The organism is Streptomyces sp. NBC_00647, from assembly GCF_045207245.1.
Classification (GTDB): Bacteria; Actinomycetota; Actinomycetes; order Streptomycetales; family Streptomycetaceae; genus Streptomyces.
In genome coordinates this window covers 10326044-10438210 of record NZ_CP109040.1, presented here as the reverse complement: position 1 = coordinate 10438210, position 112167 = coordinate 10326044, and the positions used below count along the sequence as shown (strand labels likewise).

General features: G+C 69.3%; 114 protein-coding genes and 7 pseudogenes (2 of these 121 only partly in view). 50 read left to right on the top strand and 71 right to left on the bottom strand.

All coding sequences use genetic code 11. The features are described 5' to 3' along the window. Positions 1-467: the 5' portion of a hypothetical protein gene (locus tag OG788_RS45905; RefSeq protein ID WP_406368489.1), read on the bottom strand. The gene continues 85 nt to the left of window position 1, outside the view; only the first 467 of its 552 coding nucleotides appear in the window; it begins with the start codon at positions 465-467; the stop codon falls past the left edge of the window. 95 nt (positions 468-562) lie between these two features. Between OG788_RS45905 and OG788_RS45900 the strand changes: the two genes are divergently transcribed. Then, positions 563-1075 carry a PadR family transcriptional regulator gene (locus OG788_RS45900; RefSeq protein WP_406368491.1) on the top strand — a complete coding sequence of 171 codons (513 nt, stop codon included), beginning with the start codon at positions 563-565 and terminating at the stop codon, positions 1073-1075. A 590-nt stretch (positions 1076-1665) separates the two neighbouring features. Here the strand turns inward: OG788_RS45900 and OG788_RS45895 are convergent. The 17 genes and pseudogenes from OG788_RS45895 to OG788_RS45815 all read right to left on the bottom strand — a co-directional run. Then, positions 1666-2232 carry a DJ-1/PfpI family protein gene (locus OG788_RS45895; protein WP_406368492.1) on the bottom strand — a complete coding sequence of 189 codons (567 nt, stop codon included), beginning with the start codon at positions 2230-2232 and terminating at the stop codon, positions 1666-1668. Positions 2233-2650: 418 nt separating this feature from the next. Then, positions 2651-3217 carry a Dps family protein gene (locus OG788_RS45890; RefSeq protein ID WP_406368494.1) on the bottom strand — a complete coding sequence of 189 codons (567 nt, stop codon included), beginning with the start codon at positions 3215-3217 and terminating at the stop codon, positions 2651-2653. 132 nt (positions 3218-3349) lie between these two features. Then, on the bottom strand, positions 3350-4120 hold the full coding sequence (locus OG788_RS45885) for a glycosyltransferase (protein WP_406368496.1): 771 nt from the start codon (positions 4118-4120) through the stop codon (positions 3350-3352). Continuing rightward, positions 4117-4731: an SAM-dependent methyltransferase gene (locus OG788_RS45880; RefSeq protein WP_406368497.1), complete on the bottom strand. Its 615-nt coding sequence runs from the start codon at positions 4729-4731 to the stop codon at positions 4117-4119. The genes OG788_RS45885 and OG788_RS45880 overlap by 4 nt, the downstream gene beginning before the upstream one ends. After that, on the bottom strand, positions 4728-5501 hold the full coding sequence (locus OG788_RS45875; protein ID WP_406368499.1) for a PIG-L deacetylase family protein: 774 nt from the start codon (positions 5499-5501) through the stop codon (positions 4728-4730). The genes OG788_RS45880 and OG788_RS45875 overlap by 4 nt, the downstream gene beginning before the upstream one ends. Then, positions 5498-6490, bottom strand: coding sequence for an acyl-CoA dehydrogenase (locus OG788_RS45870; protein ID WP_406368500.1), 993 nt, complete (start codon positions 6488-6490; stop codon positions 5498-5500). The genes OG788_RS45875 and OG788_RS45870 overlap by 4 nt, the downstream gene beginning before the upstream one ends. 442 nt (positions 6491-6932) lie before the next feature. Continuing rightward, positions 6933-8144, bottom strand: a complete 1212-nt coding sequence (locus OG788_RS45865) for an RNA-guided endonuclease InsQ/TnpB family protein (RefSeq protein ID WP_406368502.1) — start codon at positions 8142-8144, stop codon at positions 6933-6935. Further along, complete coding sequence (tnpA, locus tag OG788_RS45860; RefSeq protein WP_406368503.1) at positions 8128-8586, bottom strand: IS200/IS605 family transposase; 459 nt, start codon at positions 8584-8586, stop codon at positions 8128-8130. Before tnpA ends, OG788_RS45865 begins: the two co-directional genes overlap by 17 nt. A 656-nt stretch (positions 8587-9242) precedes the next feature. Beyond that, positions 9243-9647, bottom strand: coding sequence for a hypothetical protein (locus OG788_RS45855; RefSeq protein ID WP_406368505.1), 405 nt, complete (start codon positions 9645-9647; stop codon positions 9243-9245). A 418-nt stretch (positions 9648-10065) separates the two neighbouring features. After that, positions 10066-10539: a hemerythrin domain-containing protein gene (locus OG788_RS45850; RefSeq protein WP_406368506.1), complete on the bottom strand. Its 474-nt coding sequence runs from the start codon at positions 10537-10539 to the stop codon at positions 10066-10068. Positions 10540-10863: 324 nt separating this feature from the next. Beyond that, positions 10864-11118, bottom strand: coding sequence for a DUF6479 family protein (locus tag OG788_RS45845; RefSeq protein WP_406368507.1), 255 nt, complete (start codon positions 11116-11118; stop codon positions 10864-10866). Positions 11119-11482: 364 nt separating this feature from the next. Beyond that, on the bottom strand, positions 11483-12580 hold the full coding sequence (locus OG788_RS45840; protein ID WP_406376628.1) for an SRPBCC family protein: 1098 nt from the start codon (positions 12578-12580) through the stop codon (positions 11483-11485). Between the two features lie 6 nt (positions 12581-12586). Then, entirely contained in the window at positions 12587-13357 is a 771-nt protein-coding gene (locus OG788_RS45835; RefSeq protein ID WP_406368508.1) for a histone protein, read from the bottom strand. Between the two features lie 348 nt (positions 13358-13705). Then, positions 13706-13972 carry a hypothetical protein gene (locus tag OG788_RS45830; RefSeq protein WP_406368510.1) on the bottom strand — a complete coding sequence of 89 codons (267 nt, stop codon included), beginning with the start codon at positions 13970-13972 and terminating at the stop codon, positions 13706-13708. Positions 13973-14487: 515 nt separating this feature from the next. Beyond that, positions 14488-14751: a hypothetical protein gene (locus OG788_RS45825; protein WP_406368512.1), complete on the bottom strand. Its 264-nt coding sequence runs from the start codon at positions 14749-14751 to the stop codon at positions 14488-14490. 10 nt (positions 14752-14761) lie between these two features. Then, entirely contained in the window at positions 14762-15166 is a 405-nt protein-coding gene (locus tag OG788_RS45820; RefSeq protein WP_406368514.1) for a DUF5133 domain-containing protein, read from the bottom strand. 78 nt (positions 15167-15244) lie between these two features. Then, positions 15245-15682, bottom strand: a pseudogene (locus OG788_RS45815) (sigma-70 family RNA polymerase sigma factor); the annotation flags it as partial. Between the two features lie 315 nt (positions 15683-15997). Here OG788_RS45815 and OG788_RS45810 point away from each other — a divergent pair. From OG788_RS45810 to OG788_RS45790, 5 genes and pseudogenes are all read left to right on the top strand, one after another. Beyond that, positions 15998-17053: a YihY/virulence factor BrkB family protein gene (locus OG788_RS45810; RefSeq protein ID WP_406368516.1), complete on the top strand. Its 1056-nt coding sequence runs from the start codon at positions 15998-16000 to the stop codon at positions 17051-17053. A 51-nt stretch (positions 17054-17104) separates the two neighbouring features. Further along, positions 17105-17650, top strand: a complete 546-nt coding sequence (locus OG788_RS45805; protein WP_406368517.1) for a phosphatase PAP2 family protein — start codon at positions 17105-17107, stop codon at positions 17648-17650. 206 nt (positions 17651-17856) lie between these two features. Then, on the top strand, positions 17857-18243 hold the full coding sequence (locus tag OG788_RS45800; RefSeq protein ID WP_406368519.1) for a phage holin family protein: 387 nt from the start codon (positions 17857-17859) through the stop codon (positions 18241-18243). Then, on the top strand, positions 18240-18692 hold the full coding sequence (locus OG788_RS45795) for a DUF3618 domain-containing protein (protein WP_406368520.1): 453 nt from the start codon (positions 18240-18242) through the stop codon (positions 18690-18692). The genes OG788_RS45800 and OG788_RS45795 overlap by 4 nt, the downstream gene beginning before the upstream one ends. Before the next feature lie 81 nt (positions 18693-18773). After that, positions 18774-19042 (top strand): annotated as a pseudogene (locus tag OG788_RS45790) (DUF4235 domain-containing protein). Positions 19043-20712: 1670 nt separating this feature from the next. Here OG788_RS45790 and OG788_RS45785 read toward each other — a convergent pair. Together OG788_RS45785 and OG788_RS45780 are read right to left on the bottom strand one after the other, a co-directional pair. Beyond that, positions 20713-20937, bottom strand: coding sequence for a hypothetical protein (locus tag OG788_RS45785; protein ID WP_406368522.1), 225 nt, complete (start codon positions 20935-20937; stop codon positions 20713-20715). A 116-nt stretch (positions 20938-21053) separates the two neighbouring features. After that, the gene (locus tag OG788_RS45780; protein WP_406368524.1) at positions 21054-21419 is read right to left on the bottom strand and encodes an STAS domain-containing protein; all 366 of its coding nucleotides are present in this window, start codon (positions 21417-21419) and stop codon (positions 21054-21056) included. 171 nt (positions 21420-21590) lie between these two features. Between OG788_RS45780 and OG788_RS45775 the strand changes: the two genes are divergently transcribed. Then, a complete protein-coding gene (locus tag OG788_RS45775; protein WP_406368525.1) occupies positions 21591-21938 on the top strand; it encodes an ATP-binding protein in 348 nt (115 codons plus the stop codon). Positions 21939-22152: 214 nt separating this feature from the next. Here the strand turns inward: OG788_RS45775 and OG788_RS45770 are convergent, their stop codons facing one another. Beyond that, positions 22153-22527 carry an RNA-guided endonuclease InsQ/TnpB family protein gene (locus tag OG788_RS45770; RefSeq protein WP_406368527.1) on the bottom strand — a complete coding sequence of 125 codons (375 nt, stop codon included), beginning with the start codon at positions 22525-22527 and terminating at the stop codon, positions 22153-22155. 184 nt (positions 22528-22711) lie between these two features. On the opposite strand from OG788_RS45770, the gene OG788_RS45765 reads away from it, so the two are divergent. Then, positions 22712-23266, top strand: coding sequence for a hypothetical protein (locus OG788_RS45765; protein ID WP_406368528.1), 555 nt, complete (start codon positions 22712-22714; stop codon positions 23264-23266). 49 nt (positions 23267-23315) lie between these two features. Beyond that, positions 23316-23822 (top strand): hypothetical protein, encoded by a 507-nt coding sequence (locus tag OG788_RS45760; RefSeq protein WP_406368529.1) that lies wholly within the window; start codon positions 23316-23318, stop codon positions 23820-23822. A 102-nt stretch (positions 23823-23924) separates the two neighbouring features. On the opposite strand, the gene OG788_RS45755 is transcribed toward OG788_RS45760, so the two are convergent. Continuing rightward, entirely contained in the window at positions 23925-24317 is a 393-nt protein-coding gene (locus tag OG788_RS45755) for an ANTAR domain-containing protein (protein WP_406368530.1), read from the bottom strand. 268 nt (positions 24318-24585) lie between these two features. Next, complete coding sequence (locus OG788_RS45750) at positions 24586-26004, bottom strand: hypothetical protein (protein ID WP_406368532.1); 1419 nt, start codon at positions 26002-26004, stop codon at positions 24586-24588. Positions 26005-26888: 884 nt separating this feature from the next. Here OG788_RS45750 and OG788_RS45745 point away from each other — a divergent pair. Next, positions 26889-27470 carry a hypothetical protein gene (locus OG788_RS45745; RefSeq protein WP_406368533.1) on the top strand — a complete coding sequence of 194 codons (582 nt, stop codon included), beginning with the start codon at positions 26889-26891 and terminating at the stop codon, positions 27468-27470. A gap of 100 nt (positions 27471-27570) precedes the next feature. Here the strand turns inward: OG788_RS45745 and OG788_RS45740 are convergent, their stop codons facing one another. Both OG788_RS45740 and OG788_RS45735 read right to left on the bottom strand, forming a co-directional pair. Further along, positions 27571-27750, bottom strand: coding sequence for a hypothetical protein (locus tag OG788_RS45740; protein ID WP_406368534.1), 180 nt, complete (start codon positions 27748-27750; stop codon positions 27571-27573). A 116-nt stretch (positions 27751-27866) separates the two neighbouring features. Next, entirely contained in the window at positions 27867-28115 is a 249-nt protein-coding gene (locus OG788_RS45735; RefSeq protein ID WP_406368535.1) for a hypothetical protein, read from the bottom strand. 377 nt (positions 28116-28492) lie between these two features. Between OG788_RS45735 and OG788_RS45730 the strand changes: the two genes are divergently transcribed. Beyond that, entirely contained in the window at positions 28493-28921 is a 429-nt protein-coding gene (locus OG788_RS45730; protein ID WP_406368536.1) for a hypothetical protein, read from the top strand. A 713-nt stretch (positions 28922-29634) separates the two neighbouring features. Here OG788_RS45730 and OG788_RS45725 read toward each other — a convergent pair. Both OG788_RS45725 and OG788_RS45720 read right to left on the bottom strand, forming a co-directional pair. Further along, positions 29635-30057 (bottom strand): hypothetical protein, encoded by a 423-nt coding sequence (locus OG788_RS45725; RefSeq protein ID WP_406368537.1) that lies wholly within the window; start codon positions 30055-30057, stop codon positions 29635-29637. A 361-nt stretch (positions 30058-30418) separates the two neighbouring features. After that, the gene (locus OG788_RS45720) at positions 30419-30541 is read right to left on the bottom strand and encodes a hypothetical protein (protein ID WP_351556743.1); all 123 of its coding nucleotides are present in this window, start codon (positions 30539-30541) and stop codon (positions 30419-30421) included. Between the two features lie 575 nt (positions 30542-31116). Between OG788_RS45720 and OG788_RS45715 the strand changes: the two genes are divergently transcribed. Next, complete coding sequence (locus OG788_RS45715; RefSeq protein ID WP_406377023.1) at positions 31117-31335, top strand: DUF397 domain-containing protein; 219 nt, start codon at positions 31117-31119, stop codon at positions 31333-31335. Positions 31336-31367: 32 nt separating this feature from the next. Here OG788_RS45715 and OG788_RS45710 read toward each other — a convergent pair whose 3' ends face one another. The 5 genes and pseudogenes from OG788_RS45710 to OG788_RS45690 form a co-directional block, all read right to left on the bottom strand. Next, positions 31368-32360, bottom strand: coding sequence for a helix-turn-helix domain-containing protein (locus OG788_RS45710; RefSeq protein ID WP_406368539.1), 993 nt, complete (start codon positions 32358-32360; stop codon positions 31368-31370). A 1169-nt stretch (positions 32361-33529) separates the two neighbouring features. Beyond that, on the bottom strand, positions 33530-33988 hold the full coding sequence (locus OG788_RS45705) for a hypothetical protein (RefSeq protein WP_406368541.1): 459 nt from the start codon (positions 33986-33988) through the stop codon (positions 33530-33532). A 49-nt stretch (positions 33989-34037) separates the two neighbouring features. Then, a pseudogene (locus OG788_RS45700) lies at positions 34038-34275 on the bottom strand (transposase); the annotation flags it as partial. 47 nt (positions 34276-34322) lie between these two features. Next, positions 34323-35519 carry an IS110 family transposase gene (locus tag OG788_RS45695; RefSeq protein ID WP_406368542.1) on the bottom strand — a complete coding sequence of 399 codons (1197 nt, stop codon included), beginning with the start codon at positions 35517-35519 and terminating at the stop codon, positions 34323-34325. Positions 35520-36912: 1393 nt separating this feature from the next. Further along, on the bottom strand, positions 36913-37983 hold the full coding sequence (locus tag OG788_RS45690; protein ID WP_406368544.1) for a hypothetical protein: 1071 nt from the start codon (positions 37981-37983) through the stop codon (positions 36913-36915). Positions 37984-38373: 390 nt separating this feature from the next. Here OG788_RS45690 and OG788_RS45685 point away from each other — a divergent pair. Further along, positions 38374-39118: pseudogene (locus OG788_RS45685) on the top strand (transposase family protein); the annotation flags it as partial. A gap of 410 nt (positions 39119-39528) precedes the next feature. Here OG788_RS45685 and OG788_RS45680 read toward each other — a convergent pair. Next, positions 39529-39762, bottom strand: coding sequence for a DUF5302 domain-containing protein (locus OG788_RS45680; RefSeq protein ID WP_406368545.1), 234 nt, complete (start codon positions 39760-39762; stop codon positions 39529-39531). A 547-nt stretch (positions 39763-40309) separates the two neighbouring features. On the opposite strand from OG788_RS45680, the gene OG788_RS45675 reads away from it, so the two are divergent. Next, positions 40310-41140, top strand: coding sequence for an endonuclease/exonuclease/phosphatase family protein (locus tag OG788_RS45675; RefSeq protein ID WP_406368547.1), 831 nt, complete (start codon positions 40310-40312; stop codon positions 41138-41140). A 19-nt stretch (positions 41141-41159) separates the two neighbouring features. Here OG788_RS45675 and OG788_RS45670 read toward each other — a convergent pair whose 3' ends face one another. The 3 genes from OG788_RS45670 to OG788_RS45660 form a co-directional block, all read right to left on the bottom strand. Beyond that, positions 41160-41897 (bottom strand): phosphotransferase, encoded by a 738-nt coding sequence (locus OG788_RS45670; RefSeq protein ID WP_406368549.1) that lies wholly within the window; start codon positions 41895-41897, stop codon positions 41160-41162. Between the two features lie 354 nt (positions 41898-42251). Then, complete coding sequence (locus tag OG788_RS45665; protein ID WP_406368551.1) at positions 42252-42650, bottom strand: DUF4440 domain-containing protein; 399 nt, start codon at positions 42648-42650, stop codon at positions 42252-42254. Between the two features lie 283 nt (positions 42651-42933). Next, positions 42934-43458 (bottom strand): hypothetical protein, encoded by a 525-nt coding sequence (locus OG788_RS45660; protein WP_406368552.1) that lies wholly within the window; start codon positions 43456-43458, stop codon positions 42934-42936. A gap of 602 nt (positions 43459-44060) precedes the next feature. Here OG788_RS45660 and OG788_RS45655 point away from each other — a divergent pair. Then, entirely contained in the window at positions 44061-44477 is a 417-nt protein-coding gene (locus OG788_RS45655) for a hypothetical protein (RefSeq protein ID WP_406368554.1), read from the top strand. Positions 44478-45053: 576 nt separating this feature from the next. Beyond that, complete coding sequence (locus OG788_RS45650; RefSeq protein ID WP_406368556.1) at positions 45054-45458, top strand: DUF6281 family protein; 405 nt, start codon at positions 45054-45056, stop codon at positions 45456-45458. A 299-nt stretch (positions 45459-45757) separates the two neighbouring features. Here the strand turns inward: OG788_RS45650 and OG788_RS45645 are convergent, their stop codons facing one another. Beyond that, positions 45758-46069 (bottom strand): NIPSNAP family protein, encoded by a 312-nt coding sequence (locus OG788_RS45645; RefSeq protein WP_406368557.1) that lies wholly within the window; start codon positions 46067-46069, stop codon positions 45758-45760. A 67-nt stretch (positions 46070-46136) separates the two neighbouring features. Between OG788_RS45645 and OG788_RS45640 the strand changes: the two are divergent. Then, positions 46137-46430: pseudogene (locus OG788_RS45640) on the top strand (zinc ribbon domain-containing protein); the annotation flags it as partial. A gap of 81 nt (positions 46431-46511) precedes the next feature. Further along, the gene (locus tag OG788_RS45635) at positions 46512-46859 is read left to right on the top strand and encodes a hypothetical protein (protein WP_406368559.1); all 348 of its coding nucleotides are present in this window, start codon (positions 46512-46514) and stop codon (positions 46857-46859) included. Positions 46860-46985: 126 nt separating this feature from the next. On the opposite strand, the pseudogene OG788_RS45630 reads toward OG788_RS45635, so the two are convergent. From OG788_RS45630 to OG788_RS45620, 3 genes and pseudogenes are all read right to left on the bottom strand, one after another. Continuing rightward, positions 46986-47420: pseudogene (locus OG788_RS45630) on the bottom strand (RNA-guided endonuclease InsQ/TnpB family protein); the annotation flags it as partial. Between the two features lie 38 nt (positions 47421-47458). After that, positions 47459-48115 carry a hypothetical protein gene (locus tag OG788_RS45625; RefSeq protein WP_406368560.1) on the bottom strand — a complete coding sequence of 219 codons (657 nt, stop codon included), beginning with the start codon at positions 48113-48115 and terminating at the stop codon, positions 47459-47461. Positions 48116-48549: 434 nt separating this feature from the next. Next, positions 48550-49062 (bottom strand): GNAT family N-acetyltransferase, encoded by a 513-nt coding sequence (locus OG788_RS45620; RefSeq protein WP_406368562.1) that lies wholly within the window; start codon positions 49060-49062, stop codon positions 48550-48552. A gap of 282 nt (positions 49063-49344) precedes the next feature. Here OG788_RS45620 and OG788_RS45615 point away from each other — a divergent pair, with 282 nt between their 5' ends. After that, positions 49345-49611 carry a hypothetical protein gene (locus OG788_RS45615; protein WP_406368564.1) on the top strand — a complete coding sequence of 89 codons (267 nt, stop codon included), beginning with the start codon at positions 49345-49347 and terminating at the stop codon, positions 49609-49611. On the opposite strand, the gene OG788_RS45610 is transcribed toward OG788_RS45615, so the two are convergent. Beyond that, positions 49602-49967, bottom strand: coding sequence for a VOC family protein (locus OG788_RS45610; protein WP_406368565.1), 366 nt, complete (start codon positions 49965-49967; stop codon positions 49602-49604). The genes OG788_RS45615 and OG788_RS45610 overlap by 10 nt on opposite strands. A gap of 232 nt (positions 49968-50199) precedes the next feature. Continuing rightward, positions 50200-50556 carry a hypothetical protein gene (locus OG788_RS45605; RefSeq protein WP_406368566.1) on the bottom strand — a complete coding sequence of 119 codons (357 nt, stop codon included), beginning with the start codon at positions 50554-50556 and terminating at the stop codon, positions 50200-50202. A 721-nt stretch (positions 50557-51277) separates the two neighbouring features. On the opposite strand from OG788_RS45605, the gene OG788_RS45600 reads away from it, so the two are divergent. Then, positions 51278-51547 (top strand): hypothetical protein, encoded by a 270-nt coding sequence (locus tag OG788_RS45600; protein WP_406368568.1) that lies wholly within the window; start codon positions 51278-51280, stop codon positions 51545-51547. A gap of 432 nt (positions 51548-51979) precedes the next feature. Continuing rightward, on the top strand, positions 51980-52591 hold the full coding sequence (locus OG788_RS45595; RefSeq protein ID WP_328443377.1) for a response regulator transcription factor: 612 nt from the start codon (positions 51980-51982) through the stop codon (positions 52589-52591). Here OG788_RS45595 and OG788_RS45590 read toward each other — a convergent pair. The 4 genes from OG788_RS45590 to lanKC all read right to left on the bottom strand — a co-directional run bounded on the left by OG788_RS45590 (position 52566) and on the right by lanKC (position 59428). Continuing rightward, complete coding sequence (locus OG788_RS45590; RefSeq protein WP_406368570.1) at positions 52566-54662, bottom strand: ATP-binding cassette domain-containing protein; 2097 nt, start codon at positions 54660-54662, stop codon at positions 52566-52568. The two genes, OG788_RS45595 and OG788_RS45590, sit on opposite strands and share 26 nt — an antisense overlap. Next, on the bottom strand, positions 54662-56521 hold the full coding sequence (locus OG788_RS45585) for an ABC transporter ATP-binding protein (RefSeq protein ID WP_406368572.1): 1860 nt from the start codon (positions 56519-56521) through the stop codon (positions 54662-54664). The genes OG788_RS45590 and OG788_RS45585 overlap by 1 nt, the downstream gene beginning before the upstream one ends. Before the next feature lie 134 nt (positions 56522-56655). Then, positions 56656-56784, bottom strand: coding sequence for a SapB/AmfS family lanthipeptide (locus OG788_RS45580; protein ID WP_058940762.1), 129 nt, complete (start codon positions 56782-56784; stop codon positions 56656-56658). A 58-nt stretch (positions 56785-56842) separates the two neighbouring features. After that, entirely contained in the window at positions 56843-59428 is a 2586-nt protein-coding gene (gene lanKC / locus OG788_RS45575) for a class III lanthionine synthetase LanKC (RefSeq protein WP_406368573.1), read from the bottom strand. 104 nt (positions 59429-59532) lie between these two features. On the opposite strand from lanKC, the gene OG788_RS45570 reads away from it, so the two are divergent. Then, on the top strand, positions 59533-59793 hold the full coding sequence (locus OG788_RS45570; protein WP_406368575.1) for a hypothetical protein: 261 nt from the start codon (positions 59533-59535) through the stop codon (positions 59791-59793). A 173-nt stretch (positions 59794-59966) separates the two neighbouring features. Here OG788_RS45570 and OG788_RS45565 read toward each other — a convergent pair whose 3' ends face one another. Next, on the bottom strand, positions 59967-60143 hold the full coding sequence (locus OG788_RS45565) for a CsbD family protein (protein ID WP_406368577.1): 177 nt from the start codon (positions 60141-60143) through the stop codon (positions 59967-59969). Between the two features lie 168 nt (positions 60144-60311). Here OG788_RS45565 and OG788_RS45560 point away from each other — a divergent pair, with 168 nt between their 5' ends. From OG788_RS45560 to OG788_RS45540, 5 genes are all read left to right on the top strand, one after another. Further along, positions 60312-60482 carry a hydrophobic protein gene (locus tag OG788_RS45560; protein WP_328557713.1) on the top strand — a complete coding sequence of 57 codons (171 nt, stop codon included), beginning with the start codon at positions 60312-60314 and terminating at the stop codon, positions 60480-60482. A 336-nt stretch (positions 60483-60818) separates the two neighbouring features. Beyond that, on the top strand, positions 60819-61169 hold the full coding sequence (locus tag OG788_RS45555) for a PRC-barrel domain-containing protein (protein ID WP_406368579.1): 351 nt from the start codon (positions 60819-60821) through the stop codon (positions 61167-61169). Between the two features lie 431 nt (positions 61170-61600). Continuing rightward, positions 61601-62482, top strand: a complete 882-nt coding sequence (locus OG788_RS45550) for an RNA polymerase sigma factor SigF (protein WP_406376643.1) — start codon at positions 61601-61603, stop codon at positions 62480-62482. Positions 62483-62925: 443 nt separating this feature from the next. Next, positions 62926-63144: a hypothetical protein gene (locus OG788_RS45545; protein WP_406368581.1), complete on the top strand. Its 219-nt coding sequence runs from the start codon at positions 62926-62928 to the stop codon at positions 63142-63144. Continuing rightward, a complete protein-coding gene (locus OG788_RS45540) occupies positions 63141-64736 on the top strand; it encodes a cation acetate symporter (RefSeq protein WP_406368583.1) in 1596 nt (531 codons plus the stop codon). The genes OG788_RS45545 and OG788_RS45540 overlap by 4 nt, the downstream gene beginning before the upstream one ends. A 245-nt stretch (positions 64737-64981) precedes the next feature. On the opposite strand, the gene OG788_RS45535 is transcribed toward OG788_RS45540, so the two are convergent. The 6 genes from OG788_RS45535 to OG788_RS45510 form a co-directional block, all read right to left on the bottom strand. Further along, a complete protein-coding gene (locus OG788_RS45535) occupies positions 64982-65155 on the bottom strand; it encodes a hypothetical protein (RefSeq protein ID WP_351544654.1) in 174 nt (57 codons plus the stop codon). 66 nt (positions 65156-65221) lie between these two features. Next, positions 65222-65527, bottom strand: a complete 306-nt coding sequence (locus tag OG788_RS45530; RefSeq protein WP_406368585.1) for a hypothetical protein — start codon at positions 65525-65527, stop codon at positions 65222-65224. A gap of 455 nt (positions 65528-65982) precedes the next feature. Beyond that, a complete protein-coding gene (locus OG788_RS45525; protein WP_406376644.1) occupies positions 65983-66633 on the bottom strand; it encodes a diguanylate cyclase in 651 nt (216 codons plus the stop codon). A 365-nt stretch (positions 66634-66998) separates the two neighbouring features. Beyond that, positions 66999-67265 (bottom strand): hypothetical protein, encoded by a 267-nt coding sequence (locus tag OG788_RS45520; RefSeq protein ID WP_406368587.1) that lies wholly within the window; start codon positions 67263-67265, stop codon positions 66999-67001. Between the two features lie 10 nt (positions 67266-67275). After that, the gene (locus OG788_RS45515; RefSeq protein WP_406368588.1) at positions 67276-67680 is read right to left on the bottom strand and encodes a DUF5133 domain-containing protein; all 405 of its coding nucleotides are present in this window, start codon (positions 67678-67680) and stop codon (positions 67276-67278) included. Between the two features lie 102 nt (positions 67681-67782). Further along, positions 67783-68652, bottom strand: coding sequence for a SigB/SigF/SigG family RNA polymerase sigma factor (locus tag OG788_RS45510; RefSeq protein ID WP_406368589.1), 870 nt, complete (start codon positions 68650-68652; stop codon positions 67783-67785). A 676-nt stretch (positions 68653-69328) separates the two neighbouring features. Between OG788_RS45510 and OG788_RS45505 the strand changes: the two genes are divergently transcribed. Genes OG788_RS45505 through OG788_RS45495 form a run of 3 tightly spaced genes read left to right on the top strand, consistent with a single transcriptional unit; the run spans position 69329 to position 71771 of the window. After that, entirely contained in the window at positions 69329-70138 is an 810-nt protein-coding gene (locus OG788_RS45505; RefSeq protein ID WP_406368591.1) for an alpha/beta fold hydrolase, read from the top strand. Beyond that, positions 70138-71418 carry a PP2C family protein-serine/threonine phosphatase gene (locus OG788_RS45500; RefSeq protein ID WP_406368592.1) on the top strand — a complete coding sequence of 427 codons (1281 nt, stop codon included), beginning with the start codon at positions 70138-70140 and terminating at the stop codon, positions 71416-71418. Before OG788_RS45505 ends, OG788_RS45500 begins: the two co-directional genes overlap by 1 nt. Next, positions 71415-71771 (top strand): STAS domain-containing protein, encoded by a 357-nt coding sequence (locus OG788_RS45495; protein ID WP_406368593.1) that lies wholly within the window; start codon positions 71415-71417, stop codon positions 71769-71771. Before OG788_RS45500 ends, OG788_RS45495 begins: the two co-directional genes overlap by 4 nt. Positions 71772-72016: 245 nt before the next feature. Here the strand turns inward: OG788_RS45495 and OG788_RS45490 are convergent, their stop codons facing one another. The 7 genes from OG788_RS45490 to OG788_RS45460 form a co-directional block, all read right to left on the bottom strand. Continuing rightward, positions 72017-72160 (bottom strand): hypothetical protein, encoded by a 144-nt coding sequence (locus tag OG788_RS45490; RefSeq protein ID WP_351134917.1) that lies wholly within the window; start codon positions 72158-72160, stop codon positions 72017-72019. Positions 72161-72336: 176 nt separating this feature from the next. Further along, a complete protein-coding gene (locus tag OG788_RS45485) occupies positions 72337-72642 on the bottom strand; it encodes a DUF6247 family protein (RefSeq protein ID WP_406368595.1) in 306 nt (101 codons plus the stop codon). A 75-nt stretch (positions 72643-72717) separates the two neighbouring features. Continuing rightward, positions 72718-73038 (bottom strand): hypothetical protein, encoded by a 321-nt coding sequence (locus OG788_RS45480; protein ID WP_406368596.1) that lies wholly within the window; start codon positions 73036-73038, stop codon positions 72718-72720. Between the two features lie 237 nt (positions 73039-73275). Then, the gene (locus tag OG788_RS45475; RefSeq protein ID WP_406368597.1) at positions 73276-73857 is read right to left on the bottom strand and encodes an NADPH-dependent FMN reductase; all 582 of its coding nucleotides are present in this window, start codon (positions 73855-73857) and stop codon (positions 73276-73278) included. A 310-nt stretch (positions 73858-74167) separates the two neighbouring features. Beyond that, positions 74168-75091: an RNA polymerase sigma-70 factor gene (locus OG788_RS45470; RefSeq protein ID WP_406368599.1), complete on the bottom strand. Its 924-nt coding sequence runs from the start codon at positions 75089-75091 to the stop codon at positions 74168-74170. Continuing rightward, a complete protein-coding gene (locus OG788_RS45465; RefSeq protein WP_351544613.1) occupies positions 75088-76026 on the bottom strand; it encodes an NAD(P)-dependent oxidoreductase in 939 nt (312 codons plus the stop codon). Before OG788_RS45465 ends, OG788_RS45470 begins: the two co-directional genes overlap by 4 nt. Before the next feature lie 309 nt (positions 76027-76335). Further along, on the bottom strand, positions 76336-77070 hold the full coding sequence (locus OG788_RS45460) for a translation initiation factor IF-2 (RefSeq protein WP_406368600.1): 735 nt from the start codon (positions 77068-77070) through the stop codon (positions 76336-76338). Between the two features lie 166 nt (positions 77071-77236). Between OG788_RS45460 and OG788_RS45455 the strand changes: the two genes are divergently transcribed. After that, complete coding sequence (locus OG788_RS45455; RefSeq protein WP_406368602.1) at positions 77237-77416, top strand: hypothetical protein; 180 nt, start codon at positions 77237-77239, stop codon at positions 77414-77416. Then, a complete protein-coding gene (locus OG788_RS45450) occupies positions 77413-79419 on the top strand; it encodes a hypothetical protein (protein WP_406368604.1) in 2007 nt (668 codons plus the stop codon). The genes OG788_RS45455 and OG788_RS45450 overlap by 4 nt, the downstream gene beginning before the upstream one ends. Before the next feature lie 195 nt (positions 79420-79614). Here the strand turns inward: OG788_RS45450 and OG788_RS45445 are convergent, their stop codons facing one another. After that, a complete protein-coding gene (locus OG788_RS45445) occupies positions 79615-80709 on the bottom strand; it encodes a ferritin-like protein (RefSeq protein WP_406368606.1) in 1095 nt (364 codons plus the stop codon). Between the two features lie 424 nt (positions 80710-81133). Between OG788_RS45445 and OG788_RS45440 the strand changes: the two genes are divergently transcribed. Beyond that, entirely contained in the window at positions 81134-81571 is a 438-nt protein-coding gene (locus OG788_RS45440; protein ID WP_406368607.1) for a glutaredoxin domain-containing protein, read from the top strand. Positions 81572-81682: 111 nt separating this feature from the next. Here the strand turns inward: OG788_RS45440 and OG788_RS45435 are convergent, their stop codons facing one another. Beyond that, positions 81683-82819: a Fic family protein gene (locus OG788_RS45435; RefSeq protein ID WP_406368609.1), complete on the bottom strand. Its 1137-nt coding sequence runs from the start codon at positions 82817-82819 to the stop codon at positions 81683-81685. 55 nt (positions 82820-82874) lie between these two features. Here OG788_RS45435 and OG788_RS45430 point away from each other — a divergent pair, with 55 nt between their 5' ends. The 11 genes from OG788_RS45430 to OG788_RS45380 all read left to right on the top strand — a co-directional run bounded on the left by OG788_RS45430 (position 82875) and on the right by OG788_RS45380 (position 97036). Continuing rightward, the gene (locus OG788_RS45430) at positions 82875-83036 is read left to right on the top strand and encodes a hypothetical protein (RefSeq protein WP_406368610.1); all 162 of its coding nucleotides are present in this window, start codon (positions 82875-82877) and stop codon (positions 83034-83036) included. A 36-nt stretch (positions 83037-83072) separates the two neighbouring features. Continuing rightward, positions 83073-83849 (top strand): alpha/beta fold hydrolase, encoded by a 777-nt coding sequence (locus tag OG788_RS45425; protein WP_406368612.1) that lies wholly within the window; start codon positions 83073-83075, stop codon positions 83847-83849. A 106-nt stretch (positions 83850-83955) separates the two neighbouring features. Further along, positions 83956-84516 carry an adenylyl-sulfate kinase gene (gene cysC / locus OG788_RS45420; RefSeq protein ID WP_351544672.1) on the top strand — a complete coding sequence of 187 codons (561 nt, stop codon included), beginning with the start codon at positions 83956-83958 and terminating at the stop codon, positions 84514-84516. Then, positions 84516-85451 carry a sulfate adenylyltransferase subunit CysD gene (gene cysD, locus OG788_RS45415; RefSeq protein WP_351544588.1) on the top strand — a complete coding sequence of 312 codons (936 nt, stop codon included), beginning with the start codon at positions 84516-84518 and terminating at the stop codon, positions 85449-85451. The genes cysC and cysD overlap by 1 nt, the downstream gene beginning before the upstream one ends. A 2-nt stretch (positions 85452-85453) precedes the next feature. After that, positions 85454-86800, top strand: coding sequence for a sulfate adenylyltransferase subunit 1 (locus OG788_RS45410; RefSeq protein WP_406368613.1), 1347 nt, complete (start codon positions 85454-85456; stop codon positions 86798-86800). A 27-nt stretch (positions 86801-86827) separates the two neighbouring features. Further along, the gene (locus OG788_RS45405; protein WP_406368614.1) at positions 86828-89533 is read left to right on the top strand and encodes an FAD/NAD(P)-binding protein; all 2706 of its coding nucleotides are present in this window, start codon (positions 86828-86830) and stop codon (positions 89531-89533) included. An 853-nt stretch (positions 89534-90386) separates the two neighbouring features. Beyond that, entirely contained in the window at positions 90387-90713 is a 327-nt protein-coding gene (locus tag OG788_RS45400) for a TcmI family type II polyketide cyclase (RefSeq protein WP_266766217.1), read from the top strand. Next, positions 90710-91984, top strand: coding sequence for a beta-ketoacyl-[acyl-carrier-protein] synthase family protein (locus OG788_RS45395; RefSeq protein ID WP_351544568.1), 1275 nt, complete (start codon positions 90710-90712; stop codon positions 91982-91984). The genes OG788_RS45400 and OG788_RS45395 overlap by 4 nt, the downstream gene beginning before the upstream one ends. After that, on the top strand, positions 91981-93195 hold the full coding sequence (locus OG788_RS45390; RefSeq protein ID WP_406368616.1) for a ketosynthase chain-length factor: 1215 nt from the start codon (positions 91981-91983) through the stop codon (positions 93193-93195). The genes OG788_RS45395 and OG788_RS45390 overlap by 4 nt, the downstream gene beginning before the upstream one ends. Before the next feature lie 30 nt (positions 93196-93225). Further along, positions 93226-95004 (top strand): ABC transporter ATP-binding protein, encoded by a 1779-nt coding sequence (locus tag OG788_RS45385; RefSeq protein WP_406368618.1) that lies wholly within the window; start codon positions 93226-93228, stop codon positions 95002-95004. Positions 95005-95095: 91 nt separating this feature from the next. Then, positions 95096-97036, top strand: coding sequence for a multicopper oxidase family protein (locus OG788_RS45380; protein WP_406368620.1), 1941 nt, complete (start codon positions 95096-95098; stop codon positions 97034-97036). Positions 97037-97237: 201 nt separating this feature from the next. On the opposite strand, the gene OG788_RS45375 is transcribed toward OG788_RS45380, so the two are convergent. From OG788_RS45375 to OG788_RS45360, 4 genes are all read right to left on the bottom strand, one after another. After that, positions 97238-99409, bottom strand: a complete 2172-nt coding sequence (locus tag OG788_RS45375) for a TerD family protein (RefSeq protein WP_406368622.1) — start codon at positions 99407-99409, stop codon at positions 97238-97240. Positions 99410-99535: 126 nt separating this feature from the next. Further along, positions 99536-99937: a GNAT family N-acetyltransferase gene (locus OG788_RS45370; RefSeq protein WP_266766223.1), complete on the bottom strand. Its 402-nt coding sequence runs from the start codon at positions 99935-99937 to the stop codon at positions 99536-99538. Then, positions 99921-101192, bottom strand: a complete 1272-nt coding sequence (gene purB / locus OG788_RS45365) for an adenylosuccinate lyase (protein WP_406368624.1) — start codon at positions 101190-101192, stop codon at positions 99921-99923. Before purB ends, OG788_RS45370 begins: the two co-directional genes overlap by 17 nt. 71 nt (positions 101193-101263) lie before the next feature. Then, on the bottom strand, positions 101264-101527 hold the full coding sequence (locus OG788_RS45360; protein WP_266766313.1) for a hypothetical protein: 264 nt from the start codon (positions 101525-101527) through the stop codon (positions 101264-101266). Positions 101528-101800: 273 nt separating this feature from the next. Between OG788_RS45360 and OG788_RS45355 the strand changes: the two genes are divergently transcribed. After that, the gene (locus OG788_RS45355; RefSeq protein ID WP_266766225.1) at positions 101801-102976 is read left to right on the top strand and encodes a glycosyltransferase; all 1176 of its coding nucleotides are present in this window, start codon (positions 101801-101803) and stop codon (positions 102974-102976) included. A gap of 243 nt (positions 102977-103219) precedes the next feature. Here OG788_RS45355 and OG788_RS45350 read toward each other — a convergent pair whose 3' ends face one another. Together OG788_RS45350 and rfbA are read right to left on the bottom strand one after the other, a co-directional pair. After that, positions 103220-104296, bottom strand: a complete 1077-nt coding sequence (locus OG788_RS45350; RefSeq protein WP_351544548.1) for a nucleotide disphospho-sugar-binding domain-containing protein — start codon at positions 104294-104296, stop codon at positions 103220-103222. Positions 104297-104354: 58 nt separating this feature from the next. Next, a complete protein-coding gene (gene rfbA, locus OG788_RS45345; RefSeq protein ID WP_356757361.1) occupies positions 104355-105224 on the bottom strand; it encodes a glucose-1-phosphate thymidylyltransferase RfbA in 870 nt (289 codons plus the stop codon). Between the two features lie 196 nt (positions 105225-105420). Here rfbA and OG788_RS45340 point away from each other — a divergent pair, with 196 nt between their 5' ends. The 3 genes and pseudogenes from OG788_RS45340 (at position 105421) to OG788_RS45330 (ending at position 108358) form a co-directional block, all read left to right on the top strand. After that, positions 105421-106434: a Gfo/Idh/MocA family protein gene (locus tag OG788_RS45340; protein WP_406368626.1), complete on the top strand. Its 1014-nt coding sequence runs from the start codon at positions 105421-105423 to the stop codon at positions 106432-106434. Positions 106435-106908: 474 nt separating this feature from the next. Then, a pseudogene (locus OG788_RS45335) lies at positions 106909-106995 on the top strand (hypothetical protein); the annotation flags it as partial. A gap of 472 nt (positions 106996-107467) precedes the next feature. Beyond that, positions 107468-108358 carry an RNA-guided endonuclease TnpB family protein gene (locus OG788_RS45330; protein ID WP_406368628.1) on the top strand — a complete coding sequence of 297 codons (891 nt, stop codon included), beginning with the start codon at positions 107468-107470 and terminating at the stop codon, positions 108356-108358. Here OG788_RS45330 and OG788_RS45325 read toward each other — a convergent pair. The 3 genes from OG788_RS45325 to OG788_RS45315 are packed head-to-tail and all read right to left on the bottom strand — an operon-like array spanning position 108345 to position 110145. Then, complete coding sequence (locus tag OG788_RS45325; protein ID WP_406368629.1) at positions 108345-108995, bottom strand: dTDP-4-dehydrorhamnose 3,5-epimerase family protein; 651 nt, start codon at positions 108993-108995, stop codon at positions 108345-108347. The genes OG788_RS45330 and OG788_RS45325 overlap by 14 nt on opposite strands. Positions 108996-109013: 18 nt before the next feature. Further along, on the bottom strand, positions 109014-109679 hold the full coding sequence (locus tag OG788_RS45320; protein ID WP_406368631.1) for a sulfotransferase family protein: 666 nt from the start codon (positions 109677-109679) through the stop codon (positions 109014-109016). A gap of 19 nt (positions 109680-109698) precedes the next feature. Continuing rightward, complete coding sequence (locus OG788_RS45315) at positions 109699-110145, bottom strand: carboxymuconolactone decarboxylase family protein (protein WP_351544530.1); 447 nt, start codon at positions 110143-110145, stop codon at positions 109699-109701. Positions 110146-110313: 168 nt separating this feature from the next. On the opposite strand from OG788_RS45315, the gene OG788_RS45310 reads away from it, so the two are divergent. Together OG788_RS45310 and OG788_RS45305 are read left to right on the top strand one after the other, a co-directional pair. After that, positions 110314-111729, top strand: coding sequence for an amidase (locus OG788_RS45310; protein ID WP_406368633.1), 1416 nt, complete (start codon positions 110314-110316; stop codon positions 111727-111729). A 2-nt stretch (positions 111730-111731) separates the two neighbouring features. After that, positions 111732-112167, top strand: the beginning of a protein-coding gene (locus OG788_RS45305) for a glutamine synthetase family protein (protein ID WP_356757366.1). The gene runs 1073 nt beyond the window's last position; 436 of the gene's 1509 nt are visible here — the first part of the coding sequence; it begins with the start codon at positions 111732-111734; the stop codon falls past the right edge of the window.

Here is a 112167-nt window from a genome sequence, read left to right as displayed (position 1 = left end):
GTCGCCGTCGTGGAGTGGCCCTGGTCGGCGTGGGCGAGGACCGCGAGGGCGCCGGCCGTGACGGCGAAAGCGGCGGTCCATACGGTGGTGATGACCACGTTGACCCGGATGAAGGGCTTGAGACTCCAGACCTCGGGTGGCGTGGTCCGCTTGGCGATACCCAGCGTGAACGGCTTGCCCATCAGCAGCGAGGCCCCGGCGATGAGAGCCAGGGTGGCCGAGGAGAACACCGCCGAGTAGGCGTGGGCGGCCGAATGGGGGTCTGCGAAGGCGACGACCGCCAGGACCGCGAAGAAGACGGCCGAGCCGGTTTCCATGATCAGCGCGTCGAAGCCGACTCCTGCGCGCCGCTGCTGGGCGATCACCGCCACCGCCACCAGCAGAGCGGCGAGCGCCCCCCACTGCCACTGGGCTGAGGGGACCACCGCGAAGACGATCCATGGGAGGAAGGTGCGTACGTACGACATTGAAGGCCCCCGGAATTGCTGACATTCCTATTCTGACACGTCAAACTTAGAAGTTCCAGCATCGACATGTCAATAGTGGAAGGTAAGCTGACGACATGAGCCTTCGACACGCCCTCCTCGGACTCCTGTCAGAGCACCCCGCCAGCGGCTACGACCTGCTGAAGCGCTTCGAGACCTCTTTGGCCAACGTCTGGCCCGCCACGCAGAGCCAGATGTACACGGAGTTGTCCAAGCTCGCCGACAACGGCCTCATCAGCGTCTCGGCCCAGGGCCCGCGCGGCCGTAAGGAGTACACCCTCACCGACGAGGGCCTGGCGGAACTGCGCCACTGGCTGACGGAGATCAAGCCCCAACGCCACACCCGCAGCGACATCCTGCTTCGGGTCTTCTTCCTCAACGTGATCACACCCGACCAAGCACGGAGCTACCTCACCGAGCTCATGGAGCTCTCGGAGCAGGAGCACGAGGCCTTGCATCAACTGGCCGACTCCATCGACTGGGGCGACGACCCGCTGTCGGTGAACGGCAAGATCGCCCTGGAGTACGGCCTCCGCTTCAACGCAATGCGCCGCGAGTGGGCCGCGTGGGCGGCCGACCAGATTCGCTAGGGCGTCCCACTCGACACAGAACCCCGTGGGCGCGGCCTCGCCCCCATGGCCCGCGGGACGAGCGGCAGGCGCTCGGCCACCGTCCCGGCCGGCAGGGCCAGCGGCGGCGGGCTTCCAAGGCGGCCAAGCACACATTGGTCGCGATCCCGTAGAGCCAGGTCCGCGATGAGCCGCGGGGCCGGTCGTGACCTCCCGCGCACGCCAAGCTCGCAGGTAGGTCTCCCGGGCGTGAACGCCGATCCTCCACCGTGACGCTCCCCCAGCCGGTTCCCTCGCCCGTGTGCCGATGGCCCCTGTCGCAGAGGTGTCAGACGGGCGGAGCAGCAGCACACCGGAGCGAGGCCATCGCCGCCCTACAGCACACACTGTTCAACCAGTCCAGGCCCACATGGCCCGAGAGGACCCCTCGCCCGCCACCCGACAGCGAGACCCGGCCCAGTCCACCTAGAAGTCGGACACCCGCGCGCGACACCGATGGCATCGCAACGTGCTCAAGAGCGGGCCAGTACGTGTGGGCGAGTGTCCCGGCACGCTCCACACGCGCACCGCGCTCGCCCCCGAAGGGAGGGCCTGCGCACAACGCGCGATCCTCAGGAGCCGACCAGGGCCTCGCTGACGGCGTTAAGGAAATCGTCGAGATCCTTCGGCGTCCGGGACGTGACCAGGGTGTAGCCGTTTGCGCTGTCGCTGACGACAGGTTCGTCGACCCAGTCCTTGGCACCTGCGTTGCGGGCATCGGTGCGCACTGAAGGATAGGAGGTCAGGGTCTTGTCCCGCAGGACATCGGCTTCCACCAGGGCCCAGGGTCCGTGGCAGATCGCTGCGATCGGGCGACCCGACGCCGCGAACGCCCGGATCGTTTCAAGGGCCTTGGGTTGCAGGCGGAGTTGGTCGGCGTTGATCGTGCCGCCGGGGATCAGCAGCAGTTGGTGCGCGCCCGGATCCACTGTCTCGAGCGTGGTGGTGGGCTCCACCGCCTCGCCGGGGTCCCGGTCGCCCACCAGCGTCTGGATGGGCTCGGGAGTCACGGCGGCGATGGTGACGTCCGCGCCGTCATCCCCTAGCCGGCGGACCGGCACGAGCAACTCGTCCTGCTCGACTCCGTAGTTGGTCACGAGTACCAGGACACGGTGCCCGTTGAACGGCTTGTCGGACATGGTGATGCGCCTTCCTCGTACCGGGTGGGGCATATCGCAGTCGCGCTCCGGATCCCGCTCAGGTGATCCGGCCGCAACCGTTCACGCCGCCTCTGCTGTCGATGTCACCGGGTTCCTCCGAGGATGCCTCGGCCTTCAGCCGGGGAGGAATCGGATTCCTGCGGAGCAGGGCTGGAAACGACGGGATTTCGCCCCCAGGGCGAAACGCCGTCGGGGTACGCTGCACGCCGTGCGGTGCAAGAACCAAGCCCGCACACCGTGCTGATCGAGAACCAAGACAGCACATGCACTTCCACGCTTTGCTGTATCAAACCGGGCTGGTTTCAACCCGGCTGGTGTTGATCGCGGAAGACCTGTCGGGTCGCTGACCCGTAGGCAGCGTGAGCCAGGAATCCCCCTGCTTCAGCTGGGGGAGGATTCAATGCTCCATGGCCTGCTGGGCGGCTTCCGTCTCGGTAGTGGCACCGGCCGTGGTGAGCGTGCCGCCTGCGGTCTCCAGATGCGCCCGGACGAACCACTGGAACTGCTCCAGGTCGCGCAGTTGCTCGATCAGCAGGTCCTCGGTGACCGGGTCGATCTCCCCCACTGTCTTGACCGCGGCGCGCAGGTCCTCGATCAGTCCGGTGTAGACGAGGTCGAGTGCGCCGAGGTGGGCGATGGCGTCGGCGCGGCCGACGCTGTAGTCCTTCCAGGTGCGCTCTTCGACCAGCACGCCCGGGGTGCCGTGGGCGATGCCCCCCAGTGCGGCGAGGCGTTCGGCGACGTCGTCTGCCATGGCGCGAACACGGTCGACCTGTGGGTCGAGCATTTCGTGCACGGCGATGAAGTGCGGGCCGACCACGTTCCAGTGGATGTGCTTGAGCGTGAGGTGGAGATCGTTGAGGGCATGCAGGCGCTGCTGGAGCACCTCGATGAGCGAGCCGGCGTCCTGCACGGTGAGGCCCGGGACGGTGTAGCGGGGGGCGGGGGTGACCTCGGAAGGCATAGCCTTGTCTCCTGTTCTCGTACGGTTTGCCCACTCCCGGTACCCGTGATCGAAGGACACAACCACCGCAGCCTCATCCGGACCAGGCAGCCCTCCCGCCTCGCCGGGCTGCGCGTCTTTGGGTACCTGGTGTCAGGCCGGGTTCACCGGGTCCAGCCGTTCAGGGCCGCGGTGACGGACGGAATCGAGGCCGTGCGGTGCGGGATGCAGGGAGGCGAGGAGATCCGCGAGCCCGCCGGGAGCCCGCCCGCACAGGCGGGCCGCAGTGTGCACGGCATGCCGGTCGGTACGGGCGATCCGGTAGCCCGCCGCGAACAGCCGGACCGCGAGGTCGCGGTCTTCGCCGGTAGGCAGGGGTGCGAAGCCGCCCACCCGCAGGTAGGCGGCGGCGGACACGCCCAGGTTCGCTCCGTGGACGTGCGGGTGCTCCCACATCGCCTCCGTCTCCTTGAACGGACGGGTGCGGAAGTAGTCGGCGTCGTGACAGGCCACATGAGGGGCGCCGGCCGTGATGGGGGCGAGGCGGATGGTGCCCAGAACGGCGTCGTAGCCCCGCCGCGCCCAGGCGACCTGGTGGGTGAGCCACGGGGCCGGCACGGTGGTGTCGGCGTCGGTCATGGCCAGCCATACGTCCGGGCCGGCATCTGCCAGCAGCTTCAGGGCGTGGTCGATGCCGGCCGCCCGTGCGGCTCCGACATTGCGGTTCGGGGTATTGACGACGTGGGCTCCGCCGCGGGCGGCCAGAGTCGCTGTGGCGTCCGTGCAGGCATCCGCCGCCACCACGATCACGACGGGCATCGGCGCCACGTGCTCTACGGCCCCGTGCACGCTGCGCATACAGGCATGTATGCGGTGTTCCTCGTTGTGTGCCGGGATGACGACAGCGAGGGCCGCGGGGGTCACGCCAGACCTTCCGCGCGGGCCGGGGAGAGCGCCTGGCCCGGACCTGGCCGGTGTTCGTGGACGGTGAGGGTGAAGTCCGGATCGTCGTAGCGGGCGAGGTGGCTCAGGCTCGTCAGGGTGTCCAGGCGGTCGGCGATGTCGCGGCCTGTGCAGGTGTGCTCGGCCACCGGGTGGTTCCAGTGCACCGTGACCAGGTGACCGCCCTCCCCCAGGCTCTTCGCACTCCGTTCGAGCAGCCGTGTACGGGTGCGGGGATCGAAGTAGTAGAGGAGTTCCGACAGCACGATCAGATCGAAGGAATCCTGGGGCCACTGCTCTGGCACGGTCATCCGTCTCACGGTGACGTGGTCCAAGGCGGAGGTGCGTCGAGTCGTGGCTTCGACGGCCGCGGCGATGCGGTCGGTGGAGAGCAGCTGATCGCATCGGGCGGCCAGGAGTTCGGTCAGTACGCCCACCGAGCAGCCCGGCTCGAAGGCCCGCAGGTAGCGGGGGCGGGGCAGGGCCGCCATGGTGAGGTTGTACTTGCGGCGGTCGTACCACCGCTCCCCGAGATGCCACGGGTCGACGGCGCGGGCGTACTGGTCGTCGAAGTAGCGGGCGGGGGTGTTCAACGCAGCACCGTCTCGAAGGTGCGGGTGTGGTGGGCGATCTCCTGCGCCGGCAACACCGGCCCGACGCCGCAGCCGCGGGGCTCCAGTTGGCTGGTGAACCGTGACAGCGCTGCCTTCTTACGGTCGGCCGCCGTTTGGGCCAGAGGAAGAACACAGGCCCGGTTCCACGGCACACGGTCGTCGTACGGACGAGCCCAGTGCCACATCCACACGGGGTAGAACCACACCGGCGTGGAGCGGTCGTGGCCTGCACGTTCGGCGGCTCGACCGGCGGCCTCGTGGTCACTGTGCAGGTCACCCACCCACGGCGCCACACACACCGCAGCCCCGACGGCGTCCAGCACCTCGCCGATCACGGCTTGCGCCCGGGTCTCGTGCTCGTCGAGGCCGGTGTCGGGCAGAGCTGCATGCACAGGGGCAGGCAGGTCCCCGAGCTCGCCCAGCGCTGCGGCCAGTTCGCCGCGGCGGCGGGCGGCCAACTGTTCCCGGGCCGACGGCGACGCAGGGCCGTGGGATGCTTCCCCGTCGCTCAGGCACACCGTGTGGACCGCCACAGCGGCGTCGAGGAGGGTGGCCATCGCACCGCCGAATCCCAGAACCTCGTCGTCCGGGTGAGCCGCCACGACGACAACGGGACCTGGCGGAAGCACCAGGTGGGGCAGATGGTCCGGCAGTCGTGCCGCCTGCCACTCCGCCTCGTCGGTGCCCGGCGAGTCAATCGCCGCAGCGGCGGCCGCTCTCGCAGCGTCAGCGGTCTTCGACGGGCTCATCGTGTCGCCTCCGCCGGGTCCGCCGTCACCAGGCGGCCGAGTTCGGCCAGGTCCGCCTCCGCGTGGTGCTGGCGCAGGTAGACCGTCAGGTCCGCCACCGCGCGAGCGTGCCGTTCGTCGTGGCACAAAGGCCCGGCGCCCGTGGCACGCCCCACGTGGTCCAGTACCTCGGTGCACATCTTTTCGACGAGGGCCCGCACGCGCAGACTGCGCACCCGCGCTTCGTCGCGTGCGTCGAGAGGATCGGCGTCGATGTCCTCACCCGCTTGCCGCAGCATTGTGTCGGCCGTGTGCAGCAGCACATCCACCGCTCCGAGATGGGCGGCCGCGTGCGCGTTCAACCGTCCTCGCTCGTACAGCGGCGCAGCGACGGCGTGGGCACCGCCCAGCCAGCAGGCCGCCACACCGATACCCCCGTGCTGGAAACCGGGCCGCTCCAGATAGCCCTCCACCCCACCGACGGCCTTCGCGGGCACATCCGTGAAGGACATCTCCAGGCTGTCGCTCCCGGCCATACCGATCGCCGGCCACGTCCCTTCCACCGGCTCCGCGCCCGGCTGGTCCAGCGCGACGGCGAACAGACGGTAGCCGTCCTCGGCGTCCGCGCCCACCAGAGCGTGGGTGCAGGCGTGGGCCCCGGAGCAGTAGGGCTTCACGCCGCTGAGCGTCCACCCCCGATCGGTGCGCGTCGCATGCGTGCCGGGACCCGGCGGGCGCGCGGCCCACACCCCCCACCGCTCCCCTTCGCCGGGCAGGCGGTGGTCCAGTTCATGCAGGATCGCCGCAGCGTCCAGGTGCCCCTCGGCGAGCCGTGCAAGCGACAGGTCCCGCCGCCCCAGGGCCATGAGGACGGCGAAGCGGCGGGCCGTCGAGCGGCCCGGCAGCGGCACGCCCGGGGCCTCGCGCTCGACGAAGCCGGCGAACAGATCCGCCGTGCGCAGTTGCGGGGTGCGCAGGTGCTCAGGCAACTCGGGGGGCGTGACAATCACGCGGACCTCCTGCATACATCGTCGAAGAGCATCAGCAGGCGTCTGGGTATCCGTAGGTTCCTGCTCAAAACACGCAGCACAGCTGGTCCAGGAGCTGACGGCATACGGTTCGGACCTGGCTGCGCAGGTCCTGCCCCCGGCAAGTAGCCCACACGTCCCTTGGGCTGCAAGGCACCGGGGAAAGCTGGATCAGGGGGGCGGGGCGCGCTCCGTCCAGCCCAGCATCCGACAGCACGCGGGCCGCCGCCACTTCCGGGGGCACGCCCGTCAGCGCCGTTGGCACCGATGCGCAGGGGTGCCCGGCGCGCGGCGCACGGTCGCCACTCGAAGCCGATTACCTCACTACTGGACTCGCTAAAATCTATGTTGACCAGAGTAGACAAGAGATCGCCTGGATGTGACTCCTCCCCCGGATAAATCCGGGGGCTTCTCCTGTCGGTGGCTAGGCCACGTCGGGAAGGACCAGCCCGGCCCTGATAGCAACGTTCAGCGCACCGACTTGATCGGCGTTGGCGGTGTGCCCGCACTTCACGCACTCGAACTTCTCCTGTGTGACGCGGTTCTGGCCGGACACGTGCCCGCATGCGGGGCAGGTGCGGGAGGTGTTGCGGGGGTCCACGGGGATCAGTCGACGACCGGCGCTTTCAGCCTTGTGCGCGAGGATGCCCAGGAACACCCCCCAACCCGCGTCGTGGATGCTCCTGTTCAGCCCGGCCTTCGCCGCGGCGCCGTTCGGGAGGAACGTGCCGGGGTTTCGGGGGTCGGGCTCGGGCTTGGGTGCGCGGACCATGTTCGCGATGCTGAGGCGTTCGTGGGCGATCGTGTCGTAGGTGCGGACCAGTGCGAGCGCGGTCTTGTGTGCGTGGTCAGCGCGCTGCCGTTTGACCTTGCGGTGCAGTTGGGCGACTTTCTCCACGGCCCGGCGGTGCCTGGCCGTGCGGTTGTCCCGCTTCGTTCGCGGGAACGTCTTGAGGGTGCGCTGGGCGTTGGCCAGGGCTGCGGCGTTGCGCTTGCCGTGGCGGGGGTTGGCGATGTGCTCGCCCTGGGACGTGGTGAGGAAGTGGGCGACGCCCATGTCGATGCCGGTCACCGTGCCCGTGGCCGGGAGGGGTTCGGCGGGGACCTCGTCGCAGGCCAGGACTATGTACCACTGCCGACCCTCGCGCTTGACGCCAACGGTCTTGACCCGGCCCCTGACCGCTCGGTGCTGGTGCACGCGGATGTGCCCGACACCCTGCAGCCGGACGCGGGTGACCGGGTCGTGGGGGGTGGAGTCCCAGCGGCACCCGTCGCCGTCCTTCGGGAACTGAACGGTGTCGAACCAGTTCACGCCCCGGAAGCGGGGGTAGCCCGGCTTCTCGCCGGCCTTGACGCGGCGAAAGAACGCCTGCATCGCCCTGTCCAGACGGCGCAGCGTGGCCTGCTGGGAGGAGAAAGACCAGCGTCCCTGACGCTCAAGGTCGAACGCCCGGATGTCCTTCAGCTGGGCAGACTGATCGCCGTACTTGATGCCCGTCTTCGAGACGTGCCGATAGGCGTCACGGCGCTCCTGCAGCGCCCCGTTGTAAAGCGAGCAGTGATCCCGCAGCATCTCGCCCAGCGCCTGCTCCTGGCGCACAGTGGGCCGGAGGAGGAATTTATACGCGCGGTGCACTGCCGCCCTCCTCCTGTTCCTTCTGCTTTTTGGTCCAGGGGCGTTCCCACTGGGTGTCGATGTACTTCTCCACCGTGTCCGCGCTGACCGCGCCGACCAAGGCGACGAAGAACGACGAAGACCACAGGGTCGGCATCTGCGACTTCAAGTGCGGAAACTCGTCCCGCAGCACACGGGAAGTGAACCCCTTGAACTGGTTCGCCACGTACGACGCGAACGCCTTCGGCTCGTGCATGACGAACAGGTGCACGTGATCGGGCATCACCTCCAGGGCGATGATCTCCCAGCCCTTCTCCACCGCCTTCGCTTCGATCAGCTCACGCAGTCGGACCGCGACCCGGCCGCCGAGAACCCGACGGCGGTACTTCGGGCACCACACCACGTGCAGCCCCAAGTCGTACACGCCGCCGGAATACCGACGAACCTTCCGCGTCACGGTCATGCCAGCCATTACACAGGCGCCACGCATCCAGCTGAGGCCAACAGTGCAGATCCGTGCGCACAGTTGAGGTCAGAGCAGCCTTGAGAAGCGATTCCCCCCACGCCTAAAGGCGCGGGTCCCCTCGCTAGCTGTCGGATGGCGTCGGCTGCGGGCGCGCGTGCCGGGACGTTCGGCAGTGGGGTTCCGAGCCAGAGCAGACGCATGACGGGCGACGGGGCTGGCTGCCGAAGAGTGGCGCTGTCGCAGGCCACCGAGCAGTTCGCATCACAGCAGTACGCAGTCCGCTTGGTAAGTGATTGATCCCAGAGGGAAAGAACGGAGGAATCTCGCGCCATCAGGATCGCCCGGGCGGAATGGCTGAGCCCGGGTACCGCAGGACATCGATAGTGAGGTGGTCTCCGGTCGAGCAACCGCGATCCCCGCACCCCCGACAGCATCTCGGTCGGGTCTGCGGAAACTGAAGGCCGGCCAAGTACCAGGGCCGGCAGATGGTGTAGCAGTTCCTTCGGGGCCCTGGCGCCAATGGCGCCAGGGCCCCTCCACGCGTTCCACGAGAGAGGTGCAATGACCCTGGCCGCCGCCCTCGACCGCCCGCTGCCCGACCGGGTCCATCAGGTACGCCGAGCGGTCCTCGCCCGGGCATACCGCCCGCGGCATCAGCCGGCCTGGGAAACGAGGCGGCTGTAGTCCAGGTCCGCCACATCAGTGGCCCGTACGGACACCAGGCTGCCGCCCAGCCTGTCCAGCAGAGCTGCATGGGCATAACCGTAGGCCGCCTCGTGCTGCGGAACGGCCGCTCCAGGCAGCCAGGAAATCAGCACAGTCCTGTTCTGGCGCGTTCCGTCCGCCGTCGCAAAGGCCAGGTCGTAGACGGCAAGCCGGGGTTCGTCGGCGGGCAGAATCAGCAAGAACTCGTCGTGTGTCAGATTGCCTTGGCACTCGACGAGGCAGCTATCCAGACTGTCACTGAGCCGATAGATCACCGTGTTGACTTCCCGCTTCCCCCTCAGCTCCCAAAATGCGCTGACACAGCTCTCGTCCACGGTGATATCGCTGTTCACAAGGCTCCCGCCGGTTCAGATGTGAAGAGGCGCCGACCATGCGGCGGAAGGACGGCACACGGCCCGGTACACCTCCCCCGAGGTACCGGGCCGTACCTCGTCGCCACGGGGGCGCGGATGGGTCTGTCTGTCCCCTTGGGGACAAGGTGCAGTGTCTGTCCGCGGCCGACGTCGTTCCCCTGGAGATCGCGTACAAGGAACCCGAACCCGGATGCGCGACTGCTGAGTACCTGACCTCCCGCTGCCCGGTCAAAGCGCTCTGGCGGGGCCGCGCTACTTCGATACCGCGCGTCCAGGCTGAGGGGCGGGTGGTGAGGCATGGCGCGGACGCCACGACCACAGGCGGCCGCATCGACCGAATACCGCACCCGTCCCACGCAACGACACGGCAATACAGGCCGGCAGCGGGCGGGGCCCGCTACTGGTCGGCGCTGGGGACGGCCAGGGGGTCGCCCGGGGCCCTCTGCTTCGCCTTCTCCATCTGCTCGCCGAGTTCGGTGAGGCGGTTGCGGCCCATGGCCTTGCGGACGTCAGGAAACCACTCCTTTTCCTCTTCCTCGACATGGTGACGCACGTTCTCGATGAGGACCGTCATCTTGGCGTCGAACCGCTCATCGGTGGGATCGAGGTCCTTGAGTTCGGAAAGCATCCACAGCACGACATGGTGCTCCTCGACGCTCTCCAGGACGTGGTCTTTGGTGTCCGGTGCGGCTTCCCGAGCAGCCGGATAGAAGATCTTCTCCTCGATCCAGGTGTGGTTGGTGAGTTCCTCGATCACCTGGTCGGCGATCTTCCGCTTTTCGACGTGGGAGTCCTCGCCGGCCTTCTCGAACTGCTTGAACAGCTTCTCCACCGTCTTGTGGTCTTCCTTGAGCAGTACGATCCCGTCCACCACGTTCTCCTTCGTGTACCTCACCAGGCGGAGCGGCTGTCACCCCGACGCCGTGTACCCGAAGCGGCGGCGGGGACACCGCGCGGCAAAGGTGATGGCCCCAAAAGGCGTACCCCCTACGCCGAACGCGCGAACGCTACGCCTCAGCGTCGCCCCCATTACCGTCTTCGTAGCCCCGCAACGGGATTACCGGGCGAGCACCGCACCCAGGCTCCCCCGACGCAGAGCGGACTCGCCTCTTTGCGATGCTCCGCGACGGCATTTCCGCCCACCCACCAACGCCGATCACCCCTTGCTCAAAGCCATTGCCGCAGAAAGGAGCGGTCAGCGGTGGGGGTGACCCTGCTCGGGGTCGTCGTCAGGAGTACTCCATCCTGCACCGCGCCGTGCAGGGTCGGCCAAGTCCCGGCGTGCCTGTACGGCCCCAGGCGCGGAGGTGGATATCTTGCGCCGGGCGGCGCGCCTGCTGCCGACGACGAACGCCGCCACCAGGACGGCGACTACAGCCACGCCCGCCACTGCCAGCCACAGGGCGCCGACCGAGGAAACGGCCAATATCGTGTGCGCTTCGTCAATCATGAGGGCCGTATACCCCAAATCAACACAAACTTACCCACTACCACCCGGCAGCCTGATCAACGCCGTAGCCAGCAGGGTGTACCTGACGCCTGACCAGGCATGGAGCGTCCTGGAGGCGGTGCGCCAGCGGGCATCGCCGGGTCTGGCATCGCAAACTGAGCCCTACACCCAGCCGCGCGACACCCGGAAATAGGACGAGGACCGCAGCACAGGGCGCTTCGTACGTGTGGGACGGTCACCTGCGGACACCCGCAGGTGAGACTGGTAACGGGGCGACGATTGCTGCCGAGAGGGCGTTCGAGGGTATCGGCGAGGTTGGTGGTCTAAGGGCCGGAGGCGGGTAGGACCTCGGCGGAAGTCGGCGTCAGTCACGGCGTCGCCTCTGTCCTCTCCTCTTCCGGGGAGTGTCCTCCTCGTCCTCCGTATCCTCTTCGCCCTCCGCTCCTTCCTCGTCCTCATCCTCGTGTGCGTCTTCCGCCCCCTCTTCGCCCTCCGGTCCCTCCTCGTCCTGGTATGCGTCCTCCGCCGCTTCTTCGTCCTCGCCCTCGTCCTCGTATGCGGACTCGGCGCCTTCCTCCGCATCGCCTTCGCCCTCACCCTCGGGCTCTTCGCCCTCGGATTCCTCCTGCTCGGCCTCTTCCTCTTCTACGGCGTCCTCGTGGGACACGACGACTTCGCCGTCCCGGATTTCGCCGCGCCACCCCTCGGGTTCTTCATTGGTAAGGGTGACGTATCGCTGGAAGTTCTTGAAGTCCAGTCGCATACGGCGCCCTTGCGCCCGCCAGAGGTTGCCCGTCTTCTCGAAGAAGCCGGACGGGTAGTACTCCACCACCAGGACGACTCGCGTCAGGGTGGGCGCCAGCTCATGGAAACTGACCGCGCCGCGGGTGGTGCCCTTGGCTCCTTCAGAGGTCCACACGATGCGGTCGTCAGGAATCTGCTCCTGGACAGTCGCCTTGAAGCTGCGCGACGAAGGGCCGACTTTGACCTTCCAGTCGCTCCCGACCTCATCGGCCTTCGAGACGTCGCGAACACCCTTGGCAAAGCTGCTGAACTTGTCGTACTGCGTCCAGTAGTCGTACGCATCCCGCAAAGGCACTCCCACATCGAGAACCTCGATGATGTTCATGACCTTGCCGCCACTGGCCTTCCGTTTCCCCTTCCCCTTCCCTCCACCGAAGACCCCTTTGGCCTTCTCCACGACGTTGTCCTTGACACCCTTGGCCTTCTCCGACACGAACGCCTTCACCGGCGAGTCGCCTTGGAGGATGCGGGAGCCGATCGCGGGAAGGGAGCCGCTCTCGGCCGCATCACTGAGCTGCCCGGTGACGTCCGTCAGTTTGTCGCCGGCCTTCTCGGCAAGATTCTCCACCTGCGCGGACAAGAACTTGGTCGCTTCTTCGCGAAGCCGGTCCATACCCGACGCCTGCTCCGCTGGTTGGTCTTGTTCCGTCTTGGTCATGGCGGCCTACCTCCGACGATCGGCGCGCTTGGACGCTGCCCGCTTCGATGACGTCGTCTTCCTGGCCGCGGACTTCTTGGCCGGAGCGGTCTTCTTCGCCGCCGTCTTCCTGCTGGGCGCGGTCTTCTTCGCCGGCGCAGTCTTCTTGGCCGCCCGAGACTTCTCGCTGCCTGCGGCAGCAGCCTTCTCACGTGCCGCTGATGCGGGTGCCTTGCGGGACCGATCCGCTCCCGAACCGCGGCGCCTCCGCGGCGTCGCTTCCGGTTCTTCTTCCTCTGGTTCTTCTTCCTCCTCTTCCTCGTATTCGCCTTCCGGCTCTTCCTCTTCCTCGGCCTGGTCGTCTTCGTACTCCGCCTCAGGCTCTTCCTCTTCCTCCGGCTCTTCCTCTTCTTCCTCTTCCTCGTACTCCGCGTCCTTGTCTTCCGGCGCGTGCTCCTCCTCGTCCCCCTCCCCCTCATCCGCCTTCTCCAAGAGTCGGGCGGTACGGTCGCTGAGGGTGCCGGCGAGCGTGCTCATGCCCTGGTCGGCGGCGGCGGTCATCGCCTTGCGGCCCGCCTCCAGCACTTCCCCGCGCAACTGCTTCTGCAACTCGGCGACCTGCGGAACCTCGCCCAACCTGCGCATCCCTTCGGCGGCAAGCTGACGAGGTTCGAGACCGAATCGCCGACCCGCCAGATACGTCGCAATGGACAGGGCCAACCGGCCCTTCTTGGTGCGGCCCAGCACATAGCCGCCCACTACAGCGGCCGCGAGAACCACCTTTTCCTTGTCATCCATGACTGCGTCACCTTCGATCGCTCGGGGCGCGGAACAGGCCCGTGCGACATGCAGCCGATCGAGCACCCGTTCCTCTTCTCGTTCGAACTCCTCCAAGCTCCTCCAAGCTGATGTCTCCGTCTTCGAGTTCCTGGTTCAGCAGAGCCAGACGGGCCTACAGCACTCCCCGGTCGTGCAGCTGCGTCCTGCGTTCGGCACACATCACTGCACGGGACGGGGCCGTTCGAGACGGACTCAACTCCGATCAGCACGTAAAGAGGTCCGCTCGCAGGCAATGCGCATGCTGCATTCCTGCGTGTGTGTTCTGGCGGAACGCCGTTTGCCGGGGCGTGGTGAGGCCCCCGTGAGTCAGTTGACGCTCTGGTGCGCCAGCAGTTCGCTGGCGATGGCGTCGTCTTGCTGCTCGTACTGAGAGAGGGCCAGACCAAGGCCAAAGAAGGTGGGGGCCCATTCGCCGATGTAGATTCCCCAGCGGTCGGCCCGGGCGATGTCGACGCCGGGTTCTATCTTCAAGGAGCCAGCCCAGGCGACGACGGTGAGGCCTATGGATGCCATGGCGGCCAGGTATGCGTGTTCGCTACGGATACCCATGTCATGCATCTTCTTGATGATCACGATGTGCTCCGTTCACTAGTCCTCTCGACGGACTACCCGGACCACCACGCCCTATTCGCGAAATTAGTCAGACATGCCCTATTGTGCGTAGATCATAGGCTGGCACTCTGCAAGTTCGTTGCGACGCCCTCACGCCCCGCCCTCTCTGGTCCGGAGCCATCTCGTCTCGAGTTCTCGTGCGGGGCGAGAGCTCAGGAGACCACTCAGCCCGCGTCTCCCAGAGGCCCTTCGGGGCATGGCCCGATACAGACGCGGAAGGCCTACAGGTCCGAGGCCGGAAGGTGGCCCAGTCTGAGATCAGCCGGGCTCTCAGTAACTCGCGCGCTCATTTTGCGCGGGATGGTTGACGGATCGAGGACGCAACGGTGCAGTCTGGTGGCACCGTCACCAGGGCCTTGCAGGCAGCGAGCCGGCGATCGTCAATGCGCGTGGTCCGGCATGAGTGTTGAGGCCTGCCGAGAGTGCGGGCCAAGGCCGTTCTGCACCCCTGCCGTTGGCCCCTACGCCGCGCTCCGTCACCGTGGATCAGGTTGCCGTTGAACGCCGCCTGCCCAGGGGTCCGACGCTCCCGGGGACCAGACTTCCGGTCCTCCTCCGTGCCACTCGATCACCGGCAGTTCGGCCACGTCGACCTCGTCCAGGCCCTCCCAGCCCGCCCGTTGCAGCAGCTCGGTCAGTGCACGCAGACTGCGGACCGTGCCTGCAGGCCTTCCATCCACCCACACCGGACGGCCGACACGTCGTGTGGGCGGGTAGACGATCACGGAACGCTCGCTCATGTCCAACACCTCACCCTCCGCCGCCATGCCCCGCGCTCGCAGCAGGCGACGCCACGGGCCGGTGCCCGGGACGCGGAGAGACGTCGCGGCGGGCGGTGGGCTCGCCGGCGGAGTCGTGGTGGAAGACGGGCGCTGCGATGGCTGAGGACTTGGGAGATGCGGCGGCCGCCCGGCGTCCGGGTCCGGACCTCATGGCCGCGGGGTGGGCGGCGGATGCGACGGCTGTCTCGGCCAGGTAGGAGCGGGCGGTGTCGAGGGCGTCAGCGATCTCGCGGGTTCCGGTGGACACGCACAGGGTGTAGGCGAGGTCGCGCAGGCGCTGGCTCGGGGGCGTTCCGCCGGGCGTTTCCTCGGCGAGGAGCGACTCATATTCCGCGACGAGCCGGCGCACAGCGGCGGGGAGGGGCATCAGCATCGGTGCAACTCCTTGGGGCTGAGGCTTCTGGCCTTACGTGAACTGTCATGACAGCGTGTGCGGAACGTGAGGAAGCGGGTCGCGGCGCGCGAGACGTACCTGGTTGCGCCACTCCTGTACCCGGCGGGGCACCCGCACGGCCCACATCCGGTCGCGGAAGTGCCGTTTCACCTCGCCGGTGATGGTCGGTACCGCGTAGGCCTCGAAGGCCCCCCGGCTGGGGTCGAACCGGTCGATGGCCTTGACCAGCCCGAGGGCCGCCACCTGGCGCAGATCTTCGATGTCTTCGCCGCGGTCGCGGAAGCGGCCCGCGATCCGGTGCGCCATGGGCAGCCACAGGGCCACCAGCTTCTCGCGCACGGCGTCCCGTTCCGGCCCCTCGCCTAGGTCCACCAGCCGTGTGAAGAGCGCAGCAGCGTCGGCAGGAGCATCGTCATGGGTGCGGCGCACGGCGGCAGGAGAGGCTGCGGGGGTACCGCCGCCGCGCGAAGGGCCTGCGGTGACCTCAGTGAGCATGGGGGATCGCTCCTGAAAGCCGGGTTCAGGCGGGGCCGGGACCAGGTACCGAGCACGGCCTGAACAGTGCCTGTCATGGATCGCCGCGCGAGAGAGCTGCCTGACCACCGAAGGAACCGCAGCGGGCAGGAGGATTCGAAATCCCCGCAGGGCGTGCGCCTTCGGTCCGAAGCACGAATTCCCGTGTTCCCCCCGGCCGCAACCGTAAACGGCACCTGCCCCTTCCGCGCGGCAAATGACGACCTGGGTTTCTCCCCGGCCTGAAGGCCGGGGTATCCACGGAGGAGTTCCGATGAGCCGGGGTACTCGGCGCGCATGGCGAAATTCAGTCTTTCAGGTCGAAAAGAACAAAACGGTGTCGACGACGTGCCGACGCCCGAGGAGGCCGGACCCGGGCCCGAGGTGGAGGAGCGGGCGCCGGACACGCCGACGCAGCTGCCAAGGCGGGCGTGGCGGAAGGTGTTCACCGGGAGCCTGCGGGAGTTCAAGAAGGACGAGCTGGCCGACCGGGCGGCGGCGCTGACGTACTACGGGGTGCTCGCGCTGTTCCCGGCCCTGCTGGTCCTGGTTTCCCTGCTGGGCATCACCGGAAAGTCGACTGCGGACAAGGTGCTGGACAATCTCAAGCAGCTCACTCCCGGCTCGGCCCGTGACATCCTCACCGGCGCGGTGGAGCAGCTGCAGGGCAACACTGGCCTCGGCTCACTCGTGGCGATCATCGCCCTGGTGGTGGCGGTGTGGTCCGCCTCGGGCTATGTAGCAGCGTTCATCCGTGCCGCCAATGCCATCTACGACATGCCGGAGGGCCGGCCGGTGTGGAAGATCCTGCCGGTGCGTGTCGGTGTGACGGTCGTCCTGATGATTTTGGCGGTGGTCAGTGCGCTGATCGTGGTCTTCACCGGCGGCATCGCCCGCCAGGTGGGCACGGCGCTGGGGGTCGGGGACACAGCGCTGACGGTGTGGTCGATCGCCAAGTGGCCGGTCCTGGTCGTGCTGGTCACGGTGATGATCGCGATCCTGTACTGGGCGTGCCCGAACGCGAAGGTGAAGGGCTTCAAGTGGATCACTCCGGGCAGTTTCCTGGCTCTGGTGATCTGGATGATCGCCTCCGCCGGATTCGCGTTCTACGTGGCCAACTTCGCCTCGTACAACAAAACCTACGGCACGATGGCCGGCGTCATCGTCTTCCTGGTGTGGCTGTGGATCAGCAACCTGGCCATCCTCCTCGGCCTGGAGTTCGACGCCGAGGCGGTACGCCAGCGAGCCATCGCCGGGGGGCTCCCGCCCGAGACCGAGCCCTACACCCAGCCCCGCGACACCCGGAAATGGGACGAGGAAGACCTACGCCGCCTCGACGAAGGTGAAGAATGACCACCAGTGCTGGGCGGGTATATATCGGATCGTCAGGGACATCCGCAGCTCATGAGACTGATAGCGGAGTTGGGTGAAGCGGATCGGCATCTGACGCAGCGGGCCGCCTCCCGCATTCCACCTGCCATCGGCCGGCTGCTGTCGGCGGTCGAGGAGGCGGCGGAGAGCAGCAAGCTGTGGTGCGGCGCGGCGGCAGTGATGAGCGCGTTCGGCGGACGGCGCGGGCGAACGGCCGCAGTCTCGGGGCTTGCGGCGCTCGCCCTGGCGCAGTTGGTGTCCGACGGCATGGGCAAACAGCTGGTCGACCGGCCCCGGCCGCCCAAGGAGTGGATTGAGCACGATGAGGTGGAGGACCGGCCCGACTCCTCTTCCTTCCCCTCGGGCCACACCGCGGCCGCCGTGGCCTTCACCGCCACCGTTGCCCCCACGTGGCCGCTGGCCGGTGCCCTCTGCTCGGTGCCGACTGCGCTGCTGGCTATCGAGCGGGTGCAGTCGGGTGCCCACTACCCCACGGATGTCGCCGCGGGCGCCCTGATCGGCCTGGGCAGCGCCTGGCTCACCCGGCATCTCCCGCTTCTGCTGCGGCAGTGGCTGTAGCAGCCACGTACCACCCCGCAGCGCATCCCCTGTTCGCAGCAGATCGTTTTTCTCCTGAACTCGACGGTTCGGGGTACTCGCGCACCCATTGGACGGCCGGGACCCAGTGAGCACGGTCCGGCCGACAGGAACGAAAGAGAGCGGGAGGTCATCGCGTGTCGAGTACACAACCGCAAGACACCGGCTCGGGCCGGTTTACGAACGGCGTGGGGCACGAGCCGGTGGGCGAGCTGGTGCAGCAGGCCTCGCAGCAGCTGACCGAACTGGTGCGCGGCGAGATGAAGCTGGCGCAGGCGGAGATGCAGGAGAAGGGCAAGCGTTACGGCAAGAGCGGGGGGCTGTTCGGCGGTGCCTCGCTGGCCGGCTTCCTGATGCTGCAGGCACTGGTGGCCACCGTCATCGCAGCCCTGGCCCTGCTGCTGCCGGTGTGGGCCGCGGCTCTCATCGTCACCGCCGTTCTCGGTGTGATAGCCGCCGTCCTGGCCTTGAGCGGGAAGAAGCAGATCGGCAAGGCCGCCCCGCCGACACCCCAGAGCACGATCGAGAACGTCAAGGCCGACGTGGCCGAGATCAAGAGGAGCGCACACCGATGACCCACACGCCCGCCGACCAGCCGAGCGCCCCCAACCCCGAACAGCTCCGCGAACAGATCGAGCAGACCCGCCACGACCTCGGGCAGACCGTCCAGGCCCTCGCGGACAAAACCGACGTCAAGGCCCGCACCCAGCACAAGGCCGGCGAGCTCAAAGAGCAGGCCGTCGTCAAGGCCGACGAGCTCAAGGCTCAAACCGCGAAGGCCACCTCCCAGGTTCAGGACAAGCTGCCCGACCCGGTCAAGGACAAAGCCGCCCAGGCGGCCGGGCAGGTCCGCGCGACGGCAGCCCAGGCCGGACGGATGTGGGAGAAGAAGGCACCCGCACCTCTGCGGCAGAAGGCGGCCCAGTCTGCGCAGCTGGCACGGGGCCACCGCACCGTGCTGCTGGTCGCCGCCGCGGGCGTCACCGTGCTGTGGCTGACCAGCCACCGCCGCAAGAAGGGCTGAGCATCCCAGCCCGCTCCCCTGCTCCGCAGGAGTCCGTTTCCTCCCCGGCCTGAAGGCCGGGGTATCCACGGAGGAGTTCCAATGAAGGCCTCGAAGATCGCCTACAAACCGGTCGGGCTCGCCCTGGCGGAGCCGTCAGCGGCATGATCGCCGGGGCCGCCTTCAAACAGGCGTGGAAGGTGCTCAGCCACGACAAAGACGCCCCCGACGCCACCGACGAGGACCGCGCCTGGAGTGAGGTGCTCCTGGCCGCCACCCTCCAGGGCGCCATCTTCGCGGCGGTCAAAGCCGCCGTCGACCGTGCCGGCGCCGCCACCACGCGCAGCCTGACCGGAACCTGGCCAGGCTGACAAGGCAACGTGGGGGGACGGCGGGACGCGGAGTCCCGGCCCCCACGCCAGCCCCTACTTACGACACGACGCCGTCTTCCCGACCGGCAGCAGGAAGGGAGAGGCCTCCCAGCGGACCGGCATCAGAACCGATCACACTGTGGGACCCGGATGCCCCAGCAGTACGCCCCGCCCCACGCAAGGAGAGCCACCACACAAGCCGCAAAGAACAAGAGGTCCCGCAATGGCGAAGACAGCGAAGCAGCCCCCACAGGGGCCAGGGCCGCGCAAATCCGAGGGAGAGCGTCAGCTGCGCTGGGGCCCGTCCGTGAACGACGAGTCACAACAGCCCAACCCCAGCGCCCACCGCTCCTTCCACCCCGACACATACGCCCCGGAGCCCGACGAGCCCCGCAAGGCGCCTACGAAGGAAGAGAAAGAAGCATCGGGAGCGGGCACGCCCTCAGACAGCCTGACCGCGCGTGCCGAAGACCGGGGAAAGTCCCAGGGCATGCACGACACCGGGCACCACGGATCGTCCCGCCGCCCCAGCGGCAAAAAGGATGCCACCGCCTACACCGGCGTCAACCCTGATGATTCATCTGCCGGGGACGGAAGCCGCTGAGGGGATGTGAACGCCCGCCAGCTGAGCCGTCAACTACCAGCAGGGGCAGTGACATCAGGTCGGCCGTGGGGGCAGTTCCCGCCCGCAGTCGCCTTGGGAACGCGCATCCGGCACAGCAGAGCGCGGGTGAGGCGAGTATCCAGCGTGGTGCGCCAGGTGACGTCGGGATACTGGGACCGCAGATGTGACAGTGCCCTGGTGCCCAGACCGCAGTCGCGGAACGGTTCGTCCAGGACGACGTCGGTGATCACGCCCTCGGCGCACGTGTCGCACGCTCGATAGGTCACCCGTCCGATCACCCTGCGGATGTGCACCAGCAGGAGACACTCCTCACCCGCACCCTCCGGAGACGAAGACAGCAGCAGGTCGACACCGCGGTAGGCCAGCAGCCTGCGATGCCACCGGCCCCGACGCCGTCCGGTGCGCCGGTGCCTCCCCTCGGCCGGCCGTGGTGCGGGGCTTGCCCAAAGCCCGGTTCGAACAAGGGCGTCGCTCCTGGCATACGTCTGATTTGCCTGCATAGCCATCGCGAGTGCCCCCTCACCACCGACGCATGTCACCCCGCCGTAGAACATCACTTCACGCGGGCATGACACCCGGAACGGGAGAGCGAGAGACACCCCGCCATTCGCATGGACTGTCCGAATGCGGGTAGCCGCGGCGTCTCCCAGATGCACGTCTCCCGCCTCCTCAACCGCACCCTCACCAAAACTCCGCGAGGGCATGCTCACCACCCGCTGAACCCAGCTCTCCGCACGGAACGGCGGCGATGGTGGCGACCAAGAGCCGACCTTCCCCAGGTCGCAAGGGCCGCCGAGGGCGCTCTCCGCGGCCCTCGGCGCTGAATACTGCTTGGGCGCTTCTGGTCAACGCCCGCAAAGCTCCCTGTAGGCCCGATCAGCCCTTCCACCGAGCCGCGCCCGAACGTCACTGGCATGTTCACCGGCCGCCCCAACATCAACCCGGCCCTCGGTATCTTGTTCCGCAGGATGCTTCAACGCCTCTCGCTTGTCTGAGCACCGCACCCGTGCGAACCCCGGCCGGGGCCGCTGGACAGCTGCGGGTTTCAGGCGGCGCTGAACTGATGCGCGCGGCCGTCGCGCCACTCCACCCACTGAGGGTCGTCCAGGACAGCCTCGGGATCGGCGACGCCGGCGGCTTCGAGGAAGACGACGAGATCGAGGTCGCTGTACGCGGTGCCCAGGATCTCGTCGCGTCCGTGGCGGTGCACGCTCACTCTCCGACCGCCCGTACGCGAGGGCCGGTGCACGACGATCGGCGCGCGGCTCACGCCTCCAGCCTGCCCCCGTCCCGTTCACGCGGCGAGTCGGCCCCGGCGCTCCGACGGGCCGGGCCGGCGAAGCTGACTGCGAGGTACTGGGTCGCTGGACCGCTGTGTCCGCCGGGTCAGGGTTTGAGGGCTTGGGCGAGGGTGGGGCAGCAGGTGATGATCGTGTCGAGGCCGACGATTTCGACGACCCGTCGGACCGGCTGGCTCAGGGCCGCCATCCGCATCCAGCCGCCCGCCGCGTCGGCATCGCGATGGGCGGCGGCCAGGACACTGATGGCGCTGGAGTCCATGAAGGTGACTGCGCTGAGATCGAGCACGGTCAGCGGCGCGCTGTCTTCCTCTACGCGAAGGGCCTGGCGCAGTGCACCGGCGTTGTCGGCGTCGAGTTCGCCGGCCAGGGCCAGAACGCGGATGCCGTCGGTGATGGTCTGAGTGATCGACAGCCGGGCGGGCTGCTCGGCTGGGTGGTGAATGTCTGCCACGTGCTCTTCAGCAATCCTCGTCGTGCCAGGTCGTCGCCTTCGAGCTGAAGGCCTGTCAAGGTCGGCATCCTACGGGCGCCGCGTCTGTGTGGCTGTGCCACAGGTAACGTCCCGGGCGTGCGTGGGCGGCGCCGTGAGGGGTACCTGGCGGGGACATGGAAGCAGGCGGGAATGGATCAATCACCTGAGGACACCGATGGCGGCCAGTTGGGCGCTTGGTCGGTGATGGAGGCCTCGCTCGCGCTGGACAGCGACGGCTCCCGTATTGCGCAGGCCCGCCACCTCGCGGCCGTCTTCCTCGCCAGGGTGCGGGACGCGCGTGGCATTCCGGTGGTGACGGCCACGGTGGAGATCGTCCAGCTGATCGTCAGTGAACTGGTCACCAACGCCCGCAAGTACGCCCCCGGTCCGGCTCTATTGCATCTGCGGGTCCATGGCAGCGTGCTGCAGGTCGAGCTGTGGGACAGCAGCCCTGTGCTGCCGGCCGCCAAGGCCCCGGACCCCGCCCGCATCGGCTAGCACGGCCTGGAGATCGTCACCGCTCTTGCCCAGTCCGTCACCGTCGAGTCGACATCGGTCGGCAAGCGCGTCATCGCCCACGTCGTCCTCGGCACAGGCACCGCCGTGGGCGCCGGATAGCCGGACCAGGCTCCGCTGTCGCTGCTCAGATGACGAGCGCACATCGCCGGACCGTAGCGGCGTCCACATCCCCGCCCCTGACGTGCTCCCTGGCCTAAAGTCCAGGGATTCCGGCCTGGGCCGTCTGACCCTTCCGGGGGCTTCCTGCTTCAACGCGCTGTGCGGGCACGTGTGCCCCTCTTACCGGCACTCCGCAGGCGTCTCGCGTCTCCACCCGTCCGGCGGCGACGATTCGGCGTCCTTCGAACAGGACGTTACGTGCTGCATTGTGGTCACGGCCGTGGACGGCATGGCACTCGCCACACGTCCACTCCCGGACGTGCAGGGGCTTGCGGCCGTCCCGGAATCCGCAGGCCGAGCAGACTTGAGAGGACGGGAAGGCCCGGTCCACCTCGGCGAAGGTACGGCCGTGCTTGACCGCCTTGTACTCCAGCATGCCGACGAACGCGGACCATCCCGCGTCGTACACGGCCTTGGCGAGCCGGGTGCACCCAAGGCCGGACGCGTCGGTGTCAGCGATTCATTGCTGCGCTTGAGATGACCGCCACCCGCTCTGCCGTCCGCGCTGATCGTCTGGCCTCGTTTCAGGGACAAACATAGGGGAACTCACCCAAATGAGAATATATGGCGCGTCTGTGAGGGGGTTCGGCCCCATGTCGACAGGGACACTTCTGGCAATCGTCATTCCCGTCGTGGTGGTGATCGCCTTGGCGGCCGTCGTGGTTTCGCTCATGCGCCGCCGGAAGCTGCGTGAGCGCTTCGGCCCCGAGTACGCACGCACGATGGAGGACGCGGACAGCCGCACGGCCGGCGAGCGTGAGCTCAGGGCCCGCGAGAAGCGGCATGACGCGCTGGACATCAAGCCGCTGGACAGCGGTGTCAGGGATCGGTACACGCGGGACTGGACCAGCGTGCAGGACGAGTTCGTGGACCGCCCGGAGGACGCCGTGCACGACGCGGACCGCTTGGTGACCTCCCTGATGCACGAGCGCGGCTACCCCACCCAGGACTTCGAGCAACAGCTCAAGGACCTCTCGGTCGAGCACGGCCGCACGCTCGAGCACTATCGGGCCGCCCACGACGTCGACGTGCTCAGCACCCGCCACGAGGCGACCACGGAACAGCTGCGGGGAGCCATGGTGCACTACCGCTCCCTGTTCGACGAGCTGCTCACCGACGGCGGCCAGTCCCGCCGCGCTCCGGCTTGAACGGCGCAGCCAACGGGCCGGAGCCCCGGCGTCCGGGAACGGAGGAGACATGCAACGCGAAGACAGATCAGGTACCGCCACCGCGAGCGGCCTGTCCACCGACGACCTCGCCCAGCCCCGCGACCGGTCCACGCAAGAAGGCGCAACCGGCACCCAGGAGCAGGCCGATGTCCCCACTTTCCCCGGCGAGAGCACGGACACGCCGAGCAAACCCGTTGAAGACGAGACCGCGGAGGCCGACGTCAACACGCAGAGCTCGGGCCGGGGCGCCCAAGCCGAGGAGGACGTCCCGCAGCTCCTCAGCGCAGAGGACGAGGAAGGGTTCCGCACCCGCTGGCAGGAAGTGCAGAACAGGTTCGTCGACGACCCGCGCGACGCCGTGCACACCGCCGACGCCCTCGTCGCCGATGTGATGCAGAGGCTGGCCGCCACCTTCGCCGACCACAAGCAGGAACTGGAAGGGCAGTGGAACCGAGGCGAACGGGCGAACACCGAAGACCTGCGCCTGGCACTGCAGCACTACCGTTCGTTCTTCAACCGCCTGCTGGTCACCTGACACAACGCCGCGACGCAGCTGGGTTCCTGGCTCGCCGCGCTGCGCGGGCACAGGTTCGGGCAGCGGTCGGCCCGGTGCACTTCGTCCGGTGTTCCAGGGTGCTCAGTGGGTCGCTGGACCGGCTGGCTGGGCAGTGCGGCGCTGGGCCCGGATGGCTTCCTCCAGGGCGATGCGGATACCAAGGTTGAGTTCGCCGCAGGACGCCCAGGCGGTGAGGAGTCCGGCGATGCGGAGCAGCGTGATGTTGGTGCGCTGGGAGACTTCCGTCAGCACGGTCCGCGCCTGGTCGGCGGGGAGGCGTCCGAGTGCCATCACGATGCCCACTGCCTGGTCTCTCACCGTGTTCGCGCCGGGGTTTTGCGGCGTGCTCGGTCGCTCTTGCAGCGCCCCCACCTCATGTGCGGTGGCAGCGGTGCGCGGGGTGGTCGTGGTGGCCGGCTGCTCGGAGTCCGGGTCACCCTTTCGGTCGTGGCCGGAGGCCAACAGCTCCCGCATCCGACTTGCCTCCTCGTTGATCTGGACCGATCGCCGGGCTCCTGCCGTGCGCGAAACGGATCGCCCGGGCATGGCAAGAACGGGTTGTCAGGGTTCGCCATGTGGGGATCTGCCTGGCCGGAGGAAATCGCAGCATGCGGGGTGATCCCCTGCTCGACGTGCGCCTCCGGTCCGAAGCACTAGTTCGCGCATGCCCCGCCGTCACGTCAGCAAACATCGCCCCCCAAAGGGCCCCAGCGTCTCTGGGCTTCGCCGGCGGGCTCGGGATCTAAGGCCAAGCTCGTGCAACACGCTGAACTGACAGAGAAGTTGCTCGTGCTTCGTCAGGGGCGGCAATGCCGCCGATCGGCCGGTTCGGGCCCCCTGCGATTCTCCTGAACCGCCGATGTGTGTGAGGAACTGCCGACAGGCGTTGCCGTTGCGTCGCGCCACCGCGGCCTTGGTCGTCGATGAGACCGGTGATACGAAGACCCGGGCCTGCCTCAGCCGGCAGCAGGCCACCCGGTAGGGGTGGATGGCATCCGCCCCCGCCTGATAAGCGTTGCTCCGCAGCGTCGGCAGCGGCCAGGACGCCCAGGGTCGCCAGGACGACCACGACTACCAGGAGCACAAGGACCACGGAGGCGGGCGTGGGGTAGTTCCACAGGACGAGGGCCAGGGCACCGGCCGCGATGACGACGCCCGTGGTCAGGGACCTGTGCATGCGCAGCCACTGTCCGACGGCACCTGGCTTCAGTCCCGTCCGGGCGAGGGCGTGCCCAGCAGTGCGGGTGCTTCGGGCGGCTGCTGTGCGCACGGCGGCGGCACCACGGCCGTGTCCGTACAGATACCCGGCGATCACGGTGAGCAGTGCGGTGAGGAGCACGGTGAAAATGGTTTGCCGGAGGAACCTCACCAGGGTGTCGTAGAGGGCTGCTGCTGCGTCCTGCGACTGGGCTGGCGGAGGCACCGCGTCCAGACAGATCTGGCGGATCACGGCGACTGCGATGAGCAGCACGCACATCATGGCGCCGATGCCGATGCCTGCAGCCATCAGCGCAACCCGGTGTGAGGGTGCCGCCCATATGCCCAGCCCGGCGAGCACAACCACCGCCCAGGGCAACCACGGGGCGACGACGCTGAGCCAGCGGGCAGCATCACGGGCCTCACTCAGATGGTCGTTGTGCACCAGCACGATCGACTTGTGGGCCCCGGGAATGTCCTCCGCCCCGACAAGGGGCACACCGATCAGCTGCTTCTGAAGTTCCTCGATGACAGCGCCGACGTTCAGCGTGATGGTGTCGCCCTTGACCTCGAGCGCTCCGCCTGCCTCCCCGGTGAGAACGTTCGACGCGGCGGTGTGCGCGCCGCGGTTGATGCTGTCCCACGCCTCGGCAAAAGCATCGCTCGTCACCACTCTGGCGACCGTGTAGCGCACGCCGGCCCTCAGCCCGCCCTTGAGCTCTTCATCCAGCGACCTGGCCGCGTCGACAAGGAAGCGGGGTGCATCCTGGTCGGCCAGAGTGTCGGCGAGCGTTTCGGTGACCTTGCGAACGTCAATCTTGTGGACCAGACCATCAGTGGCACGCTCGATGATCAGGTCCTGGACGGCGGGGTCTCTGGCGAGCGGTGCGACCGTCTGCTCATAACGATCTATGTCGGTGACCTCGGAATTTACCCAGGTGGCGACGACGCTGATGGGCGCCATCAGAACAGCCAGGAGGAGGAGCAGGGACGCTCCGCAAAGGCGCAGGCGACGGCTTCGCATCCCATGAGGGCGCCGCAGCCACTCGTCCTCCGCTCGTTCGACATGGCCCGAAGGGCGGTTCAGCTTGTGCCTGCCGTGCTCTGGCGGGCCGGGGGCGGCGGACGAGTCCACGGCGAACTCCCTCCGCGCGCAGTCCTCGGCGCACCACGGCGGTATGCGCCCTGAGGGGCGGATACCGCAGGACCGGCCAGCCCCTGTACCTCCATCGTCGTTCATCGGCAACAAGCACGCAGCCTGCCCAGCAGCTCCCGTACGTTCGCCCCCTGGTCATGACCTGGCTGCCGAACGCTGCCCCGTGGCACTAGCGCCCGGCGCCCGGCCCTTCGAACCGCAGGCGCCAGGCAGGACAGCGACGGCCCGGACACGGCTCGGAGGCACTGCCTCGGTCGCCCCCCGGCTGAAGAGCCCAGACCGGGGCACTCGGTCTCTGCGGCATCAAGAGGCGCCGCTCCCCCGAGGAAAAGAGAAACCCGTGTACATAGGCCTGGGTACCGTCGTCCTCATCATCGTCATCATCGCTGTCGTCATGCTGCTGCGCCGTCGCTGACCCACGCTCGGTGCAGTCCGCGCTGCGCATCCATCTGCCGCCGGCCTGACAGGCCCCCGGAGACGTCAGTGGCGATCGGCACACTGAGCGCCTGGGCACGGGCCCCCCTACGGTCGAGCTGCTCGCCGCCGTGGCGGTGCTGTTGGGCGTCGTCACCCACGTCCGCGGCGCGGCTGCGGCATCCGTCGACGCAGGGCAGCCTGCGCATAGAGCGGTTGACAACCTCAGCGGGGGCACTCGCTCACCACAAGAGGTTGCCAGAACGCGGAGGAACACCATGAGCGCTCCCCTACGAAGCTCCAGCGGAGGTCCTGGGCGGCAGAAACTCCTCGGCATCTATCTCAATGATCATCTGGCGGGTGCGACGGCCGGTGCCGGGCTGGTGCACCGCATGGTCCAGGAGCACGGCGATTCGCCCTGCGGCCAGGAACTGCGGGCCCTGGAGACGGATGTCTTGCAGGACCGGCGGGCCCTGGTGCGGCTGATGAGAGACCTACATGCTCCCGCGAGACACTACAAGGTCTACGGAGCATGGCTGGGCGAGAAGCTCGGACGGGTGAAGCCCAACGGCCGCCTACTGCGCCGCTCCGGCCTCACACTTCTGATCGAACTCGAAGCCATGCGCATGGGCGTGACTGGCAAGGCGCTGCTGTGGCGCTCCCTGCTCGCCGCCTCCCCCGGCGACCCGCGCCTCGACTCCGGCCGGCTGGAAGAACTGCTGCAACGGGCGGAACGGCAACTCGAGGCGGTGGATTCCCTGCACGCCAAGGCCGCCTCCGCACAGCTCACCCCGACAGGTCCACCGTCATCGGCACGGGAAGCCGTTGCACAAGGCACACCCCAGCGGGATCAGGACTGAGCAGGCGGGTGTTCCCCCGGGTGCCATGCGCCGCAGAGGTCGACCGCTGGCGCCACGGCGGCAGACCCAGTACGCATCGGATCAGCGAGGCGCTTCCGCGTCATTGAGGGTCGTCCAGGACAGCCTCGGGATCGGCGATGCCGGCGGCTTCGAGGAAGACGACGAGATCGAGGTCGCTGTACGCGGTGCCCAGGATCTCGTCGCGTCCGTGGCGGTGCACGCTCACTCTCCGACCGCCCGTACGCGAGGGCCGGTGCACGACGATCGGCGCGCGGCTCACGCCTCCAGCCTGCCCCCGTCCCGTTCACGCGGCGAGTCGGCCCCGGCGCTCCGACGGGCCGGGCCGGCGAAGCTGACTGCGAGGTACTGGGTCGCTGGACCGCTGTGTCCGCCGGGTCAGGGTTTGAGGGCTTGGGCGAGGGTGGGGCAGCAGGTGATGATCGTGTCGAGGCCGACGATTTCGACGACCCGTCGGACCGGCTGGCTCAGGGCCGCCATCCGCATCCAGCCGCCCGCCGCGTCGGCATCGCGATGGGCGGCGGCCAGGACGACGGCAGCCACTGCGCCCTCTCCGAAGACCAGCAGATCCCTCACCCCGGTGGCGAGCCTGACCCGCAACCGCCACCAAGCCATGCCTACGCCCATGCGACCGCGATCCTGCGTCTCCTGAAGATCCTCCACATCTGCCTCGGCATCACACTGCTGTCCGGTTGTCGAAGGATGCCCAGCTCAGGAGGGACGCCCTCGACACCCTCTCAGGTACCCTCCTGCGCCGCGGCCCGTGCGGCCAATGAAGCGGGCGCATCACGGGTGCCTGCTCAAGGCAGGAGAAGTACGGGCCGGCGGTCCTGGTCAAGTGCCCGACCGGGAGCAGCGGGATGGGCAATGCTCGTCGGTCTCGGCACCGTCGTCTGGGGCACAGGGAGCGTTGATGGGCCGTCCAGGCGGCGGACTGCCCCGAACGGTGGCGCCACCGTTGGTGCAGCATTGCGATCATGAAATCGTCATGAGCCACTCATTGCATGATCAGACATGCGATACGTGCGCTCTGCGCCGCCACCCTCGTGGCCGCTCCCCTCGCCCTGACCGCAACGCCTGCACAAGCCCTGACGTCCTGTACGGTCAACGGCCGCCCCGTGTCCGGTACGACCGTCAGCGGTACTGCCGGCTCCGACTACATCAGCTGCGGCGCCCTCACCTTGGGCGACAGCGTCAACGGCCTGGGCGGCAGCGACTACATCGTCATCAACGGCATCGTTGCCGGCACCGTCGACGGCGGAGCCGGTGGCGACTCCATCACGGCCAACGCCGGTACCACGGCGACCGGCAAGATCCTCGGCGGAGCCGACGGCGACTTCATCTCCGTCGGCCCGAACGCCGGCACCGTCGACGGCGGACTCGGGTCGGACTACTGCCGCGTCGCTTCCGGTAACCCTCCTATCAACTGCTGACCAGCAGGGGCTCGTTAAGCCGGCCAACTGCGACGCTCAGAGCGGCCAGCAAGCGTGCCACAACACGCGGCGGCCACCCGGCCCGCTGGGTAGCCCTCCGCTGGGTAGCCCTCCGCTGGCCCCCCGCCTGGTGCCTCAACTGCCCCTGCACAGAGCGGCGGTGAACCGCTCCCGTACCGCCCGCTTCCCAGCAGCGAACCTTCGGAAGGGACCGCGCCAGCGGGTCCTCCGGAGTCTTCGGCCGGTGTCCCGGTGGCACGCGTCCGGGGGCAACAGTGCCCCAGCTCCGGGAGCGGACCGTACGGACGACAACCGCAGCCCCAAGGTCCCGCCGGGAAAGCGTGCGATCGGGGGTTACTGCCGACGCCGCCGGGCTATTCGTCGTCCTCGGCCAGGAGGGTGGTGAGTTGGTCGGCGGGCCCAGTCCGGGAGGGTGACCGCGGTGGGGACGGGCTGGTCTGCGCCGCGGCGTCGGCCCTCCTCATCGTGGACGGATTCGATGACCCACCGCAGGAAGCCGGGGCCTGAACGATCGCATCCGCGAGCTGCTCGGGCCCGGCGTAGGCGGCGGTGACAGCGTGGGGCAGCTGATTGTTGGTGGCGGCGTGGTCGATGGCGGCCCGGTAATCGCGCGTGGCCTGGAAAGAACGTGTCCTCCATGAGCAATTGAATCAGGGACACTTGAAGGTGGCCGGCGCTCTGGGAAACGTGTGTCAGGCGGAGGCGAAAGCCTCCTCGGGGACGTCGTCGAGGACGAATCCGTTGTCGAGCCGGACGCGGACCGTGACGCGGAGCATCTGTCGCTGGTAGGCGACCCACTGATCTTCCAAGGCCCCTACCTGCTCCTCCAGTTGCTTTCTGCTCGCCGACGGCATCTGGTGGCCGAAGTCGTCGAGGAGCGACTTGAGGCGCAGGTACTCACGGACCTCGTGGCTCTGCTGCCGGTGATGCTCGTCCACACGCTCGACGGTGCCCTCGATGCCTGCTGCCAGGGCCAGAGAGGCGGCGAAGGCACCCGTCTCCTGCGGGGACTCCCCATCCGGGGTCACCGACCCGGCCAACCGGAGATCCGTCGCCAGTCGCACCCGTTGGCCCACGTTCAGCGTCATCGATCCTTCGTCTTCCTCGTCGGTCACCGGAGATCCGGTAGACGTGGCGTCGCAAGGCGTACCGGAGAGAACAGGATCATCCCACCCTCACCTTCGGTCCCGACACGATCGAAGCCCTCGCCGACCCTCGCCTGCGTAACAGCCGCCCGACGGGCGAACAGGAGCCCGAAGACGGTGTTGGACGGTGGCGAGAACAGCTTGGAGAACGTCGAAGGTGAAACGGAGCGGGTGTCGGCGCGGGCGGCGAGGGTGCTGCGGTTCAGCGAGCAGCGCAATGCGCGGGCTGGGACAAGCCAATGCTGGCGCAGGCGGAGGTGGAGACCGTCCAAAGAGAAACGGGGGCCTCCACCTCACAGGTATCCACTGCCTCATGAAGAAAGACAGTTCACTACATGACCAGAAGTGCCACGGTTCCCGCGGCGGCTACCGCGGAGAGAATCACACACAGGCGCATCGTCTTGGCCCAACTCTGCAGCGCGTCCATAACGACTTTGCCGATCTCCTTGTACACTTCCACCTCCCTCCTGGACCGAGAGACGTATGCCTTCTCTTTGTAAAGACCAGACATCTCTCTCGGTAATTTTTGCATGACGAAAGGAGGCGTGCCAAGGGGGTCTTTGTCTGGCGCAATAGGAAACGGGCCTGCACTGAATGGATTATTCAGTGCAAACCCGCCCAAATCCTTTACGGTAGCCGCCGCAAAGGGGATGCCCCTGTCTGTCAACAAGGGGCGTGGATACCTTCTACTCCAGTATCGGCACCGTAGGGCCATCTGCCAAGTGGCAGATGGCTTCTTTCTGTCAGCCGCCATGCTCAGCGCCATGCACCAACGGCATAGTCGGCCGATGCCACATTGCCGTCCGCCATGCGGCTGGCACAGCATCAGGCAGCCACCTGGCATAAAGCGAACTGGCACCTGCTCACCCGTCAACCGTTGGACGCATTCCCTTGGCGGCCGCACGGTGCATACCCGCCCGCCGACCGGCCTCCGACCTGGGGACACACCCTTGTTTCGGCTCAGGCAGCTGCCCGCCTGTGACTGATGTAATCTTTGCCACGCGCATCGCTATATCCGGTGCGCCCCGCATGTCATGCCCACTTTTTCTGCTCCGGAGCTTCCTGATGGACAAGATTCCCAGCCCTCCCCTGACCTGGCTGAAGAGCAGCGCAAGCGGAGGGGGGAACTGCGTTGAGGTTGCAGCCAGTTCCGATGTTCTGCACGTGCGGGATTCGAAAGTCCCAGCAGGCTCCGTCCTGACCTTCCCCGACCATTCCTGGCAGGCATTCCTCAATGGACTGCGGTAAGCATCCGCATCGCGCGCCGGCCTGGTTTCCCGCTATTTTTCGACTCTCGGCACGTCTTCCACTCGGTCCCCGGCGCTGGTACTGGCGTGAACACCGTCCGGAGAAGGCACAGCCGAGCCGACGGGGCTTCCGTCCGACGCGGGCGGTGCCGTCCGGTGCGTCAGCCGCTCCGTGTTCGCTTCGATCAGTGCGACGGCGTCCGTGGCCGGTACCTTGATCTCCAGCTCGTAGAAATTCTCCAGATAGTGGGCGACGGAATCCTCGGAGACTGAATCCCGTCCCTCCACGATGATGGCGTCACTGTGTCGCGCCTGCGTCTCGAGATACAACGCCATGTCCTCGTCCGGTTCGGCGAACTCGAAGATCACGTACGAGGTTGTGAAATAGCGATACAGGCCCAGCTGGAACGGGACCACCCGAAGGGTGATCTTCGGGTGGTCGGCCAGTTCCTTCAGCCGGTTCAGCTGGCGCCGCATCACCGCCGGACGGCCCACCGTCCGCGCAAGCGCCGCCTCATCGATGATGAAGTGCATCTCCGGCCCGTCCGGCCGGAAGAGCCGCTCCTGCCGCTCCAGGCGCAGATCCGCCCGAGGCCCCGCCTGCTCGGGCGGCGAGGTCCACTGCAGAACCTCGCGCGCGTACTCCTCCGTCTGGAGCAGACCGGGCACCAGGTCGGGCTCAAAGTTCCGGATCACCGACGCGGCGTTCTCATACGCGATGGACACCACGAATGCCTGTGGTGCCATGTTCTTGTACGCATCCCACCACGGGCGTTCCTTCGCCGCCCGCGCCATCGACACCATCGTGTCGACCTGCGCCGCGTCCGTCACGTCGTACAGCGCCAGCAGAGCCCGGAGATCCGTGATCGAGATCCCCACCGTTCCCGACTCGATTCGGATGATCTTCGAATGCGACCATTCCAGCTGCTCGGCAACGGCTTTCTGCGTCAGGTGCTTCGACTCCCGTAAGCGCCGTAACTGCTCCCGCAGCCTGCGCCGTTGCAAAGCCGGATCATTCAGCGGCACACCCATCCTCCTGCCACAACGCCATCCGGCAGCACGCCATACCTACGCCTGCAACCTCGCACGCCGCGATACAGCCCACAGCCCAATACACAACAGCCACCTGGAGTTGAGCATCAGGCAGAAAGCCTTCCAGCACAAGCGATTCACCCCACGCCGAACCACTCTCCGCCACCAACTGGCCAACCTCCGTCACGAACGCATCCACACCCGCCACAAGCAATCAGTGCGCCATACCTGCTCCGCTGCAGAGGCTCCCTGCTCCAGCGATCTCCACACGGCCTCCGATAGGTGCCTGCATCGAAGCCGCCCCAGGACTCCGCGCAGTGAAGGACCACGAGGCACCGCCGACTGCGCCTACAAGTCCAGCCGCGGCCTTGCCAGTTGAGGCGGGCCGGCAGGCAGCGGTGCGATGTTCTCCCGCCGTACCAGCCTGCAACCCTGCTCGATCCGCTCCAGGTTCTTCCGCGATGGCGAACGGGCACTGTTCCTCATGCGGGCACAACCCCATTCGTCGGTATGTGAACGAGACGCATGCCGTGTTACCGACCATCCGGATCACGGTGACGTTCACCTGCATCCCCCGTCTATGCCGCGTAGGCGCGAAGTTGACGCACGCCACAGGTCTCGTCGTTGCGGCAACTGGCTGCAGGACCACACCCGCCGGGCAACGCCATCCCACCGGGCATCCGGCCATCACTCGAAAGTGAGTAACAGCCCGACATCAGCGCACGCCAGCCCCGTCCGCGCACCGGAGACGAAAAAAGACCCTGCCCCGCAGAACGGGACAGGGTCTTCGCAGAGCGCCGGGCAGGCCTTGCACCTGCATCTCCCCGCAGGAAGCGGGACGTCTTTCCTTGGACCACCAACGCATCACCAAACCGGCGCGGCTTCCGCCGGTCAGCTCAAGATCAATACTAGCAGGCACGGCGCATCAGTCTCGGTGTCCACTCCCGGACACGCCAGCACTGCTGCGCAGGCTTCGGGCCTGCGGTCCTGATTCCCGTTCCTGCGATTTCAGGCGGCGCCCCGTCGTTCGGGGGATGTCGACAGGCCGCTCCGCTCCTCACGGTCCCACGAGCGAGTCTGAGATCTGCGCATTCCCACAACACGGCGATCGATAGTCGCGGGTGGGATCCCGTCAACTCTGCATGCTCCGGTCCAGCAACGGCTCAGAGGTCTGTGACGGCCATCCGCGGGTCCACGTCGGAGATCATCAGTCGGCCCGGCCGCTGTGTGGCAGCGTCCGGGACGACCGCACGCACCACGGGCTGGTCGCCCTTCTCGATGGTCACCTTCGTGCCGTCGAACTTCGCCGACTTGGCGCGGACGACCGAACGCAGCTTGGCCGCGACGCGGTCGGCGGTCGCCTCGTCCTTGACCACGAGGCAGAGCGTCTCGATGTTCTTGGCGGCGGAGGCAGCCTGCTGGCCGAGGGCGGACAAGCGCACCGGCTTGGTGGAGGTGAGCGGATTGAAGTCGGCACGGTAGACGTCGCCCAGGCACTCGACTGCGCGCCGGTAGTCCTTCTTGTCGGCCAGCGAGGCGCCCTCCTTCGGGTTGACGGCCGCCATGGGGGTGTCGCCCGGGGCGGAGTAGGAGATCTCGTCCTGCGAGACCTGGAACGACACCCCCGTCCCACCGGGATGCGCCCAGGTCCGTCGTCGGCCGTGGCCTGGACGCGGCCAGGATCTGATCCCAAGTACCGTCCACAACCCACCTGATCAGGCGTTTGTGCGCCGTCTGGAAGGAGCCGAGCTCGTCCGGCAGGTCCCGCCACGGCGAACAGGTGCGGTACTGCCACGCGATGGCCTCTAGGGTGCGACGGTGGTCGGCCCAGCGCCGCCCCCGGATCGGCCGGCATCAGCGGCTTGATCCGCTCCCACATCGCATCAGTGACCACTAACCAGATGGACACGTCCAATCAACTGACCAGTTGACCAAAGAGACTTCCCAATGAGGAAGTCAAGCCGCCAGAGTGACTGATGGTGCCGGTTGATAGAACGCTCCGTCACGGATCATCGCCCAGAGAACGTTGGCCCGTCGGCGGGCCAGGGCGAGTACGGCTTGCTTGTGGCCCTTCCCCTCGTGGCGCTTGCGCTGGTAATAGGCCCTCGACGCGGGGCACGACTTGATGCTGGCCATGGAGGAGAGGTAGAAGGCCCGTAGGAGGCCGCGGTGGTAACGGTGGGGACGGCGCATGTTGCCGCTGACGCGTCCAGAGTCCCGTGGGACCGGGGCCAGGCCGGCGAAGCCAGCCAGGCGGTCCGGAGTGCCGAACGCGTCCATGTCGCCACCCGTCGCGGCGATGAACTCGGCGCCGAGCAGGGTGCCCATGCCGGGCATGCTGCGGATGATCTCAGCGTGCGGGTGCTCGCGGAAGCGGGCCTTGATGAGGGCGTCGAGCTCAGCGATCTCCTCGTCGAGGGTGATGATCCCCTTCGCGAGGCGGGCCACCATGGCGGCGGCCAGCTTCTCGCCGGGCAGGGACGCCTGCTGCCCAACAGCTGCCTCGACAGCGGTGGCGGCGATGGCCGCGGCGTTTCTGACCCTGCGGTTCCTGAGCCAGGTCTCGATGCGCTTGACGCCGCTGCGGCGGATCGCGGCCGGGGTCTGGTAAGCGGTCAGGAGTATGACCGGGCCCCTGTTTGTCACTGTCAGGGTTCGCTCCAACGCCGGGAACACCTCCAGGAGTTGGGCTCGCAGGCGGTTGATCTGGCGGGTGCGGTCGCAGACCAGGTCGGTGCGGCGTCGGGTCAGGGTGCGCAGGTCGACCGCGATCTCGTCGCCGGGCCGCAGGCGGCCGAGGTCGTTGCGCATCCGGGCCTGATCAGCGATGACGAAGGCGTCCTTTGCGTCCGTTTTCCCCTGGCCCCGGTAGCCGGCGGATGCCTGGTGCACCGCCAGGCCGGTGAGGTAGGCCATCGGCTGGCCGTGATCGAGCAGCAGTCCGATCAGCAGGGCCGCGCCGCCGTGGTTGATGTCCACCGCCCACAGGACGTCCTCGGACAGTGCGAGCACGTCGGCGATCAGCTCCAGCAGGACCGTCTCGTCGTTCAGGACGCGGCGCGACAGGAGCCGGTTTCCCTGGGCGTCGATCACCACGCAGTGGTGGTGTTCCTTGCCGATGTCCACTCCGGCCCATATCTGGGGCACGGTCACCTCCGCCAGCTCGTCGTTGCGTGACTCCCAGCAGACGACCTCGCCGGCGCTGTCCTACGAAGCGATCAAGTCGCGTATCCCAATTAGCGGTCGAGTCGTCGCGGGGCTCCGGGCGGCCAAGTCTCTTGAGCCATCAGACGGCGACACGCTCACAGCCATACCCAGAACCCCTGGGCTTCCCTGATCCTACGAATGATCAGATCCGGCCCGCTTGAACGGTAGGACACGCTCCAGGTCACGTGCGCCAGCACCTACTGCTCGAGAAGCGGCCCCCGCCGCCGTACCGCCCCAACCACCGCTCAAGTGGCATCGAACAAATGAATCAGGCGCAGGGGTGAAATGGGCCGTATGACGTATGGCGCCTCCGCGACCCCTAGTTGCAGAATCGACATCAACTTGATGGGTGAGCAGGAGGCGACTCGCACTCATAAGGGAAATGGCAGCGCTTCCGAAACTCTGCCGATGACGCAATCAAGAAATGAGCGTTTCCTAATGTTTAACTACGGACAGAACATCAAGGTCACGTGCCCGCATTGCAGGCGCGAGACATGGGTTCGCGACGGCCATAACGACCCGTGCGAACATTGCGGCAGAATCATTCAGACTCGCTGACTGATACGCATGGCGTTAATTGTCACAACCGGCAAATTCGGCGATTCGCTTGGCGGTCAAATGACACGGAGAACTCGAATCCCGCAGTTCGGGTGCGCGATGCTCTCAATACCCTTCCTTGGGGGCGGGTGGTATATTCTGGCGACTAAGTCACTGGATTTCGAGTCAGAGTCAAGTGACCTAAATGCAAACTCCCTATGGATGGGATTGACATTCTTTCTACTGTTTGTCGCGGCTGCCCTGTTGCTAGGATTTTTCGTGAAGGCACTATGGGCCGTAGCGGTAGGGAGGGAAGTTCCAGAAGAATGGTCGGCATTCAAAAGCAAGAAGAGAGCAAGAAAGAATGCGGCCGACACGGCCAGGAGGGACATGAGGGACATGAGGGACATGAGGGACAGGCTAGCGAAGGCTACTTGCCAGCCCGGAGATAACCGGGACGCGCCCGACGTGGTTCATTGTTGGCTAGTTGTTGACCACGGACAAGATCGACGTACGGCTGATGAATTTTGGCCAAGAGGGCGCATCCGCTGGTACTCGTCAATGAAGTGCGAGAAATGCGGTGCGGCGGGAGTCACTCATACGGAGTGGGAATCAGACTACTGAGTGCAAGACCTACCGAGATACTGATGCAGCCATGCGGCACCGATTTGACCCAAAAACAGACAGCGCGCCGAGCAGGAGGCACACCCTGCCCCATGACTCCGCCGGCCAGAGACGGCTTCACGTTGATGAACAACCCTGGCGGCCAAGCGATGCGGTCAGTGGGCTGCCACTACCTGAATCAGGAACTGACAGCGACTGCAGCAGGGTCGGGGCCCCCGACGGCATCAAGCAGAGCCTGCCCTTGTCGGTCGACGAGTCTTGTGAAGATCTGCTGCGCGTAGCCGAAAATAATCGCCCACCCAATAATTTGTGCAGATGAATCGAGGGCCGACAGACCAGGGACGAATGCCCCCCGCATCAGAATTAGTCCGAGTACGGCAGTCAGCGCACCGGTCGGCAACTTGAGAAGCGCAAGAGCTACCGGCACGTTATATGGAGTCGCGGTTCCTCTGATCCGTCTAAGCGTCACAGCGGCAGCAACCGCAGCGGCCCCCATCCCGGCGAGTTCGATGACGAGGTAGTCCCTCGACTTCGCAACCTCGGCATAGGCAGCATCCAGGTCCTTGTCCCCAGGTTTGAAGCCAGGGACCGAATCATCCCCCGTAGGGCATACAATTCCGACGTCCATAGGGCCAAAACAGAGAGGCACCACGGTAGGGAATAGAGCTCCCAGCACCGCGACAACGACTGCGATAAGAGTGAGGGCAGTGAACACGCCGTACACGATTCCGACGAAGCTACGCACCCGAAGATTCTCACGAAGCAGTTCCTGGCGGGCGACACCTACTGCATCAATGAGCAGCTCGCGCTGCCTGCCATCCAGTGCTTTACCCGCTTCAACGTCCTGTTCGATCTCTTCGACTTGAGACCTTCGGAGGTCCGTGACACAGAGATGTTCACGAACGACAGAAACCAATCCAGGCAACAGCGCTCTAACCAAATCCAATGGCGCCAAGCGCAGCATTAGGGAGTGCGCCATGTCAAGATGCGCCTGCGCGACGGCCAAGTTCGACCCAGAAATTCGCCGATCATGGATGATATGATCGAGTGCCGCATCGGCCTTTTCCAACTCGTTTAGTGCCGCATCCTTAATCCGCGATTGCGCCTCAGGATCACCATCCGGATCCACTCGAGTGGAAACGAGAACACGCATTTCCGCAACTCGGGAGCGGAGTACCTCTCTGAGTTCCCATTGCCCCCTTCCGTAATGGGGCCTATATCGACGCAATGAGAATTTGCGTTCTTCCACGTATCTAAATGTAGTCAAAATTGGCCAGAAACTAAACAGCGGCGCGCCGAAATAGCCCCATTTGGTCCACTAATTGGATTTCTCGAACGCAGAGCCCGGGCTTCTTGTAGGGGTACAGCGATATCAACTCACGTTCACCCACAACCCCGGGTCAATCGGCTACCGAGTCCTTGACCACCAGGACCCGATGATCAGTTGCGGCGCCGTCTGGTACTCGCGGAGCCGCTCGAACTGGTTCGCCCCGGCAGCACCCCCGGCAACGGAGGCGGCATCCCCGGTTCGCCAGACAACTGCACGCTTCCTGTACTGCTACCGCAAGCCCCAGGCGTCTGACCCGCCCCTGACCGCCGACTAAGGTGAGTTGATCGTGGCGGAGTACCGAGTCCGGGACTGCCGCCGACGGTGATCGTTGAACTCGTGGCTGAGGTAGGACCGTTGTGGCACGAACAGCATCAGGCACGCCTGACGACTCGGCCGCGGCGACGGGCTGCGGGAGCCGGGGCGAAGCGCAGGTTCGTCTTCGTCGACCGGCTGCTGGCCACATTGGCGAGTCTGCGGCATGGCACTATTCATGACGTGCTGGCCTGCTGGTTCGGTGTGGACCGCTCCACCATCGCGCGCCATCGGCGAGGTGCGGCCTCTGCTCGGGCAGCGGGATGCGCCGGACGTCCGGCTGCGTCCTCTCGCCGAGGTCGTCGAGTACCTGGGCACCCGACGGTCGGACCGGGATCGTCGACGGCACGGAGATCGGGGTGCGCCGCCCGGCGGCATGCCGCAAGGACCGGGGGAAATTCGTCTCCGGGAAGACCAAGCAGAACGCGGTGAAGTCCATGATCCTCACGGACGCCGAGGGGCGCGTCGTGTTCTGCAGCCCGGTTCGGCCGGGTAGTTGCGCCGGCATCGCCCAGGCCCGGCAGCTGGGACTGACCCAACTCCTGGCCGGACTGCCGGGCGGCCATGTGCAGCTCGACTTCGTATTCAACGAGCGGCTGCCCGAAGCGCCCCGGGCGGCACGATCGTACAGGCGGCCACGCCTGAACTGTCCCTGGCCTGGAAGTTGATGTGGCTGATCAACGACATGCACGCGCAGGGCAAGGATCTGTACGACGCCGTGCTGCTGGCCGAGCGGCATCCGCGCGGTGGATCCTGCCACGGCAGGTGTGGTCTTGCGCTGGAGTCTCGTTCCGGCTTCGGCCGGCAGGCGGCCAGGACGTCGAGCCAGTCGTCCAGGTGGCTCTGGCGAACCCGCCCCAGGGTCCTTCGGGCTCGACGAGCGAGCGGGTGTACGCCTCGGTCCACAGTCGTAGCAGCGGACGGTGCTCTCGGCGGCGAGCCAGGTCCACACCTGCTCGGCCGCTCCGCCAGGCCGACGGGGCGATCGGCCTGGCGGAGCGGCACCAGAATCTCCAGCTCATCAGTGCGGGCCCGATTCAGCAGTGCCCGCACGAGTCCGTCCTTGTTGCCGAACAGGAACATCAGCACCCGGGGGCTGGAGCCGATGGCTCCCTGACTCTGCCGAGTCCCGTCCTGGGGCCGTTATGGGACTCAGCCACCGCTCTTTCGACGGAACGACCGCTGACTCGCGGCCGGGCCGTGCGCGCCGTGGACCTTCGACGTGTTGGTGCTCGCAGTGAGGGCGGCGTCCGCCTGCATGCCACGCTTGCGCGCCAGAGCCTCCCGGAACTTGCGCTTCAAGTCGTCCTGGGCGTCTTCGTCGGGCGAGAGGGGAGGGTTCTCGCCGTCAACCGGCTCTTCAGGCGATGGAGACTCTGTAGCCATGGTGACCTCCTGGGGCCGGGCAGTGGAAAGCACAGCTTGTCATGGCGGGCACCGCACCCCGAACCACGGGGCGTCCGCGCCGCCCATCCAGCCCTCCCTCTCCTCGGCTGCAGCCAGAGACATGGGCCAAGAGCACCCGCAACGGGGATGTCAGAACCCGGACCACGCCCGCGCGGGGGAGGTGACCTGCACGGACTCCGTGATGTGGGCGATCCTCGCGCAGGAGAGGCGGCAAGAGTCGGTGCAGGAGATGTTGTCGCGAGGCGCACCCGATGAGCCGGCGCGGAGCCGACAGTGCGCACAGCTCGTCCTGGCTGCCGGGGCCCCGCCGGGGCGGGGTGCTGGTTCGGGTGCCGGGCCGGTGGGGAGGTCATCGGTGGTCCCCGGTCGTTCCCGACCCGGTCGTGTCCTGTGGAGTGACGCCGACGAGTGTGCCTACGCCGCGGTCACGGGCCCGGGACCGTATGCCACCGACCCTTCTCTCGCGGCAGTGTCCATCCACGGCTTCGGGCCCTTCGGCGGCAGGGGCGACAGTACGATCAGCGCCGTGAGCGACTCTCCGCACGGCCCGGCAGGCCACCGGACGGAAGGTGACAAGTCCGTGAAGGCCGTGCGGCTGCTGACCATGAACACCCTCTTCACCGGCGATGTCCCGGCTCGGCTGCGTGCCCTCGGCGCGGCGCTCGATGGGTCCGACTACGACATCGTCTGCCTGCAGGAGGTCATGTTCCGCCGCAACGCCCGGCTGATCCGCCGTGCCGCTCCCGCATACCGGCACGTCGCCTACTCGGGCACGGTCCTGCTCAAGGGCGGCCTGGTGCTGCTGTCCCGGTGGCCGATCAGCCGATGGCGGTTCGTGCGGTACCCGGTGACGGGCCCGGTGCGCGGCGAACTCCTCATGCGCAAGGGTGCCCAGGTGGCGTCCGTCGCCACCCCGGACGGTGAACTGGTGGTCGTGAACACCCACCTGTCGGCCAACCGCGACGACGACTGGTCCCCCGCGAACCGGTACACGCGGATCGCAGGTGCCGAGCTGGCCCGGCTCACCACGCTGATCGCGGCCATCGGCCCGTCCCTGCCCGTCGCCGTCGTCGGTGACCTGAACGTCCCGCGCGACTCGGCGGTACTCGCCGACTTCGTCGCCGCAGCGGGGCTGCGCGACGTCCTCGCCGGCGACACCCGTCCGACCTACCGGCCCACACCTCGATGGCCCTCGCCCCCGGCCCTGGACCACGTACTGGTCCGGGCCGCAGCCGGGGAGACGCTGACCGGGGGCGCCGACTTCGTGTTCCAGGACAAGGTGACACTGGGCGACGGCCGCCAGGCCTACCTGTCCGACCACTACGGCGTGCAGGCACAGCTGAGCCGGTCGAAGTAGCAGTCGGGCCCGCGCAGCCTCACATACGGGATCTCAGTACGTCGACCTCACAGCCCGGCGCGAACGGGTCGAAGCCGTGCTCGATCAGCCAGCGAACCACCAGCAGGCTTCGCAACGACCACCACGCGTGGATCACGTCGAGGTCGATGTCGGTGCCGTAGCCGGCGATGACGTCGTCGAGGTGCTCCTCGTGTCCGAGGGTGAAGGTGGCGAGGTCGTACAGGGCATCACCCTGGCCCGCCTCGGACCAGTCGATGATGCCCGTGACCTCGTCGCCGTCGACGAAGACGTGCGCGATCTGCAGGTCGCCGTGCGTGAACGCCGGAGTCCACGGCCTGAGCGCGGCCTCGGCGACCTGGCGGTTGCGGGTGACCAGGTCGGCGGGCAGGAGGCCGTTCGTCACGAGCAACTCGCACTCGTCGTCGAGTTCCGCCGCCAGCGCGACGATGCTCCGGCCGGGCCGGGGCGGCAGCGGCGCGTCGTGCAGCTTCCGGATGGCGGCACCCGCCGCGGCCCACGCCGTCGGCGACCCGGTCGACGGCCCGCCGAAGTGCCCGAGCGTCGTCCCCGGGAGTGCCGCCAACGCGAGCACGGACGGCTTGCGCCACAGGACCTCCGGGGTCGGGACCGGCACGAGGGACATCGCCTCGACCTCGGCGTCGATGCGCGCCTGATCGGCGTCCACCTTCAGGAACACGTCACCGACGCGCAGAGTCGCGCGCTCGGAATGGGCGACGACGACTTTGACCTCATCCATGGGCGACCAGTATCCCGGGGATGACCGCCGACGTCGCCGGGTTTATCGCGTGCGATTACACGGCTGACTACGTCCCGATACTCGGCGGCCTCGTGCACGACACCGACCTCTGACCAGGTCAAGTCCACCACTTTTGTTAGGAGTCCTCAGGCCATGCCCACTGAAACCGCAACACTGACACCGGCTCAGTGATGGCACCTCGGCGGTGGCATCGCAGCGCCACTTCACCCGTGGTTGTCGCAGCGCCACTTCACCCGTGGATCCGGCCGGGACAGTGCCCGACCGCGTCGCCCTCACGGATGGCCGGCGGCCGTGTCGAGGGGTCAACAGGCCGCAGCCGGACCGCCTCTGTGGTCAGGGCTGGTCGTACCAGGCAAACGCCGCGATCCGCCAGCCCTCTGAGGTGCGGACGAACTGGATGGTCTTGGTCCCGCCGCCCTCGAACGGCTCACCGTCCAGGATCCCGGACTTGCGGTACTCACCGAACCGCGAGGCGATGTCGCCCGCGATCTCCGTCCGTTCAGAGGTCTCCCACTCGGAGAATTCGACCAGCCGACCGTCGGTCAGCAGCCGCCGGCGAGGCTCGATGAACTCCTCCACGGTGTAGACCGTGAACTGCGGGCCGGTCATGACGATCACGCCACCGGGAAGAACCAGCCGCCGGATGCGGCCCACGTCGGCAGCCTTGCCGCCCCGGTTGTCAAAGGCACCGAAGAACTCGGCGGTCACGGCGTCTATCTCGATCTTGGACATGACGCGACGCTAACAGCGAAGAAGCGCCGGACATCGTCGGTCTCGACAAACTGCGGCACGTCGCCGAGGCAGACCCTCGCGCACCTCCGGCCGCGGCAGACCTGCTTCAGCGCCGCCGGCATCCGGCCGCTCGGCGGTGACCCCGGACCTGCTCGGCGGATGCCCGGGGTGGGGCGGCCCGGCGGCAGCGGCTTTTGATGTTCCGTCACCGGCCCTGCCTGCGCGCCGCAAGCCCCGGCCGCGCCGGCCGATGGGCCGGGCGGCGCGGCGTCCTGCGATGCGGTCAGGCGGCGCGGCAGAGGATCGCTGGGCCGGCCGGTGCCGCGGTCTGGGTCACGGCCGTGTGCACGGGCCGGGTGGTTGGGTCGGTGGCTGCGCTCTGCGAGCGGTTCCGTGCGAAGACGACGAGGCGCAGGACCGCGAACCGTGCGAGTCCGGCGAGGGCGGAGGCGGACAGGTAGACGATCTGCTCGAGCATCGCGCCGGGTGCCGCCACCAGTTGATGCAGGGCGAGCATGGCCGCGCACGTCAGCGCGAACGCGGCGGCCGCGGAGCCGGCCGACTGTGCGTGCTGGCGCCAGGTCGCTCGTACGCCTGCGCCGAAGGAGAAGCGGGCGTGCAGCTCGGTGGCCAGGAGCGTGGAGAGCGTGCTGATCAGGGCGTTGGCCAGGCCCCAGGGAATCCGTGTGGCGAGGGCCGCCACCGCGAGGCTGGAGGCGAGCCCCACCGCGCCGCCGCAGAGCACGAAGCGGGCGAAGGCGGTGAGGGCGCCGGGCGCCGTCCGCTGCCGGTTCTTTACTGCCGCCATGATCCGACCCCCCTTGGTCGCTCGCTTGCGAAACCCGTGTCCGTCGGCCCCCGAGGCCTTCAATCCGTTGTTTCCTATGACGGAAACGCTACGTTGCCTTCACTGATCTGACAACTGATTTATTGCGCACTCGATACATCAGTGCAGCTAGATGCAGATTAATCGTTGCAATAGCCTTGAGGTAATGCAACAGATCTTCTCTCGATCGTTGCAATGCATTGAAGGTGAACGCTCTTGGTGGGGACACCTCTCTCCCGCCTGCGCACCAGCGGCACAGCATCGCGGTGCGACGGCCAGGCGCGCCGGCCGCCGGTGGCCCGCGCGGCCGGCCAGGTGCGGGCCATCCGGGCGAGGCGGTGGGCCCGTACGGCATGGTGTCCAGGGCCGCGGCTCTCCGCCGGGGGACGTTGATGCCTCCCCCCGCAGGAGAGGCCCGTGAGTGATCCCAGCCCCCGTGTGACCCCGAGGCCGGCATCCGCGACAGGCGAGGACATTCCCGCTCCCGGGGTCATCGGCATCGGACTTGCCGCGGTGCTGACGTTCGCGCTCGCCCAGGGCTCGTGGCAGTGGTTCGCCACGTACATCGGGGTGACACTCCTCGCGTGCTGCTCGCCTTCCAGCGACGGGCACAGTGGACACCGGACATCCGCTCGGCGTACATGCGCGGCCTGGTCGCGTACGCGCTGGTCGTCGGCCTGTGCGTGGCGATCGCGCTGGCGCCCTTGCTGCAGCGCCGGGCCTGGCTGTTCCCGATGCCGGGCACGCGCAGCGGGTGCGAGTTGATGGGCAGGTACGAGGCCCTCCAGGTGAAGGCCGCGCTGGGGAACCTGGCCGGCAGTGACGGTGCCGCCCTGGCGTTCGCGCAGGAGACCCGGGCCGGCCGGACCGTCGCCGAGTGCCTGGCGTCCACGACGACTCTGTGGCTGCCCCTGTACGGGCTGGGGGCGGCGGTGCTGGTGGGGGCGGCCGCGTGGTTCCGGGACCGCGCCCGGTCCCGGTCCGGGCCCGCCAGTCACTAGGGTTTCGCACCCTCGCGGCGTCCCTCACCGTCTCGAAGACCGTGGAGTCATTGACGCCGACCGGTGCGGCGGACACAGGTCGCCCGGCGGGACACCCAGCCGGGCGACGGCCCTCCGGTTTCACCCTCACAAAGGCCAACTGCGCGTCCGAGACTCCGTCATGACAAACGGTGAAAGGGCTCGGCAGTGGTGACAGGCCCGCGCCCTCTCCGGCCCGCTGGGACGCGGGAAACTCAGGAACGACGCCGTCGCCACGACCTGCTCGTGGACCTGGCCCACGCCCGGTGTCAAGAACGACCTGCGCGAGGCCGACACCCGCTTCAACACGCACGACAACGACTTCACGAACAAGCCGACCGCGAGCTGCTCGAACAAATACGACATCCGCAGCGTCGGTACTCATGAGGCCGGACACATCTTCGGACTGAAGGACATCACCGGAGCCCACGACAACCTCACCATGTACGGCACCTCGTTCAGGTGCACGACAAAGGGGAGGACTCTCGGCAAGGGTGACGTCCTCGGCCTCCGCAGCATCCACTGAACCGGGGCAGACGCTCCAGAGGAGGCAGACCGATGAAAGCCGTACTCCCGTCCCGCAGAGGATCCGTGGGGATGCTCCTGGCGGCGGCCGTCCTGACCCTGTCCGTCGCCTGCACATCGTCGAATGACGACGGCGCATCCGCGTCGTCCTGCGTGTTCCTGGTCAACTACCAGAACCACGAGTACTCGGACGTGGCCAACGTCGATTTCACCGTCGGGGACAAGCTCGGCCCCGCCACCCTCCCCTCCTGCGACGACACACCCAATGACGATGACGACGCCCAGACGCCCACCTCCACGACCGCCTACGCAGTCAAGGGAGTCGACCCCAGCATCGCCATCGCGGTGGGAGAAGACCCCGGTGACGCCCGCCTGGTCGCCGTCCACTCCGGCAACAAGATTCCGCCCGAGGTCAAAGAACTGATCCGGGGGTCCTGACGCCGGCGCGGGGCGCCGCAGCACAGAGCACGCCGGCGCCCCGCACCGGATTCCGGACGGCAAGAGGGCCCTGTCCCGCGCAACACGGGACAGGGGCCCCACCGGCGCCCAGCAAGGCCTTGCTTGCCCTCCCGCCAGGGGCGGAGCAGGCGGGCCGCCATGGGACCTGGCCAGGAAACCCCCGGCCCGCACCTGCACCGCCCCGGGCCGGGCACCGAAGCCGCCCTCAAAACCCGGTCCATCGCCTGCACACCGTCCAACGCCCGCCTGCGGGGCAGTCGTTCAGGCCCGGCTCCGGCCTAGGAGGTGACGTCGAGCGGCCGCAGGAAGCGCCGCTCGTAGCGCTTGATGCAGCGGGTGCTGCGGGCCAGCTCGATGGCCTCCTGGCACTCCGGGTCGGTCATGCTGTCCGAGCGGTACTGCTCGTACGCGGCGAAACTGGGAAAAGAGAAGAGCGCGTAGGCGATGTCGCTGTCGCCCTCGCTCGGCAGGAAGTAGCCGTGGTGCGTCCCGCCGAAACGGTCGACGAGCCCGACCCAGCGGCGGCCGTATTCCTCGAAGTCCTCGAGCTTGTCGGCGTCGATCTCGTACTTCAGATGAATGGTGATCACATCCACATGATGGTGCATGCCGGTTCAGGCCCGAACTCCGGAACGAACCCATTCCTTCGCACCTCAGCTGCACCTTGTCCACCCCGCGCACACCACGATGGACTGCGCACAGTGCGGAGCGAGAACCAAGCACGCACTGCCTCTCCCGCAACGAACTAACGGGTGCACCGCGTGCGGAGCGGTGTCCCTCAGGGACAAGAAATCCGCCCGCGTGATGCTCGTCCGGGCTGGCCTCAACCCGACTGGCGCTCATCGCGTAAGAGCCGTCGGACCGCCGGTCCACAGCCAACGTGAGCCAAGAATCCCCCTCCTTCAGGAGAAGGAGGAGTCAACCCAGTCAGCCTCTGACCCATGGGCTTGAGGGTCCCGATCGCTTCGAAAACTAGGATGTCCTCTGTCGAAGTCCCGTCGGATCGGTTGCAGAGTAGGGAGGCCGAAGGCCGTGAGTGAAGGTCTGTCGGGCGCTGCGATGCCGTCGCGCTGGGCTCCGGCCGAGCATCAGCTGCCCCGTGACCTTGCGGAACTCGTCGGTCCTGCCGGGGGGACTGTCGCGCTTCCGCTGCACTTGGCCTGGTCCGGGCTTCGCGTGTTCGATCTTGGTGACGAAAAGCTTCTGCTGGGCATGTACCGGATCGTCCTGCTCAACGGTATGCACGAGGACTACGTCCGCTATCTCAATGCGGCGCAGTTGGTGGCCCACTGGCCAGTCTTGCGCAAGATGCTGGGTCGTGGTGTGCGCACCGCGTGGGAGGACCGGTTCGCGCAGTTGCAGACGGCCGCCGCTGCGTGACCCTGCACGGCTTGCCCGATCACCACCGCCGCCTGCTCTTCGACGCTCTCACCGCCGGGCACCGCTACGGTCTCGCGTTGGCGACTCCTCCCCCGGATAAATCCGGGGGGCTTCTCCTGTCGGTGGCTAGGCCACGTCGGGAAGGACCAGCCCGGCCCTGATGGCAACGTTCAGCGCACCGACTTGATCGGCGTTGGCGGTGTGTCCGCACCGGGTGCACTCGAACTTCTCCTGTGTGACGCGGTTCTGGCCGGACACGTGCCCGCATGCGGGGCAGCCGGACACGTGCCCGCATGCGGGGCAGGTGCGGGAGGTGTTGCGGGGGTCCACGGGGATCAGTCGACGACCGGCGCTTTCAGCCTTGTGCGCGAGGATGCCCAGGAACACCCCCCAACCCGCGCCGTGGATGCTCTTGTTCAGCCCGGCCTTCGCCGCGGCTCCGTTCGGGAGGAACGTGCCGGGGTTTTGGGGGTCGGGCTCGGGCTTGGGTGCGCAGACCATGTTCGCGATGCTCAGGCGCTCGTGCGCGATCGCATCGTAGGTGCGGACCAGCGATCGGGCATCACCGCGTTCTTCCGCCGCGCTGTCGGGCTGCCGGGTCAGGAGTGCGGTGCGGCCTCGCTGATGTCCTGGTGCATATGGTCCATGAGTTCGCCCATCTCGCGGACATCGGAGCTCGGGCTCTCGGCGTTCTGCGCCGCGCTACGCAGCCAGTCGGCGGTCGCCAGGGCGAGCGCGATGGCGTCCTGTTCGCGGTTGTCGCCGAGGAGTTCCTCGATCCGGTAGGCGAGACCGCCCAGGGTCTCGTCGTTGGTCTCCGGCGTCAGGTAGCCGCGCAGGCCGACGGGGTAGGGGTCCTGGGCCCTGGCGTGCCGTACGGCGGCAAGTACCTCGGGGTCTTCGCTGTACTGGTCGAGATGGCCCAGCAGGACGTAGATCCGCGCGGTCAGCCGTGGCCGCCCGGGGTGGCGGTCCAGCCAGGCCATCAGCTCCTGCTGGCCGCCGAGGTGGTCGACGAGCGGAGTCAGTGCTTCCACCGACTTGGTGGGCAGATCCCAGTGGTGGGGAAGGAGCTGGGCCACTTCGTCGGCCAGCGCCGCCTCGTCCTCGGGGCCGAGCGTGCCGGAGGTGAACCCGGCGACCTTCGAGACGTCCAGCGCGAATCCCTCAGGCCCCGCCTGCCGGGTGCGGTGTGAGGAGCCGTGCCGTCGGCGCAGCAGTTCACCGACGCTCTTGAGGAGCGGCTTGTCGTGCACGAAACCTCCTGCGTGGGCTGCGTGGATGCGCTCGGGGGCCTCTCGTCCGGGACTGGGGCCGCGGACGGTGCCGCGGTCCGTGTCGGCGGTGCCGGCCGGTGCTCTGCGGCATCGGCACCACCACCCTGCCGCCCGGTCGCGGTGTCCGCGCGCCCGGTGACCCGGACGAGTGCGGGCGCTCGGCGCCACGGGAGCGTGGCCTGTCGGCAGCCGCATGCGCGACATGACCGAAGTGTCCGAGAGGCGGACGCACAGGACCGTCTTCGGGCGGGCGCTGCGCCTGATTCACCGCCGAGAAGGAGGTGCGGGGCCGAGCCGGCGTCCGCCTCGGCCTGGCCGGTCCGGACACGGTGTCCTTCCGGCGTGCCCTGTTCGGCTGGCCGGGACCGCGCGGACAGCGGGATCGGGGTGCTTCTCCCTGGCGTCGAGGTCGGTCACCGCACCACTTCGTCGGCCAGGAGGTCCATCAGGAGGCCGTCGTGCCAGCTGCCGTCCGGGCCGCGCTCGTACTGCCGCATGATGCCGACCGGCCGAAACCCGACCTTGGTGTAGCAGTGGATCGCCGCGGTGTTGTCGGCCGCCGGGTCGATGGTCAGACGGTGATGGCCGTGGACGTCGATGAGATGGCAGGCCAGTGTCCGTACGGCGTCGGTACCCAGGCCCCTGCCGTGCACCGCGGGATCGAGGAAGAGGTCGATGCCGGCGTGCCGGTAGTCCGGCTCCTCCTCGGCGTGCCACTGGATCATGCCGATGACCCGCCGGCGGTGCTCGACCGTCAGGGACCGGGTGCCGGCGTCCTCGAGATCGGCTGCGATGTCCGCTTCGAGATCGTCCCCGCCTCTCCATCGTGCACGTACTTCGGGCGTGGCCCGGATGGCGGCCAGGGCGGGGATGTCGTCCTGGACGGTGGGGCGCAGGACGACCGACGCTCCACGCAGCACAGTCATGACTCAGGACCTTAGGCGCATGTGGCGGTGCTGTCTTGGCGCTCCGGTTCCCTGCGGCTGAACTCCTGTGGCTGAGCGTGAAGAGGTGACGTGCGGCGTTCGGGCACGACGCCGGCACCAGGAGGACCACCGCGACAACGGCTGTCACCCCGGCCGCGGGTCAGGCCTGCGTGCGCAGCAGACCAGCGGCCCAGGACCGGTCTGGCCAGTCACCGGCCGCGCTCGCCGCCAGGGCGGAAGCCTCACACGTTCAACGGCGAGCGCGTGTGGAGCGCTTCGGGCATGGACGCCGGAGACTCGCGCGCCGTCGGATACCAGCGCGCCTTCTCCGACTTCGTCGCCATCAAGCTCTACGACGAGGAACTAGGCGTCGACGACGAGATCGGCTCACAGGTGATCAGCTCGGACGAGCCGGACTCGGCACGCGGACGGCCTACTTCGCGGGGGACGAAGGCGCCCGCCCGTGCCCACGGCCGAGGCCACAGCAGTCCAGAGATGCGATTCACCCCCGGCCTAAAGGCCGGGGCACTCTCGCAAGATCAGAGGTAGAGACAGAACGGATGGCCGTGAGGGTCGCACAGGACCCGGACGTCCTTCTGAGGCTGGTACTCCTGCAGCGTCGCACCCAGGGCGCAAGCCCGTTCGGTCTCCGCCTCCAGGTCGTCGACCTGCAGGTCCAGGTGCGCTTGCATCTGCTGCGTGCCAGGCTGCTGCGGCCACGTCGCAGGCGTGTGGTCGGTCTCCAACTGGAAGCTGAGGCCGGGGCGTTCCTGACCCGGGGCCCCCAGACGCACCCACCCCGGCTCACGCTCGACTTCCTGCCAGCCGAGCAGGGCGCGGTAGAAGTCGGCCAGCGCAGGAGGGTCGGGAGTACCCAGAACAAAGGCGCCGAGTGTTGTCGTCATGTCTGCAGCCTTGCCCTGGGCGCTCATCCTCACGCCTCCGTGTGTCCCGGCTCCCTCGATCGACGTGACGCCGGTCAGGCTCACGCCCGGAATGCCGCGGCCTTCACATGCGAACGCTTCATCGGTGGCCGTGCGAGACCACCGAGGCGATCGTCTGTGCGCTCACCGGCACACTGGCCGCGCACCGCACGCTGCTGCTGCTCGGGCCAGGTCGGCGGGGTTCCTCAAGCGGTTACGCGGCAGCGGCGTAGGCCGTGGTGATGGCGGTGTCGGTACAGGCGTGGATCACCAGACCCGCGCCCTGGGCCGTCGTGGCGTGAGTCTCGAGGGCTCGACGGGCGGGAGCGCTGGGCGTTGCCACCGATATCAGGGCGTCCAACCGGCTGCACATGCGGTGCGCGCGCAGGACCTCGTCGATCACTGCCGGAGCCGCGGCCGCGGCTGCGCCGAGAACGATGACGACGGGCGTGGGGGCGTGCACGTGGACCAGGTCGCTGATCAGTGCCGCCAGGGTGTTCTGCGCGGCGGGTCCTGGGTCGTCGTCCAGTGTCAGGACCAGCACACCGTTCTTGAGCGCGTGCATCAGCATGGCTGTCTCGGGCCTCCTCCTGCGCCTGGGATCTGGGATCGTCCGCTTCTACGAGTACCCCGGGTGCGATCCGCGATGCCCTGCGTAGCCGCCGTCCCGGCGCCCTCGCCGCCAGGGCCGCAGAAGGGGTCGGCTCCCCCAGCACTCGTGGCCGAACCAGGGGAACCTGAGCCGGCCAGTCCCCAAGAGAGGAAGGCCACCTGACCGGCCTCCCTCCTGAGTGCCCCTTTCTGGCCGGACGACAACAGGCCTCATCGGGAATGTGCACCGGACGCCGGTTCAACGCTGCGCCCCAGAGCTGCACGGGCTTGTCTGCGCAGCTCCGTACGGGCCGCCGGCATCCTGCCGGGGCCCGACCAGAACGGGTGCCACCACAAGCGGGCCGACAACACCAGCTGGCGGCGGCGGAGTGCGGTGTTCGCCGTGGGGCGGGGCGCGGTGAGGGCGTCGTAGGTGCGGCACCAGGCCGCTTGAAGCTGGACGAGGTCGTGGGGGAATGTCGCGGACTCCATCACTCTATTAGCTCACGTGTTCGAATTTTGGCTCAAGTCGACACCTTCCCGCGACGCAGGAAGCAAAGGCTGGACTGCGCGACAGCGCCGCGCCCGGCCCTGTCCGCCCGCAGCAGGCTGCAGGCACTGTCACGACGGGGCGCCCGGCCAGGTCCGCGCCCGGAGGGCCGGCCCCTGAGGTGACGGTGGGGGCAAGAGGCCGCCTCACCGTGAGCAAAGTCCCGGCCGGGTGCGTCGGTGCGGTCACCGACGGATGCCGCGCGGGTCGCTTTCTGCGCGGCGTGGAGGGCTGCGAGCGCTTCCATCGCGGTGGCGGGAAGATCCGGCAGGGCGGTGATCGTCCCGGCCAGCTGGCGCAGCGCGGCGGCGTGGTCGTGGGCCCAGGACGCCACAGTGCGGTCTGCGGCCCGCCGGCCGCGGGTGGCCTGCACACGCTGTTCCTTGGTGGTGCCGGATTCGCCGAACTCGATGATCTTTGAAGACGGACCCTAGCTGCCTCATCGGTCGAAGCTTCGTCCGACTGCCTCCGCCCGGCAAGCACGCGAACCTCGGCCGAGTGCCGAAGCCCTCATCCTCCGTCGGTCGGCGTGGACGCCGAACCTGCATGGATCACGCCTTTCTTGGCCGCCTGCCCTGGCGGACAACACGACCGTCACGGTCCGCCCGCGGCCGACGGACGGTCGCTGCCGCGGACAGCGCCGCCCCGTCATGAGGGCGTATGCGTCCGGACGCGATCGACGGGCGACTGTCCGGCTGATATCCGGAAGGATCAGGGCGCGCGACACGGCATGGAAGTGAGCCACCGTCGAAAACCATTCGGGGTTCCGTCCCGGCCTCTCGGGAAGCCGGAGGGACGACAAGACGGATGCCTGGTGTGTGCATGCCGGGTGAAGGATCGAGAGGTGCCAACCATGACCACGGTGCTCGTACTGCACAGCGTCAGCCTGATGCGCTCCGCGCTGACGGCACTCCTTCAGACTGAACCCACGTTCGACGTGGATGCGGCGGGCTGGATATCCGCCCGTGAGAACGCAAGCGCGCTGCACCCCGATGTGTGTCTGGTCGACCTCGACTGTCCCGGCGCGACCTCCTTATTAGAGGGCGGCGCCGGGAACACGGCCGAGCGGGTGCCGGTGCCGCGCGCCGGGCTCGTCGTCCTGGCGTCGGCTGGACGACCCGGAGCGCTGCGCAGAGCGTTCGATGCCCAAGCACTGGGATTCGTGGACAAACACAGCTCCGCACAACGGTTGATCAAGGGCATCACGGAAGTGGCCGCGGGTCAGCGGTTCGTGGACGCGTCACTGGCTTGTGGGTTCCTCGAGGCTTCCCAAATGCCGCTGACCAGACGGGAACTGAGCGTGCTGGCGCGGGCCGCCGAAGGTGAGACGGTGGCGGAGATCGCCCGTCGACTCCATCTGACCAGCGGAACGGTACGGAACTACATGGCCGCGGCGACCCGCAAGGTCGGCGCCCGCAACCGCATCGACGCCATCCGCATCACGCAGGGCGCCGGCTGGGTCTGACGTCGCGGTCGCAGGCCGGGCCGACCGCTGTGACCGCACCCTTCGACGCCGTGGGGTCCTCATCACGAAGCCTGGGCAGGGGTGCCCTCACACCGCGGCCCTCCGACTCCTCCGTGCGCGCGGCGCTCCGATGCGCTTGTCGATCACGCTCCTGCCCAGCGGATTCGGAGTCGTGGTACCAACGGCCAACCAGGTCGCGGTAGAGCTCCGACTCGGCCAGAAGGGCGTCGTGCGGTGCACAAAGGGCTCGGTCGCCGTCCAGGACCAGGACTCGGTCGGCCCGCAGAGCGGAGCTGATCCGGTGGGCGACGAGCACGAGAGTGCCGGGGCGCGCGGCGAGGACACGCTCGGTCCGCTCCTCGGTCTCCGGGTCGAGGTGACAGGTGGCCTCGTCCAGCAACAACAGAGGGGCTGGGGACACATAGGCGCGCCCGAGGGCCAGTTGCTGGCACTCCCCCAACGAGAGGCGACGCGGGTCGACCCTCCCGTGCAGGCCGCCGAGCCGCCGCATCAGGTCTTCCAAACGGAGGAGGCGCGTGGCGCGTTCGAGGTCGGCACGGGAGGCGTCGGGCCGAAAGTACGCGAGGTTCTCACCAACCGTCCCGCTGAAGACGTACGCCCGCTGCGGCAGGAGTGCTCGGCGCAGCTGCGGATGCGCCGGTCCGTCGGGACCTGCCGCGGCTCCCGCCACCCGCACCGAACCGGCATCCGGCGTGAGCATCCCGGCGAGCAGAGATGTGAGGGTGGACTTGCCGATGCCGCTCGGCCCTACGACCACGAGGTGCTCGCCGTCCTCAAGGGTCAGGTCCAGCTCCCGCAGCACAGGGCGAGCTCCAGTGCCGTACGCGAAGGTCACGCCTCGAAGCTCGGCCGCGGGTATCCGTCCGGAGCGGCCTGACCTCGCGGGCCGCGCAGGTCGGGGGTCGTCGGCAGGTATCCGTCCGGACGTATGCGCAGGAGATTCGACCAGAGGCTGGGCAGTCGGGATTGCCGGGGCAGGGTAGTCGGGTTGGCCGGTGAACCGCTCCAGCACGACCAGGAGGCGGGTGCCGGCCGTTCCGGCGGCGGTCATCAGGGCGTGCAGAGCGGGCAGGAGTGCCTGGACCAGGTAGGTCAGCGCTCCCAGCAGGGCGCCCGCGGTCAGTCCGCCCTTGAGGAGAAGGGGGGTCGCGGCGAGAAGTGCCACCAGGGGAAGTCGGCCGGCGACGCCGAGCGCGAACGATCGTACGGCCGCCCAGCGGGCCAGCCTCCGCGACAGCCGTGCCTCGACGGCGATCAGTCTGCCGACCTCGGCAGCGATCCGGGTTCTGGCTCCGCACGCCGCCACGTCGCGCAGGCCGGCGGCCACCTGCCCGGACAGCGCGGACAATGCCTCGTCGGCGTCCAAATAGGCACGCTGTGCCGCCGCCATGGAAGGAAAGGTGGACAGGAAGAGGATGAGTCCGACCAGCAGCGGCGGCAGTACGACGATCAGCAGCGCCGGGTCGAGCGAGGCCATGCCGAGCAGCGCGCCTGCCGTGGTGAAGACGAACGAGCGGGCGGTCAGGACCAGGCCGGCGAAGCTGTCGCGGGCGATCTCGGTCTGATGCGTGAGTCGGGACACGGCCGCGGTCGGGTCGGCTCGTGCCGGCTCGGCGAGCGCGGCGCGGAGCGCCTGGTCCACCGCCCGGCGCATCAGACCGTCGCGGAACGGTTCGACCAGGTCGGCCAGTCCTCTGAAGACCTGACGGACGGCAAAGCCGCCGAGCAACGTGGCGCCGGCCGCGACGCAGAGCCAGAGCAGGCCGGTGCTGGTACGGCCGGCGAGGAAGCCGTCATCGAGCGAGCGGGCGACGCCGTAGCCGCCGAGGAATGTCTGGCCGCTCTCCAGGAGGGACCAGCCGGACAGTGCGATCAGGACAGGTCGGTGTCGGCGCAGGAACCGTCGACCGTCTGGCAACACCCCTCTCAGGGAGCCACGTTCATCGTTCCTGATCGATCTCGGGTCATCCGGGGCTCGCCGTGTCGAAGGTCCGGCCTTGTGCCAGGGCGAGGAGCCGTCGGTGGCTGCGGCGGGGCGGGCGTCGTTCATCAGGCCTTCTCCCCCGCTGCCTGGTGTCCGGAGGTGGCACCGGGCGGCGAACCGATGTCGGGGGCCGTTCGAGAGTTGCTTGGACGGTCGGGTCCGGCGTCCGTGGCGGTGAAGACGGCGCGGTAGTCCGGCATCCGCCACAGCACGTCGTGCGGGCCCACCCCGCGGATGCGGCCCTTCTCCAGCCAGAGGACCAGATCGGCGCCGGCCGCGGTCGACAGTCGATGGGCGACCAGCAGCCGGGTGCCGGCACGGACGTCATGGGCGAGCGCGCGCTCCACCTCCCGCTGGGTGACGGTGTCCAGGCCGGACATCGCGTCGTCCAGCACGAGCAGTCGTCCGGCGTGCGCGAACGCCCGGGCCAGCCCCAGGCGCTGGCGCTCACCTCCGGACAACGGTGCGTACGTGAGCGGGGTGTCGTATCCCTGCGGAAGACGTGTCACGAAGGTGTCCGCTCCAGCTGCACGGGCGGCGGCGCGTACGGCGGCGGGGGGCGGTGCGACGGCGCCGAACGCGATGGCGTCGGCGACCGTGGTTCCGAAGAGGGCGGGCTGTGCGAAGGCGTGAACCACCTCCGTGCGCAGGTCCTCTTCGGTGAGCCGGTCAAGCGGGACGCCGTCCAGACGCACGCAGCCCTCCTCGGGGTCGGTCAGTCGGCCCGCCACCGCGGCGAGGGCGGACTTGCCCGAACCGGAGCGGCCCACGACGGCCACCGTGGTCCCGCCGGGCACGGTGACGGTGACGTCGTGGAGGACGTGGGCGCCATCGCGCACGACACCGACACCGCGCAGCTCCAACGTCCCCGGTCCGCCTGCCGGCAGGGCCGACGGACCGTGCGCGACCGGGGACAGGAGTGCCGGTTCGACCGTGCGTCGAGCGGCCGCCCTTCCCTTCACGAGGGAACCGACCACCCCGGCCACTGCCCCGGCGCCCGCTGCCAGCGCCGCGTACCGGGAGGCGGCGACCAGGTCACCGACGCTCAGGTGTCCGGCGGCGAGCCGCAGGCCTCCCACACCGAGAACGAGACAGACGAGCAGCGGCATCAGCACTGCGCTGTGCGCGACGGCACGCCCGTAGACCCGCCACATGGCACGGCCTTCGGTGCCGAGGCGTGGCAGGTCCGCGAGCACGCGGCGTCGTTCCCGGCGTGCGGTGCCTGCGGCGACGACGGTCTGGGCTCCGCCCAGCACCTCGGCGAGCCGATCGGCGATCTCCGCCTGGACCCGCTGATACCGGCCGACCGCCACGGACGAGGAGCGGGCGAACGTCCGAAGGAGCAGCACCAGCAAAGGGACCCCCAGCAGAAAGGCCGCGGCGGTCCACACGTCGATGACGGCCAGCGCGACAAGGGCACCGAGGGGCGGGAGCAGAGCCGCCAACACTCCCGCCGAAGCGGCCGGAACGGTGCCCGCCTCGGTGGCGTTGGCGGTGAGCCGGGTGGCCAGATCCCCGGGCGCGAAGGAGGCGGTGGCGCGGTCCGGGTCCGCGCGCAGGAGCCGGTCGAGTGTCCGGGTACGCAGCCAGGCGGTGGAGCGGGCGTTGACGGTTCCGACGAGCAGGGCGTCCGCGGAGTCGAGCAAGATCTCCGCAACGACGAGCGCGGCGCACGCGAGGGTCCATGGGGTGGCGCCCGGCGACTGGGAGAGGAGCAGGTCCAGAGCGTGCCCGAGGACCGCGGGTTCAGCCAGCGAGACGAGCACGGAGGTGACGGAGCAGAAGAGGATCGCGAGGCTGTGTCCGCTGCTGTGCCGGAGTGCCTGGCGCAGTACGCCGTCACTGACGGCACGGACTTCCGAGTCTTCCTCGGCGTCGCTCCCGGCGACGGACAAAGTGACCGGGAGGTCCGGGCCGGATGTCATGGCGGAGGTCTCCTCCCCGGGAACGGCTGAAATGCGTGGTGTGGAGGGCCGGCGTCGCACTCCGGTCGATGAGCTGTCTTCGTCGGGCTAACACCTCGGCGTGAGCGTCGTCGGGCCGGTGACCGGCCGGTGTGTCAGTTGCAGGTCGTGACGGACAAGCTGCTGTCGCCGCAGAGCAACAGGCTCGCGCGGCTGCCGGTGGCGACGTCGCCGGTGGCCTCTTCCTTCGGGGTCTCCATCGACTGCAGGTCGAGAAGCGTCATCGTCTTTCCTTTCGATCGGGAACTGTGAGCGGTTCGTACGTCCTGCGGGTGGTGCACTTCACGATCCCGGTACGGGACCGGCTTGTGGGTTCCGCCGGGGCGGCGGGAGGAAGGGCAGATGCACGTCTCCGCCGGAGGCGGCGCTGCCGAGGGCGAGGAGGCAACCGGCGGTGCCGGTGGCGAGGTCCATGGACAGCCGCATCATCTGCTCGCCGGGGAAGGCCAGATGGCCTTTGTAGGGGACGGCGTGCCGGGTCAGGGCGTCGATCTGTCGGCGGACGTCCCCCGGCGCGGTGCCGGGGCCGGGCGCGGTGGTCCGGCTGAGGTGCAGCACCATGCCGGCGGCGCCACGGAACAGTCCAGGTTGGGCGTAGAAGGTGGCCTGTGCGGCCTGTACGATCTCGCGACGCGCTCCTTCGAGGTCCTCGTCAGCCCGGTGGGCGAGGTAGTCGTCGAGCACCATGCCGATGCCGACGCTGCCGGCGCCCAGGTACGGCATGGTCCGCCAGCCCTCGTCGACCTGGAGCGTTCCGGAGGCGCTGCGGACACACCGGGCGAGGTCTTGCCGGAGTGCGTCGCCTGCCCGGTCGAGCAGCGTGGTATCACCGGTGCGTTCGTAGAGTCGGACGAAGAGCAGGGCCGGTCCGGACGCCCCGTACAGGAGCCCGGCGCGGGTGATGCCCGGAACGGCCTCGGCGACCAGTTCGGCGCAGCGCCAAGCCGCGTCGTGCAGGGCCGGTGTTCCGGTCGTGGTCGCGAGGGAGTCCAGGGCGAGTCCGGCGCCGGCGAGGCCCCCGTGGAGATCGGGGGCGATGCCCTCCCAGGGCCGAGCTTGCGCCGACTCGACGAGTTCCAGGGCCCGTTCGGGGTGGCCGAGGCGGTCCAGTGTCCAGGCGATGCCGGTCAGTCCGTCGTAGAAGCCGATCGGGGTGCCGGACTCCGGTACCTTGGTGTGGCGCAGAAGCCACTCCTCCGCCTCGGTGTGGGGGTCCGAGCCGGTCTCGGCGAGGGCGTACAGGACACCGGCAGTGCCGTACCCGAAGGTCGCTCCGCCGCCGGTGGTGGCGAACTGGGCGATGTCGCCGGGGAAGAATCGGTCGTCGCGCTCGGGGGTGGCGGAGGCCAGTACGGCGCGGACCATCGAGTTGCGGCTGCCTGGCCAGTCGCCTGGCTCGACGGGCAGGTATCGTCCGGCAGCGGGTCGCTTGGTGCCGCGGGTGATCTCCTCGACCGCCTCGTCCAGGAAGCTTCTGTCGACGGGGAACTGCTCGGCGGCGATGTCCGCCAGGTGTCGGGCTTTGGCCCTGTCGAGGGGAAGCAGACTGGTGAGCGGCAGGAACAGGGCGAGCTGCAGGCAGGCCAGGGCGTACCGGTCCACGTCGTGTCCTCGCCGGTCGGCGGGGGCGACGAAGCCGGGGTTGGCAACGGTCTGGCGTCGGCCCTCGTCGATGTGGGCTGCGGCCTCGAAGTCGATGAGTGTCACGGACTGTTCGTCCTCGGAGACCATGATGTTGAAGAGATGAAGGTCGTTGAAAACGACTCCGCGAGCGTGCACCGCGTGCACCGCGTCCTCGACCAGCCGGTGGATACGCAGGGCCCAGGCGGTGTATTCGGCGAGCGCCTCGGGGCCGGGGCCGGACTCGATGAGGGGGTGACGGCGCGCGAAGAAGGTGTTGAGCGGTTTGCCCTCCACGAACTCCATCGCCAGGAACTGGTGGTCTCCGACGGAGAACGTCCCCCGTACCTCCGGGGTGCAGCCGAGTCCGGAGAGCCGCTCCAGGGCTTCTTGTTCGCGGCGCAGTCGGGCAACTGCGTCGGCGCCGTCGGCGGCCAGTCCTGCGTGCGGCCGGGCCTCTTTCAGGACGACCTTCTCACCGGTGGCACGGTCGCGGCCGACGTAGACCCCGCCTCCGTTGGAGAAGTGCAGGGCGCTCTCGATGGCGTAGGGAAGTTCGCCGACGGTGAGCGCGGCCCGGGCTTCGATGTGCGGCACGAGGAAGGCCGGCGGCTCGATCCAGTCGGGTATCCGGAAGGCGGGCCCGCGCAGATCGGGGACGAGGCGTCCGTCGGGGCGCCGAACCGCGGGCCGTAGTTCCCCCTCCTCGTCGTAACAATGGCGGCGGGTGAAGCTGCCGTAGCGGAGGTGAACCGGTCCGGATCCCCAGCGCAGGTCGCTGAGAATGTAGGGCGCAGGCTCGCCGTCGAGGAGAGCGGCGAGGTCTTCGGCGACGCGGTGGCACCGCCCGTCGTCGGACGGGTACACAGTGATGAATTTGCCGCTCGCAGCCCGATCCGCGTACTTGGCGTTGCGATGGTGCAGCAGATAGCGGCTGGGCACGAACTTGTAGGCGAGACGCTGCTCTTGGCAGTAGGTGGAGACCCTCGCGAGTACGGACTCGGCGTTGCCGAGGCACGCGGACACATGGATCTTCCATCCCTGCTCGGGGAGTTGGCAGTCTGCCGGCCGCAAGGCCAGCCAGTCGCCGACGCGGTGACGCTGCCAGCCCTCAGGGACCGGTGCGAGGGCCACGGCGTACTGCTCTCCCCTGCGGTCGGCTCCGCCGGTCGGACCGGTGTTCAACCGGTGCGGAGCGTCATAGAAGTGCGGGTCCGCGTCACAGAAGGCGGCGTAGCCCTTGATCACGTCCACTCCCTCGCTCGGCGGTACCGGCTCCGTGTCGGCCTGACAGGAAGAACGGTGTCATCCGGCGAAGGGGCGCCAATAGTCACACACGTCAGCAACTGACCGTGCGAAACGCATGGGTAACCGAGCTCGACCGAGTGCGCGCCGTCTACAGACCGATGTGGGCCGACTACCAGGCCCGTCGGCCCGCCATGGCGACCATCGGTGCCGGAGAGTTCGCGGCGTACTTCGCAGAGCCCGACACCATGGAGGGCCGCGCGATCGAGGCGGTCGATGCCTTCGTGGGAACGCTCGCCGGCAAACTCGGGCTGATCGAAGCCGCGTCCCATGCAGCAGAGACGGCACGCCTCAGACTGGCGCGCTGACAGCCCCGAGACCGGTCCTGGGCGTCAGAAGAGGGCGTCCGGCTCCCGCGACAACTTGACGCGACCTGTGGTTTTGACGTGAGTGCGGGTGGAGGGGTGTTGCCGGCGCCGGACAGCATCGGTCCCGGCAGCCAGCGGGGAGGCAGCTGCTGCCGGGACCGGGCGTGGTGCGCCTACTTGGGCTTGATGGCGTCCTTGGTCTTCTCCTTGGCCGCGCGCAGGTCGCCCTTGGACTCCTCGGCCTGTCCCTTGGCCTTCAGGGACTCGTTGCCCACCGCGCGCCCGGCGACCTTCTTGGTCTTGCCCTTGGCCTGCTCGGTCTTCGCCTGGGCCTTCTTGTCCGCAGCCACAGCCACTCACTCCCTGTCCTGCTCGAGGAAATTTCCACCCTCCGGTGTCACCCCGAGCTTCTCTCCTAAACCAGAAACTTCGCGGCTCCGGGCATCACAGGAATGGGTGAGATCCGCAGGAGTGGAGATCGTCGGGCCGGGCACACGAAGGATCGGAGGTTGATAACTATGGTTCCTGTTCTTCTTGTTCTTCTGCTCGCTCTGATTCTCTTCGGTGCCGGTTTCGCGCTCAAGGCGCTGTGGTGGATCGCTGTCATCGTGCTGGTGGTGTGGGTTCTCGGGTTCGTGATCCGCCCTGCGGCCAGTGGCGGCAAGCGGGGCCGCTGGTACCGCTGGTAGGAAGGCCTGCGACAACACATCGACACAGGTGGGCCCGGACGCCGTGGCGTCCGGGCCCACCTGTGTCGTCTCCCTGATACTGATGGGACAAAGGTGATGTTTTCTGCGATGCGGGGTAAACGGGATGTGGTGGCCGGAGGAGGTCCGTGAGCAGGAACCATGGCCTCCGGGCACGGGCCCTTCCGGCCATCCGCATTTCCGGCGGGCATCAGTGTGTGAGGTGCGGAAGGCAGGGCACTCGACGATCCGAGGAATCGCCGCAGAGTCCTGCGACGCCTATTCCGACGCCGCATTCATGCGGCAGGCAGTAAAGAATTCTGATGAGGGAGCTGTTTTATGAGTGACAACATCTGGGGCTACCAGCCGACCACCGGCCACATCGCGGGCACCGATCTGACCGGGTACAAGGTCGAGGCGACCGACGGCAGCATCGGGAAGGTCGACAAGCACTCGGACGACGTCAACTCCGCGTACCTCGTCGTCGACACCGGCGTATGGATCTTCGGCAAGCACGTCCTGCTTCCGGCCGGAACCGTGCAGCGGGTCGATCAGGAGGAGCGGAAGATCTACGTCGCCCTCACCAAGGACCAGATCAAGGACTCTCCCGAGTTCGACAAGGACAAGCACATCGGCGACGTCGGCTACCACTCGCAGGTCGGCGAGTACTACCAGAGCCACCGCGCCTGACCTCAGCACGACCCCCGTAAGCGGGCCGGCCCGAGACACCTCGGGCCGGCCCGCTTCTGGTTGCCGGGCCGCCCTCGGACCTGGACCGTCCCTCACACCTTGGCGGCCCGCCGTCCGCCCTCGAACGCAGGCGGCCACGGGCAAGCCTCACGGAGTCCACCGTCGCCAATCCCGAGACGGGGTGAGCCAGTTCCGCCCCACGCCGCCAAAGTCCTGCTCGATACCCTCTGACGTCACGGCGCCGCCCGAGCGGGCGTGGCGGGCGGACCTTCTCCGCCCGCCACGCCCGCTTCTCGTTACAGCACGGGACGTAGCCGCTCCGGTGTCGCCCGGTGTGCATCGGCCGGCAGCGGGTACGCGCTGTGGTGTCGGCCTCCAGCAGCCGGCTGCACGGGGGCTGGACCATGTGGAACATGTGGGAGGGGACCGACATGACGGTGACCGAGGCGGCACAGACGCAGACACGGACAGCGGCGCAGACACAGGCGCAGGCGCAGACGCAGGCGGTGGTGCTGCCGGAGATCGCGGACCCCTCTCAGGTCGCTCCCAAGGACGCCCGGCAGTTGTCGAAGCTGTTCTTCGACCAGCTCGCCGTCCTGGAAGAGGGCACGCCCGAGTACCAAGACGCGCGCAACACCCTCATCGAAATGAACCTCACCCTCGTCCGCTTCGCCGCCGCGCGTTTCCGCAGCCGCAACAGGGACGAGATGGAGGACATCGTCCAGGTCGGCACCATCGGGCTCATCAAGGCCATCGACCGGTTCGAGCTCACCCGCGAAGTCGAGTTCACCTCCTTCGCCGTCCCCTACATCGTCGGTGAGATCAAGCGCTTCTTCCGCGACACCTCGTGGGCCGTCCACGTCCCCCGCCGCCTGCAGGAAGCCCGCATCCAGCTCGCCAAGGCCACCGAGGAGCTGCGCAGCCGGCTCGGCCGCACCCCCACCGTCAAGGAACTCTCCCAGTTGATGTGCCTGAGCGAGGAGGAGGTCGACGAAGCACGCCTCGCCTCCAACGGCTACACGTCCGCTTCCCTCGACGCCACCATCGGCTCGAGCGACGACGGCGAGGCCGTACTGGCCGACTTCATCGGCACCGACGACAACGCCCTCGAACTCGTCGAGGACTTCAACGCCCTGGCCCCCCTGATAGCCGAACTCGACGACCGCGAACGGCGCATCATCCACATGCGGTTCGTCGACGAATGCACCCAGGCCCAGATCGGCGAACACCTCGGCGTCTCCCAGATGCACGTCTCCCGCCTGCTCAACCGCACCCTCGCAAAGCTGCGGACAGGCATGCTCACCACCCACTGAGCCCAACTCTTCGCACGGACCGGCGGCGCGTCCCACCCTCATGAGGGTGGGACGCGCCGCCATTTCCATCAGCAGGTGCCGGCGGGCTGCGTCCTCAACCGTCGGTGTGGATCGCTGTGCGGGCCCGGTCCCCCGCAGAGCACGGCAGACAAGGCCTACGGCCCAAGCAGCCGGGCTGGATTCGCACTTGAGCCACAGAAGCCGCCTGCCTCCCTCTAGATACGTTACTGCCGGTTCCGTTATTGTCCCGGTCACGCCGGCGCGGCACTGGCCTCTGGCCTGAACGGGCCGCGCCGCAGCCGTGCCACCGCTGCGATTCCACCCACTCTGAAGGAGCCGCCATGCGCAGGCTCGACCGCCAGAACAACGTCTCGTCTGAGACCGCCATGACCCACCCGCACGCCCCCCGCCTTCATCATCGTCCACGGCCACACCGCCCAGGTGTGTCCTTCGCCCTGGTCAACGGGTCGGCCTTCGCCGTGCACGTGCTGCTCGCCTGCTCCGCAGCCGAGTTGATGGCCACCCATGTCTGGGGAGAGGCCACCGTCGGCATGCTGGCCCTGCTCGTCCAGGGCTCTCTGCTGGTGTGGACGGCGGCGCGGTACGACCGCCGCGCGGACGCGCGACCGGCTCCGGAAGAGATCCGGGAGGAGAGCAGATGAGTCAGCAGATCCTGCTCGCCGCGCCCGGCGCCCTGGACAGTGACACGCACGCCTTCGTCCTGCTGGGCTTTCTGGCCTTCATCGTCCCCATCCTGTTCGTCTGCGTTCTCAGCGGCCCCGAGAGGGACCGGGTCAACGAGTTCTACACAGCGGGCCGCAGGCTGAAGCCTCTACGCGGGGCCCTCGTCCTGTCCGGCGTCTACCTGCCCACGGCCGCGGTGCTCGGCAACACGGGAGGTGTCGCGGTCTTCGGCTACGACGGTCTGTTCATGACCCTGTGCACCGCGCTGTCGCTGGGCGTCCTCCTCCTGCTGGCGCGCCCCCTGCGCGAGCGCGCCGGTTACACCCTGGGCGACACGTTCGCCCTGCGTGCTCCAGGGCCGGGGGCGCGCATCGCTACCGCCGTCGTGACCCTGAGCGTGTGCGTCCCCGTCATGGTCGTGCAGCTCTCCGGCGCGGGCGCAACCACCACGGCGCTGCTGGGAATGACCGGGCCCGGCGCCGAGAGGACAGCCATCGTCATGATCGGCGCCTTGGTCGTCTGCGCCACGGCGTTCGGCGGCATGCGCGGCACGGTCGTCATTCAGGCGATCAAAACGGTGGTGCTGCTCGGCGCGGCCCTGACGGTGGCAGCTGTGCTGCTCCATCGTTTTCACTGGAACACCGATGCGCTGATCGACGCAGCCGGACAGGGCAGCGGCCGGCCCGCCGGTTATACGCGTCCCGGCCTCCGCTACGCCGGCAGCAGCGACGGGGCGGGCACGCTCGACTTCATCGGCCTGATGATCACCATCGTGCTGGGTGTGGCGTGCCTTCCACACGTTGCCTTGCAACTGAGCACCGCACCCGACGCGGCCATCGCGCGCCGTACGGTGCGCCATACGATCGGCATCGTCGCCTCTTTCTGCCTCATGACAGCTCTGATGGGCTTCGCGGCCGCCGCGTTGGTCGGCGCACCCACGATCATCGCCGCCGATCCCGGAGGCAACAGCGCCCTGCTGCTGCTCACCGGCGAACTGGCGGGCGGCGCGTCCGCCGACGCGAACGGGGCACTTCTCGTCGCCCTGGTCTCCTCCGCGGTGTTCCTCACCACGCTGGCCGCGGTGGCGAGCATCACCCTGGCCGCTGCAGGAGCGATCGCCCACGACCTGTACACGAAGGCGCTGCTCCGCGGGCGCACGACCGAGGGCCGGGAGGTGGCCGCCGCTCGCCTGGCGTCCGCCGGGGTCGGTGCGCTGTGCATCGTGCTGGCGGTCTGGGTCCAGGGATGGAACGTCCTGTTCCTGACGGCGATGTCCCTGGCGGTGGCGGCCTCCTGCCTGCTTCCGGCGCTGGTGTACTCCGTCTTTTGGAGCGGCTACACCCGGGCCGGGCTCCTTTGCACGCTGTACGGCGGCCTGCTCTGCGCCGTCGGACTACAGATCTGCAGCCCCGTCTTCTCCGGCAACCCCTTGGCCCTCTTCCCTGAGTGGCGCATCGACTGGTTCCCCCTGCAGACGGTCGTCCTCGTGTCGATTCCCGCCGGCTTCCTGTTCGGCTGGCTGGGCAGCCTCGTGGGAAGGCACGGTGCTCCACCGGGTCGCCGGGCGTGATGTCGGCTCTGCGCGTCAGGGACAGGCCGTGGAAGACTCAGGCATCTTGGATCGATCACCCTCCTGCGACCGCACGACTCCCAACGGCCGCGCAGCCACCACTGCACGCCGCAAGGCCAAGGGCGGAGGGCAGCAACCACCGGGCCAAGGCCCGCATCACGGTCGCCCGCGCACACGAGTGCCGACGCGCGCCGCCAGGCGGATTTCGGCGACGGCGTCCACAGTGACTCACCGGCACGATGCTGTCAGCGCTTGATGGAGCCCTTGGTCTTCTCTTTCGCGCCCCGCATCATGCCGCGTGCTTCGAGGGCGGCGCCCTTGGCCTCGAGGGTGTTCTTGTGCATCGCGTGGGCAGCCTTCCGCACGGTCTTTCCGGCTACCTGTTCGGCCTTTGCCTTGGCTTTCTCTCCGGCACTCATCTCAGTACCTCCGCGCAGTTTCACCAGCCGAGTGCCCGTACAGCACAGGCACAACCCTCCTGCCGGTCAATCGCAGCGCTCGACCGCGTCGGGTTGCAGTCGTATCTCCTGGACCTGATAACAGTCCGAGTAAACGGTGGCGATGACCGCGCCGCACGTGCATACCAGGTTGGGCCCCCACTCGCCGTCCATCCCACAGCAGTAGCCGCGGCGCATAGCGATGTCGGGGTGCGCCTCCAGTCCCGGGCCGTCGCCGGGATGGAGCACGATGGTGCCGCTCGGCCCGGACTCCACCAGGAAGCCGGACGACTCGTCCAGTACGTACGGCGGGCCGGACGGCTCGGGGTCGACGGCGAACGTCCCCGGAGGCATCCGCACGATGGGTTCAGTGGAATGCCCGCGCTCGTCCGAGGGGGACGCCTCCGGCCGGTACCACCCTTCATCCCCATCAGGACCCGGCAGAGGCCGCTCAATGAGCATCGGCGTTGCTGCACGGTGGCAATTGCGGCACTGGAAGACCGTCATCAAAACACCCCATTTCCTTGATCATTATCGGTCATGGGATGCGCATGGTTGTTCGGCGGGGACACACCGATGGTGTCCGTTCGTGCTGGGCGACTCAGGCGTTGCGACGGGGCTGGTCCTCAAGGGGGGACCTCGGCAAAGCCGCGGTACTCCTGCCGGCGTTCGTGCTGCTCGCGCATCAATCCCGGCTACATCGCGGAACGGTTCACCGGCTGGGGTCCTGCGGGAAACTGTTTGCCGGTATCTGCACCGAGCTGAGACCGGGGTCCTTCTCCGCCCGCAGCAGCAGAGGAGCAGGCCTGTCACGACCGCAGGTCATCGCTGTCACGGTTCCGGCGGGCCCGTATACAGCGGATCATCTCTTCCGCGTACGGCAGGGCCACACACACTCCGACGCCGGCGGCGATCGCGCCGAGGTAGCTGGCCGGCAGCGGGCGCTGCTTGGGCAGGAGCTTCCAGTTGTCGGGGCGGCCGCCGCCCTTCAGGGTCTCTCGGACCTGGTCCCAGTGCAGGCATGTGGTGAAGGCGGCGGCGGTCAAGGGCAGCACTTCGAGGAAGCTGTGGATGTGCTGCTCAACGGGCCGCACTTCACGTTTGTCGGTGGCCAGCGACACGTCCCACAGTGCGGTGGCTCCGTGTGCGAGGGCCGCGCCGCCCATGAGCGAGAGGACCAGCGGGTTGACCCTGGCGGTCAGGCCCGCGACCACCGGGATGCCGGCCTCGGTCATCATGAGGGCGTGGACCGCTGATTCCTGTACGCCGCTGGTGTGTTCGATGTCCGAGCGGCGGTGCATCACCCAGTCGGCGACGGCCGGGACGAACCACAGCGGCATGACGCCGTACAGCAGGAACCTGCGGTTGGCGTTCTCGACGTCGTCCGCCCCGCGCGGAATGCGCAGGGTGGGCCCGGAGCGCCAGCGCTGCCAGCGGGTGAGCGTCGAACGGCGACCCATACGCATGACTGCCCTTTCCTTCGATGACGGGGCGGGCTCATGGCCCAGGGAGGGTTCAAGAGGGAGATCTCGTCGGCCGGGCGGATGCCGGTGCCAGGGCGGGGCCTTGCGCCCTCTCCATTTCTGGCCCGCGCCCCGCATCCCTCCCGGTTGCCAGCACGGCCTCGATCACGCTGTGGGTACCCGCCATGTGCTGCGAACTCCGGCCCGGCACACAACAGGGCAGGCAGCTTCTGTGGAGCCGGACTGGATTGTTGTGCGGCGCCGTAGGCGGTGCATGGCGGCGGGCCACATGGGCGGGGAGGCGGGTGCATGGCGGGGCACGCCGGGCAGGGCCGGGTGATGCGAGCCGTGCACCGCGCTCGTCACCGCGGGTCAGGTTGTCTTTGCCCGCTGGCTGGCCAGGGATGGGCCCAAGGTGTCCAGATTTCTGGCCCTCCTCCGTGCCACTCGATGATCGGCAGTTCGGCCACGTCGATCTCGTCCAGGCCCTCGAACCCCTCTCGGTGCAGCAGCTCGGTCAGCGCACGGAGGCTGCGGACCGTGCCTGCAGACTTTCCGTCCACCCAGACCGGTCGGCCGGCCCCCTTCGTGGGCGGGTGAACGATCACGGAACGCTCGATCATGTCCACCACCTCATCCTCATTCTCCGCTTCCCTTTCCTGCGCTCGTGACAGGCGCCGTGGGCCGGTGCCCCGGGCGCAGGGTGAGATCACGCCGGCCGGCAGACGGTTCACCGGCATCGCGGTGGAAACCGGCTGCAACGGCTGCCGATTTAGGGGATGCGGCGCCTGCCCGGCGTCCGGGTCCGGGCCTCATGGCCGCAGCGGAGCCGGCGGCGGGTGCGACGGCTGTCCTGGCCAGGTAGGAGCGGGCGGTGTCGAGGGCGTCGGCGATCTCGCGAGTCCCGGTGGACACGCACAGGGTGTAGGCGAGGTCGCGCAGGCGCTGGCTGGGCGGCGTCGCTCCACCGAGCGTTTCCGCGGCGAGGAGCGTCTCGTACTCCGCGACGAGCCGGCGCAGAGTGGCGGGGAGGGGCATCAGCATCGGTGCAACTCCTTGGGGCTGAGGCTTGGGGCCTCGTGTGAACTGTCCTGACATCGTGTGTGGGACTTGGGGAAGCGGCCACCCGGCTCATCGGCAGAGCCCTTACGCGGCGGAGGCCCTGCCGGAGCCGGTGGGACACTCGCACTCCCCCAGCACCTCACTGCGTACGTGGGCGCAGCTGCGGGCGATGAGCCGGGAGATGTGCATCTGGGAGAAGCCGAGCTGGTCGGCTATGCGGCTTTGCGTCATGTCCTCGAAGAAACGCAGGTAGAGGATGGTCCGCTCGCGTTCCGGGAGCCGGCGCAGCGCCTTACGGGCCGCCTCCCGGTCGACGACGACGTCGTAGGAGGATTCGGTGATGCCCAGAGTGTCGGCGAGGCTGTATCCGTCGTCGGCGGTGGCCAGTGCGGCGTCCAGCGAGAGGGTGCTGTAACTCTCCAGCGCTTCCAGGCCCGTGACGACCTCTTCCTCGGTGAGGCCGGTATGAGCGGCGATGTCGGCGGGGGTGGGTTCGGGGCTGCCGGGGCGCTGAGTGAGGTCGCGGCGTGCCAGACGTACCCGGTTGCGCAGCTCCTGCACCCGGCGGGGCACCCGCAGGGCCCACGTCCGGTCCCGGAAGTGCCGCTTCACCTCGCCGGTGATGGTCGGAACGGCGTAACTCTCGAAGGCCCCCCGGGCCGGATCGAAGCGGTCGATGGCCTTGACCAGTCCGAGGGCCGCTACCTGGTGCAGGTCTTCCAGGGCTTCGCCGCGGTCGCGGAAACGGCCGGCGATGCGGTGGGCCATGGGCAGCCAGGCCTTCACCAGCTCGTCGCGGACGGCGTCGCGTTCCGGCCCTTGCTCGAGTTCCACCAGTCGCTCGAAGAGGGCGGCGGATCGGGGGGGTTCGTCATGGGTGCGGCGTGCGGCGGAAAGGGCAGGGGTAGAGGTGCTGTCGACCTGCGGACGGTTCGGGGTCATATCGGTGAGCACGGCAATCGCTCCTGAACGCGGGGTTCAGGACGGGCCCGGAAGCAGATACCGAGCACGGCCTGAACAGTGTCTGCCAGGGGGTTCGCCGTGCGGGAGATCTGCATGGCCGCCGAAGGATCGCAGCAGGCAGGGAGGTCGAGATCCCCGCAGGGCGTGCGCCTTCGGTCCGAAGCACGAATTCCCGTGTGCCCCTCATCCGGGGCCACAAACACCAAACCGCAGTCCACTGCCCCCCCCTGCCGCCGTCCTGCTCTGCCGCAGGCCAGGCGCCGCCAGGCGGGTGCAACAGATGGACGGTTTCCCCAGCACAAGTGGCCGAACCAGGGAAACCTGAGCCGAGTCAGTCCCCAGCAGGGAAGGCCACCTGCTCGACCTGCGCCCCGAGTACCCCTCTTTCACCACAGCCAACAACAGACCCGGCCAGGACCGGTACACCTCCGGCAACCGAGCCGGGCCGCGTCAGCCCCCGGGAAATCCGGGGACCCGGGCGCCGTCACCGCAACGGCCTGCGTAGCCGCGAGACGGCCGCCCGGACAGAGGAGGGACAGCGACCCCACGACCACAGCACAAGAAATCACGACGACCGGAACCGCGTGCAGCGGCGCGGAGGAGAGCATCCTGGACGCGGCCAGGACGCTGAAGAACCCTGTCGGGCGGGTCTGCGAGGATGAGTCGCATGGATGTGCGGCGCAGGAACCACGTGACGGTGACCGGGCGGGCCGGTGCTCCGGTGGTGATGCTGGCGCACGGTTTCGGGTGCGACCAGAACATGTGGCGGCTGGTGGTGCCGGCCCTGGAGCGCGACTTCACCGTCGTCCTCTTCGACCATGTCGGAGCGGGGAGGTCGGATCTGTCCGCGTGGAGCCGGGAGCGGTACGCGACCCTGGACGGCTACGTGGACGACGTGCTGGAGCTGTGCCGGGAACTGGCACTCGGTCCCGTGACGTTCGTGGGCCATTCGGTGAGCGCGATGATGGGAGTACTGGCCGCCGCCCGGGACCCCGAGGCGTTCGCCGGCCTGGTGCTCCTGGCGCCCTCACCGTGCTTCGTCGACGACCCGGACACCGGGTACCGGGGCGGATTCAGCGCCGAGGACATCGAGGAACTGCTCGAGTCGCTGGAAGCGAACTACCTGGGCTGGTCGGGTGCGATGGCACCGGTCATCATGGGCAACCCGGAACGGCCGGAACTGGGCGAGGAGCTGACCAACAGCTTCTGCCGCACCGATCCGGCCATCGCCCGCGTCTTCGCCCGGGTGACGTTCCTGTCGGACAACCGCGCCGACCTCGCGGCGGTGGAGGTGCCCACCCTGGTGGCCCAGTGCTCCAGCGACGCGATCGCCCCACCGGAGGTGGGTGCGTTCGTCCACGCGCAGATCCCGGGAAGCCGCCTGATCACGCTGAACGCCACCGGGCACTGCCCGCAGCTCGCCGCCCCCGAGGAGACCGCCGCGGCGATCGCCGCGTTCGCGGGGGCCGCCGCTTGATGTGCGAGACCGACAGCCACGGCGAAGGCGGCGCGGACAGACCCGACGGGCCGGGCGGGACGGGCGGGACGGCGGACGAGCAGGCGCAGTTCTCGGCACTGCTGGAGGACAGCGCCGAGGACCTGTACGAGCACGCGCCCTGCGGCTACCTGTCCACGTTGCTGGACGGCCGGATCGCGAAGGTCAACACGACCCTGCTGAACTGGCTCGGCTACCGGCGCGACGACCTTCTGGGCCGCAAGCACTTCTCCGACCTGCTCACCGTCGGAGGCCGGATCTACCACGAGACCCACTTCGCGCCACTGCTGCGGATGCAGGGGGAGATCAGCGGCATCGCCCTGGAGCTCAAGGCCGCAGACGGCTCCCGTATCCCGGTCCTGGTCACCTCGACCGTGAAAACGGGCGACGACGGGCAGCCGCTGCTGATCCGCACCACCCTCTTCGACGCCCGCGACCGCCGCGCCTACGAGACCGAGCTGCTGCGCGCCCGCAAGGAGGCCGAACTGGAGCGCGAGCGCCTTCAGCGGCTGGCCACCACCCTGCAGAAGACGCTGCTCCCGCCGGCGCTGGCGAACGTGCCCGGACTGGAGGTCTCCGCGCACTACCACATCGCCTCCGTCGACCAGGTCGGCGGCGACTTCTACGACCTGTTCCCCCTGGCCGCCGGTACCTGGGGACTGTTCCTGGGCGACGTTTGCGGCAAGGGCGCCGCCGCCGCGGCCGTCACCTCCCTGGTCCGCTACACGCTGCGCGCCGCCGCCGTCTACGACCCCGACCCGGCGGCCGTCCTGGACAACCTCAACACGGTCCTCAACCACGAGTACAACGGAACCGACCCCCGTTTCTGCACCGTCGTCTTCGGCCTGCTCACCCCCGACCACGAGCGGGGCGGATTCCACATCACCCTGGCCAGCGGCGGTCATCCCCCCGCACTGCTGATGCGCGCCGACGGCACCGCCGACTATCTGCACACCCCCGGCGGACAGCTCATCGGCGTCCTGCCCGACGCCCACATCGCCACCACCACCGTCCACCTGGCCCCCGGCGACACCCTGCTGCTGCACACCGACGGGCTCACCGAAGCCCACATCAACGCCGGCGCCGACCGATACGGCGACGACGCCCTCCTCGACTTCGCCCGCGGTCTGGCGCCCACCACCGCCTCGGACACCATCGACGCGATCCGCGACCTGCTCGACACCTTCGGCACCGGCGTGGACGACGACACCGCCGTCCTGGCCATCCACGTGCCCCGACCCCCCAGGGAAGAGCGGCAGTGACACAGCACCTGACCCTCCACAGCCGCACCACCCCCACAGGAGTGGTCATCGAACTCGCCGGAGAACTGGACTTCCACACCGCCGACCAGGTCCGCACCACACTGGCCGGCCTCGGCCTGCAACCGGGCCGGCAACTCGTCCTGGACCTCGGCGGCCTCACCTTCTGCGACTCCACCGGCATCACCGTCCTGATCGCGGCCCGCAACCACGCCCTGGCGACCGACGCGGGCGTCGCCCTGGCCGCGGTCCCCGACCACATCAGCCGGATCTTCCGCATGGTCGGCCTGGACCAGGTCTTCCCCTGCCACCCCGACATCCAGACCGCCGAAGCCGCCTGGCGACCCACCACCTGAACCGCGCTCCGAGGACCCTCACCACCTGACCCAGCCGCAGCTCCGCTTGGGGCGACTGGTCGGCCAGGACGCCAAGGCTGGGATGAGACACCCCGATGACCGAAGTGGCGACAGAGCATCAGCCGCATTCATGCCGCCTCGGGCCTCAGGAAGACCCCCTGTTAGTTCTCTCGCCGAACAGCCCAAAGTTGCCGATCACAGAACTTGAGCCACCCGTTCTCGTGGGCAGAGCCAGGTGCTCCGACCTACTGCCAGACGCACTCGTCGATGACGATCTGCGGGTCGGCCGTGCGGGGCGTGAAGACATACCGCAGCCATCCTCGGCCGTGGTCGAAGTACACGACGTGGGCTCCCCCGGGGCGGGTGGACTGGACGGGCTCGACGCTCATGCCGACAGGAAGGTCTGCGGCCGTGTCGACGCCCCGGAAGTACGGGTCCTTCGCAATGACAAGCTCGGCACGAGCAGCGTCAACCAGAGCGCGGGCCGCTGCGGGGAGGGCATTTCTGTTGTCTTCGGCTTCCTTGGTCCAGTCAGCTTGCCAGGGAGGACCCATGAATCCGTCTGTCACTGGCCGGGTTCCGCCTTGCTCGCCTCGCGGCGCAGCCGCCCGGCCTCTTCCACGAGACTCTTGGCGTGGGCGTTGTCCGTGGCCTGGGATGCCTCGTCTTCCAGGCGGTGGACCTCGGCCTCCAGCCGGGGGTCTCGGGCGAGGGCGAATTCTGCCCACCAGCGGGCCATGAAAGCGGGGACGGGGGCGAGGTCGTAGGCGTCGGCGATCTTCTCGCGCCAGTTGCGGTCGAAGTCGGGCAGAAGCTTGGGCGTGTGCTGTGCGATGGCCGCGCGCAGCGCCTTGGGAGTGCGATCAGGCATAGGAGGAACCGATCCCCGCATCCCGACGGTGGAAGTGCTCACTATGCAGGCTCTCCTTCGCGATGGCCGGGCGTGTCAGGCAGCTACGGACGCAGGCAGCGTGCCCAAGGAGGCGTCGCCCTCAGTCGATTGTGACGCGGCCAGGACCTCACGCTGGGCGGTGGTGACCATGCGGGCGTAGGGATGAATGTCGCCGCGAGCGTAGGCGTCCAACAAGATCTCGCAGAGCGCGGACATCGAGCGGACCGCATCCTTCACACGTCGCTCGTCGGCGCCGGACCACACCTCATCTGTCGCGAACACACTGCGGCCGCGACGGTTGCCCGCCTTGGTGCTGGTAAGGCTACGGGGCAGAGGCAGTGTCCCGGCGGCGTACTCGGCGAGAGCGCGGCTCATGACCCAAATAAGGGGCAGGCCCTCAGACTTGGCCCGTGCGCCGGCAGCTTCCCACACAGCCCTGGCAACGTTCGGGGCGCGTTCAGCCTCCCCTGCTGCTGGCATGTCGGGCTCCTCCGCTGCGGTCCGGATCTACCGATACACACGGTACTACGGATTGTATCGGTACATCTTCCTGGGAGCAGAACCCGGGCCTCGCTGACCACGGCGTCCCCGGCTCCGGTAGACCGCTCCCGTTCAGGCAGCGGCCCGGGAAGCTGCGCGCAGCGGGCCGAGCGCCTTCGCCCATGCCAGCAGTTCGTCGACCAGTTCCTGGACCTGCGCCACGTGCAGGTCCTGCGGCCGGAAGTCCGTGAAGGCCACGAAGTCCTCGCGCAGCGAGAGTGCCACCTGAGGTCCGATGTCCGCCATGCGCAGCGGGCCCGCCTGCGCGCGCAGTTTCTGCACCGCCATGACCGCGCCGAAGATGCCGTAGCCGACGTAGCCGACGGGCTTGCCGCCCCATTCCTCGTAGAGGTAGTCGATGGCATTGGTCAGGGCGGCGGGCGGGGCGGTGTTGTATTCGGGGGTGACGACGATGAAGGCGTCCAGCGGGCCGATCCGCTCGGCCCAGCGCCGGGTGTGCGGCTGCCGGCCGGGCGCCATGGCCGCGGGCACGGGCTCGTCGAGCAGCGGCAGCGCGTAGTCCTTCAAGTCCACGAGCTCGAACTCCGCGGCGCCACCGGCGTGTTCGGCCGCCAGGTCCCGCACCCATGAGGCCACCCGGTCGCCGTGGCGGCCGGGGCGGGTACTGCCGATGATGATGCCGATCCTGGTCATGTCCGATTCTCCTGTGCTGGTCCTGGGCCTGGTTCTATTTCTGGTTCTGGTTCTGGTTCTATTTCTGGTTCTGGTTCTGGTTCTGGTTCTATTTCTGGTTCTGGTTGTGGTGCGCTGGGTCTGTCGCTGCCTGGTCTCTGGTGGGGCGCGGCAAGCCGTTGCCGTCCGTGGTGCTTCCCCGAGCGGTCCGGGGCCGCCGTGTCGAAATACCTGGCTGTCCGCGATGCGGTGGGTACCTGTCTCTGCGCCGGGCCCCCGGGGACCGACGGCGCCCGGCGCAGCAGGTCTGGAGTGCGGTGAGCGCTTCGGGTCAGTCCGCGTCCGCAAGGAACTGCTGTGTCTCGCGCAGGACCGCCCAGGCGTCCGCCACGGGGCCCACGTGTGCGAGCTTGTCGGGGTTGCTGACTGTGCGGATCGTCTGGATCCGCCCGTCGAGGATGTCGAGGGTCCAGGTGTTGAGGACCTTGCCGTCCCGGTCGCGGAAGATCGCGCCCGGCTGACCGTTCACCTGGTGCGGTTCCACGATGCCGCCGATCCGGACGAACGGCGGGAAGAGGGTGGCGAGCACCTGGGACACGGCGTCGGCGCCGGTGAATCCCCTGGCCCACTGCGGGGCCTTGCCGCCGCCGTCGCCGAGCATCGACACGTCGGCGGCGAGCAGTTTCCGCAGGCCCTCGACGTTGCCTTCGCGGACGGCGTCGAAGAACCGCTCCGCGAGTTCCTCCCGTTCCTTGCGGTCGGCCTCGAACCGGGGCCGGCCCGCGTCCATGTGGCGACGCGCCCGCACGGCGAGCTGGCGGCATGCCGCCTGCGACCTGCCCACCGCCGAGGCGATGTCCGCGAAGCCGAAGGCGAACACCTCCCGCAGCACGAACACCGCCCGCTCCAGCGGGGAGAGCCGTTCCAGCAGCAGCAGGGACGCCATCGACAGCGAGTCGGCCAGTTCCGCCGACTGTTGCGGGTCCTCGTAGGGGTCGGTGAGCAGTGGCTCGGGGAACCACGGCCCGACGTACTCCTCGCGTCGCAGGCGGGCCGAGCGCAGGACGTCGATCGAGACCCGGGTGACCACGGCCGACAGGAACGCCCTCACCGACGCGGGCCGGGTCGCGGACAGCTCGTAGCGCAGCCAGGTCTCCTGGACGGCGTCCTCGGCCTCGCTCACGCTGCCCAGGATCCGGTAGGCGATGGAGAACAGCAGCGGCCGCAGCTCTTCGAACTCCTCGGTGCGGGTCACGCCAGCGCCTCCTGGAAGCCCTGCCGCCACGACGGATAGCGCGGCTGCCAGCCGAGCTCCCGTTTGGCCTTGGCGTTGGAGAAGCCGCGGCCTTCGGTCATCATCGTCACCACCACCGGCCCGGCCAGCAGCCGGGCCAGCCAGACCGGGACCCGCATCGGCCGCTTCGCCCCCGCGCACGCCGCCAGATGGGGCAGCCACTCGCTCTCCGGGGCCGGCTCGTCGTCGACGATGTTGAACACTCCTCTCGCCTTCTGCTCGACGGCCAGGACGGTGGCGCTCGCCGCGTCGTCGAGATGGATCCAGGAGGCGTAGCCGGTGCCGTCCCCGACCAGCGGGAACTGCCGCTTGCGCACCAGCACGAGCTGGTCGTCACTGGCACCGGGACCGTAGAACGCGCCGTAGCGCAGCACCGCGCCGCCGGCCGCGCCGACCGTGTCCTCGACGTGGCGCAGCGCCGCCATCGCCGTGTGCGCGGCCGTCCCTTCGTGCAGGTCCAGCGGATCGTCCTCGGTCTTGACCCATCCGCCCTCGCGGATGCCGTTCCAGTTCGCGTAGCCCTGCGCGACGAAGTGGGGGACGCCGGTCGCCTCGGCCGCGGCCAGCAGGTGGTCCGTCCCCTCGGTGCGCAGCCGGACGGTGGGGACGGACCACCGGTCGAAGTGCTTCAGGTCGGGCTTGCCGGCGTGCGCCATGGAGATCCCGGTCATCTGGTGCACGATCACGTCCGGCCGGGCTGCCGCCACCGCTTCACCGACGGACACCGCGTCCAGTCCGTCCATCACCACCGCCCCGGCACCCAGCCGCTCCACCAGGCCGAGCTTGGCCGCGCTCGTCGTCGTGGCCGTCACCTGGTGGCCGCGCGCCACGAGCTGCGGCACCAGCCGCCGCCCCAGGACCCCGGTCCCGCCCGCCACGAACACCCGCATGACCATCACCCTCCTGCTGTTGAAGTCCCTCTCCGAGATCTGGGACGAGACAGCCCCGCCGGATGTGACATCGCGGGGGTGGTGGGGCGCAGGCGGTGAACATGTTCCGCGGCCGGCGGGCTGACCCGCGATTGATCGGGGTGGCCGGCCTGAGGTTTGGCTGGGGTGTGGTGGTGCTGTCCCACAGCCGGTACGGATCGCCCTGGTGCGACCCGGCGCGCTTCGCGGTGGTCGCGCCGCTTCACCCCGGCTGCCGATCCTGAACGGGGTGCCTGGCTCCCGCGGGCCCGTGGCCCGAGTGAGTCAGGCATCCCGTCAGTGCGGTGACGGTTTCGGGTCCAGGGCGTTGCCGACGGTGCAGCCGCCCTCTCCGGGCATCCGCTGGATCCGGGGCGGCACCCACACCTCGGTGGCGCCGGGGCCCACGCGGGCAAGAAGGCAGTCCTGCGCGTCGAAGCCGTTGCCCTTCACCGACAGGAGAACGCCGACCCGGCCGCCGTCCGCCTTCACCTCGGTACGGATCGCCGGATCCAGATCCAGGGCGGCGAGGCTACGGCGTACCTCGGCCTCGTCCGCCCGGCCGCCCTGCGGCACCCGGGGAAGTTTCGTGCGGAGCTCCTCGTAGGGCAGCCGGGGCGGTTCGGGTGGCGGGGCGAAGGTCAGTGGAGGGCCGTCCGGGCAGTCCACGTCGCGGGGATCCTCACTCCACTGCGACTTGGGTGACACCCGCACCGCGAAGCAGCGCTGTACGACGACCTCCTGAGGGTCGAGCCCTCTGCTGTACGCCGAGCCGGATGTGCGGACGACCACATCGATGCCGTCTCCGTCGTGTGTCGAGGTACCCGTCAGCCGCAGTACCTCCACCCCGTCGATGTTGGAGGCGGAGCGCCCGACCTCCTCCGCCGTGCGCGGCCGCTGGCCGTAGAGCCGCTCGCCCGCGTTCCGGGCCACCTCCCGTGCGGCGTCCGTCGCCTCGTCGTTGGAGGACTGCACCACTCCGCAGCCGGCGGTGAACAGCAACAGCGGGGCGAGCAGCAGCAGTCGGCGCATGGGTTCCACCCTTCCGACGGCGTGCGCGGCGGGCAACCGCTCGTGTACTCAGACCGGCGTGGGTGATCGTACTCAGCCGGTGCGGGCCGGACGGCTTCGGTGCCGGGGCGGTGCGGGTGCCGGGGAGAATGGTTGTGGGGGTCCGGGCCTGAAAGGATCCGGTGTCATGATCGTGAGACGTTCCGGCGGGCTGGCCGCCGCTTTCGCATGTCTGGGCGGTGAGGACAACGGGCGGGTCCGGAGCGGGCTGTGGAACGGCGTGGGTCACCAGGGGCCGGTCGTCCGCGACGGTGGCTCTCCTGTCCTCTTCGTGGTCGCGGGGCGGGTCGGGGTGAGCCACCGGTGAGCGATGCTCTCGCGCGGCTCGACGCCGTGGACTGGCCGGCGCTCAGGCATGCCTACGGGGCGGCCGGGGACGTGCCCGGCATGCTGCGGGATCTGTACCGGCCGCAGAAGGCCGCCGCCGCTGCCGATGATCTGCTGACCCACGTCCACCATCAGGGCGGCGGGGTCTACTCCTCGGCTCCGGCCGCTCTCCCCTACGTCGTCGCGGCCGCCGCGGACCCGGCCATCGCCGCGGACGTCCGCGGCGAACTCCTTTACCTCGTCGGGTCCCTGGCCGGCGCAGGGAACACCGCCCAACCCCGCTTCGTGACCCCCGGCTGGGCCGCCGCGTGGGACCTGGCGGTGCCGGACCTGCTGCCGCTGCTCGACGACCCGGTGGCGGTGAACCGCATCGCCGTCGCCGACGCCCTCGCCGAGGCCCACCGCCGGGCCGACGAGGCGATCGCTGCCCTGCGGGACCGGTGGGGCGTGGAACCCGATCCGCGGACGCGGCTCCAACTCATCGACTCCGTCGGCTCCTTGACCGCTCACGCCGGTGAACAGCGGGGCGCGTCCCTGGGCTGGCTGCGACACCTCATGGACGCGGCCGACCCTGCCGTACGCCTCGTCGCCGTACAGGCTCTGCGGCGCGCGCTGCCGGGGCAGGACGATGCCGCGTACCCGCGGACGGTGTCCGAGGTGCTGTCCGGCAGTGAACCGGCGACGTGGCGGCCGGACGGCGGGGCGGTCAAGGCGACGGTCGTCTGGGCCGTCGGCCTGCTGGGAGCGGACCGGGCGGGCCGGGCCGACGCGACCCGCAGGCTGCTCGGGCACCGGGACCCCGCCGTGCGGGCGGGCGCGCTGCAGGTGGCCGCCCAGGAGCTCAGCGCCCGGCGCTCGGCCGTCGCGGAGCTGCTGCCGGCGGTGGCCCGTTCGCTGTCCGACCCCGAGCCCGACAACAGGCTCTTCGCCGCCCGGGTCCTGGGCATGTGCGGGCACGCCGCTCTCCCCTGGGCGGACGCGCTGGCGGCCATGGTGAGGGACGACGAGGGCGAGGGCGAGGCGTATCTGCCCGCCCGGTCGCAAGCGCTCTGGGCCCTGTCGCGGCTCGGTGACGTGCGGTGCGTAGCCCCGTTGGCGCGGCGTCTGAGGGAGGCGCGGACCGGGTTCGCCCACCACGCGTCCCACGCCGACGGCTGGTGGACGTACGAGCTGAGCCTGAACGAGGTCGCCGGAGGACTCGGCGCCCACGCCGACGTGCTGCTGCCCCCGGTGCGCGCCCGGCTCGCCGCCGCCTCCACCCTCGACGAACGCCGTGCTCTGTGCCAGCTGCTGGAGTCATGGGGTACGGCGGCCACCCCCGCGATCCCGGACCTGCTCGGCCTGCTGGACACCGACGCCGCGGTGTGGGCGCTGGACGCCCTCGCCGCGATCGGGCCGGCCGCGGCCGAGGCGGTGCCCCGGGAACGGCTGCGCGCCCTGCTCGGCAACCCGCCCGCGGGCCAGTCGTTCGCGCCGCGCTGCCTGGCGCTCGCCTACGGGCGGTTGACCGGCGACCGCGGGCCCGCACTCGATCTGCTGCTTCCGCAGCTCGGCGAGCTGTACGGCCGCGAGAGTGCCGCGGTGCTGCTGGGGGAACTGGGGCGGGCGGGCGCCCCGTACGCCGCACGGCTGCGCGAGCTCCTGCCCCAGCACCAGACGGGCTGGCTGCCGCTGCGCGTCGGCGAGGCGCTGTGGCGGATCACCGGCCGGGCCGACGAGGTCGTCCCGGTCCTCGTCCGGGCGATCACCCCGTTCGCCGAACGGGGCGGCGCCTATCCGGCGGTCGTCGAAACGGTGAAGCTGCTGGCCGACATGGGCGCGGACGCCGCCCCCGCGGGGCCCGTCCTGAGGGCGTTCCTCGACACCGACGAGCGGCCCGTCCGGCACGGAACCTGGCGCTCCGTTCCCGAGGACGACGCGCTGTGCGGTGCCGCGCGCGCCGCGCTGCTCGCTATCTCCGGCCCACCTGGCGGTGCCGCCTGACGCGGCACGTTCCGGGAGGAGTTGCGCGACGGGCCGGGCGGCGCGGTAAGGCTGCCGGCACAGGGCACCCCGGCATCCCGGCATCCCGGCATCCCGGCATCCCGCGGAACTCGTACCACTGGCCGTCGATGAGCATCGCCGGTCCTCTCCGCGGCGGTGCCGGGGGGCAGGAAGCCCGCGGGCAGTGGCCTGTGTTCAGCTCGGGCGGAACTGCGGGCCGTACGTCTCCAGGGTTCCGGAGATCGGGATCTCCATCAGCTCCACAGCGGGGCTCTCCAGTCGGCGCATGGTGCGCACGGCCGTGTTCAGGCTGTCGGGGCCGCCGTCGGCCCACGCCGCATCGAGTGCTTCCAGCACGGCGGTGTAGGTGCTGTCGAAGGCGCTCAGGAGCCGCTGGGCCTCGGGGGGAGGCTGGTCCCAGCCGCCCGCCGGGACCCTGGCCATGGGCCGTGCGTCGGGGAAGGGCACGGGAGCTCCGGTGAACTGCCAGCCCTCCTCGGTCTCGCGCAGCCGGCGGCCGTAGTAGATCTCGGCGAAGGCGTAGTAGTGCGCCACATGGTCATCGCCCGGAGCGTCGGCGGGAGAGCTGGAGGTGCCTTCGCCCTGCTCGCGGACGATCTCGATCGCGTGCTCGATGTCGTCGAGGGTGGCGACCGGCTCGAGAAGGTCTCCGCCGATGCGCTCGTTCAGCTGCCGGCGGGTCGACAGTTCGGGTCCGACGGTCCGGAACGTCTTGAGTACTTCCTCGTAGAAGACGCCGATGCTGAGCGGGTCGTCCACGCTGCCGGTGACCGGTGCCGCGGGGGCCTCGATGGCCATCATCACGTCGTGCACGAGCGCCGGGGTCAGGCCCGACAGGTACACGCGGGCCCCGGGGTGCACCCCGCCCGGCAGCGGGCCGGGATAGACGGGTGCCCCCTCTTTGATGCGCGGCCGCCCGTCCAGGGCCACGAGCAGATTGCAGACCACTCCGAGGTGGTACATCTCGTCGAAGACGATGCGCTGGATCACCCGGGCGACGTCGCTCTTGCGGTCCTTGACGGACCACCAGCCGCACAGATACGGCGGGATGGTGGCGATCTCGATCTCCACAGCGGCCTGAAGGGCCGCCCTGAGCCAGTCGACGTCGCGGTGCTGGTGCGGAACGGCGACCAGACGTACCGCGGTCCCGCTCTGCGGCGGGGGAAGCCGTCCGGGTTCCGGCCGCTGCGGGGCAGAAGCGGCGGCGGCCGTCGCGACGGGGGTGCCGACCGCCAGCGCGGCCGAGGCCAGGAGAGTGCGACGCCTCAAAGGGGCAACTGCCGGCCCCTCGGGGGAACTTCTCCTGTCCGTCACCGCACCCTCCCCACGCACGCCCTGACGTTCGGGCTCACCCACGAGCCGGGCGGCCACCGGCGGATCGATCATGAAGCTAGCAGCCCCCGCAGGCCTGCCCGCAGCGCCCGCACCGCGTGGCGCGTCCATGCACGCGAACAGCCCAGTACGGGTCTCCTGGCAAGGGCTCGCACCCTGCCCGCCGGGGCAGCGGGGACCACGGCGCCCCGGTCCTCCTCCCCGGCACGACCGGCCGGGGCCGGCGTCCGCCGCTCGCGCTCCTCCCGCGGCGGACGCGGGCCCGGGTTAGCAGAGGTGGTGGGCGAACGGACTGTCTCGTCTCGGGTGTGCCGTGCCTCGGGGCAGGACCGTTGTCGGCTCATCGGTAGCCTGCGTCATCGTGATGCGCGCCTGGATCCTGCCGATGCTGTTTGTGCTGTTCGGCTCGGCCGTTGCCACGGCATCGGCCCTCAAGGGGGAACCCGGCACAGCCGTGGCACTCCTGCTGGTGTTCGTGCTGCTCGCAGGGGTGAACTCGCCTCTGATCTTCCCGCGTTCGGTCGGTGCGCTGGAGGCGGAGCGCCGCAGCGCCGTCGACGGCCGGCCGGTCGTGTTCTGGCGGCCGGGCTGCACGTACTGTCTGCGGCTGCGCATCCGGCTGGGCGGTGACGCCCGCCGGTTGCACTGGGTCGACATCTGGCGCGACCCGGCCGGGGCGGCAGTGGTGCGAGCGGCCAACGACGGCAACGAGACCGTGCCGACCGTCGTCGTGGCGGGCCGTCCGTATGTCAATCCCGGTCATGAATGGGTGCGCGAACAGCTCTCCCGTTCCGCGTGATCTCGTCCGTGGCGCGCGGTCGGCTCGGCTCACTTCGACGTCAAACGCCGAGGTGTCCTCCGGCGGCGTTCACGGCGGTCCGGTCCGCGGAGCGTGCCTGGCCCGGCCTCGTCAGCGACGGTAGGGGTGCGTCAGGGTCATCGGGGTCTGGGCAATGTCGATGGCGTCCTGGGGGAACTGCCGGCCCGCTGTGTAATAGCGGGCCCGGGTGCGGCCGACGGGCTGGAGAATGTCGGCGGTTGTGAGCTCGCGCAGGTCGCGTTGAGCCTGCTGGAGGCTGAGCACTTCGGCATGCTGGTAGCGGGCGCGGCGCACGCGTCCGGCCATGGCGACGTCATGAAGTGCTGTGATGGTGCGTTCGTCCAGGCCGTTGCTGTCGGCGAAGTCGGCGAGGGCGTTCCAGACACGGCCTGAGCGGGCTAGTCGGCCCTGGACCGTCTGGGCCTGCTGGTGGTAGGCGGTGAGGTTGAAGCGGATCCAGCCGGCGACGTCCTGATCGGGCTGGTAGTGGCTGCCGCGGTCATTGAGTTCGCGGTAGTACTCCCAGGTGTTGCCCGGGCGTCCGAGCCAGCTTTCGATGGAGGAGAACTCGGGCGCGAGGACCGACTCCCGGGCAATCATGAGGGTTTGCAGGGAGCGGGACATACGGCCGTTGCCGTCGGCCCAGGGGTGGATGGAGACCAGGTGCAGGTGGGCCATCGCGGCCCGCACCAGGGCGTGCGTATCGTCGTTCTCGTTGAGCCAGTCGACGAGTTCCTGCATCAGGTCGGGAACGAGTTGGGCATCGGGGGCGGTGTAGGCGGCGATGCTGGGGTCGCGGGCGTCGGTGACGTAGACGGGGCCCTTGCGCCACTGGCCCGCCGGGCGGCGAGCGCTGTGCCGGTGCCCCTGCAGCATCCAGTGCAGGCCGTTGAGCATGCCCTTGCTGTAGGAGAAGTCCTCGGCGTCGTGGAGGGTTTGGATGTACGTCATCATCCGCTGGTAGGCAAGGGTCTCCTCCCGGTTCTCCTCCGAGATGTCGACCTCGCTCTCGCCTTCCATGAGGTCCTCGACGTCGACGGTTGCCACCTTGAAGCCCTCGATGGAATTCGAGGCGGCCACAGCATCCGCGGTCAGGAACTTCCGCAGGCCGGCCGTCCACTTCGTCGACGAGGTCCGCACGCTGTGCCTCAACGTCTCGCGCATCTGGTCGATCTGGTCGAGGACCTGGCGATCCGTCTCGGTGAGATCCGGCGTAGGGAAGAGCATCACCGAACAATATAATGACGTAATCATTGCGTCAAACCCATAAGGGTCCCTGAGCGTGGATGCTGCAACCCGCGCAGCGCCGCCCGACGCCCGCAGCCGGACCGGCGCCCTGCGCACCACCGTCCTGGCCGTCCGGCTGTCCTGGGGTTCATGGATCCCGCGACCGGTCCTCGACCGGTGGTCCACCACGCCGCTCGAAAATCTCGACATGCGGTGAGGTGAGAGCACCTCCGTTCGGCGTGAGGAGTGCGTGATGCGCAAGGTCGTTTCCCGGGACGGCACGACGATCGCTTACGAGAAGACCGGTGAGGGGCCGCCGATCGTGCTGCTCAACGGCGCGTTCCGTGATCACACGATCTTCGACGCGCTCGTTCCCGAGCTGGCGCCGCACTGCACCACCTATGTCTACGACCGGCGCGGGCGCGGGCAGAGCGGTGACTCCCCCGCGTACGCCGTCCAGCGGGAGGTCGAGGACCTGGAGGCGGTGATCCAGGAAGCCGGCGGCTCTGCCGCGGTGTTCGCCGGGTCCACGGGCGCCAACCTCGCGCTCGAGGCGGCCCTGGGCGGCGTGCCGATCACGAGGCTGGCGCTGCACGAGCCGTTCTTCCGTGTCGGACCCTTCCCCAGGCCGCCGTGGAACATCACCAAGACGCTGCGGGTGCTCCTGGAGGAGGACCGGCGCGAGGAGGCCGTGGAGTACTTCCTCGGCAGCTTCCTGGGGCTCACGCCCGACACCGTCGCGGAGTGGCGCCGGGGCCCGATCTGGGCGGTGAACGAGGCGAACGCCCACACCCTCGTCTACGACACCGCGATCTGCGGCGACCACAGCGTCCCGGCGGAGCGGCTGGCCGGGTACCGGACGCCGGCCCTGGTCCTCAACAGCGACCACACCAGCGAGTGGCTGCGGGCCGCGGCGCAGGCGACCGCGGAGGCCCTGCCCGAGGGCCGGGGACTCGAACTGCCCGGTTCCTGGCACCGGATCGACATGGACGTACTGGGCCGCGCCCTGGCCGAGTTCGCCACCTCCTGACGGGCCCGGCATCCGTCGTCGACCGTTCGTCGTTCGTGTTCCCATCTCACTTTCGGGAGAGCATCACGTGAGCACAGCTGACGCCCCGGCCGCCGAGGTCACCGCGGTGGCCCTGTCCGCGGACGGCCCTTGTGAGCGCGGTGCCACGGTGTGGCTGACCGGGCTGCCCAGCGCGGGCAAGACCACCCTGGCCCGTGCGCTGGCCGAACGCCTGCGTGCCGACGGGCGCAGGGTCGAGGTGCTCGACGGTGACGAGGTCCGCGCCCACCTGTCCCGGGGGCTGGGGTTCGGCCGTCAGGACCGGCACACGAACGTGACGCGGATCGGGTTCGTGGCACAGAAGCTGGCCCGGCACGGCGTGCTGGTGCTGGCACCGGTCATCGCGCCGTACGCCGCCTCGCGTGCCGCCGTACGACAGCAGCACGCCGCCGGTGACACCGAGTTCCTGGAGGTCCATGTCGCCACGCCCCTCGGGCTGTGCAGCGAGCGGGACGTGAAGGGCCTGTACGCGCGGCAGGCCGCGGGAGAGATCTCGGGACTGACCGGCGTGGACGACCCGTACGAGGCGCCGGCGGACCCGGAGTTGCGTATTCAGACACGGCACCGGTCGGTGGCCGAGTCCGCCGCCGAGCTGCATGCCTTCCTGGCCGAGAGGGGTCTTGCGTGATGCCCGCGAACCAGCCCGTGGTCGAGGTGCCCGAGGACGCCTTCGCGCTGTCGCATCTGGACATGCTGGAGGCGGAGGCGGTGCATGTCCTGAGGGAGGTGGCCGGTGAGTTCGAGCGGCCGGTGATCCTGTTCTCCGGCGGCAAGGACTCCATCGTCATGCTGCACCTGGCGCTGAAGGCCTTCTGGCCGGCACCGGTTCCCTTCGTGCTGCTGCATGTCGACACCGGGCACAACTTTCCCGAGGTCATCGAGCACCGCGACCGCGTGGTCGCGGCGCACGGCCTGCGCCTGCACGTCGCCCGCGTCCAGGACTTCATCGACGACGGCCGGCTGCGCGAGCGCCCGGACGGCACCCGCAACCCGCTGCAGACGGTGCCGCTGCTGGACGCCATCGACGCGCACCGCTTCGACGCGGTGTTCGGCGGGGGCCGCCGGGACGAGGAGAAGGCCCGCGCCAAGGAACGCGTCTTCTCGGTGCGCGACGAGTTCGGCGCCTGGGACCCGCGCCGCCAGCGCCCCGAGCTGTGGTCGCTGTACAACGGCCGGCACGCGCCCGGCGAGCATGTGCGGGTCTTCCCGCTGTCCAACTGGACCGAGCTGGATGTGTGGCAGTACATCGAGCGCGAGGACATCGCCCTGCCGGACATCTACTACGCCCACAAGCGCCAGGTGTTCGACCGGGGCGGCATGTGGCTGGCCGCCGGCGACTGGGGCGGCCCGAGGGAACACGAACGCTCCCAGTGGCGGCTGGTGCGCTACCGCACGGTCGGCGACATGTCCTGCACCGGCGCCGTCGACTCCGACGCCGCCACGAACGCGGACATCATCGCCGAGATCGCCGCCAGCCCGCTGACCGAACGCGGTGCGACCCGCGCCGACGACCGGATGTCCGAGGCCGCCATGGAGGACCGCAAGCGCGAGGGGTACTTCTAGCCATGACCACCGCTTCCCGGGCCGCCGCCACCTCGCTGCTGCGCTTCGCCACCGCCGGATCCGTCGACGACGGCAAGTCCACGCTGGTGGGCCGGCTGCTGCACGACTCCAAGTCGGTGCTCGCCGACCAATTGGCGGCCGTCGAGCGCGTCTCGGCGCACCGCGGGCAGGACGCGCCCGATCTGGCGCTCCTGACCGACGGCCTGCGCGCCGAGCGCGAGCAGGGCATCACCATCGACGTCGCCTACCGCTACTTCGCCACCGCCCGGCGCCGGTTCGTCCTCGCCGACACCCCCGGGCATGTGCAGTACACCCGCAACATGGTCACCGGCGCCTCCACCGCCGAGCTCGCCGTCGTCCTGGTCGACGCCCGCCACGGGGTGGTGGAGCAGACCCGCCGCCACGCGGCCGTCGCCGCGCTGCTGCGTGTCCCGCACGTGGTGCTGGCCGTGAACAAGATGGACCTCGTCTCCTACGAGGAGTCCGTCTTCGCCGCCATCGCCGCGGAGTTCACCTCCTACGCGGCCGGCCTGGGCATCGGACGCGTCGTGGTGATCCCGGTCTCCGCGCTGGCCGGGGACAACGTGGTCCGGCCCTCCGCCCGGATGCCCTGGTACGGCGGGCCGACCCTGCTGGAACACCTGGAGAGCGTCCCGGTCGGCAGCGCCCCGGACCGGGACCCGGCCCGCTTCCCCGTCCAGTACGTCATCCGCCCCCAGCGCGGCGAGCATCGCGACTACCGCGGCTACGCGGGCCAGCTGGCGTCCGGAGTGCTGCGGGTCGGGGACCGGGTGACGGTGCTGCCGTCCGGGCGCGCCGGCACCGTCGCGGGCATCGACGTGCTCGGCGAACAGCGGGAGATCGCCTGGGCGCCCCAGTCGGTGACCGTGCGCCTGGCCGAGGACCTCGACGTCGCACGCGGCGACCTGATCGCGGCCCGGGACGCGGCCCCGCGGCTCACCCGGGACGTGGGGGCGTACGTCTGCCACCTCAGCGAACGTGAGCTGCGCGCCGGCGCCAGGGTGCTGCTCAAGCACACCACCCGCACGGTCCGCGCGGTGGTCGAGGACCTCTCGTACCGGATCGACACCGACACACTGCAACAGCGCCACGGCGTGCCGTCCTTGAAGGTCAACGACATCGGCCGAGTGGTGCTGCGCACCGCCGAGCCGCTGGCCCTGGACGCGTACACCGCCAACCGCCGCACCGGCTCGTTCCTGCTGATCGACCCGGCCGACGGCACGACCCTCACCGCCGGCATGGCGGGCGAGGCCTTCGCGACCGCCGGCGCCGGCGCCGGCGCCGGCGAGGGGCCACGACAAAAGGGGACGGGGTCCGATGCCCGCTGAAGCCGAACCCATCAGGGAGTGAGATCAATGAGCTGGAGTTCCGCCACGCGCCGCATCGCCGTCGTGGGAGCCGGTGCGGCAGGGACGCTGACGGTGGTTCAGCTGCTGCGCCAGGCCGAGAGAGCCGGTCGGGCGGTCGAGATATGGCTGGTCGACCCGGCCGAGGCGGCCGGCCCCGGTGTCGCCTACGGAACCGGTGATCCGCGTCATCTGCTGAATGTGCCGGCCGGCAAGATGAGCGCCTTCCCCGACGACCCCGGGCACTTCCTGCGCTGGCTCACCGGCCGCGACCCGCACGCCGCCGCGGGTGAGTTCGTGCCCCGCCAGGAGTACGGGCGGTATCTGGCCGAGGTCCTCGAACAGAGCGTCCGGGAATGCCGGCGCGGGCGCCTGCACCGGGTGCGCGAACGGGTCGTCGCCGCCCGCGAGCAGGGCGCCGGGACGGCGCTGCGGCTCTCGAACGGGGACGAGCTGCGGGTGGACGCGGCGGTGCTCGCGCTGGGCAATTTCCTGCCGGGCCAGGACTGGGCCGGCACCGAACTGCGGGCGTCGGGGCACTTCGTCGCCGATCCCTGGGCGCCGGGCGCGCTGGACGCCCTGGACCGGGCGGGCGACGTACTGCTGGTCGGCACGGGTCTGACCATGGCCGACGTGGCCCTCACGCTGGCCCGGCCGGACCGGGTGGTGCACGCGGTGTCCCGGCACGGACTGGTCCCCCAGGAACATCTGGCCGACCCCGCCCCGCCCGCGAAGCCGCCGCGCCTGGACGGCTCGCACGGGCTGGACACGCTGCGCCGCGACGTACGCCGGCACCTGGCCGCGACCCGGCGGGCCTGCGGCGACTGGCGGCCCGGCATGGACGGGCTGCGCGCGGTCACGGCCACGCTGTGGCAGCAGTTGTCGGCGGCCGACCGGAAGCGGTTCCTCACCGAGGACCTGCGGGCCTGGGAGGTTCACCGCCACCGCATCGCGCCCAGGACGGCGGCCACGATCCGCGCGCTGCGGGCCTCGGGCCGGCTGCTCACCGGCGCCGCGGAGGTGGTCTACGCGGTGCCCCACCACGGCGTGGTGGTGGTGCGGCTGAGCGACGGCCGGACGCTGCGGGTCGGCGCCGTCGTCAACTGCACCGGGGCACAGACCGACCTGCGGCGCACGGGCGATCCGCTGGTGCGCTGCCTGCTGGACCGCGGCCACGCCCGCACCGGCCCCGCCGGCCTGGGATTCGACACCTCGGGCGACGGGCGGCTGCTGCCGGCGGACGGCGCCCCGGCGCTGCGGCTGTGGACGATCGGGGCCGCGCGGCGCGGGAACCTGCTGGAGAGCACCGCGATCCCGGAGATCCGCGCGCAGGCCGCACAGGTCGCCGACCGGGTGCTCACGGCGCTCGCCGGGCGCCGGGTGTCCGGGCCGCGGGACCGCTACGGCCTGCGGCTGAGCACGGGTGCCGAGGCGGCAGGACTGTACGGGCAGGCGCTGGAACGGATTCTGGCGGGCCGCTCCGGCGCGGCGGCACTGCTGGGCGAGGCGGTCGACGCCGATCCGGGGTTCGCCGTCGGTCATGCGACGCTGGCGCTGCTCGGCCACGAGTGCGGGGGCGCTGTGGACGTGCCCGCGGCGCTCGCGGCCGCCCACCGTGCCGCGTCCCGCCGGGCGGACGATCGCGAGCGCAGCCTGGTGGCGGCGGTGGACGCCCGGCTGCGCGGCACCGAGGAGCAGGGCAAGGCGGCGCTGCTGGGTCATATCGCCGCCCATCCGCGCGACGCGCTGGCGGTGAGCGCGGCGGTGCCGACCGTCTCCTTCAACGGTGTCACCGGCGCCGAGGAGGCCTGGGCGCTGATCGAGGGGCTGTCCGGCGTCTACGGGCAGGACTGGTGGTATCTGGGGCAGCTGGCATTCGTCCGCCAGGAGCAGGAGCGCTGGCAGGAGGCCGACGCGCTGGCCGTGCGGGCGCTGGCCGCGCATCCCGCGGCCGGCCACGCCGTCCATGCCCGGGCGCACGTCTTCTACGAGACCGGTGAGCACCGTGCCGGTCTGGCCTGGCTGGAGGAGTGGATGGGCCGGCACGGGGCCGGGGCGGGCCACCGTTCCCATCTGTCCTGGCATGCCGCGCTGCACGAACTGACCCTGGAGGACCGTTCGGCGCTGCTGCGCCGCTACGACCGGGAGCTGGTGGCCTCGCAGGTCAGCGGGGGGCGGCTGCTGGTCGACTCGGCCTCGTTGCTGTGGCGGGCGCGGATGACGGGCAGCTGGAGCGGCCGGCTGCCGCTCGGGGAGCTGCTGGAGGCGGCACCCCGGGACTGGCTGGAGGCGCCCGCGACGGGGTTCGCCGCCCTGCACGCCGCGCTGGCCTGGGCGGCGGCCGGTGATCTCGAGGGGCTGGGGCGGCTGCGGGCGCACGCGCTGGCGGACGGCCGGGAGGTGTTCGCGCTGGTGATCGCGCCGTTGTGCGACGCGCTGACGGACGTGGTCCGCCGCAACTGGCCCCAAGCGGTGCTGCGGCTGGGGCCGTTGCTGCCGCTGGTCGCCCGGGTGGGTGCCAGCAGGGCCCAGCACGAGGTGGTGGAGGAGACCCTGCTGTACGCCCTGGTCTCGGGGGGTGCGTACGAGCGGGCGGCGGGGCTGCTCGCGGCCCGGCTGGACCGCCGTCCCTCGCCGCTGGACCTGCGGCGGCTGGACGCGCTGGGCGGTCCGCCCGCGCCGCACGGCCGGGCAACGGTGTTGTCGGTCAGGTGAGTTGACGCTTCTCGGGTGGGGTGAGGGTGCATCGTGCCGGCCTGCCCGGGGGCGCCGGGCGGTGCACCCGGCCAGCTGTCGCCGCCGGGTGCGGTGGCCCCGTACGACGGCCGGGCGTAGGGCAGTTGGGTGTGCGGCGGTGTCGCACGACGGCCGAGTGCACGGCAGTTGGGGTGGGCGGCAGCACCGTACGGCAGTCGGACGCACGGCGGTTGGGACGGGCGTCGGGCTCGTACGACAGCCGGGCGCACGGCAGTTGAGGTGTGCGTCGGTCCCGCGAGGTCCGGGCGTACGGCAGTCGAGGTGTGCGGCAGTCTCGTACGACAGCCGGGCGCACGGCAGTCGGGGTGGGCGGAAAGCCCGTACGGCGGCCGGGTTGTTCGTTCCGGCTGTGCCGGTCCGCGGCGGCGGAAGAGGGGGCGGCTCCTGCGGGGAGCCGTCCCCTTGCTCTGTCCGGGCCGGTGCGAAATACGGCCGGCCGTTTTCTCGGGTTCCGCTCGAGAACGGCGCGAGCGGAACTTCACATTCCTTCCAGCGGCATTCGACGCGTTGCCGGTTTCCTCTTGAGGAGGGCCACCCAAGGTGGCAGCAGACGGTTTCCCGGCGAAGTGGAGATTGAGATGCGGGCGAGGCGCAGGTCCGCCATGAGATCCATAGGGAAGAGCCTCGGCGAGGGCCTGATGTGGATGGGGTTCGCGTGGAATGCCATGTATCCGCCGCCCGGTTGGGCGAATCCCGGGCTCCCTTTCACTGAACAGCCTTGCCTGCCGCCTTTGTCGGAGGAGGAGCTCGCCGAATGGACGGCACTGGTCAAGTACTTGTAGGCGCAGCACATCCTCGAGGAGGCGGTCGAGTGCACAGCAATCTGATAGTGGCCAAGATGGATTCTCGTTCGAGTGCCGATGTGGCTCGGCTTTTCGGCGCTTTCGACGAGACCGACATGCCGCATCGCATGGGGACCCGGCGACGTCAGCTCTTCATGTTCAACGGTCTGTACTTCCATCTTCAGGACTTCGACGACGACAACGGCGGGGAGCTGATCGAGCAGGCGAAGGCCGATCCTCGGTTCGTGCGGATCAGCCAGGACCTCAAGCCGTTCATCGACGCCTACGACCCGGCCACCTGGCGCTCCCCCGCGGACGCCATGGCGCGCCGCTTCTACACCTGGGAGTCGGCGTGAGCGGCCGGCGGGTGGTCGTCACCGGGATCGGGGTGGCGGCGCCGGGCGGGATCGGGGCCAAGAACTTCTGGAGTCTGCTGAGCGAGGGCCGCACCGCGACCCGGGGGATCACGTTCTTCGACCCGTCGCCGTTCCGGTCCCGGGTCGCGGCCGAGATCGACTTCGATCCCTTCGAGCACGGGCTCGGTCCGCAGGAGATCCGGCGCACCGACCGGGCCTCGCAGTTCGCCCTGGTGACGGCCCGTGAGGCGCTCGGGGACAGCGGGCTGGACCTGCAGGGCTTCGCGCCGCACCGCATCGGGGTGGCCGTCGGCAGTGCCGTGGGCGCGACGATGGGGCTCGACGAGGAGTACCGGGTCGTCAGTGACGGCGGCCGGCTCGATCTCGTCGACCACACCTACGCCGTCCCGCATCTGTACAACTACTTCGTGCCGAGTTCGTTCGCCGCGGAGGTCGCCTGGGCGGTCGGCGCGGAGGGGCCCTCGACGGTGGTGTCCACGGGCTGCACCTCGGGCATCGACGCGGTCGGCTACGCGGCCGAACTGATCCGCGACGGCTCGGCCGAGGTGATGATCACCGGTGCCGCGGACGCCCCGATCTCGCCGATCACCATGGCGTGTTTCGACGCGATCAAGGCGACCACGCCGCGCAACGACGATCCCGAGCACGCCTCGCGGCCCTTCGACCGCACCCGCAACGGGTTCGTGCTGGGCGAGGGCGCGGCGATGTTCGTCCTGGAGGAGCGGGAGGCCGCGCTGCGGCGCGGTGCCCATGTGTACGCCGAGGTCGCCGGATACGCCTCGCGCTGCAACGCCTTCCACATGACGGGCCTGCGTCCCGACGGCAAGGAGATGGCCGAGGCCATCCGTTCGGCGCTGGACGAGGCGCGGATCGATCCGGGCGCGGTCGACTACGTCAACGCGCACGGTTCGGGGACCAAGCAGAACGACCGGCACGAGACGAGCGCCGTCAAGCGCAGCCTCGGCGAGCACGCCCGCCGCGTCCCCATGAGCTCGATCAAGTCGATGGTGGGCCACTCGCTGGGCGCGATCGGCTCGATCGAGATCGCCGCCTGTGTCCTGGCGATGGAGAACAACGTGGTGCCCCCGACGGCGAACCTGCACGATCCCGACCCCGAATGCGACCTCGACTACGTGCCGTTGACCGCACGCGACTGGCGCACAGACACGGTGCTGACCGTCGGCAGCGGTTTCGGCGGCTTCCAGAGCGCGATGGTCCTCGCCCGACCGGACAGGAAGACTGCGGCATGAGTTCCCAGGTGGTGGTGACCGGTATCGGCATCATGTCCCCCAACGGCTGCGGCGTGGAGGACTACTGGGACGCCACCCGGGCGTCCAGGAGCGGCATCGGTCGCATCACGCGGTTCGATCCGGAGAGCTACCCGTCCAAACTGGCCGGGCAGATCGACGGGTTCACGGTCGAGGACCATCTGCCCAGCCGGCTCGTCCCGCAGACCGACCGGATGACCCAGCTGGCCCTGGTGGGCGCCGACCACGCCCTGTCCGACGCCGAGGTGAGCCCGCGCGAGGCGGACACCCTCGGCATGGGCGTGATGACCGCCAGCACCTGCGGCGGCTTCGAGTTCGGCCAGGACCAGTTGCAGAACCTGTGGAGCAAGGGCAGCCAGTACGTCAGCGCCTACCAGTCCTTCGCCTGGTTCTACGCCGTCAACACCGGCCAGATCTCCATCCGCAACGGTCTGCGCGGCCCCAGCGGCGTGGTGGTCTCCGACCAGGCGGGCGGCCTGGACGCCCTCGCGCACGCCCGCCGTCTGGTCCGCAAGGGCAGCGATCTGATCCTGTCCGGCGGGGTCGACGCCGCCATCTGCCCCTGGGGGTGGGCGGCCCAGCTCACCACCGGGAAGCTGAGCCGCGAGGAACACCCGGACCGGGCCTACCTCCCCTTCGACGCCGACGCGAGCGGATACGTGCCCGGCGAGGGCGGAGCCCTGCTGATCCTCGAGGACGCCGACGCCGCCCGCCGGCGCGGTGCCGCCCGGATCTACGGCGAGATCAGCGGCTACGGATCCACGTTCGACCCGCGTCCGGGCAGCGGGCGCGAGCCCGCGCTGCGCAAGGCCGTCGAGATCGCGCTGGACGACGCGGGCCTGTCGCCCGGCCAGATCGACGTCGTCTTCGCCGACGCGGCCGGCATCCCCGAGCTCGACCGGACCGAGGCGGACGCGATCACCGCGGTCTTCGGGCACCGGGCGGTCCCCGTCACCGCGCCCAAGACCATGACGGGGCGGCTCGGTTCGGGCGCGGCCCCGCTGGACGTGGCGACCGCCCTGCTGGCCATGCGGGACGGGGTGATCCCGCCGACGGCGAACGTCACGCCCGCCCCCGGCTACGGCCTCGACCTGGTCACCGCGCCGCGGCACACCCCCGTGTCCACGGCGCTCGTCCTGGCGCGGGGTCACGGCGGCTTCAACTCCGCCCTCGTCCTGCGCTCCACCGACTGACCATCACCGAAGAGACGACAAGGAGGCCAGGTGACCACCACCGGGTCGGGCACGGCTCTACCGCCCGTGCAGAAGCGACGCATCCTCGGGCTGTTCGGCCCCTACCGCAAGAACCTGCTGTTCGTCGCGTTCCTGGTCGCGGGCTCGTCCCTGGTCTCCCTCGTCAACCCGTTCCTGATCCGCGCGATCATGGACGTGGCGCTGCCGCAGGGCCGGACCGGTCTGCTGTCGCTGCTGGCCCTCGGCATGATCGTCGTGTCGATCGCCACCAGTTCGTTCAACGTCTGGCAGACCCATGTCTCCGCCAAGGTCGGCCAGCTCGTCATGCACGATCTGCGCACCGCCGTGTACGCGCATCTGCAGCGCATGTCGCTGGCGTTCTTCACCCGCACCCGCACCGGCGAGGTGCAGTCCCGCATCGCCCACGACATCGGCGGGATGCAGGTCACCGTGACGACCACCGCCACCGCGCTGGTCTCCGACCTGACGATCGTCATCGCCACCACCACCGCCATGACCATCCTCGACTGGCGGCTGACGATCGCCTCCCTGGTGATGCTCCCGGCGTTCGTGTGGGTGAGCCGGCACGTCGGGGACGAGCGGCGCGCCATCACCCGTGACCGGCAGCGCCAGTTCGCCGACCTGTCCTCGATGGTGCAGGAGTCGCTGTCGGTCAGCGGGATCATGCTCGGCCACACCATGGGCCGTTCCCGCTCGCTGACCGACACCTTCGCCGCGCAGTCGCGCAAGCTCACCGCCATCGAGGTCCGGGCGAGCACGGCGGGCCTGTGGTACCAGTCGACGATCTGGATCGTGATGGCGTCCATGCCCGCGGTCATCTACTGGGTCGCGGGACTGACCGCGCACGGCGGGCGGATGGCGATCTCGCTGGGCTCCCTGGTCGCCTTCACCACCTTGCAGCAGACCCTGTTCCGGCCGGCGCAGCGGCTGCTGACCATCGGGCTGGACATCCAGAGTTCGCTGGAGCTGTTCGCCCGTATCTTCGAGTACCTGGACCTGCCCGTCGACGTCGCCGAGCCGCGGCATCCCGTCGTCCCCGCCGCGCTGTGGGGCGACGTGCGTCTGCGGGGGGTCGGGTTCTCCTACGCGGGGGCCGGGCGGCCGACGCTGGAGGGGATCGACGTGAGCGTGCCCGCCGGGAGCAGCCTGGCGATCGTCGGGGAGACCGGCTCGGGCAAGACCACCCTGAGCTATCTCGTGCCGCGGCTGTACGACGCGACGGCCGGCGCCGTCACCATCGACGGCGTCGACGTGCGCGACCTGTCCTTCGACACGCTGGCCGCCGCGGTCGGCGTCGTCTCCCAGGAGACCTACCTCTTCCACGCCACGGTCGCCGACAACCTCCGCTTCGCCAAGCCCGACGCGAGCGACGAGGAACTCGTCGCGGCCGCGAGGATCGCGCACATCCACGACTATCTGATGTCGCTGCCCGACGGCTACGACACGGTGGTCGGCGAGCGCGGCTACCGGTTCTCCGGCGGGGAGAAGCAGCGCCTGGCCATCGCCCGGGCCATCCTGCGCGACCCGCCGGTCCTGGTCCTCGACGAGGCCACCAGCGCCCTGGACACCCATACCGAGCGGGCCGTCCAGAAGGCCATCGACGCGGCGAGCGAGGGCCGCACCACCATCACCGTCGCCCACCGCCTGTCGACCATCCGCGACGCCGACGAGATCATCGTGCTGGAGCAGGGCCGCATCACCGAGCGCGGCACCCACGACGAACTCCTCGCCCTCGGCGGCCGCTACACCGCGCTGGTGCACCGGGACACGGAGATGGCCGCCCTCTAGAGCGGGCCGCCGCGCTGTAGAGCGGGCCGGCAGGCCTGTGCTGGAGCGGAGTTCGAGCTTCTATGGAGCGGCCGTCCCTAACGTCGCGGGGATGGAGACTGCATCTGCCGGTATACCGGAGCGGCCCCAGGGGCCCCGAGTCAACCGTCGTACGCTGCTGCGGGGCGGAGCCGTCGCGGGCCTGGGCGCCCTGGTGGGATCCGCGCCCGTGTTCGCCTCGCCCGTCGGCGCGGCCCCCGGCGGGCCCGAGCCGTCGGCGGCCGGGCTGGGGCTGACCAAGTTCACCGACCCGCTGCGGATGCCGCCGGTGCTGCGCCCGCGCGAGCGCGGCGACCACGACGAGCTGACCGTGCGGATGCGCACCGCCGACATCACCGTGCACTCGCAGCTCCCGCCGGTGCGGATGTGGACGTACGAGGGCGCCTACCCCGGTCCGACGATCGAGACGGTCCGCGGCCGCAGGCTCCGGGTCGCGTGGGAGAACCGTCTGACCGGCACTCTGCCGGTCACCGCCGTCGACTTCGGACTGGCCACCGGCCCCTCCCCCGACCCGCTGTCCAACTACCCCGGCACGCAGGGCTGCCAGGAGGTGTCCGGGGTGGCCGGCCTGGAGCCGTGGGCCGCGGTGCACCTGCACGGCATGCTGACCGGCGGCGGCAACGACGGCTGGATGGAGAACCTGCTGGCTCCCGGCGACGTCCAGCTGTCGGCGTACCCGAACGACCAGGCCGCCGGCACGCTCTGGTACCACGACCACACCCACCACGTGAGCCGCTTCAGCGTGTTCGCGGGCCTGGCGGGCCTGTTCATCACCCGCAACGCGGAGGAACGGGCGCTGGACCTGCCGAGCGGCCGGCACGAGGTGCCGCTGATCCTCAGCGACCGCAACTTCGACACGGACGCCTCGGGCGCGCCGACCGGCCGGCTGCTGCACAAGGTGGAGATGGTCGGCGCGCAGCGCCTCATGCGCCCGCACGCGGGCCCCTACACCCTGGTCAACGGGGTGATCTGGCCCCATCTGGAGGTCGACCCGCGCTGGTACCGGTTCCGGATCGTCAACACCGCGAACTCCCGGATCTACCGGCTGATGCTGCTGGCCGACGGCCGGCCCGTGGCGGGAGCGCTGAAGGTGATCGGGACCGACCAGGGGCTGCTCGGCGAGCCGCTCGCGGTCGAGGGGGCGCTCAACCTCTCCCCCGGTGAACGCGCCGACGTCCTGGTCGACTTCCAGGCGTTCCGCGGGCAGACCCTCAAGCTGGTCAACACGCTGCAGGGCGTCACGCCGGGCGAGTCCAACAAGCGCAACGACCTGCTGGAACCCGATGTGATGCAGTTCCGTGTCGCCGACCGCAGGCCCTCGGCCAAGTTCACGCTGCCCGAGGTCCTCTCCCCCACCTTCACCCGGGTCGGCCACCACGACCTGCCGCACGACCAGGCCCCGCGCTGGGTGGTGCTGGTGGGCCCCGGCACGCAGAACATGCCCGAACTGTGGGAGATGGAGGAGACCGACGCGCAGGACGTCACCCTGCCCGCCGCCGGGATCGTCCAGGTCAAGGACGCCGACGGCACGCTCGTCACGCTGCGCAGGACGGCGATGGCCTACGACGACGGCGCGACGTTCACCGCGGCGCACGAGGGGGTGGAGATCTGGAAGTACCTCAACCTCGCCGCCTCCCCCCACCCCATGCACATCCACCTGGCGCACTTCCAGGTGCTGTCCCGGGAGAACTACGACATCACCGGGTTCGACCGGGTCACCCGCGGCTCGTCGCGGCCGATCGCGTTCAAGGCGGCGGCCGAACTGGAGCCGCACGAACGCGGGGAGAAGGACACGGTCCGGGTGGGGACGGCCGGCCAGATCACGCCCGGCCCGAACGGCACCCCGGGCGAACTGGTCACCGTGGCGGTCCGCTTCCCCGTCGTCGGCCGGGGCGTGCACCACTGCCACATGCTGGAGCACGAACAGCACATGGTCCGCCCCCTGGTGGTCAGCCCCGCCGCCCATCTGAACGCGGGCGGCCACCATCACTGACCGGGTGCTGCGGGCCGCGCACCAAGGGCTGTCGGCCGTTCGGACCGCTGACGACGCGACCCGGCGCACACAAAAAGACTGGGAGGCGCCACGCGGGCGCCTCCCAGTCGAAGTCGACGGCGAGGAAAGCGAAAGAACTCGTTTTCGGAAAGGAATGAGAAGGAAGCCCTTTCATGGCCTCGCCGTCGGCAACGCTAGCACTCAGCCCGGAATCAAGTCGCGCAGATTTTCGAGGGTGATGATCCGGGAGTCCGGGTGCAGTCCCTCGGGACGTTCCAGGCCGATGTACGTCACGGGCTCGTCCGGGACCGGCTCGCCGTCCCACAGGTCCACGTCCGTGGTGTCGCCGGACATCAGGTCGATCAGGTAGGCCACCGTCAGCTGCTCGCGCTCCACGATGGCGCGCACCACCTTCGACACCGACACCTGGTTCTCCTCGACCCGGTTGGCCGACGAGATGCCCTTCAGATACAGGTGCAGCCACTTCGCGCGCCACCGGCCGTCGTCCCCGCGCCGGAACACCAGCGGCAGCGCCACCCGGCCCACCCCGCGCAGCTCCGACTTCATCCGCACCGTGCGCGGCTCGAACGGCCGGCCCTTGTGCTCACCGTCGCGCAGCATGAAGCCGAAGAACGACTCCTCGACCTCCTCGAAGTTTTCGCCGGCGTAGATGTTGACCTGCGGAACGATGAAGGTGCTGCGCACCCGGTCCAGGGACAGGTTGATGAACTCCGAGGCCCCGTCGGGCGCCTCGGTGATGTCGCCCGAGTGCTTGCCCCCGACGGCCGTGAGGGACGTGTAGGAGAGCCAGGCATCGGTGCTGTAGTCGGCGTGAAGAAGCAGCGCGGACAGGTCGTAGTCGGTCCGGTCCTCGGTCTCCTTCCAGTACACGAAGAAGCGCAGCTGTTCGCCGTCGACCGCCGAGACCGAGCCTCGCGGCAGTACGCCGAGCCCGGCCGCGGTCGCCCGGCCGCTGAGCGGAAGCGCCACGTCGAGGACGTCGGGGTCGAGCAGCAGCCGGCCCGGCGCCGGGAGCCGGCGGCGCATCTCGGCGTCGAGGGCGGCGATCAGACGATCGCGGTCCGCGGCCGGTACCGGCGGCCGGAAGTCGGGGGTCACCCATGCGCGGCCCCGGCGGTTGACGAAGATGCGGGGTTCGTCGCTCTCCCGCTCCCGGTTGTGGAGGTGTTCGCGCACCGAGAGCACGACCCGGCCGGAGACGTCGGGAGCGACCCGCACCGCGGCGGCCACCACCGCGTCCCGCTCGTCCTGGTCGGCGGCGATGCGCAGCAGGAGGTCCAGGGCGCGGAACAGTTTGCCGGGAGCGGACGTCAGCAGCTTCACCGCACCGAGGACGTCGAACTCGTCGAGCAGCTTCTCGACCCGGCTGTCGAAGGACCGTGCCTCCTTCTCGCCCCGAGCGACCGCGAACACGTCGGCGGCGTGCGGCCAGCGCGGGTACTCGTGCGGGTGGAGACGCTCGCCGAGCCGCTTGAAGGGCTCGCGGTGCGCGTGCACATCGGCGAGCTTCGCGGGGTTCGCCGCGACCACGGCGTCCAGACCCGCGAGCAGCGCCCGGCGCAGCGGCCGCGACAGCGCCCGGAACCGGGTCGGCTCCTGCAGCGTCACGTCGCCGCCCGACAGCGCGCAGGCCAGCCGCAGCACATCGGTGACGGTGTCGAGGAGGAGGTCCGCCCCGACGCCGAGCCGGGCCTCGTTGACGACCGCCCGGTTCTCCCGGACCGGGATCGCCTCCGGCTGGGGGCCGAGCGCGCACTGCTCGGCGAGGGCCTTGAGGTCGCGCAGGTCGTCCTCGCCCAGGGGGGTCGTGCTGCCGGCCAGGGCCAGGTAGAGGCCGGTGAGTTCGTCGTCCAGGTCCCGGCCGAGATGCAGGACGGTGACCCGGTCGCCCGCCGAGGCGATCAGCTCGTCCTGCGCCGCGAGCATCTCCTCGTAGGTGTGCTGGTAACGGCCGTACGTGGGGAGGCTGAGCAGGTCCAGCACCCCGTGCGCCAGCTGCGTCAGCACGTTCTCGCGCGACGTCTCGTCGCCGAGCGCCTTCGCCACGCAGCTCATCCAGAACTCTTCGGTGTCCGGCACGTTCGCCGGGAAGTCGATGAAGTACACGTTGTGCCGGACGTGGTCGCCCACCATCTCGCTCACGGTGCGCAGCGTCCGCCTGGCGGTGTGCACGACCGCGTCCTCGGACAGCCCCGACAACCGCTCCAGCAGCTCCGCCGAGAGCTTGAAGCCCACGGAGGTCAGCGCCGCGTCGAACTGCCGCGCGGCACCGGCTCCTTGACCGGCGGAGCCCTTGGGGGAGGAAAGGCGGTGGGTGTGCCGGATGACCAGCGATTCGAGACTGTGCGCCATCCGGGGATGATCGCAGAGGTGTGCGAGCCGGCGCACAGGGGTTTTTGTGCGCGGACCCGGACCTGCCAACGCCCCGCGCCGGTGGGGCGGCGCGGGCATCCGGGTCGGGGCGGGCCGTTCAGGGGTTCAGGGGTTGAGGACCCAGGCGGAGGGATGGGCGGTGAAGCCGATGTGCGGGTAGTAGTCGGCCGCCGCGGGGGCCGACAGCAGGACGATCTTGGCCTGGGGGGCCTCTTTGCGGGTCGCGTCGATGAGCTGCCGGCCGATGCCTGTGCGCTGGTAGGCGCGGACGACGGCGATGTCGGACAGGTAGGTCACGTAGGAGAAGTCCGAGACGCTGCGCGCGATGCCGACCAGTTCGCCGTCGACGCGGCAGGTGATGACCAGGTTGGCGCCGCGCACCATGGCGGCCATGCGCTGGGTGTCCTGGACGGGCCGGCGTTCGCCGAGGCCCGACTCCTCGTAGACCCGCAGCACGTCGGCGAGGTCGAGGTCGGATCCGTTCTCCCGCTCAATGCTCCAGCTCACGCAGCTTGTCCAATCGCTTGTGGATGACGTCGTGGTGGGTCAGGAACCGCTCGGGTTCCAGCGGGCCGGTCTCGATGCCCTGGGCCCGCAGGCCGGCGAGGAAGTCCTCGCCGTTGGCGGCGTCCTGGATCGTGCGATAGGTGCGCTCGCGCTCGCTGCCGGCCTCCAGCAGGTCCGCCAGGACGGCCGAGCTGTAGGCCAGTCCGCCGGTCGCGTCGATCGCGGTGCGCATCCGGTGGGGGAAGACCTGCAGTCCCTGTACGAGGTCGGTGGCCGCGCTCACCTGGTAGTGCGCGACGGTCAACGCGTCCGGCAGGACGACCCGTTCGACGGAGGAGTGCGACAGGTCCCGCTCGTGCCACAGTGCCACGTTCTCCAGCATCGTCCCGGCGTATCCGCGCAGCAGCCTGGCCAGCCCGGTCAATCGCTCGCCGGTGGTCGGGTTGCGTTTGTGGGGCATGGCGCTGGAGCCCTGGTAGGCGGCGGTGCGCGGTTCTTCCACCTCGCGGACCTCGGTGCGCGACAGCAGCCGCATCTCGACGGCGATCTGCTCGACGCAGGCGCCGAGGGTCGCGACGGCCTGGACGAGCTGGGCGTGCCGGTCGCGGGCAACGACCTGGCTGGGTGCCTCTTCCACGCCCAGGCCCAGGGCCGCGCACACGTGTTCCTCGACGAAGGGGTCGATCAGGGCGTAGGTGCCGACGGAGCCGGAGATGGTTCCCACCGCGACCTGTTCGCGTGCGTCGGTCAGCCGGCGCACCGAGCGGTCGATCGCGAAGGCGAAGCCGGCGAGCTTGTGGCCGAAGGTGGTGGGCTCGGCGTGCATGCCGTGGGTGCGGCCGATGCACGCCGTGTCCCAGTGCTCGGTCGCCTTGTCCACCAGGGCCCCGCGCAGCCGGCCGGCGGCGCCGGTCAGAAGGTCGCAGGCCCGGGCGAGGGTGTGGCCCAGGGCGGTGTCCACGAGGTCGTAGCTCGTCATGCCCAGGTGCACCCAGCGCGCGGAGTCGTCGGGCAGGTCCTCGCAGAAGGCGGCGAGGAAGGAGAGGATCTCGTGGTCGCGTTCGCGTTCGAGTTCCGCGACGCGTGCCGCCGAGGGCACCTCGGCCCGGCGGATGTCGGCGAGGGCGGCGTCGGGGACCCGGCCGAGCAGCGCCTGCGCCTCGGAGGCCAGCACCTCCACCCGGGCCCAGGTGGTGTAGCGGGCCTGGTCGGACCAGAGTTCGGCCATCTCCGGCAGGGCGTAGCGGGAAATCACGGCCGTGGTACCTCCTCGTCAAGGAATCGGGTCACCGGGCGCACGGGGTGTGCGGGCCCGGTGCACCGGTTTCAGGCGGCCTTGCGGATGATCTCCACGGATCCGGAGTCCAGGAGGGTGCGGACGGCGTCCTCACCGCCGGCGACGTCCAGGTCCATGTCGTGGAGGCGGTCGATGACGGACCGGATGACCTTGTCCGACTGCGTCTCCTTGGAGCCCTCCCAGACCAGCTCGGGGAAAACGGTCAGATAGACCTTGTCGTTTCCCTGCGTGAAGATATTCACTTCCATGACGTCACGGAGCGCCATTCGGGCGTTGTAGATCAGGGTATTCATGGGTGCCACCGACTTTCGGTATCCGTTTTCAGGGACTTCCTCGCCGCACGTTCCGACCTCATGATGATCGGACACCAAGGGCCGCGCAATGTTCGATGTTGCCACGGCGAGGGCCCGGAACGGGGCCGTCATATGTCTTGTTCAACTGCGCGGAATCCGCAATTGAACGGGCTTGCCATTTGAGGATGTTTGACAGAGAAAGGGCGCGTTGCGGACCATCGGTGATGTTCGTCAATGCGTCAGGCCGCGTCCACGAAAAGCATCCGGAGTGCCATGAAAATCCTGTTCATAACCACGGGCAGCCAGGCCACCTACTATGCCGCTGCCCCGCTGGCGACGGCCGCGCGGAACGCGGGCCATCAGGTCATATTGGCCGCCCACGAGCCGTGGGTGGAAACCGCGGAGGCCATCGGACTTCCCACCTTCTGCTTCACCGTCGATCCGATCCGGCACTTCATGCGGATCACCAACCCGGGCAAGGGCCTGCGGTTCCCGCGGGAGCTGGGCGACCAGGAGATGTTCGGCCAGGGCCGCGGCTTCGCGCAGATGGGTCTGGCGGGGGTGAAGTCCCTGCTGGAGCTGGCCAAGGACTGGACCCCGGACGTGGTCGTCGGCAGCTCGCAGAGCTACGCGGCGATGCTGCTCGCCGCGCACCTCAAGGTCCCCTACGTGCGTCAGGTCGAGTACCTGGGCATCCCGCTCACCGGCATCGACCCCGGCGCCGAGGAGGAGCTGCGGCCCGAGCTGGAGCGCCTGGGCGTGGACGGGCTGCTCAAGCCCGATCTGCTGCTGGACTCGACGCCTCCGTCGCTGCGGCCGGCCCACGACCCCGCCGCGCAGTCGCTGCGCTGGATCCCCTCCAACCCGCAGCGCCGGCTGGAGCGCTGGATGTACACCCGTCCCGAGGGCCGCCGCCGCGTGCTGATCACCTCGGGGTTCCGCAGCCTGATGTTCCGTGAGCCGGGCTGGTCGATGCCGCTGCTGGTGAGCGAGCTGGGCAAACTGGGGGCCGAGGTGCTGATCGCCGCCTCCCCCGGCGCGGCCGAGCGGTTCGGCGAGCAGCTGGGTGACGCGCGGGTGGGCTGGATCCCGATCGATGTCGCCGCCGCCACCTGTGATCTGGCGGTCCATCACGGCGGCGCGACCACCGCCACGACGCTGATGGCCAACGGCGTGCCGCAGCTGATCATCCCGGAGAACCCGCCGGAGTTCCCGCCGAACTACCACCGCGAGGCCATCGCCAAGGCCATCAGCGGCTTCGGGGCCGGCAAGACGCTGTGGCCGCAGGCGCAGGAGCCCGACAAGGCGCCCGGCGAGGTCATCGCGGCGGCGTGCCGGGAGCTGCTGGAGAACCCGAGCTACACCGAGCGGACGCAGTTCCTCGCCAAGGAGATCTCGACGCTTCCCACGCCCGCCGAGATCGTGCCCCGGCTGGAGGCTCTGATCTGACGGCGGGTCCGTCCAGCGGCTTGAGCGCCATCGCCCTGGGACCGCGGAGAGTTTCTCCGCGGTCCCAGGGCGATGTGCGTGGGCGATGTGACTGGGCGATACGCGTGGGTGATGCGCGTGGGTGATGCGCGTGGGTGATGCGCGTGCTCGGGCGCTGCGCGTGCCCGGGCGCTGCGCGTGCCCGGGCGTTGCGCGTGGCAGGCGAATGCGGCCGGCCGGGGAACCGGCCGGCCGCGCTCCGGTTCAGCGGGCGGCGAGGGCCTCGATGCCGCGCAGGACCTCGGCGGGGGTGGGCAGCGTCGCGCTCTCCTCGGCGAGGAGTCGGGTCCGCTCGGCGTAGCGGGGGTCGGAGAGGATCGCGTGGCAGCCGGCGGCGGTGATCTCGTCGGGGCTGCGGCCGGGCTCGGGCCGGTGCCGGTCGACCATGACGGCGGCGCCGAAGTCGCTGATGGACTGGGCGACGGCCTTGCCGTAGCCGTTGTCGGGGATGATCAGCTGGGGCACGCCCGCGTTGATGAGGGTCATGGCGGTGGTCGCGCCGCCGTGGTGGACGGCCAGGTCGCAGGTGGGGGCGACCACGTCCAGGGGGATCCAGCCGATCCGGACGTCGCCGAGCTGGGAGCCGAACTGTTCGGCGGCCTCGGGGAGTGCGGCGATGAGGACCTCGGCTCCCGCGCCGGTCAGTTCCTCGACCAGGGTGCGCAGTGAGCTGCCCGGGGTGTCGAGCATGAGGTTGCGGGTTCCCGCGGTGATCAGGACGCGGCGGCGGCCGGCGGGGCGGGTGTACATCCACGGTTCGAGCCGGCGCTGGCTCACCCGGGGGACCCAGCGCATCGACTGTGCGGCGGGGGCGCCGGGCGGGCGCAGGGACGGCGGGCACAGGTCGATGAAGAGGTCGGGGGGCGGCAGTTCGGCCAGGCCCAGGCGTTCCAGTTCCGGCTTCAGTTCGGCCACGGCCGTGCGGTCGCGGCGGGCCATCGGGGCGATGTGCCATATGTGGCGGACGTAGGGGACCTTGAGGCGGGCGGCGAGCACCCGGGGGACGTGGGAGAGGCCGCCGACGACCAGGTCGGGACTCCACTGCCCGGTCAGTTCCAGCAGGGCGTCGAGGCGGCCGGCGGCGGTCAGGGCGTCCTGTCCGTAGCGCATGCGCTCGGGTGTGATGCAGACGGCGGGCAGGCCGACGGACTGCGCGGCCGCCATCAGGGGTTCGTCGGCGGCGAGGAGGATCTCGTGGCCCGCGCTGCGTGCGGCGGTGGCGAGGGGGGCGACGCCGAAGACGGCCGCCTGGCTGCCGCCGACGGTGAACAGGAATTTCATCGCGTGCACTTCTTCCGGTGAGGGGGCGGATTTCGGTGTTCCGGGGTGGCGTTCGTCCTCAGCCCGCCTGGGCCATTTCCATCACGTACTGCCCGTAGGAAGAGTTCGAGAGGCGGCTTCCGAGCCGGTAGCAGGCCTCCTGGTCGATGTATCCCATGCGCCAGGCGATCTCTTCGAGACAGGCGATGCGTACGCCCTGGCGGTGTTCGAGGACCTGGACGTAGTCCCCCGCCTCCATCAGCGCGTCGTGGGTTCCGGTGTCCAGCCACACGAAGCCGCGGCCGAGCGGGATCAGGGTGGCCTCGCCCCGTTCCATGTAGACCCGGTTGAGGTCGGTGATCTCCAGCTCTCCGCGTTCGGAGGGCCGCAACTGCCGGGCGATGTCCACGACCTGGTTGTCGTAGAGGTACAGCCCGGTGATCGCCATGTTGGTCTGCGGCTGGGTGGGCTTCTCCTCGAGGGCGATGAGTTTTCCCTGGCCGTCGAGTGTGCCGACGCCGTAGCGCTCGGGGTCGCGCACCGGGTAGCCGAACAGGACGCAGCCCTCGATGTTCTGGGCGGCCCGCTGGAGCATGGGCCCGAATTCGTAGCCGTGGAAGATGTTGTCGCCCAGGACCAGGGCGACGGAGTCGTCGCCGATGTGGTCCGCGGAGACCAGGAACGCGTCGGCGAGCCCGCGGGGCTTGTCCTGTTCCGCGTAGGTCAGGGAGATGCCGAGCCAGGAGCCGTCGCCCAGCAGACGGCGGAACATCTCCAGGTCGTCGGGGGTGGTGATGATCTCGATCTCCGTGATTCCCGCCAGCATCAGGGCCGAGAGCGGGTAGTAAATCATCGGCTTGTCGTAAACCGGGAGCATTTGCTTCGAGACACCGAGCGTGATCGGATGGAGTCTCGTGCCATTGCCGCCGGCCAGGATGATGCCCTTCACCGTGGCGCCTCCTCAGTGACTTCGTGCCCATTAGGCGATGTCCGCACTTTATATTGGGGTAACACACGTTCAAAAGCCTCCCCGGATGTCACGGGACCGCGAATGGCGTGAATGTTGACAAACCCGGTGCCGTTTACTCAGGCTGGCCTTATCCCGGTTCAGGCATGCGAATTTCTGTCGTCTTTTAGGTGGGCCTGTGAACATCGAAGATCTGACACCCGTTCTTGAATCCGAGCAGAGGGCCGGTATAGGCATCATCGGGTGCGCCGACATCGCGGTGCGGCGGGCCCTCCCGGCGATCGAGGAGTCGCCGTTCCGTCTGGTGGCGGTCGCGAGCCGCAGCCGGGAGAAGGCCGAGGGCGTCGCGGCCCGGGCCGGCTGCAAGGCCGTCGCGGGGTACGAGCGGCTCCTGGAACTGCCCGACATCGACGCGGTCTACATCCCGCTGCCCAACAGCGAGCACGCCCGGTGGGCGCGCCGGGCGCTGGAGGCGGGAAAGCATGTCCTGCTCGAGAAGCCGGCGGTACCCCGCGAGGACAGTGCCCGGTCCCTGATCGCGCTCGCCGAGGAACTCGGGCTGCTCGTCATGGAGAACTTCGCGTTCCTGCGCCATCCCCAGCACGAGCAGGCGCGGTCCCTGCTGGCGGACGGGGCCATCGGGGAACTGCGGTCCTACAACGGCGTGTTCGGCATTCCGCCGACCGACCCGGCCGGGATCAAGTACCAGGCGGATCTGGGCGGCGGGGCGCTGTGGGAGGTCGGCTGCTATCCGGTGCGGGCGGCCCAGGAGTATCTGGGGCCGCGGACGCAGGTACTGGGGGCGGATCTGACGTTCGATCCGCAGCGGGGCGTGGACGTGTCCGGGGTGGCGCTGCTGCGGGACGGCGCCGGTGTCACCGCGAACTGTTCCTTCGGCCTGTCCCACAGCTACCGCTCGACGTACGACCTGTGGGGAAGCGAGGGGCGTCTGGTCCTGGAGTGGGCGTTCACCCCCTCGCCGAGCGCCCGTCCGGTGCTGCGGCTGCAGCAGCGGGACCGCGAGACCCGGATCACCGCCCCGGCCTCCGACCAGTTCCTCGGGGTGTTCACCGCCTTCCACGACGCGGTCCGCGATCCGGGCCTGCGGGCGGCGCACCATCACGAACTGCTGCGCCAGGCCGCCCTGATGGCCCGCATCCGCGAGCACACCCTGGGCCGGGAGCCCGGATGAACGGCGGCGGGTGAGGTCCTCAGCGAAGAGACGGACAACGACGAAGAACGGCAGCGAGCGTCCGCGGACGCCGACTGCCGTTCTGCCTGGTTTCGACCGCGAAGGGCTCGGTGTCATCCGTCGATGCGACCGGCCGCGCTGTTCAGCAGTACGGAGACCCGGTGTAGCTAACAACTGATGCGGATCCATCAGTGAGTCTCAGCCTTCTCTTCTCAGTTGTTACCTTGATTTGCGTGAAGCTTTCCGAGTGGGCGGCAGACGCCGTCCAGCCCGTGGGCCGGCCGGACGCCGACAGAGCGGCTTCGAGGTGCTCAACTCCAAAACGGCTGGTCGTCCTGACCCGACCGAGACCGTTGACGATCTGGTGCAGGACATCACCGAGGTGCTGACCTCGATGTGTCCCCCCTGTACGGGCGGCGGAGCAAAGAGCCGGGCGACCCGAGCGGTGGCCGTGACGACCGGTGAGGCCGCCGAGTGAAGAAGTTCCAGGCGCAGCCCGGGTTTGTGGTGCAGGCGTTCCGGTTCTCGTTGGACCCCAACGCCGCCCAGGAGCGGGCTCTGCGGTCGCACTGCGGCGCGGCGCGGGCGGCATTCAACTGGGCTGTGGGCTGGGTCGAGGCGGCGTGGTGGCAGCGCAGGGCAGAGGAGTCCTACGGGATTACCGAGGCAGGTTTGACATCGTGGCGGCCGTGGTCGCTGCCCTCGCTGCGCAGGGCGTTCAACGCCGTCAAGCACAACGACCCGAAGTTCGCGTCCTGGTGGCAGGAAAACTCCAAGGAGGCCTACAACACCGGGCTGGCGAACGCCGCCGCCGCGTTCGATAACTACGCGAAGTCGAAGCAGGGCAAGCGGCGAGGGCGGGCGGCGGGAATGCCGCGGTTCAAATCGAAACGGAAGGCGCGTCTGTCGTGCCGGTTCACCACCGGCACCCTCCGCCTCGAGACCGGCGGTCGGCATGTCACTCTGCCCAGGCTGGGAACCATCCGCGTCCACGATCCCACGAGCAAGCTCCTGGTCCGCCTGCAGGCCGGGAGTGCACGCATCCTGTCTGCCACCGTCCGCCACGAGCGGGGGCCGCTGGTTCGTCTCCTTCCAGGCCGAGGTGAAGCGCGACCTGGTGCGTGTCGCCCGCCCGGACGTCGTGGTCGGCATCGACCTCGGCATCAAGACCCTGGCTGTCATGGCCGACAGCACCGGCGAGATCCGCGAGGTGTCCAACCCTCGGCACCTCAATGCCGCATTGAAGGAGCTGCGCCTTGCCTCCCGTACCGTGTCCCGCCGCCGGGGCCCGGACCGCCGTACCGGACAGCAGCCGTCCCACCGGTGGGAGAAGGCCAACAAAGCACGCAACAAGGTGCACTACCGCATCGCGAACCTCCGCAAAGACGCCCTGCACAAACTGACCAGTGCTGTGGCGGCCGAGTACGGCACCGTGGTGGTCGAAGACCTCAACATTGCCGGGATGCTCCGCAACCGGCGCCTGGCCCGGCATCTCGCCGACGCCGCATTCGGCGAGATCCGCCGACAGCTCACCTACAAGACCCGCCGCAACGGCTGCCGCATCGTGGCCGCCGACCGCTGGTTCCCCTCCTCCAAGACCTGCTCCGGGTGCGGCGTGGTGAAAGCCAAACTGCCGCTGCACAACCGGACCTACCACTGCGACGCCTGCGGCCTGGTCCTCGACCGGGACGCCAACGCCGCACATAACCTCGCCGCCCTCGCGGCAGCAGCAACGGGTAGCGGAGTGGCCGCAGACCCGGACACCCCAGCGGTGTCGAAGCCTCGTGGAGCCGACCACAAGACCCGCACCAACCTGCCCGGCCGCAAAGTCGGGCGGGGGCGGGCAGGTGGCGCAACCCTGCCGCACCAGCAGCAGGCAGAAACGAGAGACCGTACCCAAACCGAAGCCCTCACGCTTTGGTGATGCGACGGACCTTCCGGGCAGAAACGCCCGGAATACTGAGAGCCTCTAGGGCCCCCAGCAACGGCAGGCACTGTTCGAAGGTCGGCAGGAGGCCGGCCGCGGCCGCCTCGGCCAGGGTGGGGGCCGCGGCGTCCTTGTCCGAGCGGATCGGCGGTTCCTTCAGGTCCCACGGCAGGGCGAGCGCCGGGTCGAGCGCGTCGACGTCGATCATGGTTCCCGGCTCGTACTCCTGCGAGCAGAGGTAGCTCATGCAGGTGTCGTCGGTCAGGGCGAGGAAGGCGTGGCCGACGCCGTCGGGCAGGTAGACGGCCGTTCCCGTCTCCGGGCTCTGGTGGGTGACGTCGTAGTGGCCGAACGTCGGCGAGCCCACGCGGAGGTCGACGGCGATGTCGAGCGCGCTGCCGCGTACGCAGGTGACGAACTTGGCCTGGCCGGGCGGGACTTTGGTGCCGTGGATGCCGCGCAGGGTGTTGCGCCGGGAGACCGAGTAGTTGACCTGGCGGACCGCGAAGTCCCAGCCGCTGTCGGCCAGCAGGGCGCTGGCCTTCACCGATTCGAAGAAGTAGCCCCTGCGGTCGCTCAGGGGCTCGGGCTGGACGCGGTAGGCGCCGGGGACCGTCATTTCCGAGATCAGCACCGCTTGCTCCTCGCTGTCTCAGCCGGTGGGGACCGGGCCGGTTCCGGAGGACGCCTGGGCGATCCGCCGGCGCATGGACGCGCTGTCGTTGGCGCGCGGGAACTCCTCCCGGGGCGCTGGGACTCCGAGGAAGGCGCACAGCGGATCCCAGCCCTGCCGGACGTCGTAGACGAGGACGTTGTCCGCGCCCAGGGTGCGGACGACGTCCTCGTTGTGCTGGTGGTAGACCTCGATGGCGTGGTCCTTGTCGGCGAACCGGCCGCCGAACAGGCCGTCCCAGACCATGGTGCTGGTGACGCGGAACAGCCGGGCCTGCTGGGATCCGGGCGGCGGCGGGTTCTGCATGCTGCGCAGGGCGAACTGGTACAGCGTGTCGTAGGTGCTGCGGTACCAGCTCTCGGCGTCGCGGACCGTGAGGATCACCTTGGCGCCGGGGAACGCCCGGCTGATCTGCTGGTAGTAGACCGCGCAGGGGCCGTCGACCGCGGAGTCGTAGCCGTCGAACAGGGCCGCCCAGTCGGGGCGTTGCCCGTCGCAGACGATCTTCTCCCAGCGGGTGAGGCGTTCTTCGTCGCCGACGATGTCGAACATGTGGAAGGAGGGGCCCAGGCCGAGCCGGTCCAGGGCCGCTTTCAGTGAGGTGGTGCCGGTCCGGCCCAGGCCGGCGTTGATGAGTTTCAGCACGGTGCGGTGTCCCCTTTTCTCAGCGCCAGACCGCGGGTTCCTGCTGGGTGGCGACATTGACCCGGTTCCAGAAGTTGACCAGGCCGATGTGCATGACGAGCGCGCCGAGCTGCTCGTCGTTGTAGTGGCGGGCGGACTCCTCCCAGATCTCGTCCGGTGCCATGTCCTGCGGGTCGGTCATCGAGGTGATGGCCTCGGCCATCTCCAGCGCGGAGCGCTCGGCGGCGTCGAAGCAGGATTCGGTCCGCCAGGCGGCCACCTGGGCAAGGCGCGTGTCGACGCCGGCCGGCTGATCGGGGCCCGCCGGGAGCGTGTAGGCGCGGCCGTTGATCTCGCTGACGCGCAGCCGGATCAGGTCGAGCGTCGTCTGCGGCACGCCGACCTTGCCGATGACCTCGGTCAGGTCGAGCAGGGGCTGCAGGGCGCCGGGAACGACCAGGGAAGGATTGTCCATCCGTGGAGTCATCGGATCTTCTCCTGTGCAATATGCGGGCATGAATTACCTGGGAAAACATGCTGCTCGGCGCCCCGAAACATTCGCAAGAAATTGTTGTTCAACTGCGGATCGGGCGCAGATGAAACACCCTCAATCCGTAAGTTGCACGGAATTCAGTCGATGACTTGTAGTGGTCTCGTGTCAGAGTCCACCACAACCACGAGCCGGCAGCCGGTCTGCCGCAACATTCGCGAAACACGGCAATTTATTCTCGAGGGTCATTCCACGGTCGCCGCGCATGTGCTGGACGTGCTCGACGCCATCCGTGAGACGGACCCGCGTCTGGGTGCCTATGTCGAGGTCGCCGGGGCCCGCGCGGTGCGTGAGGCCAGGGCGGCCGACCGGCTGATCGCCCGTCGCGGTGCGGCCGCCTTCCGCGAACGGCCGCTGCTGGGCGTCACGGTGTCGGTGAAGGACCTCATCCAGACGCGGGACCTGCCCACCCGGCGGGGATCGCTGCTGGCGAACCCGCGCGCCGCCGCGGACGCGCCCTGTGTGGCCCGGCTGCGGGCGGCGGGCGCGATCGTGGTGGGCAAGACGGCGACGTCGGAGTACGGGTGGAGTGCGAGCACCGTCAGCCGGGTGGGTCCCGCCACCCGTAATCCCTGGGCGCCCGGCAGGACGGCGGGCGGTTCCAGCGGCGGGTCGGCGGCCGCGGTCGCGGCGAACCTGTGCACCGCCTCGCTGGGCACCGACGGGGCGGGGTCGGTGCGCATCCCGGCCGCGTTCTGCGGCGTGGTCGGGTTCAAGCCCTCCTTCGGGCACATCCCCTACGTGCCGCCCTGCGCCGAACGGCTGTCGCATGTCGGGCCGTTGGCGCGCAGTGTGGCGGACGTCGGTGAGCTGATGGCGGTGCTGGCCGGTCCCGACCGCCGCGACCCCCAGTCGGTGCCGGCGCCGCCGGTGCCCGACGCGCGGCGCGGCGCGCTGCGCATCGGCTGGATCGAGTTCGCGGGGACGTCCGGCGCGGTCCGCGACGCCACCGAGAAGGTCCTGCCGGTGCTGGCCGCGCTGGGGCACCGGGTGGAGCGCATCGAGGCCCCGTTCCCGGACCCCTACGAAGCCCTGGTGGACATCCTCGCCGCCGCCGAGGCGAACGGCACCGCGCCCGCGGACGAGCCGTGGTGCGACGAGGGCCGGCTCGCCGTCGTGCGTTACGGGCGCTCGGTCAGCGGGGCCGCGGTGGCCCGCGCGGAGCAGACCCGGCTCGCCCTGCGGACCAGGCTCGCCTCGGTGATGGAGGGCTATGACCTGCTGGCCATGGCGACCGTCCCCCTCGAGCCGTTCGCCGCGGGCGCGATCGCCCCGCCCTGGGCCGCCGCGGCCCGGGACCTGCGCTGGCTCGCCTGGTCGCCGGCCACCTATCCGTTCAACCTCACCGGGCAGCCCGCCCTGTCGCTGCCCGTCGGCCTCACCCCGGCCGGGCTCCCGGCCGGACTCCAACTGGTCGGCCGCGTCGGCGAGGACGCTCTCGTGCTCTCGGCGGGCGAGCGCCTGGAGACGGCGCTCGGCCTCAGCCTGACTCCCCCCGCCCTCACAGTGAAAGGAAGTTGACCATGGTTTCCAGGTCGTGGTCCCTGCACGGCGGCGAGAGCGGCGTCGGCCGTCCCTCGTTCGTCGCCGAGTTCGGGCTCTGGGACGACCGGCAGGCCGCCGCGGCCGAGCAGGTCGAACTGCAGCTGGCGGAGGTCGATCTCGTGCGGGTCGTGTTCTGCGACCCGCACGGACTGGCCCGGTCCAAGACGGTGCCCGCGGACGTGTTCCGTACGGTGCTGCGCAACGGCATGGACTTCAGCGCCGGGCCGTTCCTCTTCGACACCGGCCACGCGGTGGCCGTCGACTTCCTCGCCGACGCCGGGGTGGGGGTCGGTGAACTGCTGGGCGCGGGCGACTTCGTCCTGGTCCCCGATCCGCGCACGTTCCAGGTGCTGCCCAAGGCCGGGCCGCGGACCGCCTGGGTGCTGGGCGACGAGTACCTGCGCGACGGCACAC

Bases quoted from the DNA above. Each gene is read 5' to 3' on its own strand.
- OG788_RS45610 (WP_406368565.1), bottom strand. From the start codon at position 49,967: ATGACGACAACACTCGGCGCCTTTGTTCTGGGTACTCCCGACCCTCCT.
- OG788_RS45670 (WP_406368549.1), bottom strand. From the start codon at position 41,897: ATGGATGAGGTCAAAGTCGTCGTCGCCCATTCCGAGCGCGCGACTCTG.
- OG788_RS45665 (WP_406368551.1), bottom strand. From the start codon at position 42,650: ATGTCCAAGATCGAGATAGACGCCGTGACCGCCGAGTTCTTCGGTGCC.
- OG788_RS45875 (WP_406368499.1), bottom strand. From the start codon at position 5,501: ATGAGCCCGTCGAAGACCGCTGACGCTGCGAGAGCGGCCGCCGCTGCG.
- OG788_RS45315 (WP_351544530.1), bottom strand. From the start codon at position 110,145: ATGACTCCACGGATGGACAATCCTTCCCTGGTCGTTCCCGGCGCCCTG.
- OG788_RS45525 (WP_406376644.1), bottom strand. From the start codon at position 66,633: ATGGGTCGCCGTTCGACGCTCACCCGCTGGCAGCGCTGGCGCTCCGGG.
- OG788_RS45515 (WP_406368588.1), bottom strand. From the start codon at position 67,680: ATGCTGATGCCCCTCCCCGCCACTCTGCGCCGGCTCGTCGCGGAGTAC.
- OG788_RS45715 (WP_406377023.1), top strand. From the start codon at position 31,117: ATGTCATGCCCACTTTTTCTGCTCCGGAGCTTCCTGATGGACAAGATT.
- OG788_RS45605 (WP_406368566.1), bottom strand. From the start codon at position 50,556: ATGCTGATGCACGCGCTCAAGAACGGTGTGCTGGTCCTGACACTGGAC.
- OG788_RS45505 (WP_406368591.1), top strand. From the start codon at position 69,329: ATGGATGTGCGGCGCAGGAACCACGTGACGGTGACCGGGCGGGCCGGT.
- OG788_RS45435 (WP_406368609.1), bottom strand. From the start codon at position 82,819: ATGCTCTTCCCTACGCCGGATCTCACCGAGACGGATCGCCAGGTCCTC.
- OG788_RS45810 (WP_406368516.1), top strand. From the start codon at position 15,998: ATGGCGAAATTCAGTCTTTCAGGTCGAAAAGAACAAAACGGTGTCGAC.
- OG788_RS45455 (WP_406368602.1), top strand. From the start codon at position 77,237: ATGATCGTGAGACGTTCCGGCGGGCTGGCCGCCGCTTTCGCATGTCTG.
- OG788_RS45480 (WP_406368596.1), bottom strand. From the start codon at position 73,038: ATGAGCCGCGCTCTCGCCGAGTACGCCGCCGGGACACTGCCTCTGCCC.
- OG788_RS45490 (WP_351134917.1), bottom strand. From the start codon at position 72,160: ATGAGCGTCGAGCCCGTCCAGTCCACCCGCCCCGGGGGAGCCCACGTC.
- OG788_RS45390 (WP_406368616.1), top strand. From the start codon at position 91,981: ATGAGTTCCCAGGTGGTGGTGACCGGTATCGGCATCATGTCCCCCAAC.
- OG788_RS45900 (WP_406368491.1), top strand. From the start codon at position 563: ATGAGCCTTCGACACGCCCTCCTCGGACTCCTGTCAGAGCACCCCGCC.
- OG788_RS45405 (WP_406368614.1), top strand. From the start codon at position 86,828: ATGAGCTGGAGTTCCGCCACGCGCCGCATCGCCGTCGTGGGAGCCGGT.
- OG788_RS45805 (WP_406368517.1), top strand. From the start codon at position 17,105: ATGAGACTGATAGCGGAGTTGGGTGAAGCGGATCGGCATCTGACGCAG.
- OG788_RS45585 (WP_406368572.1), bottom strand. From the start codon at position 56,521: ATGACATCCGGCCCGGACCTCCCGGTCACTTTGTCCGTCGCCGGGAGC.
- OG788_RS45550 (WP_406376643.1), top strand. From the start codon at position 61,601: ATGACGGTGACCGAGGCGGCACAGACGCAGACACGGACAGCGGCGCAG.
- OG788_RS45735 (WP_406368535.1), bottom strand. From the start codon at position 28,115: ATGGGCGTAGGCATGGCTTGGTGGCGGTTGCGGGTCAGGCTCGCCACC.
- OG788_RS45530 (WP_406368585.1), bottom strand. From the start codon at position 65,527: ATGCCTCCGGGGACGTTCGCCGTCGACCCCGAGCCGTCCGGCCCGCCG.
- OG788_RS45620 (WP_406368562.1), bottom strand. From the start codon at position 49,062: ATGACTGTGCTGCGTGGAGCGTCGGTCGTCCTGCGCCCCACCGTCCAG.
- OG788_RS45535 (WP_351544654.1), bottom strand. From the start codon at position 65,155: ATGAGTGCCGGAGAGAAAGCCAAGGCAAAGGCCGAACAGGTAGCCGGA.
- OG788_RS45580 (WP_058940762.1), bottom strand. From the start codon at position 56,784: ATGACGCTTCTCGACCTGCAGTCGATGGAGACCCCGAAGGAAGAGGCC.
- OG788_RS45460 (WP_406368600.1), bottom strand. From the start codon at position 77,070: ATGCGCCGACTGCTGCTGCTCGCCCCGCTGTTGCTGTTCACCGCCGGC.
- OG788_RS45380 (WP_406368620.1), top strand. From the start codon at position 95,096: ATGGAGACTGCATCTGCCGGTATACCGGAGCGGCCCCAGGGGCCCCGA.
- OG788_RS45765 (WP_406368528.1), top strand. From the start codon at position 22,712: ATGTCGACAGGGACACTTCTGGCAATCGTCATTCCCGTCGTGGTGGTG.
- OG788_RS45425 (WP_406368612.1), top strand. From the start codon at position 83,073: ATGCGCAAGGTCGTTTCCCGGGACGGCACGACGATCGCTTACGAGAAG.
- OG788_RS45795 (WP_406368520.1), top strand. From the start codon at position 18,240: ATGACCCACACGCCCGCCGACCAGCCGAGCGCCCCCAACCCCGAACAG.
- OG788_RS45820 (WP_406368514.1), bottom strand. From the start codon at position 15,166: ATGCTGATGCCCCTCCCCGCCGCTGTGCGCCGGCTCGTCGCGGAATAT.
- OG788_RS45615 (WP_406368564.1), top strand. From the start codon at position 49,345: ATGGACGCCGGAGACTCGCGCGCCGTCGGATACCAGCGCGCCTTCTCC.
- OG788_RS45660 (WP_406368552.1), bottom strand. From the start codon at position 43,458: ATGGCGGCAGTAAAGAACCGGCAGCGGACGGCGCCCGGCGCCCTCACC.
- OG788_RS45840 (WP_406376628.1), bottom strand. From the start codon at position 12,580: ATGACCAAGACGGAACAAGACCAACCAGCGGAGCAGGCGTCGGGTATG.
- OG788_RS45890 (WP_406368494.1), bottom strand. From the start codon at position 3,217: ATGCCTTCCGAGGTCACCCCCGCCCCCCGCTACACCGTCCCGGGCCTC.
- tnpA (WP_406368503.1), bottom strand. From the start codon at position 8,586: ATGACCGTGACGCGGAAGGTTCGTCGGTATTCCGGCGGCGTGTACGAC.
- OG788_RS45475 (WP_406368597.1), bottom strand. From the start codon at position 73,857: ATGACCAGGATCGGCATCATCATCGGCAGTACCCGCCCCGGCCGCCAC.
- OG788_RS45745 (WP_406368533.1), top strand. From the start codon at position 26,889: ATGAGCGCTCCCCTACGAAGCTCCAGCGGAGGTCCTGGGCGGCAGAAA.
- OG788_RS45775 (WP_406368525.1), top strand. From the start codon at position 21,591: ATGGATCAATCACCTGAGGACACCGATGGCGGCCAGTTGGGCGCTTGG.
- OG788_RS45835 (WP_406368508.1), bottom strand. From the start codon at position 13,357: ATGGATGACAAGGAAAAGGTGGTTCTCGCGGCCGCTGTAGTGGGCGGC.
- OG788_RS45595 (WP_328443377.1), top strand. From the start codon at position 51,980: ATGACCACGGTGCTCGTACTGCACAGCGTCAGCCTGATGCGCTCCGCG.
- OG788_RS45650 (WP_406368556.1), top strand. From the start codon at position 45,054: ATGAAAGCCGTACTCCCGTCCCGCAGAGGATCCGTGGGGATGCTCCTG.
- OG788_RS45760 (WP_406368529.1), top strand. From the start codon at position 23,316: ATGCAACGCGAAGACAGATCAGGTACCGCCACCGCGAGCGGCCTGTCC.
- OG788_RS45465 (WP_351544613.1), bottom strand. From the start codon at position 76,026: ATGGTCATGCGGGTGTTCGTGGCGGGCGGGACCGGGGTCCTGGGGCGG.
- OG788_RS45500 (WP_406368592.1), top strand. From the start codon at position 70,138: ATGTGCGAGACCGACAGCCACGGCGAAGGCGGCGCGGACAGACCCGAC.
- OG788_RS45755 (WP_406368530.1), bottom strand. From the start codon at position 24,317: ATGCGGGAGCTGTTGGCCTCCGGCCACGACCGAAAGGGTGACCCGGAC.
- OG788_RS45375 (WP_406368622.1), bottom strand. From the start codon at position 99,409: ATGGCGCACAGTCTCGAATCGCTGGTCATCCGGCACACCCACCGCCTT.
- OG788_RS45590 (WP_406368570.1), bottom strand. From the start codon at position 54,662: ATGAACGACGCCCGCCCCGCCGCAGCCACCGACGGCTCCTCGCCCTGG.
- OG788_RS45560 (WP_328557713.1), top strand. From the start codon at position 60,312: ATGGTTCCTGTTCTTCTTGTTCTTCTGCTCGCTCTGATTCTCTTCGGT.
- OG788_RS45730 (WP_406368536.1), top strand. From the start codon at position 28,493: ATGATCAGACATGCGATACGTGCGCTCTGCGCCGCCACCCTCGTGGCC.
- OG788_RS45845 (WP_406368507.1), bottom strand. From the start codon at position 11,118: ATGATTGACGAAGCGCACACGATATTGGCCGTTTCCTCGGTCGGCGCC.
- cysD (WP_351544588.1), top strand. From the start codon at position 84,516: ATGCCCGCGAACCAGCCCGTGGTCGAGGTGCCCGAGGACGCCTTCGCG.
- OG788_RS45540 (WP_406368583.1), top strand. From the start codon at position 63,141: ATGAGTCAGCAGATCCTGCTCGCCGCGCCCGGCGCCCTGGACAGTGAC.
- OG788_RS45895 (WP_406368492.1), bottom strand. From the start codon at position 2,232: ATGTCCGACAAGCCGTTCAACGGGCACCGTGTCCTGGTACTCGTGACC.
- OG788_RS45825 (WP_406368512.1), bottom strand. From the start codon at position 14,751: ATGAGCGAGCGTTCCGTGATCGTCTACCCGCCCACACGACGTGTCGGC.
- OG788_RS45680 (WP_406368545.1), bottom strand. From the start codon at position 39,762: ATGGCTACAGAGTCTCCATCGCCTGAAGAGCCGGTTGACGGCGAGAAC.
- OG788_RS45750 (WP_406368532.1), bottom strand. From the start codon at position 26,004: ATGGCGCCCATCAGCGTCGTCGCCACCTGGGTAAATTCCGAGGTCACC.
- OG788_RS45355 (WP_266766225.1), top strand. From the start codon at position 101,801: ATGAAAATCCTGTTCATAACCACGGGCAGCCAGGCCACCTACTATGCC.
- OG788_RS45555 (WP_406368579.1), top strand. From the start codon at position 60,819: ATGAGTGACAACATCTGGGGCTACCAGCCGACCACCGGCCACATCGCG.
- OG788_RS45360 (WP_266766313.1), bottom strand. From the start codon at position 101,527: ATGAATACCCTGATCTACAACGCCCGAATGGCGCTCCGTGACGTCATG.
- OG788_RS45410 (WP_406368613.1), top strand. From the start codon at position 85,454: ATGACCACCGCTTCCCGGGCCGCCGCCACCTCGCTGCTGCGCTTCGCC.
- OG788_RS45350 (WP_351544548.1), bottom strand. From the start codon at position 104,296: ATGAAATTCCTGTTCACCGTCGGCGGCAGCCAGGCGGCCGTCTTCGGC.
- OG788_RS45485 (WP_406368595.1), bottom strand. From the start codon at position 72,642: ATGCCTGATCGCACTCCCAAGGCGCTGCGCGCGGCCATCGCACAGCAC.